General features: G+C 58.8%; 102 protein-coding genes, 1 tRNA gene, 3 pseudogenes and 1 CRISPR repeat array (3 of these 107 only partly in view). Of the genes and pseudogenes, 38 read left to right on the plus strand and 68 right to left on the minus strand.

Annotated elements, in window-relative coordinates; genetic code table 11:
- Both argJ and argC read right to left on the minus strand, forming a co-directional pair.
- Positions 1-975, minus strand: partial view of a bifunctional ornithine acetyltransferase/N-acetylglutamate synthase gene (argJ, locus tag O8W32_02165; GenBank protein ID WII09649.1) — the 5' portion only. Its footprint begins 252 nt before the window's first position; the window shows 975 of its 1227 coding nt (coding positions 1-975); the start codon lies at positions 973-975; the stop codon falls past the left edge of the window.
- A 6-nt stretch (positions 976-981) separates the two neighbouring features.
- Positions 982-2004, minus strand: coding sequence for an N-acetyl-gamma-glutamyl-phosphate reductase (argC, locus tag O8W32_02170; protein ID WII09650.1), 1023 nt, complete (start codon positions 2002-2004; stop codon positions 982-984).
- Positions 2005-2241: 237 nt separating this feature from the next.
- On the opposite strand from argC, the gene O8W32_02175 reads away from it, so the two are divergent.
- The gene (locus O8W32_02175; GenBank protein ID WII09651.1) at positions 2242-3534 is read left to right on the plus strand and encodes an argininosuccinate synthase; all 1293 of its coding nucleotides are present in this window, start codon (positions 2242-2244) and stop codon (positions 3532-3534) included.
- Positions 3535-3540: 6 nt separating this feature from the next.
- The gene (gene argH / locus O8W32_02180) at positions 3541-4989 is read left to right on the plus strand and encodes an argininosuccinate lyase (GenBank protein WII09652.1); all 1449 of its coding nucleotides are present in this window, start codon (positions 3541-3543) and stop codon (positions 4987-4989) included.
- A gap of 237 nt (positions 4990-5226) precedes the next feature.
- On the opposite strand, the gene O8W32_02185 is transcribed toward argH, so the two are convergent.
- Together O8W32_02185 and O8W32_02190 are read right to left on the minus strand one after the other, a co-directional pair.
- On the minus strand, positions 5227-6606 hold the full coding sequence (locus O8W32_02185) for an aminotransferase class I/II-fold pyridoxal phosphate-dependent enzyme (protein ID WII09653.1): 1380 nt from the start codon (positions 6604-6606) through the stop codon (positions 5227-5229).
- Between the two features lie 130 nt (positions 6607-6736).
- The gene (locus O8W32_02190) at positions 6737-7117 is read right to left on the minus strand and encodes a hypothetical protein (GenBank protein ID WII09654.1); all 381 of its coding nucleotides are present in this window, start codon (positions 7115-7117) and stop codon (positions 6737-6739) included.
- A gap of 161 nt (positions 7118-7278) precedes the next feature.
- On the opposite strand from O8W32_02190, the gene thiD reads away from it, so the two are divergent.
- Positions 7279-8565, plus strand: coding sequence for a bifunctional hydroxymethylpyrimidine kinase/phosphomethylpyrimidine kinase (gene thiD / locus O8W32_02195; protein WII09655.1), 1287 nt, complete (start codon positions 7279-7281; stop codon positions 8563-8565).
- Positions 8566-8741: 176 nt separating this feature from the next.
- Here thiD and O8W32_02200 read toward each other — a convergent pair whose 3' ends face one another.
- Positions 8742-9698, minus strand: coding sequence for an FKBP-type peptidyl-prolyl cis-trans isomerase (locus tag O8W32_02200; protein ID WII09656.1), 957 nt, complete (start codon positions 9696-9698; stop codon positions 8742-8744).
- 158 nt (positions 9699-9856) lie between these two features.
- Between O8W32_02200 and thiM the strand changes: the two genes are divergently transcribed.
- The 7 genes and pseudogenes from thiM to O8W32_02235 all read left to right on the plus strand — a co-directional run bounded on the left by thiM (position 9857) and on the right by O8W32_02235 (position 14677).
- Complete coding sequence (gene thiM / locus O8W32_02205) at positions 9857-10651, plus strand: hydroxyethylthiazole kinase (GenBank protein WII09657.1); 795 nt, start codon at positions 9857-9859, stop codon at positions 10649-10651.
- Positions 10652-11290, plus strand: coding sequence for a thiamine phosphate synthase (thiE, locus tag O8W32_02210; GenBank protein WII09658.1), 639 nt, complete (start codon positions 10652-10654; stop codon positions 11288-11290).
- Entirely contained in the window at positions 11287-11481 is a 195-nt protein-coding gene (gene thiS, locus O8W32_02215) for a sulfur carrier protein ThiS (protein ID WII09659.1), read from the plus strand. The genes thiE and thiS overlap by 4 nt, the downstream gene beginning before the upstream one ends.
- Positions 11481-12149, plus strand: a complete 669-nt coding sequence (gene thiF / locus O8W32_02220; GenBank protein ID WII09660.1) for a sulfur carrier protein ThiS adenylyltransferase ThiF — start codon at positions 11481-11483, stop codon at positions 12147-12149. Before thiS ends, thiF begins: the two co-directional genes overlap by 1 nt.
- 77 nt (positions 12150-12226) lie before the next feature.
- A pseudogene (locus O8W32_02225) lies at positions 12227-12832 on the plus strand (thiazole synthase).
- A gap of 85 nt (positions 12833-12917) precedes the next feature.
- On the plus strand, positions 12918-14087 hold the full coding sequence (gene thiH, locus O8W32_02230; protein ID WII09661.1) for a 2-iminoacetate synthase ThiH: 1170 nt from the start codon (positions 12918-12920) through the stop codon (positions 14085-14087).
- Positions 14081-14677: a thiamine phosphate synthase gene (locus O8W32_02235; protein WII09662.1), complete on the plus strand. Its 597-nt coding sequence runs from the start codon at positions 14081-14083 to the stop codon at positions 14675-14677. Before thiH ends, O8W32_02235 begins: the two co-directional genes overlap by 7 nt.
- On the opposite strand, the gene pth2 is transcribed toward O8W32_02235, so the two are convergent.
- Positions 14652-15029: a peptidyl-tRNA hydrolase Pth2 gene (gene pth2 / locus O8W32_02240; protein ID WII09663.1), complete on the minus strand. Its 378-nt coding sequence runs from the start codon at positions 15027-15029 to the stop codon at positions 14652-14654. The two genes, O8W32_02235 and pth2, sit on opposite strands and share 26 nt — an antisense overlap.
- Before the next feature lie 129 nt (positions 15030-15158).
- Between pth2 and O8W32_02245 the strand changes: the two genes are divergently transcribed.
- From O8W32_02245 to tgtA, 3 genes are all read left to right on the plus strand, one after another.
- The gene (locus O8W32_02245; protein ID WII09664.1) at positions 15159-16502 is read left to right on the plus strand and encodes a sel1 repeat family protein; all 1344 of its coding nucleotides are present in this window, start codon (positions 15159-15161) and stop codon (positions 16500-16502) included.
- Positions 16503-16622: 120 nt separating this feature from the next.
- On the plus strand, positions 16623-17045 hold the full coding sequence (locus O8W32_02250) for a hypothetical protein (protein ID WII09665.1): 423 nt from the start codon (positions 16623-16625) through the stop codon (positions 17043-17045).
- Between the two features lie 68 nt (positions 17046-17113).
- Positions 17114-19075: a tRNA guanosine(15) transglycosylase TgtA gene (gene tgtA, locus O8W32_02255; GenBank protein WII09666.1), complete on the plus strand. Its 1962-nt coding sequence runs from the start codon at positions 17114-17116 to the stop codon at positions 19073-19075.
- Between the two features lie 63 nt (positions 19076-19138).
- Here the strand turns inward: tgtA and O8W32_02260 are convergent, their stop codons facing one another.
- The 8 genes from O8W32_02260 to O8W32_02295 form a co-directional block, all read right to left on the minus strand.
- On the minus strand, positions 19139-19684 hold the full coding sequence (locus tag O8W32_02260; protein WII09667.1) for a flavodoxin family protein: 546 nt from the start codon (positions 19682-19684) through the stop codon (positions 19139-19141).
- 47 nt (positions 19685-19731) lie between these two features.
- A complete protein-coding gene (locus tag O8W32_02265; GenBank protein ID WII09668.1) occupies positions 19732-19983 on the minus strand; it encodes a KEOPS complex subunit Pcc1 in 252 nt (83 codons plus the stop codon).
- Positions 19984-19987: 4 nt separating this feature from the next.
- Positions 19988-21109 carry an isocitrate/isopropylmalate family dehydrogenase gene (locus O8W32_02270; protein ID WII09669.1) on the minus strand — a complete coding sequence of 374 codons (1122 nt, stop codon included), beginning with the start codon at positions 21107-21109 and terminating at the stop codon, positions 19988-19990.
- On the minus strand, positions 21109-21600 hold the full coding sequence (locus tag O8W32_02275; GenBank protein ID WII09670.1) for a 3-isopropylmalate dehydratase: 492 nt from the start codon (positions 21598-21600) through the stop codon (positions 21109-21111). Before O8W32_02275 ends, O8W32_02270 begins: the two co-directional genes overlap by 1 nt.
- Entirely contained in the window at positions 21597-22877 is a 1281-nt protein-coding gene (locus O8W32_02280) for a 3-isopropylmalate dehydratase large subunit (GenBank protein ID WII09671.1), read from the minus strand. Before O8W32_02280 ends, O8W32_02275 begins: the two co-directional genes overlap by 4 nt.
- Complete coding sequence (locus O8W32_02285) at positions 22878-24449, minus strand: 2-isopropylmalate synthase (protein WII09672.1); 1572 nt, start codon at positions 24447-24449, stop codon at positions 22878-22880. It abuts the gene before it with no gap.
- A 233-nt stretch (positions 24450-24682) separates the two neighbouring features.
- A complete protein-coding gene (locus O8W32_02290) occupies positions 24683-25099 on the minus strand; it encodes a hypothetical protein (protein WII09673.1) in 417 nt (138 codons plus the stop codon).
- A 132-nt stretch (positions 25100-25231) separates the two neighbouring features.
- Complete coding sequence (locus O8W32_02295; GenBank protein WII10036.1) at positions 25232-25438, minus strand: desulfoferrodoxin family protein; 207 nt, start codon at positions 25436-25438, stop codon at positions 25232-25234.
- 344 nt (positions 25439-25782) lie between these two features.
- On the opposite strand from O8W32_02295, the gene O8W32_02300 reads away from it, so the two are divergent.
- Both O8W32_02300 and O8W32_02305 read left to right on the plus strand, forming a co-directional pair.
- Positions 25783-26319, plus strand: a complete 537-nt coding sequence (locus O8W32_02300) for a hypothetical protein (GenBank protein WII09674.1) — start codon at positions 25783-25785, stop codon at positions 26317-26319.
- A gap of 93 nt (positions 26320-26412) precedes the next feature.
- Positions 26413-26958: a hypothetical protein gene (locus tag O8W32_02305; GenBank protein ID WII09675.1), complete on the plus strand. Its 546-nt coding sequence runs from the start codon at positions 26413-26415 to the stop codon at positions 26956-26958.
- Here O8W32_02305 and O8W32_02310 read toward each other — a convergent pair.
- Positions 26918-27466, minus strand: a complete 549-nt coding sequence (locus O8W32_02310) for a flavodoxin family protein (protein ID WII09676.1) — start codon at positions 27464-27466, stop codon at positions 26918-26920. The genes O8W32_02305 and O8W32_02310 overlap by 41 nt on opposite strands.
- Positions 27467-27554: 88 nt before the next feature.
- On the opposite strand from O8W32_02310, the gene O8W32_02315 reads away from it, so the two are divergent.
- From O8W32_02315 to O8W32_02325, 3 genes are all read left to right on the plus strand, one after another.
- The gene (locus O8W32_02315) at positions 27555-28589 is read left to right on the plus strand and encodes an NAD(P)-dependent glycerol-1-phosphate dehydrogenase (GenBank protein ID WII09677.1); all 1035 of its coding nucleotides are present in this window, start codon (positions 27555-27557) and stop codon (positions 28587-28589) included.
- 10 nt (positions 28590-28599) lie between these two features.
- Positions 28600-29025 (plus strand): UPF0179 family protein, encoded by a 426-nt coding sequence (locus O8W32_02320; GenBank protein ID WII09678.1) that lies wholly within the window; start codon positions 28600-28602, stop codon positions 29023-29025.
- Between the two features lie 67 nt (positions 29026-29092).
- Entirely contained in the window at positions 29093-29578 is a 486-nt protein-coding gene (locus tag O8W32_02325) for a pyridoxamine 5'-phosphate oxidase family protein (GenBank protein WII09679.1), read from the plus strand.
- Between the two features lie 120 nt (positions 29579-29698).
- Here the strand turns inward: O8W32_02325 and O8W32_02330 are convergent, their stop codons facing one another.
- Entirely contained in the window at positions 29699-30601 is a 903-nt protein-coding gene (locus O8W32_02330) for a phosphoribosylaminoimidazolesuccinocarboxamide synthase (protein ID WII09680.1), read from the minus strand.
- 286 nt (positions 30602-30887) lie between these two features.
- Here O8W32_02330 and O8W32_02335 point away from each other — a divergent pair, with 286 nt between their 5' ends.
- Positions 30888-31376, plus strand: a complete 489-nt coding sequence (locus O8W32_02335) for a hypothetical protein (protein ID WII09681.1) — start codon at positions 30888-30890, stop codon at positions 31374-31376.
- A gap of 3 nt (positions 31377-31379) precedes the next feature.
- Positions 31380-31841, plus strand: coding sequence for a hypothetical protein (locus O8W32_02340; GenBank protein WII09682.1), 462 nt, complete (start codon positions 31380-31382; stop codon positions 31839-31841).
- An 82-nt stretch (positions 31842-31923) separates the two neighbouring features.
- On the opposite strand, the gene O8W32_02345 is transcribed toward O8W32_02340, so the two are convergent.
- The 5 genes from O8W32_02345 to O8W32_02365 are packed head-to-tail and all read right to left on the minus strand — an operon-like array spanning position 31924 to position 36957.
- On the minus strand, positions 31924-32646 hold the full coding sequence (locus O8W32_02345; GenBank protein WII09683.1) for a HesA/MoeB/ThiF family protein: 723 nt from the start codon (positions 32644-32646) through the stop codon (positions 31924-31926).
- Entirely contained in the window at positions 32643-33125 is a 483-nt protein-coding gene (locus O8W32_02350) for a CinA family protein (protein ID WII09684.1), read from the minus strand. The genes O8W32_02345 and O8W32_02350 overlap by 4 nt, the downstream gene beginning before the upstream one ends.
- A gap of 1 nt (position 33126) precedes the next feature.
- Entirely contained in the window at positions 33127-33657 is a 531-nt protein-coding gene (locus O8W32_02355) for a nicotinamide-nucleotide adenylyltransferase (protein ID WII09685.1), read from the minus strand.
- A complete protein-coding gene (gene lonB / locus O8W32_02360) occupies positions 33654-35795 on the minus strand; it encodes an ATP-dependent protease LonB (GenBank protein ID WII09686.1) in 2142 nt (713 codons plus the stop codon). Before lonB ends, O8W32_02355 begins: the two co-directional genes overlap by 4 nt.
- 1 nt (position 35796) lies before the next feature.
- Positions 35797-36957: a hypothetical protein gene (locus O8W32_02365; GenBank protein WII09687.1), complete on the minus strand. Its 1161-nt coding sequence runs from the start codon at positions 36955-36957 to the stop codon at positions 35797-35799.
- A gap of 111 nt (positions 36958-37068) precedes the next feature.
- On the opposite strand from O8W32_02365, the gene O8W32_02370 reads away from it, so the two are divergent.
- Positions 37069-39333: a DEAD/DEAH box helicase gene (locus tag O8W32_02370; protein ID WII09688.1), complete on the plus strand. Its 2265-nt coding sequence runs from the start codon at positions 37069-37071 to the stop codon at positions 39331-39333.
- A 98-nt stretch (positions 39334-39431) separates the two neighbouring features.
- Here O8W32_02370 and O8W32_02375 read toward each other — a convergent pair whose 3' ends face one another.
- The 3 genes from O8W32_02375 to O8W32_02385 all read right to left on the minus strand — a co-directional run bounded on the left by O8W32_02375 (position 39432) and on the right by O8W32_02385 (position 42285).
- Positions 39432-39956, minus strand: coding sequence for a ribonuclease III domain-containing protein (locus O8W32_02375; protein WII09689.1), 525 nt, complete (start codon positions 39954-39956; stop codon positions 39432-39434).
- Between the two features lie 162 nt (positions 39957-40118).
- Positions 40119-41339, minus strand: a complete 1221-nt coding sequence (gene thrC, locus O8W32_02380; protein ID WII09690.1) for a threonine synthase — start codon at positions 41337-41339, stop codon at positions 40119-40121.
- A gap of 1 nt (position 41340) precedes the next feature.
- Positions 41341-42285, minus strand: a complete 945-nt coding sequence (locus tag O8W32_02385) for a homoserine kinase (protein ID WII09691.1) — start codon at positions 42283-42285, stop codon at positions 41341-41343.
- Between the two features lie 140 nt (positions 42286-42425).
- Between O8W32_02385 and cgi121 the strand changes: the two genes are divergently transcribed.
- Both cgi121 and O8W32_02395 read left to right on the plus strand, forming a co-directional pair.
- Positions 42426-42878 carry a KEOPS complex subunit Cgi121 gene (cgi121, locus tag O8W32_02390; protein WII09692.1) on the plus strand — a complete coding sequence of 151 codons (453 nt, stop codon included), beginning with the start codon at positions 42426-42428 and terminating at the stop codon, positions 42876-42878.
- A gap of 52 nt (positions 42879-42930) precedes the next feature.
- Entirely contained in the window at positions 42931-43449 is a 519-nt protein-coding gene (locus tag O8W32_02395) for a hypothetical protein (protein WII09693.1), read from the plus strand.
- Positions 43450-43835: 386 nt separating this feature from the next.
- On the opposite strand, the gene O8W32_02400 is transcribed toward O8W32_02395, so the two are convergent.
- The 6 genes from O8W32_02400 to O8W32_02425 all read right to left on the minus strand — a co-directional run bounded on the left by O8W32_02400 (position 43836) and on the right by O8W32_02425 (position 50916).
- Positions 43836-44246, minus strand: a complete 411-nt coding sequence (locus O8W32_02400) for a Zn-ribbon domain-containing OB-fold protein (GenBank protein ID WII09694.1) — start codon at positions 44244-44246, stop codon at positions 43836-43838.
- Positions 44246-45409: a thiolase domain-containing protein gene (locus O8W32_02405; protein WII09695.1), complete on the minus strand. Its 1164-nt coding sequence runs from the start codon at positions 45407-45409 to the stop codon at positions 44246-44248. Before O8W32_02405 ends, O8W32_02400 begins: the two co-directional genes overlap by 1 nt.
- Before the next feature lie 2 nt (positions 45410-45411).
- Positions 45412-46464 carry a hydroxymethylglutaryl-CoA synthase gene (locus tag O8W32_02410; GenBank protein ID WII09696.1) on the minus strand — a complete coding sequence of 351 codons (1053 nt, stop codon included), beginning with the start codon at positions 46462-46464 and terminating at the stop codon, positions 45412-45414.
- Between the two features lie 2 nt (positions 46465-46466).
- Positions 46467-47159, minus strand: a complete 693-nt coding sequence (locus O8W32_02415; protein ID WII09697.1) for a helix-turn-helix domain-containing protein — start codon at positions 47157-47159, stop codon at positions 46467-46469.
- 133 nt (positions 47160-47292) lie between these two features.
- Positions 47293-49158 (minus strand): hypothetical protein, encoded by a 1866-nt coding sequence (locus O8W32_02420; protein ID WII09698.1) that lies wholly within the window; start codon positions 49156-49158, stop codon positions 47293-47295.
- Positions 49159-49515: 357 nt separating this feature from the next.
- Entirely contained in the window at positions 49516-50916 is a 1401-nt protein-coding gene (locus tag O8W32_02425) for a hypothetical protein (GenBank protein WII09699.1), read from the minus strand.
- A gap of 149 nt (positions 50917-51065) precedes the next feature.
- On the opposite strand from O8W32_02425, the gene acnA reads away from it, so the two are divergent.
- Positions 51066-53717, plus strand: a complete 2652-nt coding sequence (acnA, locus tag O8W32_02430) for an aconitate hydratase AcnA (protein WII09700.1) — start codon at positions 51066-51068, stop codon at positions 53715-53717.
- Positions 53718-53966: 249 nt separating this feature from the next.
- A CRISPR array of direct repeats spans positions 53967-60278; the repeat unit is 28 nt; unit sequence GGATCACCCCCGCCTACGCGGGGACTAC.
- Positions 60279-60344: 66 nt separating this feature from the next.
- On the opposite strand, the gene cas2e is transcribed toward acnA, so the two are convergent.
- The 10 genes from cas2e to O8W32_02480 form a co-directional block, all read right to left on the minus strand.
- Positions 60345-60644, minus strand: a complete 300-nt coding sequence (gene cas2e / locus O8W32_02435) for a type I-E CRISPR-associated endoribonuclease Cas2e (GenBank protein WII09701.1) — start codon at positions 60642-60644, stop codon at positions 60345-60347.
- On the minus strand, positions 60622-61527 hold the full coding sequence (gene cas1e / locus O8W32_02440; protein WII10037.1) for a type I-E CRISPR-associated endonuclease Cas1e: 906 nt from the start codon (positions 61525-61527) through the stop codon (positions 60622-60624). The genes cas2e and cas1e overlap by 23 nt, the downstream gene beginning before the upstream one ends.
- Positions 61528-61576: 49 nt before the next feature.
- Positions 61577-62230 carry a type I-E CRISPR-associated protein Cas6/Cse3/CasE gene (gene cas6e, locus O8W32_02445; protein ID WII09702.1) on the minus strand — a complete coding sequence of 218 codons (654 nt, stop codon included), beginning with the start codon at positions 62228-62230 and terminating at the stop codon, positions 61577-61579.
- A complete protein-coding gene (cas5e, locus tag O8W32_02450) occupies positions 62206-62937 on the minus strand; it encodes a type I-E CRISPR-associated protein Cas5/CasD (protein WII09703.1) in 732 nt (243 codons plus the stop codon). The genes cas6e and cas5e overlap by 25 nt, the downstream gene beginning before the upstream one ends.
- 1 nt (position 62938) lies before the next feature.
- On the minus strand, positions 62939-64018 hold the full coding sequence (cas7e, locus tag O8W32_02455; protein WII09704.1) for a type I-E CRISPR-associated protein Cas7/Cse4/CasC: 1080 nt from the start codon (positions 64016-64018) through the stop codon (positions 62939-62941).
- Positions 64019-64047: 29 nt separating this feature from the next.
- Entirely contained in the window at positions 64048-64629 is a 582-nt protein-coding gene (gene casB, locus O8W32_02460) for a type I-E CRISPR-associated protein Cse2/CasB (GenBank protein ID WII09705.1), read from the minus strand.
- A gap of 7 nt (positions 64630-64636) precedes the next feature.
- The gene (casA, locus tag O8W32_02465) at positions 64637-66238 is read right to left on the minus strand and encodes a type I-E CRISPR-associated protein Cse1/CasA (protein ID WII09706.1); all 1602 of its coding nucleotides are present in this window, start codon (positions 66236-66238) and stop codon (positions 64637-64639) included.
- Complete coding sequence (cas3, locus tag O8W32_02470; protein WII09707.1) at positions 66231-68588, minus strand: CRISPR-associated helicase Cas3'; 2358 nt, start codon at positions 68586-68588, stop codon at positions 66231-66233. The genes casA and cas3 overlap by 8 nt, the downstream gene beginning before the upstream one ends.
- Positions 68589-68705: 117 nt before the next feature.
- Positions 68706-70118 carry a hypothetical protein gene (locus O8W32_02475; GenBank protein WII09708.1) on the minus strand — a complete coding sequence of 471 codons (1413 nt, stop codon included), beginning with the start codon at positions 70116-70118 and terminating at the stop codon, positions 68706-68708.
- Between the two features lie 121 nt (positions 70119-70239).
- Positions 70240-70644 carry an HD domain-containing protein gene (locus O8W32_02480; protein WII09709.1) on the minus strand — a complete coding sequence of 135 codons (405 nt, stop codon included), beginning with the start codon at positions 70642-70644 and terminating at the stop codon, positions 70240-70242.
- Between the two features lie 980 nt (positions 70645-71624).
- On the opposite strand from O8W32_02480, the gene O8W32_02485 reads away from it, so the two are divergent.
- Complete coding sequence (locus tag O8W32_02485) at positions 71625-72044, plus strand: flavodoxin domain-containing protein (protein ID WII09710.1); 420 nt, start codon at positions 71625-71627, stop codon at positions 72042-72044.
- A gap of 136 nt (positions 72045-72180) precedes the next feature.
- Here O8W32_02485 and O8W32_02490 read toward each other — a convergent pair whose 3' ends face one another.
- The 5 genes from O8W32_02490 to O8W32_02510 form a co-directional block, all read right to left on the minus strand.
- Positions 72181-72495, minus strand: coding sequence for a zinc ribbon domain-containing protein (locus O8W32_02490; GenBank protein WII09711.1), 315 nt, complete (start codon positions 72493-72495; stop codon positions 72181-72183).
- 550 nt (positions 72496-73045) lie between these two features.
- The gene (locus tag O8W32_02495; GenBank protein ID WII09712.1) at positions 73046-74131 is read right to left on the minus strand and encodes an AAA family ATPase; all 1086 of its coding nucleotides are present in this window, start codon (positions 74129-74131) and stop codon (positions 73046-73048) included.
- A gap of 311 nt (positions 74132-74442) precedes the next feature.
- Entirely contained in the window at positions 74443-76752 is a 2310-nt protein-coding gene (locus tag O8W32_02500; GenBank protein ID WII09713.1) for a hypothetical protein, read from the minus strand.
- Between the two features lie 5 nt (positions 76753-76757).
- On the minus strand, positions 76758-77243 hold the full coding sequence (locus tag O8W32_02505) for a hypothetical protein (protein ID WII09714.1): 486 nt from the start codon (positions 77241-77243) through the stop codon (positions 76758-76760).
- Positions 77244-77742: 499 nt separating this feature from the next.
- Positions 77743-78318: a hypothetical protein gene (locus O8W32_02510; protein WII09715.1), complete on the minus strand. Its 576-nt coding sequence runs from the start codon at positions 78316-78318 to the stop codon at positions 77743-77745.
- A gap of 385 nt (positions 78319-78703) precedes the next feature.
- Here O8W32_02510 and O8W32_02515 point away from each other — a divergent pair, with 385 nt between their 5' ends.
- Positions 78704-79252 carry a hypothetical protein gene (locus O8W32_02515; GenBank protein ID WII09716.1) on the plus strand — a complete coding sequence of 183 codons (549 nt, stop codon included), beginning with the start codon at positions 78704-78706 and terminating at the stop codon, positions 79250-79252.
- A gap of 166 nt (positions 79253-79418) precedes the next feature.
- Entirely contained in the window at positions 79419-80309 is an 891-nt protein-coding gene (locus O8W32_02520) for an HAD family hydrolase (protein WII09717.1), read from the plus strand.
- Positions 80310-80937: 628 nt separating this feature from the next.
- Here the strand turns inward: O8W32_02520 and O8W32_02525 are convergent.
- The 3 genes from O8W32_02525 to O8W32_02535 all read right to left on the minus strand — a co-directional run bounded on the left by O8W32_02525 (position 80938) and on the right by O8W32_02535 (position 83311).
- A complete protein-coding gene (locus O8W32_02525; protein WII09718.1) occupies positions 80938-81675 on the minus strand; it encodes a hypothetical protein in 738 nt (245 codons plus the stop codon).
- A 366-nt stretch (positions 81676-82041) separates the two neighbouring features.
- Complete coding sequence (locus tag O8W32_02530; protein ID WII09719.1) at positions 82042-82647, minus strand: TIR domain-containing protein; 606 nt, start codon at positions 82645-82647, stop codon at positions 82042-82044.
- A 1-nt stretch (position 82648) separates the two neighbouring features.
- Complete coding sequence (locus O8W32_02535) at positions 82649-83311, minus strand: TIR domain-containing protein (GenBank protein WII09720.1); 663 nt, start codon at positions 83309-83311, stop codon at positions 82649-82651.
- Positions 83312-83482: 171 nt separating this feature from the next.
- On the opposite strand from O8W32_02535, the gene O8W32_02540 reads away from it, so the two are divergent.
- The 4 genes from O8W32_02540 (at position 83483) to O8W32_02555 (ending at position 87040) form a co-directional block, all read left to right on the plus strand.
- Positions 83483-83956 carry a hypothetical protein gene (locus O8W32_02540; protein ID WII09721.1) on the plus strand — a complete coding sequence of 158 codons (474 nt, stop codon included), beginning with the start codon at positions 83483-83485 and terminating at the stop codon, positions 83954-83956.
- A 135-nt stretch (positions 83957-84091) separates the two neighbouring features.
- Positions 84092-85663, plus strand: a complete 1572-nt coding sequence (locus O8W32_02545; GenBank protein ID WII09722.1) for an aldolase catalytic domain-containing protein — start codon at positions 84092-84094, stop codon at positions 85661-85663.
- Positions 85647-86306, plus strand: coding sequence for an HAD hydrolase-like protein (locus tag O8W32_02550; GenBank protein ID WII09723.1), 660 nt, complete (start codon positions 85647-85649; stop codon positions 86304-86306). The genes O8W32_02545 and O8W32_02550 overlap by 17 nt, the downstream gene beginning before the upstream one ends.
- Positions 86303-87040: a 3-deoxy-manno-octulosonate cytidylyltransferase gene (locus O8W32_02555; GenBank protein ID WII09724.1), complete on the plus strand. Its 738-nt coding sequence runs from the start codon at positions 86303-86305 to the stop codon at positions 87038-87040. The genes O8W32_02550 and O8W32_02555 overlap by 4 nt, the downstream gene beginning before the upstream one ends.
- A 202-nt stretch (positions 87041-87242) precedes the next feature.
- Here O8W32_02555 and O8W32_02560 read toward each other — a convergent pair whose 3' ends face one another.
- Positions 87243-87527 carry a hypothetical protein gene (locus O8W32_02560; GenBank protein WII09725.1) on the minus strand — a complete coding sequence of 95 codons (285 nt, stop codon included), beginning with the start codon at positions 87525-87527 and terminating at the stop codon, positions 87243-87245.
- A 6-nt stretch (positions 87528-87533) separates the two neighbouring features.
- Positions 87534-87788, minus strand: a complete 255-nt coding sequence (locus O8W32_02565) for a hypothetical protein (GenBank protein ID WII09726.1) — start codon at positions 87786-87788, stop codon at positions 87534-87536.
- A gap of 56 nt (positions 87789-87844) precedes the next feature.
- Here O8W32_02565 and O8W32_02570 point away from each other — a divergent pair, with 56 nt between their 5' ends.
- Positions 87845-87991, plus strand: a complete 147-nt coding sequence (locus O8W32_02570) for a hypothetical protein (GenBank protein ID WII09727.1) — start codon at positions 87845-87847, stop codon at positions 87989-87991.
- A 174-nt stretch (positions 87992-88165) separates the two neighbouring features.
- Positions 88166-88315, plus strand: a complete 150-nt coding sequence (locus O8W32_02575) for a hypothetical protein (protein ID WII09728.1) — start codon at positions 88166-88168, stop codon at positions 88313-88315.
- Positions 88316-89068: 753 nt separating this feature from the next.
- Here the strand turns inward: O8W32_02575 and O8W32_02580 are convergent.
- From O8W32_02580 to O8W32_02595, 4 genes are all read right to left on the minus strand, one after another.
- Positions 89069-92002 (minus strand): tetratricopeptide repeat protein, encoded by a 2934-nt coding sequence (locus tag O8W32_02580; protein WII09729.1) that lies wholly within the window; start codon positions 92000-92002, stop codon positions 89069-89071.
- Positions 92003-92035: 33 nt separating this feature from the next.
- On the minus strand, positions 92036-94867 hold the full coding sequence (locus O8W32_02585; GenBank protein WII09730.1) for an HAD-IA family hydrolase: 2832 nt from the start codon (positions 94865-94867) through the stop codon (positions 92036-92038).
- Between the two features lie 228 nt (positions 94868-95095).
- A complete protein-coding gene (locus tag O8W32_02590) occupies positions 95096-97279 on the minus strand; it encodes an ATP-binding cassette domain-containing protein (GenBank protein ID WII09731.1) in 2184 nt (727 codons plus the stop codon).
- 2 nt (positions 97280-97281) lie between these two features.
- Positions 97282-98094 carry an ABC transporter permease gene (locus O8W32_02595; protein ID WII09732.1) on the minus strand — a complete coding sequence of 271 codons (813 nt, stop codon included), beginning with the start codon at positions 98092-98094 and terminating at the stop codon, positions 97282-97284.
- Between the two features lie 106 nt (positions 98095-98200).
- Between O8W32_02595 and O8W32_02600 the strand changes: the two genes are divergently transcribed.
- On the plus strand, positions 98201-99445 hold the full coding sequence (locus O8W32_02600; protein WII09733.1) for an NAD(P)-binding protein: 1245 nt from the start codon (positions 98201-98203) through the stop codon (positions 99443-99445).
- A 43-nt stretch (positions 99446-99488) separates the two neighbouring features.
- A pseudogene (gene galE, locus O8W32_02605) lies at positions 99489-100493 on the plus strand (UDP-glucose 4-epimerase GalE).
- 416 nt (positions 100494-100909) lie between these two features.
- Here galE and O8W32_02610 read toward each other — a convergent pair.
- From O8W32_02610 to rfbA, 3 genes are all read right to left on the minus strand, one after another.
- Positions 100910-101944 (minus strand): bifunctional phosphoglucose/phosphomannose isomerase, encoded by a 1035-nt coding sequence (locus tag O8W32_02610; GenBank protein ID WII09734.1) that lies wholly within the window; start codon positions 101942-101944, stop codon positions 100910-100912.
- A 139-nt stretch (positions 101945-102083) separates the two neighbouring features.
- Positions 102084-103802, minus strand: a complete 1719-nt coding sequence (locus tag O8W32_02615) for a hypothetical protein (protein WII09735.1) — start codon at positions 103800-103802, stop codon at positions 102084-102086.
- Positions 103733-104659 (minus strand): glucose-1-phosphate thymidylyltransferase RfbA, encoded by a 927-nt coding sequence (gene rfbA / locus O8W32_02620; GenBank protein WII09736.1) that lies wholly within the window; start codon positions 104657-104659, stop codon positions 103733-103735. The genes O8W32_02615 and rfbA overlap by 70 nt, the downstream gene beginning before the upstream one ends.
- A 189-nt stretch (positions 104660-104848) precedes the next feature.
- Here rfbA and O8W32_02625 point away from each other — a divergent pair.
- A tRNA-Pro gene (locus O8W32_02625) sits at positions 104849-104921 on the plus strand.
- A gap of 113 nt (positions 104922-105034) precedes the next feature.
- On the opposite strand, the gene O8W32_02630 is transcribed toward O8W32_02625, so the two are convergent.
- Together O8W32_02630 and O8W32_02635 are read right to left on the minus strand one after the other, a co-directional pair.
- Positions 105035-105553 carry an isochorismatase family protein gene (locus tag O8W32_02630; GenBank protein WII09737.1) on the minus strand — a complete coding sequence of 173 codons (519 nt, stop codon included), beginning with the start codon at positions 105551-105553 and terminating at the stop codon, positions 105035-105037.
- The gene (locus O8W32_02635) at positions 105550-106053 is read right to left on the minus strand and encodes an HPP family protein (protein WII09738.1); all 504 of its coding nucleotides are present in this window, start codon (positions 106051-106053) and stop codon (positions 105550-105552) included. The genes O8W32_02630 and O8W32_02635 overlap by 4 nt, the downstream gene beginning before the upstream one ends.
- A 154-nt stretch (positions 106054-106207) precedes the next feature.
- Between O8W32_02635 and O8W32_02640 the strand changes: the two genes are divergently transcribed.
- Together O8W32_02640 and O8W32_02645 are read left to right on the plus strand one after the other, a co-directional pair.
- Positions 106208-106756 (plus strand): flavodoxin family protein, encoded by a 549-nt coding sequence (locus O8W32_02640; GenBank protein WII09739.1) that lies wholly within the window; start codon positions 106208-106210, stop codon positions 106754-106756.
- Between the two features lie 60 nt (positions 106757-106816).
- On the plus strand, positions 106817-107440 hold the full coding sequence (locus tag O8W32_02645) for a flavodoxin family protein (GenBank protein WII09740.1): 624 nt from the start codon (positions 106817-106819) through the stop codon (positions 107438-107440).
- A gap of 50 nt (positions 107441-107490) precedes the next feature.
- Here O8W32_02645 and O8W32_02650 read toward each other — a convergent pair whose 3' ends face one another.
- Positions 107491-108168: a CYTH domain-containing protein gene (locus tag O8W32_02650; GenBank protein ID WII09741.1), complete on the minus strand. Its 678-nt coding sequence runs from the start codon at positions 108166-108168 to the stop codon at positions 107491-107493.
- A 59-nt stretch (positions 108169-108227) separates the two neighbouring features.
- Complete coding sequence (locus O8W32_02655) at positions 108228-108893, minus strand: helix-turn-helix domain-containing protein (GenBank protein ID WII09742.1); 666 nt, start codon at positions 108891-108893, stop codon at positions 108228-108230.
- Positions 108894-109081: 188 nt separating this feature from the next.
- The gene (locus O8W32_02660; protein WII09743.1) at positions 109082-110305 is read right to left on the minus strand and encodes an isocitrate/isopropylmalate family dehydrogenase; all 1224 of its coding nucleotides are present in this window, start codon (positions 110303-110305) and stop codon (positions 109082-109084) included.
- Positions 110306-110400: 95 nt separating this feature from the next.
- On the minus strand, positions 110401-110829 hold the full coding sequence (locus O8W32_02665) for an SUF system NifU family Fe-S cluster assembly protein (protein WII09744.1): 429 nt from the start codon (positions 110827-110829) through the stop codon (positions 110401-110403).
- Positions 110819-112066: a cysteine desulfurase gene (locus O8W32_02670; protein WII09745.1), complete on the minus strand. Its 1248-nt coding sequence runs from the start codon at positions 112064-112066 to the stop codon at positions 110819-110821. Before O8W32_02670 ends, O8W32_02665 begins: the two co-directional genes overlap by 11 nt.
- Positions 112063-113154 carry a SufD family Fe-S cluster assembly protein gene (locus tag O8W32_02675; protein ID WII09746.1) on the minus strand — a complete coding sequence of 364 codons (1092 nt, stop codon included), beginning with the start codon at positions 113152-113154 and terminating at the stop codon, positions 112063-112065. The genes O8W32_02670 and O8W32_02675 overlap by 4 nt, the downstream gene beginning before the upstream one ends.
- Positions 113151-114575, minus strand: a complete 1425-nt coding sequence (gene sufB / locus O8W32_02680) for a Fe-S cluster assembly protein SufB (GenBank protein WII09747.1) — start codon at positions 114573-114575, stop codon at positions 113151-113153. The genes O8W32_02675 and sufB overlap by 4 nt, the downstream gene beginning before the upstream one ends.
- A gap of 67 nt (positions 114576-114642) precedes the next feature.
- Positions 114643-115343: pseudogene (sufC, locus tag O8W32_02685) on the minus strand (Fe-S cluster assembly ATPase SufC); it runs 1 nt beyond the window's last position.
- Positions 115341-115343, minus strand: the 3' end of a protein-coding gene (locus O8W32_02690; protein ID WII09748.1) for a metal-sensing transcriptional repressor. Its footprint extends 330 nt past the window's final position; only the last 3 of its 333 coding nucleotides appear in the window; its start codon lies beyond the right edge, outside the window — the gene reads right to left on this strand; the stop codon is at positions 115341-115343. The pseudogene sufC and the gene O8W32_02690 overlap by 4 nt, the downstream one beginning before the upstream one ends.

The following is a 115343-nucleotide window of genomic DNA, read 5'->3' on the forward strand; positions in this document are numbered from 1 at the left end:
CCCGAGGGCCATCATTATGCGCCCGTAGTTCGGGTCGGCGCCGAAGATGGCGGCCTTCACGAGCGGGGAGTTGATGATGGTCTTGACGACCTTGCGGGCGTCGGAGTCGCTCTCGGCCCCGGTGACCTCCACGGTGACGAGCTTGCTGGCACCTTCTCCGTCCATGGCGATGGTCTTGGCGATCTTGGTCATGACCATGCGCAGGGCGTCGGCGAAGGCCGGGTCGTCGTCGGCCGCCTCGCCCCCGGCGAGGCCGTTGGCGAGCATCAGGCAGGTGTCGTTGGTGGACTGGTCGCCGTCCACGGACACCATGTTGAGGGAATCGTCGAGGATCTGCTGGAACGTGTCCTGGAACTTGGGGGTCAGGACCGCGTCGGTGGTGATCATCGTCAGCGTGGTCCCGTGGAGCACCTTCAGGTGGGGCGCGATCATGCCGCTGCCTTTGGAGATCGCGGACACGTAGACCAGGGTGCCGTCGCCCAGGCGGACGCGGACCGAGCATTCCTTCTTCACGGTGTCGGTGGTCATGATGGCCTCGCAGAGCAGGCCGTCCGCCTCGCGGCCGACGTCGAGCTGCCTGGCGGCCTTGGAGATGCCGTACTGGATCTTGTGCATGTCCATGAAGCGGCCGATGAGGCCGGTGGACATGACCCCCACCTGAGTCGGCTCGAGGTTGAGCTCGGCAGCGACCGCCCTCTGCATGGTCTCCGCATCCTCCAGGCCGCGGCGGCCGGTGAGGGCGTTCGCGTTCCCGCTGTTGACGACCACGGCCGACAGCTTGGGGGAGTTCTGCTTCATCATGAGCTGCACGGGCGCCGCCTTGACCTTGTTGGAGGTGAACGCCTTGAACGCAGTCGCCGGGACCTCGGAATAGAGGAGCCCCAGGTCGAGGGAGCGGTACTTGACTCCGCTGTGCACCCCGGCCGCTTTGAAACCCTGGGGGGTCGTTATGCCCCCGTCGATAATCTCTACCATTTCAATTCACACTCCGAGACCCGGGAAGTCGAGGCCGTCGGACTCCGGCAGCCCCAGCATCAGGTTCATGTTCTGCACGGCCTGCCCGGACGCCCCCTTGACGAGGTTGTCGAGCACGCCGAAGGCGACCAGGCGGTCCCCGTCCAGTCTGACGGCCCCCACCTGGGCATGGTTGGACCCGACGACATCGCGGATCGACGGGTTCTCCACATAGTGCACGAAGCGCTCCTTCCCGTACTGCGCCTCGTACACTGCGTCTATGTCCTCCTGCGGCGCGCCGTCCCTGAGCCTCATGTAGCAGGCCGAGATGATCCCACGGACGATCGGGACCAGGTTGGGGACGAAGGCAATGTCGCAGCCGGTCCCCGCGAACATCCCGACGGCCATGTCCATCTCCGGCTGGTGGCGGTGGGTCCCCACTTTGTACGGGATGACCGATTCGCCGCAGTACGGATGATGGAGGCGGGGGGACGGCGTCATGCCGGCCCCGGACGTCCCGCTCTTCCCGTCTACGAAGACGTCGGGGAAGACGAGGCCCGACTTCATGATCGGGGCTATCGCGAGTATCGCGGAGGTGGCGAAGCAGCCCGGGTTGGCCACCAGGCCCGCCCCCTTGATATTGTTGCGGAAGAGCTCCGGGAGCCCGTAGACGGCCTCCTTCATGCCCTCCGGGTCGGTATGCTCCTTGCCGTAGTACTTCTGATAGAGGGCAGGGTCGCTGAAGCGGTAGTCCCCGGACAGGTCGATGCACTTGATGCCCTGGGCGCGCAGGGCGGGGACCTCGTCCATGGCGACCCCGTAGGGGGTGGCCACCAGCACCAGGTCCAGGTCCTCGGTGTCCGAGATCTTCTCGGTGAACGAGATGTCGGTGTACCCCCTGAGGAACCCGTGGACCGACGAGACCTTCTTCCCGGCGTTCGAGCGGCTGGTGAGGGCCGCGAGCTCCACGTCGGGATGCTTCACGAGAAGGCGGGACAGCTCGCTCCCCGTGTAACCAGTTCCTCCGATGATTCCAACCCTGTAGACCATGGCCGTTCCCTGCTTCCGATGATGGAAGACCACTTCCGACAGGGTTAAAAATATGATGTCTGAAAAACGACACATTCTGTCGGAACCGTCAGAACTGCGACGGCACCGACGGTATGTCGACCTGAGATTCCCAGGGAGACAGAAAAGCACCCCTGCCCGGACGCGGCCCCGGAAGAGCCCCGCGCATGCGCGCGCATCGGCTATCTATAAATGAAAAGACGCTATGGTCTGGAACATATGGCAGCAGCTAAAGCGGCTAAGAAGGAGCAGGCGAAGAAAGGCACCGCCGGCAAGGCCGGGGAATCCGGAAGGGACAAGGTCGTCCTCGCGTACTCCGGAGGACTGGACACTTCCGTTGACATCCACTGGCTCTCGGAGAACTACAACGTAGACGTCGTCGCGGTCTCCGTAGATGTCGGCCAGCCCAAGGCCGAGGACGACATCATCGCCCGCGCCAAAAGGAACGGGGCGGTGGACGCCATGTTCATCGACGTGAGGAAGGAGTTCGTCGAGAACTACGTATGGCCGCTGGTCAAGGCTAACGGCCTGTACCAGGACGTCTACCCCCTCAGCACCGCCATCGCCAGGCCCCTGATGGCCAAGACGCTGGTCGAGGTCGCCGAGAAAGTGGGCGCGAAGTACATCGCCCACGGATGCACCGGGAAGGGGAACGACCAGGTCCGCTTCGACGCGGGCATCGTCGCCCAGAACCCCGACCTCAAGATCCTGGCCCCGCAGAGGGAATGGGTCGTCAGCAGGGACGAGGAGATCGACTACGCCGCCGAGCACGGCATCGAGATCAAGGCCAAGAAGAACAGCCCCTACTCCAGGGACGAGAACCTCTGGGGCGCCAGCTGCGAGTGCGGAGCGCTCGAGGACGCCTGGAGCGAGCCTCCTGCCGGCGTGTGGGCGCACACCGTCGACCCTGATAAGGCCCCCGACGAGCCGACCTACATCGAGATCGGCTTCGAGAAGGGCGTCCCGGTGTCCCTGAACGGGAAGAAGACCGACGGGGTCACGCTCATCGAGAAGCTCGACAAGATCGCCGGGGACAATGGCGTGGGGAGGATCGACCACGTCGAGGACAGGCTCGTCGGCATAAAGAGCCGCGAGACCTACGAGTGCCCTGCGGCCGTCGTCATCATCGCGGCGCACAAAGCGATGGAGGCCATGTGCCTGCAGCGCGAGGTGCTCGACTTCAAGAGGATCGTCGAGCAGAAGTTCACCCGCATCGTCTATGACGGCCAGTGGTTCGGCGGCCTCAGGGAGCCCGTCAACGCCTTCATCGACAAGACGCAGGAATACGTCACCGGCACGGTGCGCGTGAAGCTCTACAAGGGCAGCGTCACCGTGGTCGGGAGGAAGAGCCCCGTGTCCCTCTACGACCAGGGCCTGGCCACCTACTCCAAGGACACCGTCGACACCTTCGACCACAAGGCCGCGATGGGGTTCATCTACGTCTGGGGCCTGCCCGATCAGACCGCGGCCAGGGCGCATGCCGGCGCCAAAGGCAAGAGCAAGAAGCAGTGATCTGAGATGCCCGGGAAGGCACTTTGGTCAGGAAGGTTCAAGGACGGGATGGACAGCGGGACGCTGGCCTTCACCTCCTCGGTCGAGATCGACTCCAGGATGGCGTTCTACGACATCATGGGGTCCCTCGCCCATGTGAGCATGCTGAAAGCATGCCGCATCATACCCGCCGACGACGCGGACTCGATCACGGCCGGCCTCAGGAAGCTGGCCGGCGACCTGGCGGCCGGGAAGCTCGAGATGGACTACGGCCTGGAGGACGTCCATACCAATATCGAGGTCAAGCTGACCGACATGATCGGCCCGGCGGGCGGCAAGTTGCACACCGGGAGGAGCAGGAACGACCAGGTGGCCGTGGATTACAGGATGTACCTCCGGGACGCCGCCCTCGGCGCCGTGGACGCCATATCCTCGCTGATCCGCGCGCTGCAGGACGTTGCCTCGAAGAACCGCGACGTCATCCTCCCCGGATACACGCATATGCAGCACGCCCAGCCGGTGACGCTCGCCCAGCACATGCTGGCGCATGCGTTCAGGCTCGGCAGGGACTCCGACCGCTTCCTGGACGCCCTCGACAGGATGGACAGATGCCCGCTGGGGGCGGCCGCCCTCGCCGGCACCACCTACCCGATCGACAGGAAGATGACCTCCGACCTCCTCGGCTTCCGCGACCCCACCGAGAACTCGATGGACTCGGTCGCCTCCCGCGACCATGTGACGGAGATCGCCTTCGACTGCGCCATGGCGGCGGTCTCGATGTCCTCGCTCGCCGAGGAGCTGGTCCTGTGGAACACCCAGGAGTTCGGGTTCGTCGAGATGGACGACAGGTACTCCACGGGCTCGTCCATCATGCCGCAGAAGAAGAACCCCGACATCTGCGAGCTCGTCCGCGGGAGGACCGGCATCTCGGTGGGAGCGGTCATGAACATGCTCACCGAGACCAAAGGGCTCCCGCTGTCCTACAACCGCGACCTCCAGGAGGACAAGCGCCCCGTCATGGACGCCCTCGATACCGTCGTAGCCTGCGCGCGCATGATGGCGAACGTCGTCTCGACGCTGAAGTTCAACGAGAGCAGGATGCTCGAAGCGACGAAGTCCGGGTTCATCAACGCCACCGACCTCGCCGATTACCTGGTCACCAAAGGCGTCCCGTTCAGGGAGGCCCACGGCATCGTCGGGGCGGCCGTGAGGTACTGCATCGAGAAGAAGACCGTCCTCGACAACCTCACCCTCGACGAATTCAGGAAGTTCTCGCCCCTCATCGACAGCGATGTCTTCGCGTCCATCTCCGTGAAGAACTGCGTGGAGAGGAGGGACTCCTACGGAGGCACCTCCCCCGCATCCACTGATGTGGAGCTGACCCTGTCCATGCAGGACAGCATGCGCCGCGAGGAGACCGTCCGCGCCAAGAACGCGCTCATCGAGAGCTGCTGGAAGAAACTTCTCGGCGAGTGATCGGGCCTCCGGGCCCGTACCCCGCCATTAATTTACATTTTACATCAGCTTCGGCCGTATCCGATCAGACGGAAGACGGATCCGCGCACCCCTTGATTTCAATCATTTTTTGACGGGATTCTCTGTCAGTGAAGAGCTTGTAGGAACAGAAATGGCCCGAAGGCGAAAGAGCCAGCATAGGAAAAAGGAGGAAGAAGTTTGCGGGCCCGCCCCCTTCCGAAGGCGGGCCCGGCGGGATCAGTTGCCGAAGACCTTCTTGAATCCGGCGTCGAGGTCCGCGATGAGGTCCTTGACGTTCTCGGCCCCGATGGAGATCCTGACGGTCGTCGGGTAGATGTGGATCTTCGCGAGCTCCTCCTCGGTCAGCTCCGAGTGGGTGGTCGACGAGGGGTGGATGATGAGGGACTTCTCATCTGCGACGTTGGCCAGGAGGCTGAAGAGAGTGAGGCTCTCGGTCAGCTTCTGCGCCTGCTCGCCGGTGCCGTTGACCTCAAAGGTGAAGATCGACGCGGCGCCGTTGGGGAAGTACTTCTCATACAGCGCGTGGGTCGGGGTGTTCGGGAGGGAGGGGTGGCTGACGTACTTGACGTGCGGGTTCTGGGACAGCCACTTGGCGATTATGAGCGAGTTCTCGACCTGCCTGTCGACACGGAGCGAGAGGGACTCGAGGGACACCAGCAGCGCGAAGGCGGTAACAGGCGAGATGGTCGAGCCGGTGTCGCGGAGGAGGATGGCCCTTATCCAGGTGACGAACGCGCCGGGGCCGAGGTCGGCGAAGACCAGGCCGTGGTAGGACGGGTTAGGCTGGGTGAGGTTAGAGTACCTGCCGTACGCTTTCCAGTCGGTCTTCCCGCTCTCGATGATGACGCCGGCGATGACGGTACCGTGGCCGGAGATGAACTTGGTCGCGGACTCGACGACGATGTCGGCACCGTGCTCCAGGGGCCTGAACAGGTAGGGGGTGGCGAAGGTGTTGTCGACGACGAACGCGATCTTGTGCTTGTGGGCGATCTCGGCGATGGCGTCGACATCGGTCACATCGGAGTTGGGGTTCCCGAAGGTCTCGGCATAGATGACCTTGGTCTTGTCGTTGATCTTGGACTCCAGGTCGGCGAGGTCGGTCGGGTCGAAGTACTGAGTGGTGATCCCGTAGTTGTCCTTCAGGGTGTAGGTGAACAGGTTGATGGTCCCGCCGTAGAGGTTGTCGGCAGCCAGAATCTCATCCCCGGAAAGTGCCAGAGCAGTGACGGCGTAGGTCACGGCGGCTGCTCCGGATGCGACGGCGAGGGCAGCGGCGCCTCCCTCGAGGGCGGCGATCCTGTCCTCGAAAACGGACTGGGTCGTGTTGGTGAGCCTGCCGTAGATGTTTCCGCCTTCCTTGAGCGCGAACCTGTTGTACGCCTGCTTCGAGTCCTTGAAGACGTACGAGGAGGTCAGATATATCGGGACGGCCCTGGAAGAGTCCTCGGCGGGCTTCTCCTGGCCCTTGTGGATCTGGATGGTCTCGAACCTGTACCCCTGGGGGTTCAGGGGTCCGGCAGGGACATCGTGGGCGTCATCTACGCGGAAGGGTTTGCTTTCAATCTCTTTCTCATCTTTCTTTCCGAACAGTGCCATATTCATGTCTCCTTTCAGGCAGCCTCTTGCTGCTTCTGATGGATATTATGATATTCCTAACTACTTATTATCTATTGTTAATATAATTCGATTGGGAATAAAACGTGAATTTTATTCTTATCGTGCCCGTTTATTTCTTCGGATGAAGGTCGAAAAGAATATCGTCGTCCTCCGTGATCTCGAAGCCGATCCCGGCCTTGGAGAGGATCTGGGACGTCCCCTCCTTGATCTTCGAGAGGTCCACTGCCTTGGGGTTGTAGCTCTGGAAATAGAACTCCTTGCGGTCGATCGGGAAGATCATCCTGATCCTCGCTTTCCTGATGTAGCCTTCCGGTTTGCGGTTCTCGGACAGATCGGACACGTTCATGTTCACGATCATCTGGAGCTCCTCGGCGTCCGGGACCTGGTCGGCCACGGTGAGCGCGGATACCAGCAGCTCCTCGAAAATCGGAGCGAGGTCCTTGTAATCGCTCTTGTCGTTCAGAATGAAGTGCACGCTGGTCTTTCCCATGCCCCGCCAATCCAGATTTAGATATTTATCCGCGATTGTAGACGTTTTCTTATAATAATAAAAGACGCGCCCGCGTATGCATTAAATGAATATCAGAATGCCCGCGCCGGCGGGGCCCACTGTTTAACTATATAAGATGCGAGCGGATAGGGCCGGATATTATGAGAACAGCCTTATCGGTGGCAGGTTCGGACTCTGTGGGAGGCGCCGGCATCCAGGCCGATGTCAAGGCCATGGCCTCCGTCGGGGTCCACGCCGCCACAGTCATCACCGCGGTCACAGCGCAGAACACCAGGGAGGTCACCAAGATCATGCCCGTCCCAGCATCGATGGTCCAGGCGCAGCTCGATGCCGTCCTGAGCGACTGCGATGTGCGCGCGGTCAAGACCGGGATGCTATTCAGCGCCGAGATCGTGGACACGGTGGCCGATGCCCTCGAAGACCACGATGTGCCGCTCATAGTGGACCCCGTCATGGTCGCCACTGTCGGCGCCAGCCTGCATGACGGTTCGTTCGTCAGAGCGATGAAGGAGAGGCTCCTCCCCATCGCCGAGCTCGTCACCCCTAACAGGCACGAGGCCGAGGTCCTCGCCGGCATGAGGATCGAGAACGAGGACGATGCCACCTACGCATGCGAGATAATCGGTAAGGAAGGCTCCGCCGTGCTCCTCAAGGGGGGTCACATGAACGACGCGAACGTCACGGATTACCTGTACGTCTCCTCCAGGATCAACAGGATAAGGAACCCCAGGCTCCCGTACCCTGCCGGCCATGGCTCCGGGTGCGTGCTGTCATCCTACATCACCGCCCATATGGCAAACGGCCTCGACCTCATGGCCTCCGTCCTGGAATCCAGGAAGATGATCCAGAAGTCCCTGGAGACCCAGTACTCCATAGGGAAGGGGGCCCCCATCGTGAACGCCGCCGCCGGCATACCGGAAGCTCCCTGCGGGGACGGCGCCGATGTGCTGAAGGCTCTCGACGAGGCCGCCGCCGGGATCGCCTCCGAACTGCCGGCAGGATCCTTCCCGGAAGGGCTGAACATAGCCTATGCGAAGGAGGGCGCGGCAGGCCCCGAGGACATAGCTGCCTTCGACGGAGGTATCGTTCCCGGAAATGGGAAGCCGGCCGATGCCCGCTACGGGGCTGCAGAGCACATCTCGTTCGTGATCGCCGAGGCCATGAAGGCCGACCCCTCGGTCCGCTGCGCCGCCTGGTTCCGCTGCGATGAGGAGTTCGTCGAGAAGATGGAGGATGCCGGCCTGGAAGTCTCCCTGGTCAGGAAGAGGCACAGGAGCATCGCGGAGACAGTCAGGGAGGCTATCTCGGAGCACTCTCGCGGGTTCCCGGACGCCGTCGCCGACATCTCCGGGGACAGCGTGAAAGTGGACGTGCTCGGCAGGGACCCTGCTGACGTCCTCTCGAAGCTCTCCAAGATCTCGAACTGAAACCCCCTTACGGCCGGGATATGCCCGGCCGCATTTTCCATCATCTGAAAATTGGCGATGCGGGAATGGCTCCCGATCCTTCGTTCTGACAGGGTTTCATTCAAGGAATGGAAAAAAAGACCCGTCCGGCCGATGCCGGGACGGGATGGGCCCGGAATGTTCCGGGCCGAAAGGTTTCAGCTGACCGACTTGACGGTGATGACGTAGTACAGGACGGTGTTGTAGTTCTCGGCCAGGGTCCTGTAGCTGAACTCGCCGTTGCCGCTGTTGAGGCCGTTGATGTAAACGGTCCCGGAGATAACATCGCTGCCGGCGGTCACATTGTAGAGGCTGAGCTTGATCATCTTGATCTCGCTGAAACCGTCGAGATCGTCGGAGTACTGGTCGGTCACGGTCTGGGTATTGGAGATCACGAGACTGAATGTGATAACTCCGCCCGAAACAGTGCTGACACTTGCCTTCACAGTGCCGAAGCTGCCTTCCACGATAGTATACTCCTCTCCCGCAGTCGGCATGTATGTGACAGTGACTTTGCCATCACTGCTGGCAGTGGCGATGCCGCTCCATCCGAGAACGGTCTTCTCGATGGCGGTTGCAGCCCCGTTGGAGGGAACAGAGACATCAGAGTACATGTTGGTGAACTCGGATGCAGCCATCGTGACGCTCGTCGGGGTGGTGAGGCCGCTCATCGATGCGGACTTCGTGGTGCTGGAAGCAGTGTAGCCTTCGCCGAGCGGGATTGCCAGGCGGATCTTGTCCCCTTCCTTCGCGCCGTAGAGGGCATCGTTGAACGCCTGGAGGACGCTCCCGGACCCGATGGTCACCGAGAATGTGCTGTAGGACGTCGCTTCTGTATAACCGGCGGAGTGGACCCACTGGGTCGAATCAGCTATGCTCTCCACGGTGGTCTGGTAGATCGCGCCGCCGTTGTCATAGTAGTCGTACAGCGACAGGGTGTAGTCAGTGACCACAGTGCTGCCGGTGTCGGCCTCCGTATCGTTCCCATCGTTGATCATGTGGTCATTGACGTATGCACCGACGACCGCGATGGTCGCAACGACAATGACAATCAGGCAGACCAGGGAAATAGGCTCGCGCTCTTTCCTCGGTTTCACGTCCTCTTCATCGGCCATTTTACCGAGTGGCTATTCTGAAGACCATATTTAACTATTGGCTGATGCCCGCGCCTTCTTTCTTATATGCGCGTTCTTTTTCTTCTCCTTCCTTCCGGGCGCGCGTCCGCGGTACATCCCGGGCTGTGGTTTTTACGTAGGATGTGCATGTTCCCTGCATGTCCTTCCAACCCGGAGAGATGATGGGCAGGGTCAGGGCGGCATGCCCCCTGGTCCACCACATCACGAATTACGTCACGGTCAACGACTGCGCCAACGCCACCATCTGCGCCGGAGGGTCCCCCGTCATGACCGACGAGGCCCTGGACCTCCCCGGGATGGTCCCGCTGGCCTCGGCGGTGGTCCTCAACATGGGCACGCTGAACGTCCGCACCGTCGAGTCCATGGTCCAGGCAGGGAAGATCGCCAACGAGCACGGCATACCTGTGCTCTTCGACCCGGTCGGGGCGGGGGCGACCCCCTACAGGACCCAGACCGCCGAGAGGATCCTCAGGGAGGTGAAGGTCTCCGTCATCAAGGGCAATGCGGGGGAGATCGGGGTCCTCGCCGGCACCGGAGGGGAGGTGAAGGGCGTCGATTCGCACGGAGGGACCGACACGGCCGCCGCCGTCAGGACGCTGGCACAGCGCACCGGAGCAGTTACGGCGGCCACAGGGGAGACCGATTACGTATCGGACGGGGAGAAGACCTATACCCTGCGCAACGGGGACGCTCTGCTTGGGAAGATCTCCGGCACTGGCTGCATGGTCTCCTCGGTCGCCGGCTGCTACATCGGGGCCTGCGGAGTCTCGGCTGAGAGCGTCGCCGCCGGCATAACGGTGTTCAACACCGCCGCGGAACTGGCCGTGAAGGGCGGGAAGGTCTTCGGGCCCGCCTCCTTCAAGACGAAGGTCCTGGACACCCTTTACTCCATGGAACCTGGGAACGCCGATTCGCTGGCGAGGTTCGATTGAATGGGACTGATGGACCTCTATGTGATAACCGACCGCGCCATGCTGGGCAAGACCACGGAGGCTGAGGCCGCCAGGCTCTGCTACGAGGCCGGGGCCGACGTCGTCCAGCTCCGGGGGAAGTCCATGGACGGAGGGCTCCAGCTGGAACAGGCCCGCCTGATGCAGAAGGAGGCCGACCGCCTCAACAAGATCTTCATCGTGGACGACAGGGTCGACGTGGCCGTGCTGGCACATGCCGACGGGGTGCACCTGGGCCAGACAGACATCCCGGTGAGGGAGGCCCGCAGGCTGACCGGTGACGACATGATCATCGGCGCCAGCGTCTCCACCGTGGAAGAGGCGAGGAAGGCCATCGAGGACGGCGCGGACTACCTGGGCGTCGGGTCGATATTCACCACCAAGACCAAGCCCGACGCCAAGCAGGCGCTGGGCCTCGACATCATATACGATATCAAGAAAGAGCTCGGGGATGTGCCGCTGGTCGCCATCGGGGGCATCAACCGCGGGAACATCCTCGACGTCATCCATGCCGGCGCCGACGGCGCGTGCGTGGTGTCCGCGATCATGGCCGCGCCCGATATCGGGAAGGCGGCCCATGAACTCAAGACCATGATCCTCAACGACAGGCGCAGAGCATGAAGGTCAACGGGGAGGAAGCGGAGGACCCAGCGGGGAAGACCGTCTCCGGATGGCTCAGGGGCCGCGGCTACGACCCGCTGCGCTCGGCCGTCCTGCTCAACGGGGAGGTCGTCCCGAGGGCCGAGATGGATAAGAGGAAGCTCTCGGACGGGGACGAGATGGAGATCGTCAGCTTCGTGGGCGGAGGATGATGCGGCCGGAAGACGGGAGCGGCCCTGAAGAGGAGATGTTCGCCAGGAATCCTCCGGGCATGACCGAGGCACTCTCGGGAGCGACCGCCGGCATCGCCGGCCTCGGAGGGCTGGGCTCCAACATCGCCGCCATGCTGGCACGTTCGGGGATCGGCCGCATCGTCGCCGCCGACTTCGACAGGGTGGAGCTGAGCAACCTCAACCGCCAGAACTACGGGACCGAGGATCTGGGACTCCTCAAGACCGAGGCCACCGAAAGGGCCCTGAGGCGCATACGCCCCGGGATCGCCTTCGAAGGGCATGCCGTCCGCCTCGGCCCCGACAACATCCCGGAGATAATGCGCGGGTGCGACGTCGTCATCGAGGCCCTGGACGGCCCGGAGGACAAGGCCATGCTCGTATCGGCGGTCCTCGAGAAGATGCCCGGGACGCCGGTGATATGCGGGAACGGGATGAGCGGGTTCGGAGATGCCGACCGCATCGTCAGGAGGCACCTTGGAAAGCTCGTCACGGTCTGCGGCGACATGAGGGACGGCGGCGTCTCCCCTCCCAGGGTCGCGGCCCCCAAGGTGACCGCCTGCGCCGCGCTGATGGCGGACGCCGCCGTCGATGCCATCGTATCCAAATACAGGGCATCCGATAGCAGGCGGGAAAAGGAGGGGTTCTGACGGAAGACGATCTGGTCATCGGCAAGAGGCATTTCAAATCCAGGTTCATCCTCGGCTCGGGGAAGTTCTCGCTGGACATGACGGACAGGGTCATCAGGGAGGGCGGCGTGGAGATCGCCACGCTGGCCGTCCGCAGGGTGAACAGCGGGGGCAGGGAGAACGTCCTCGACTACATGCCGGAAGGCGTCACCCTGCTGCCGAACACCTCAGGTGCCAGGAACGCGGAGGAGGCCCTCACCATCGCCCGCCTGGCCAGGGAGCTCGGGTGCGGGGACATGATCAAGATCGAGATCGTCCGCGACACCCGCTACCTGCTGCCGGACAACGCGGAGACCGCGAAGGCCGTCAAGCTCCTGGCCGATGACGGCTTCGTGCCGCTCCCGTACATGATGCCCGACCTGGAGGCGGCCAGAACCATGGCCGCCAACGGGGCGGCGGCCGTGATGCCCCTGGCCGCCCCCATCGGGAGCAACCGCGGCCTCCTGGCCAAGGATTTCATAAAGATGATGGTCGAGGAGATCGACCTGCCGGTGATCGTCGATGCCGGAATCGGGCGCCCGTCCCAGGCCTGCGAGGCCATGGAGATGGGATGCGCCGCGGTCATGGCGAACACCGCTGTGGCCACCGCCTCGGACGTTCCTGCCATGGCCAGGGCGTTCAGGCTGGCCATCGAGGCCGGGCGTCTGGCATATCTCTCCGGGCCGGGACGCGTCCTCTCCGACAGGGGCGAGGCATCGAGCCCGCTGACCGGGTTCCTGAGGCAGCGAGATGGCCTACCGCACCGAGTACGATGCATGCGCCTACATGCCGCACATGGAGGCCATCCCCAACGGCATCATGGACGAGGTCATGGAGGAGCAGTCCGCGTACGATCCGGGATCGTTCGGCGAGAGGGACGTCAGGCGTGCGCTCGCGGCCGACCGGCTCGGCCCGGAGGACTTCGGCGCGCTCCTCTCCCCCGCGGCCGTCCCCTTCATGGAGGACATCGCGGCCAAGGCGAGGGCGGTCACGCGCAGCCATTTCGGGAACTCGGTCTGCATGTTCACCCCCCTGTACGCCTCCAACTACTGCGACAACCGCTGCCTCTACTGCGGGTTCAACCATGACAACGACATCCGGCGCGCCCGTCTGACCCCGGAAGAGGTGGAGATCGAGATGTCCAACATCGCCGCCACCGGGCTGACGGAGATACTCATCCTCACCGGAGAATCCAGGGAATACTCCGATCCCGCGTACATCGAGATGTGCGTGAAGGAGGCGAAGAAGCACTTCTCCAGCATCGGGCTGGAGGTCTATCCCCTGAACTCGGACGAGTACGGAAGGCTGCATGCCTGCGGCGCCGATTACGTCACGGTGTTCCAGGAGACCTACGACCCGGAGACCTACAGGAAGTTCCACGCCGGAGGGGCGAAGAGGATCATGTCCTACCGTTTCAACGCCCAGGAGAGGGCGCTCATGGGCGGGATGAGGGGCGTCGCGTTCGGCGCGCTCCTGGGCCTCAGGCCCGACTGGAGGAAGGACGCGTTCGCCTGCGGGCTCCACGGATACCTCCTGCAGAGGAAGTACCCCTGGGCGGAGATCTCCTACTCTCTGCCCAGGCTGAGGCCGTGCAGCAGCCACCCGACTGACGACACCGCCGTCACCGAGAGGGACCTCCTGCAGACGGCGATGGCGTACAGGCTGTTCATGCCGTTCGCCGGAGAGACCATCTCCACCAGGGAGCTGCCGAGGTTCCGCGACGGGATCGTGAACATCTGCGCCACCAAGATCTCCGCCGGGTCGTCCGTCAGGATCGGAGGGCACAGCACGGTGAAGGACCAGGGCGACGGTCAGTTCGACCTCTCCGACAGAAGAGGCGTGGAGGAGGTCGTCCGCGACCTGAGGGCCGAAGGGCTGCAGCCGGTTTTCAACGATTACGTGAGGTCCGACCGATGCTGATCGTCTCCGTCACCGACCGGAAACACTGCGTCCGGCCCCTGGCGGAGCAGATCGAGCTTATCTGCCGCGGCGGGGCCGACGCCGTCGTTCTGCGCGAACGGGACCTGGGACGTGCAGAGTACATGGAGCTGGCACATCTGATCATGGATATCTGCAAGAGCTTCGGGACGGAGTTCATAGCCCACGGCGGGGCGGACCGCGCCGAGGAGCTGGGGGCTGACGGGGCGTGGATGACCTTCGCGGAACTGGAAGAGAAAGGAAGGCCGGCGCATATGAAGGCGGTCGTCTCGGTCCATTCTCTCCTGGAGGCCGCCGATGCCTGCAGACTCGGCGCGGACATGCTCGTCTTCGGCAATGTCTGCGAGACCTCCTGCAAACCCGGGAAGCCTGCCGCCGGGTTCGGGGCTCTGAGGGAAGTATGCGCCTCATCAAGCGTCCCGGTCCTGGCCATAGGCGGGATGGACGCCCCTGCCGCCCGCCTTGCGGCGGAAGCGGGCGCCGCCGGCGTCTGCCTGATGTCCGGGCTCATGTCCGCAGATGACCCAGAGACAATCGTGGCCGGGATCAGAGCATCTTCAGGTCGCCGGTGAACCTGTCGAGCTCGGACTGCTTCTTCGGCCCCAGCCCGAGGCAGGTGTACGTCCCGGGCTCCACTTCCGTCCTGCCGGCGTCGCACACCAGGGAGCACGGGATGCCGTTGGCCTTGGCGATCTCCTTGAACTCGAAGAGCGTCCGCTCATCCGGGACCTTCAGCACGGAGATCTTCGCCCCGCCCGAGTCCCAGGCACGGTAATCGGCGGGCGATCTCTTCTCGGCCTGGAGGGCGCAGGATACGGCCGCATGGCACGCCTGCGCGGCCGTCTTCCCCTTGGACATCTTGATGTCCTGCCTGACGAGGATCACGACCTTGTACTCCCCGTCCCTGTCGAAAAGGATGGACATGAACGCAGGACGCAGCGACGGCATTATAAAACTGGCGATTGGAGATGCAGGCGGCATAGCCCCCGCGAATAGGCAACGCGGCCGCCGGCTGCAATCAGTTTATATCCATGTCACAATTGATGAGCGCTTATGATTTCCTCTGGGAAGCGCCGTCCGAAATCTGCCTCCGAGATGATCCGCCAGGCGGACCTTTGGCGCATCGGCGCCGACGGGGACCAGAACTACGTGCAGGCGTTCCAGCTCTACAAGAAAGCGGCCTCCCGCGGCAACGTCCGCGCCATGTTCCTCCTGGGCACGATGTTCGAGAGCGGGCACGGCACGAAGCAGTCGTACCGCGAGGCCGCCAAATGGTACGACCGCGGCTGCGAAGAGGGCGACATAGACTGCGCCGCGGCCATCGCGTTCCTGAGCGAGGCGGGGCTGGGAGTGAAACGGTCCCGTTCGTATGCCATCGAGATGAACGAGCGCGCCGCCACCGCCGGCAACGTGAGGGCGGAGAACAACCTCGGCCTGATCTACCTCGACCCGGACGGAGGCGACCTCAACCTCCATGCTGCCATGACCTGGTTCCAGAAGGGGAACATCTCGGGCTTCGCGCCCGCACAGGTCAACCTGGGGAGGATGTACCAGAGGGGGATGAACGTCAACCGCTCCTGCGGGACGGCCGCCGTCCTTTTCAAAAGGGCGGCGAGGCAGGGGAACACGGGCTCCAAGATCCACCTCGCGAGGCTCTACCGCCTGGGTCTCGGCGTCGACAGGTCCGAGACGGTCGCCAGGCACCTTTTCCTGGAGGCGGCCAGGTGGGGCAGCTCCGGCGCCAGGAAGGAGCTGGAGGAGGACGAAGGAGAGCCGGAGGGCCCGAAGTACTGCGCGGCGCTGAAGAGGGCGGAGGACCCGCAGTCCCAGCTCGAGATCGGGCTGGCGTACCTGGACGGCATCTGCACCGGCCAGTCGGTGTACACCGCCGTCTACTGGCTGGAGCAGGCCGCTAAAGGCGGCTCCGAGACCGCCATGTACGTGCTCGGGCAGATCTACGAGAACGGGATCTGCCTCGAGAAGTCCCCGGCGTCGGCCGCCAAGTGGTACAGATGGGGTGCGGACAGGGGCCACGGCCCGTGCGCCTACAATCTGGCCTACATGTACGAGAACGGGATCGGGGGGCCCAAGGACCCGGAGAAAGCCCTCGCCCTCTACAGGAAGGCGTCGGAGGACTCATCATCGGACGAGGATGCGCTTTCGGATGCCCTGTTCGCCGTAGGCTCCATGATGCTCCGCGGGAACGGGACGGAGAAAGACCCGGCAGGCGCAGCCGAGGTCCTGTCGAGGTCCGCCGAGCTGGGACATGCCGGCGCCCAGCTGCTGGCGGGGAAGATCCTCCTGGCATCCGACCGCTGGAAGGCGGTGTCCTTCCTTAAGAGGGCCGCCGAGCAGGGCGACGAAGAGGCCACCAAGATCCTCTCGGAAATGGAATGACGGGCCACCGCACCTTATGCGCAACGTACCCCATAGAAGCAGGATCTGTGGAGCGGGAACCGTCTTAGACATCCTGCTCCGCATTGTTTTTATGCAGGATGACCGCGATACAGTGGCGCAATGGCACTAGTGAACATCGTGTATCATCACTCCGGAGACCCCAAGGCGCCGGAGGGGAAGGACATCAGAAGGAAGTCCGTCAAGGAGATGGACGAGTACATGAACCATCTCGTCGTCGAGATGAAGTTCGCCGGCGTCTCCACCAAGTACGAGAGCGTGGAGCAGGAGGGCCCCAACGACATCGTCATCAACGGCCGCAGGGTGGAGGATATCCTCGACGGCCTCGAGATCCGCCGCCCGGAGGTCAACGACGAGAACTCCGTTCGCTCGCAGGTCATCGTGGTCACCGAGAGGTCCCCGGACGAATGGGACACCGGGATAATCGAGGACATCTCGGACATCCTGATGAAGAACGCCCTCTCCAAGGCGTACGCCGACGCCGATAAGCTCCGCATCAAAGAGCTCAGGAACAGCTCCGACTGAAACATCAAGCGGCCGCCGTCCTGGCGGCCACCTTCCCTTTTTTATAAATCCCGTCCAATCCCGAATTCATGTTCGAGATCTCCAAGAGGGACGGCATGGCCCGCATCGGGAAGTTCACCACGACGTCCGGCCGCAGCTGCGAGACGCCTGCTCTGCTCCCGGTGATCAACCCCAAGATAAAGACGGTCCTCCCCCGCGAGCTCTATGACGAGTTCGGTTTCAGGGCGATGATCACCAACTCCTACATCATCCGGAACACCCCGGACCTGAAGGAGAAGGCGCAGTCTGTCGGCCTGCACGAGATGCTGGACTTCCCCGGGATCATCATGACCGACTCTGGGACGTTCCAGAGCCACATGTACGGGGAAGTGGAGCTCACCAACAGGGAGATCGTGGAGTTCCAGAAGTCCATCGGCACCGACATCGGCACCGTGCTCGACATCTTCACCGAGCCCTATTGGACCAAGGAGGAGACCGCGGAATCGATAAAGGAGACCCTGAAGAGGACCGAGGAGGCCGTCTCGCTCAAAGGGGACATGATGATCAACGGCGTCGTCCAGGGATCGGTGTACCCGGACCTCAGGGAGGACTGCGCCCGGAAGATGGCGTCCATGGACATCGATGTCCATCCCATCGGCGGAGTGGTGCCGCTGATGGAGCAGTACCGCTACTCGGAGCTGGTCGATGTCATCGTCTCCTCGAAGATGGGGCTCAACCCGAACCGCCCCGTCCACCTGTTCGGTGCGGGCCACCCGATGATCCTCGCCTTCGCAACTCTCATGGGATGCGACCTTTTCGATTCGGCATCCTATGCGAAATACGCCAAGGACGACAGGATGATGTTCATCGACGGGACGTTCAGGCTGCAGGACATGCAGTCCCTGGACTGCGACTGCCCCGCCTGCCGCGGGACCACCCTCCAGGCCCTCAGGGCCATGGGGAAGAATGAGAGGATCCGCCTCATCGCCAAGCACAACCTCTACCAGATCGTCCGCGAGCTGGCACTCGTCAAGAGGTACATCCTCGAGGGCAGGCTCTGGGAACTGGCGGAGGTCAGGTGCAGGGTCCATCCCGCCCTGCTGTGCGGCCTCAGGAGGCTCAGGGAGTACCAGGACTACCTGGAGAAGTTCGACCCGGTCTCCAGGGAAGGTGCCGTGTTCTACACCGGGGTGGAGACCCGCGGCCGGCCGGTGTTCCTGAGGTACGAGAAGAGGATAATGTCCCGCTATGTGCCGAGGACCAAGAAGGCCGCTGTGTTCTACGGAACCGAGGGCAAGCCCTACTCGAGGGTGTTCGTGTCGGACTTCGTCAACGCCAGGAGGCAGGGTTACACCCCGGTGGTGCTCTCCCCCTTCGGCCCGGTGCCGGCGGAGCTCGATGAGCTGTACCCCATCGCCCAGTCGGTGTTCCCGGAGATCGAGGACACGGATACCCAGAACGAGTCTGAAGATCTCACCATGCAGTTCCTCTCCTCGTTCTTCGAGGAGACTGTGTCGTTCACCGACCTCGAGAAGAAGTTCGGCGGGGAGCCCTCCGAGGAAGAGGTCAGGGAGAACGACATCGAGAGGATCAAGGCCGTCGCGCGCTATCAGTTCGGAACCGATGCCGCCGACGCCCTGCTTGACGGGAAGATCGACTACATCCGCAGCCGCAAGACTGGGAAGATAAGGAACGTCATCGTCGACGGGGAGCATGTGCTCTCCATGCGCGCCGGTGACGGCATGTTCACCCTGAGGATCGAGGGCGCCAAGAAGATCGCCGCGAAGGTCCCGAAGCCGGCCATGCGCGTGCAGGTGGCCGATGATGCGGTGCCTTTCGTCGCCAAAGGAAGGAACGTCTTCGCCCAGTTCGTCCTCGATGCCGACGAGGGCCTGGTACCTCAGGACGAGGCGATAATAACCGACAGCAGGGACAACGTCGTCGGAACGGGCAGGATGCTCCTCGTGAAGAGCGAGATCCAGGCGATGAAGAAAGGCGTCGCCGTCAAGACCAGGACAGGGAAGGAAGAGGGGAAGGACGGCGAGGAGTGAACCGGCGCTCCGATCCCCCGGCTTCCGCTGGGGAACGGCTGCCCGGTATCTCCCGGCCCTTCCTCAGACGATCTCCTTTCCGGCCATGTAGCTCTGCTGGAACGCGGCGCATTCCATGGCGGCCCCGGGCTCGGCCGCGCCGGCGGCGCAGATGACCTTGGCGAGGCGGACGCCGGGTAGGCACTCGATCCAGCCCTGAAGGCATTTCACCGCGCCTTCGGAGGCATGGTCGGCATCCCTGTCCTCGGACGCCAGGAGAAGGTATACGTCCTTTATGCTGTACTCCGCGCCGTAGAGCGGGTTGGCCCTGTCGATGAGGGTCTTCATCTGCCCGCTGACGCTGTAATAGTAGACCGGCGTGGCCCAGACGATGACGTCGGACCCGCGCATGGCGCTGACGATCTCGGCGGCATCGTCCTTTATGACGCATTTGCCGGTCTGGTTGCAGACGAGGCATCCGTTGCAGAACCCGATCTTCTTCCCTTTGAGCGAGACCATCGAGACCTCGTTCCCCGATTCCAGCGCGCCCTTCGCGAACGACTCGGCGAGCTCGTCGGTATTGCTGTTCTTCCTAAGACTGCATTCGATGATCAATATCTTCTTCGGCAACAGGCCATCCCTCCCGGAGCATTGCTAGACCGTACGATATGAAAAACTTATTCGGGGCCGCCGCCGGCAGGCCCGGACGGTATCCCGGCGGCCCCCTCGGCCGCCTTGATGCAGGCCAGGAGGTCGTCGGCCGTGTTCCGGAGGGTCCCGGGGGAATCCGAGGCCATGCGGAACGTCACCGTGCTCCCCTCGATGCCCGCTTCGACGTAACCGGCGTTCTCCGGCGATACCGCCGACAGCACCGCCTCGGCTGTCCTGCGGTCCGGATAGGGGAAGCGAATCTCGAGGGAGAGCTTCATGCCCTCACTTCTTCTGGTTGAGGATGAAGTCGCACATCGCCTTCCCGACCTCGGCCGTCTTGAGCTTGCCTCCGAGGTCCGGGGTCACCTGCATGGTGTCGAGGCAGTGCCTGACGGCGGCATGCAGCATCTTCCCTTCCTCGGGGAATCCCTGGTTCTTGAGGAGGAGCTCGGCGGCGAGCACGGCGGCTATGGGGTTGGCCTTGCCCTGGCCCGCGATGTCGGGCGCGGAGCCGTGGATGGGCTCGAACATGCTGAGGCCCTCGGGGTTGATGTTCCCGGACCCGCCCATGCCGAGGCCGCCCTGGAGCTGGGCGCCGAGGTCGGTGAGGATGTCGCCGAACAGGTTGGGGACGGCGACGGTGCCGAAGGTCTCCGGGCGGACGATCATGGCCATGCTCATCGCGTCGACGAACATGTACTCGAGGTCCAGGCCGTACTCCTTGGCCTTCTCGGCGAATATCTCCCTCTGCATCCCGTAGTTGTTGGTGATGACGTTAGCCTTGTCCACCAGGGTGACCTTCTTCTCGCCCCTCTCCTTGGCGTACCTGCAGCAGTAGTCGGCGAAGCGGGTCACTCCCCTGCGGGAGAGCATGCCGATCTCGATGCTGTACTCGTCATCCGCGGACGGGCGGGCCCTGACATCGAAGTCCATGTCGTAGGATTCCCTCTTGACGCCGATCTTCGCCTCATAGCCGTTGTCCTTCCTGAGCTTCGCTCCGAGGCCCATGTAGAAGTCCTCGGTATTCTCCCTCAGGAAGTGGATGTCGAAGGGGACCTCCCTCTTGAGCGGGACGTACGGGAACCACGAGGTGACCGGGCGGAGGTTGATGTACTGGTCGAAGACGGCCCTCATCTTCAGGAGGATGCCGCCCTCGAGGACTCCGGGCTTGATCCTCGGGTCGCCGATGGCGCCGAAGTAGATGGCGTCCTTCTTCCTGAGGTCGGAGATGTCCTGGTCGGTCAGGAGCTCCTTGGTCCTCAGGTAGCGCTCGCCGCCTATGTCGAATACCTCTCCGTCGAAATCGAACGACGATATCTGGCACAGTGCCTCGAGGCAGTCCGTGCCCACCCTTATCACCTCGGGGCCGATGCCGTCCCCGGGAACTATCGCGAAATGCTTCATCAGAACTTCCCCTCCTTCACCAGGTTGACCAGCCCGCCGGCGTCGATCAGCTTCTGGATGAACTCCGGGTACTTCTCGAAGCTCCATTCTTTGCCGCTGGTCTCATCGGCGACCTTCCCCTCGGAGATGGACACCTTCACGGTGTCCCCCTCCTTAGCGTCCGCCTTGCATTCCACCAGCAGGAGCCCGATGTTCATCGAGTTGCGGTAGAATATGCGCGCGAACGACTCGGCGATGATGCAGCTGAACCCTGCCTCCATGAGCGACAGGGGAGCATGCTCCCTGGACGACCCGCAGCCGAAGTTCTTCCCAGCCACCAGGATGTCCCCTTTGCCGACCTTCTCCGCGAAGCCCGGCCTCACCTTCTCGAAGATGAAGTCGTTCAGGTGGTCGAGGTTGGTGACGACCAGCCTCTCGGCGGGGATGATCTGGTCGGTATCGACGTTGTCGCCGAACCTCCAAACCTTCCCCTCAACGATTTTAGAAGTCATTGCGAAACCTCCAGCTGATCGGGGGTGACGATCTTCCCGGCCACGGCCGAGGCCGCGACCACTTCAGGCCCGGCCAGGTACACTTCCGATGCCTTGTCGCCCATCCTGCCGATGAAGTTCCTGTTGGTGCTGGACACCGCCCTCTCGCCGGGCGCAAGGATGCCCATGTACCCGCCGAGGCAGGCCCCGCAGGTGGGACCGGATACGTATGCCCCGGCATCGATGAAGACCTCGGTCAGGTGCTCCTCCAGCATCTGCCTGTAGACGCGCTGGGTGGCCGGGACGACGATCATGCGGACGCCTTTCGCGACGTGCCTGCCCCTGAGGATCTCCGCCGCGGCGCGCATGTCCTCGATCCTGCCGTTGGTGCAGCTCCCGAGGTAGGCCTGGTCGATCTTCACGTCGACGTCCTTTACCAGGTGCCCGTTCTCGGGCAGATGCGGGAAGGCCACCATGCTCTCCAGTTCGGAGAGGTCGTACTTCAGGGTGCGGCAGTAGACCGCGTCCGGGTCGGCATCGACGGCCTCGTAGGTCCCGCGCACATCGTTCTTGATGTATTCGCGGGTGCGGTCGTCGCAGGGGAATATCCCTGCTTTCCCGCCGGCCTCGATGGCCATGTTGGAGACGGCCAGCCTGTCGGGCACGCTCATCTCGGCGACCCCGGGGCCGCAGAACTCGAGCGCCTTGTAGGCGGCGCCGTCCACGCCGATATCGGAGATGATCTTGAGGATCAGGTCCTTGCCGCCGACGTTCTTCCTGAACTTGCCGGTAAGCTCCACTTTGATGGACTCCGGCACCTTGAACCACAGCTTGCCGGTGGCGAAGACCACTCCGGCCTCGGTGGACCCGATCCCGGTGGACAGGGCGTTGACCGCCCCGTAGGTGCAGGTATGGGAATCGGCGCCGACGATCAGCCTGCCGGGGGCCGCGAAGCCCTTCTCGACCATCAGCTGGTGGCAGATGCCGCCCTCGCAGATCTCGAAGTAGTTGGGGAGGTCGTACTTGGCCGCGAAGTCCCTCATCTCCTTCGCCTGGATGGCGGAGGGGATGTCCTTGTTGGGAACGTAGTGGTCGGGGATGAGGACCATGCGGTCCTTGAACATCTTCTTCTCCGACGGCGCCCTGGCGGCGTCGATCTCCTCGAACTTCCTGAAAGCTATGGGGCCGGTGACGTCGTTCACCATCACGTAATCGACGTCGGCCACCACGATCTGCCCGGCCTTCGCGTCCGTATGGGCGTGGGCGGACAGGATCTTCTCTGCGATTGTCTTTCCCATTCAGCATTCCTTCTTGCGTTTGACGCGGGAGAAGTCGCGGTTGATGGCCGCCATGGTGGCGTCCACCGAGGTCTCCACGATGTCCGTCCCGACGGCCCTCCCGAACGACATCTCCCCGTCGTTCTGGACGTTCTTCATGGTCACCGCCACCTGGCACATCGAGTCCGACTTGCCAGTGATGGCGGAGAGCTTGTACTCCTCCATCGTCATCTTGGGGTTGATGGCCTTCCTGATGGCGTTGACGGCCGCGTTGACGGGGCCGACGCCGGTCTCGGCCACGGTCACCGATTTTCCGTCGGTGCGGGTGATCTTCACGGTGGCGGTGGGGGTGGTGGTCCTGCCGGTGACCACGGTCAGCTCGTCGAGGACGCACTCGCGCTTCTCGACCGATTTCTTCCACATGATGTCCTCGGCGATGGCCTCCAGCTCCGCGTCGGTGACGATCTTGCCGGTCATCGACATGCGCTTGACGGCCTCCATCAGCTCGGGCATGTGCTCCTGGGGGAACTTTATGTTCATCTCCTCCAGCTTGCCCTCCACCGCATGCGAGCCGGACAGCTTGCCGACGATTATGTGCCTCTTCGCGCCCACGACCTCGGGCTTGAAGGGCTCGTAGGTCAGGGAGTTGGCCATGACGCCGTGCACATGGATGCCGGACTCGTGCGCGAACGCGTTGTAGCCGACGATCGGCTTGTTGGCGGCCAGGCTGAACCCGGTGATCCTCTCCACCAGGGCGCAGGTGGACGCGATCTTGGAGAGGTCGTAGGTCTTCACACCGTAATTGGCGTACAGGTTGACGGCGACCTCCTCGAGGGCGACGTTCCCGGTCCTCTCTCCGATCCCGTTCAGGCAGCCCTGGACGATGGTGGCGCCGTTCTCCACGGCGGCCAGGGAGTTGGCCAGGGCCAGGCCCATGTCGTTGTGGCAGTGCACGGAGATGGGAATCTTCAGGGCCGAGTGCAGCTCCTTGATCATGGCCCCGTACGCCTTCGGTATGATGACGCCGACGGTGTCGGGTATGTTCGCGCTCTCCGCCCCGGCATCCTGGACGGCCAGCAGGATGTCCTTCATGAAGTCCATCCTGGTGCGGGTCGCATCCTCGCAGGAGAACATGACGTCCAGTCCGTGCTCCCGGGCGTATTCCACGGTCTCGACGGCCTTGGCCTTGACCTCCTCGGGGGTCATCTTGAGCTTGTACTTCATGTGCAGGTCCGAGGTGGCTATGAACGTGTGGACATAGTCCAGGTCGGAATCGATGACCGCGTCTATGTCCTTCTTCACGCAGCGGGCCAGGCTGCAGACGCGGGCGTTCAGGCCCAGCTTCCCGATCTGCTTCAGGATGTCCCTCTCGATGTCCGAGGAGGCGGCGAAGCCCGCCTCGATGATATCCGTCCCGAGGTCGTCGAGGGCCTGCGCGATGCGCACTTTGTCGTCCGGGTTCAGAGCGATGCCCGGAGCCTGCTCGCCGTCCCTCAGCGTGGTATCGAAGATCTTCACATCTTTGATGGGCCCCACACCAGAGAGCGCAAGCTGGTTGTACTGGCTGACCGCGAACATGTCTTCCGATACCACAGCGCTTTCACTGGTTTGTTGAGTCATTTAAAACCACCGATCCGTCATCATCGACCCGTCAGCGGCGCCGAGATAATTTGGCGCTCCCTGCGGGCGGTCGCGAGGCCGTTCTCACGTGCCTCCGACGGCGATACGGCCCATTTTATAACTCTATAAAAATACATCGAAGCCCGCGCGCGGATGCCCGCGCGCAGGCACATAAATTAAAGGGCGTCAGGACGCCCCGGAAGGGATCAGTCCTTCTTCTCTTCCGTTCCCCCGGCGCCGCTGTCCGAGGAGGCTCCCTTCTGCCCGTCCCTGTCCTTCTGGGTCTTCTCCTCTTTCTGCCCGCTGCGGTCGGCGGACCTGAGGCCGAGCTCCTCCTTCTTCTTGGCGTCCCTGTCGGCCTTCAGCTCGCGGGCCGCCTCCTTGTACTCGGCGCGGTATTTCGAGATGAGCTCTTTCCTCTTGGCGATCTCGGCCTTGGTCTTCTCCTTCTCCTCGGCCTTGCGTTCCTTCGGGACCTTCTTCATCTGCTCCTTGCGGTCATCCTTGTAAGCGCGGAGCGCGCTCTTCTCGTTCTCGAATCTCTTCTTCTTGGACTCGACATCGTTCTCGCGGGCCTTCGCCAGCGATTTGTGCCTAGCCGCCGCCTTCTGCTGCTCTGCCATCTGCGGACCTTCGCCTGGGAGATGCACATTTGGCGATATATACCAGACGCTGGAGATTCCGGAGAAACCTCCGATGCATGGGGAAAATGTAAAGGAAAGAGGTTTTCGCCGCCGGTCCCGCCGGCGGCAGGATCACTCCTTATAAGTCCAGAGGCCGTGCTTGTTGCAGTACTCGTACGCGACGACGTCCTTGGCATCGGTCGGGAAGAACGCCTCGGGCTTGTCCCCGGGCTTGAGGTTCTTCCTCATATAGATGCCGTCGGCCTCGATAGCGATGAACACGATGTAGTGGTCCTCTTCCATGGGGTGGGCGGCGGATTTGCCGACCTTGACGAGGATCCCTCCGTCCTGCCTGACGATGTAGGGGACGTGCTTGTTCTCATCGGGATCGGCCGTCTGGGCGGTGAGCTTCGCAGTCGCCTGCCCGCAACAGACGGGCGTGCAGTTGCATTTGCCTGTGTACGCCTTCTCGAAGACCTCTCCGCATTTCTCGCATTTGTAGTATTGGATTGCCGTGGTTGCTACCTCCGCGCTCGGAATCTCCTAAGGCGCTTTTAATAACATCACCCGGACCGTTCCCCGGGATGGCCTATGTACAAAGAATGCGCATAACCGGCTGCGCACCGTTTAAGTAAGAACGGCGCCGTCTGTGCCGCAGGTGAACGAGCACGGCAGAGAGCATCATGTCCAAGAACCTGGCCTTAGCGGCCGCCGCCGGGGCGCTGGTGATGGCGACCTCAGCATTCCTCACATGGATAAACGGTCTGGACGCAACAGGATGGAAGCTGTTCTCTGACTCGCCCGACCTGTACGTCCTCTCCGGCGGGACCATGGTCAAGGCGGGCAGCTTCTGCATGCAGATCCCCGTGTTCATGCTCGCTTTCGGGCTCGCCGCGTTCGTTCTGGAGCTCATCAAGGCCGCCTATCCTGACATACCGCGCGCAGCGGACTCCGTCATCACGTCGACGGCCGCCTTCCTAGGGGCCGCCGGGATCGTATTGGCCCTCCTCTTCGCATTCTGGGACGTCCTGGGCGGGACAATATACATGCTGGACGGGAGCATGTTCTACGGGACATCCGGATGCACCGCCGGCATCGGCGTATGGCTGGCGCTCATCGGCTCGGCGGTGACGGCCGCCGTCGGGATCTGGCAGGCAGTAACGGCGTTCAGGAGGCCCGCCGACCCTGCACGGAAGAGGCCGGAGGACCGCGAGGAATGAGGGCCGGAGAGTGATACCGCGGACTACCCCATACTCTTCGGGAAGATCGCCGGGCACGAGGTCTGCGCCGGGAGGCCGTCCTTCGGCGGCATCTTGGCTGTATCGGACCCGGTCAGCCTGAAGTCCATAGATGCCATCAAGCCCCGCCAGCGCCGCGGGGCCGTCGTCCTCGCCGATGCGGGGAGCATATCGTCCCGCAGGTTCGACCCGACGTTCGTGGAGCTCTGCAAGGTCCCCGGGAACGATGTCTGGCTCATCGAGTGCATCGAGACCGCGGACGACATCCTGGACGCGTTCCTGCCGGGCCTGGCGAAGCTCGTCATCCCCGTGTCGGGAATCCGCGGGCGCGGGGTCCTGGAGGAGGCGCTGAGCCTCTCCGACCAGTGCGTTCCGCTGGTGTCCGTCCGGAACGGCAGGGCGGACTGGGGCCGCGGAGGCCCGCTGGAAGCGGTGAAGGACCTGGCCGATACCGGATACGGCAAGATCATGGTCTGGGACATCGGCGGGGAGCTCCCCACCGGATTCTGGGAGTCCGCTTCCCGCGATGCCTCGATAATCTCTTATGTCCCGGGTTCCAGGAGGCTCACGGACGACGTCCTCACCGACGTCCTCCCGCCCGTTCCAGAAGCTCTTGGGTGAACTCCCCCGAGCGTCTGCGGAAGTACTCCCTGTCCCCGCGGTCGGTGCCCCCGAGGCACAGGTCGCCGGCCCATTCCGAGCCGGTCGCGGCGGCGAACGACCTGAACACCGACAGCACGCATCTGAACGACGGGACGTCGGATCCGCCGCAAACCAGCCCGGCGGCGAGGGCCGGATGGCGGAACCCGTGCATGTGCCAGATCCAGTCGAAGCGGTCCAATGCTATTTTAATGGCCGAGGACGGGCCGCTGAAATGCACCGGGGACGACAGGATCAGGAGGTCCACCTCCGAGAAGGCTTCATAGACGGCGTCCATGCCGTCCCTCTTCGTGCATCCCTCTCCGCCGAAGCACCCGCCGCACGAATCGCAGTGGGATATCGCCAGCTCGGACGGATGGATGACCTCGGCCTCCCACCCGGCCTCCCTGAGCGCATCCTCTGCCCCGGAGCACATGGCGGAGGTGAAACCGTCCCTTCTGCCGCTTCCGCAGAGCACGAGCGCGCGCATGGCCGCTGTATCCGATGGACGGCTTTTATAGTTTCATACCTTAGCGTCGGAAGGCGATATCACGGAGGAATTCACGAAAGCCAAGTCGATGAACTTCCCCAGGACGACCGTCTTCGGCCACGGGGTCCTCAAACAGACTGCTGAGATCTGCGATTCCCTTCTCTTCGGGGAGGACGGCATCATCATCACCGGCAGGAAGACCTACGAGGCGGCCGGGAAGATGGTGGAGGACATCGTCTCCGAGAAGTACAACGCCATCCCCGTCTTCACCGGCGGATGCGACAGGGAGAGCGTAGATGCCGCAGAGAAGGCCGCCAAGGAGGCCAGGGCATCGTTCATCCTCGCGGTCGGCGGCGGCAGCAAGATCGACACCGCCAAGATGATCTCGAAGGACCTCGGCATACCGTTCGTGAGCATACCCACATCGATAGCCCATGACGGCGTGTGCTCGGACCGCGCCTCCATGAAGGACGAGACCGGGAACCCCCTCACCGTGAGGGCAGAGCCCCCGATGGCGGTCATAGCCGACACCGAGGTCCTGGTGAAGGCCCCCTACAGGTACCTGGCATCCGGGTGCGCGGACGTGATATCAAACAAGACCGCGCTGAACGACTGGAACCTCGCCAGGAAGATAAAGGACGAGGAGTTCAGCAATTCCGCGTACACCATCGCGGACTACGCGGCGGAATCCATAATCCGGGATTCGGACAGGATAAAACCGGGGCTGGAGGAGAGCGTCTGGCTCGTCCTCAAGCCCATCATCGCCTCCGGGGTGTCCATGTGCATAGCCGGGACGTCCCGGCCGACTAGCGGCTCGGAGCACATGTTCTCGCATGCGGTGGACCTCCTCTTCCCGGGAAGGGCGCTCCACGGGGAGCAGACCGGCGTCGGCTGCATAATGATGACCTACCTCCAGGGAGGAGACTGGAAGCGCATCAGGGACGCCCTGGCCAACATCGGAGCCCCCACCACCGCCGCCGGCATCGGGCTGACGCCCGAGGAGTGCGTGGAAGCGTTGGTGAAGGCCAACAAGGTGAGGAAGGACAGGTACACCATACTGGGCGAGAACGGACTTACGCGCAACGCCGCCTACAACCTGGCCAAATCGACCGGAGTGATCTGAGGCTGACATCATGATACTGTTGACGCTGATCGGCAAGGAGAGGGCAGAGGCCGGCAGGCGCTTCGTCTACATCGGCCCCGAACCTGAGTGCAGCGAATGCAAGGTCAGGGACATCTGCCTTAACCTGGAGAAAGGCTCCGAGTACATGGTCAGGAAGCCCAGGCGCCCGGTGCACGAATGCGCCCTCACCGGGGAGCAGATGCAGGTCGTAGAGGTGGAGAAGGTCTCCAGGGAAGGGTCCGTGGACACCAAGCTGGCACTCGAAGGCGCCACCGTCCAGTTCAAGGCCGCCGCCTGCGGGCAGACCGGATGCCCGCATTACCTCCAATGCAACCCGCCCGGGATCGAGGACGGGACCAAGGTGACCATTGAAAGGACGGAGGGCAAGGCAGACTGCCCTGTCGGTCTGAACCGCACGTTCGCCGTCCTGAAATGAGCGCGGAACGCGACCGTCCGGCGCAACCGCTGCTCCGATCATATGACCCAGATTGCAGAGGAATACTATGGAACTTCAGCATGACAAGCCGATGAGAAGGGCCGACAGGGAGGTCCCGGCGGCCGATGCCGAGAGAATCCTGGCCGGAGCCTCCTTCGGGGTACTGTCGGTGGCGACCCCGGACGGCTGGCCGTACAGCACCGCCGTCAACCACGTTTACAGGGACGGCAGGATATACTTCCATCATACAAACTCGGAGGACAGCCTCCTCAACGCCTGCCTCAGGGACGGGGCCAGGGTCTGCTTCACTGTTGTATCGAGGTCGCATGTGGTCCCTGAGAAGTACACTGACCGCTACGAGAGCGCGGTGGCGTTCGGCACCGTCCGCAGATGCCCCGACCAGCACGAAGGATGGATGGCCATCTGCAAAGGGCTGTCCCCCGGGTGCGGGGACACGTGGGAACGGCAGGCAGAATCTGGGAGCAGACGCGCCTGGGTCTGGGAGATCGACATCGAGCACCTGACCGGCAAGGCCAATCCCGTGAGGGAATGAACGCCTGAGTTCGCTGCAGCAGAACAGCAGAAAACGACAGAGAAAGATGATGAACGGACGGCAGGGTGATGCCCCGCCGCCCGGAAATGGTTTTCCTGAGGATCTCCCGGCGGGGCCCGCTCAGAACTTCTCGCCGGTGATGCGCTCGTACATGTCGACGTAGAGCTTGCTCACGCGGTCGATGATCTCCTGGGGGAGAGCAGGTATGTCAGGCTCCGGAAGGCCCTTCTCGCGGGCGTCGTAGAGCGCCTTGTGGTAGCCGGTCTCGCGGTAGTACTGCCTGACGAATTCCTTGGAGAGCTCGACGATGTTGCCCTTGGCGTACTCGTCGGCGTCCCACCAGCGGTCCTCGTCGAGAGTACCGAAGGTGTCCACGACCATGAGCTTCCTGTCCTTGTCGTAGCCGTACTCTTTCTTGCCGTCGCAGTGGATGAGCCCCCTCTTGGCGGCCTCTTTCGCGATGATCTCATCGATCTTCAGGGTGGTGGCGACGATCTCGTCGTATTCGCTGTCGGTCAGGCCGGCGATCTTCTTCGCTTCGGCCGTCGTGAGGTTCCTGTCGGTGGCCTCCAGTTTGGTGGTCGCCTCCACGTAGGGCTGGGGGAGCTTCTCGCCGTACTTCACCTCATGGCCCTTGGGGAACCCGAGGTCCTCGGCCTTGATCTTCCCTGCTTTGACGCGGTCCATCAGCGAACCGGCGGCATAATGCCTGCAGATGATCTCCAGGGGGATGAGGTAGTTGGTGGTCTTGTTGTTGATCTGGGAGTAGTCCCTGATGACGCGGACGCGCTTGACATCCATCCTGTCCTTGGCAGGCTCGGAGATGTAGTGGTTGTAGATCCCGTTGTCGTTGAGGACCTTGAACCAGTACTTCGCGGTGCGGCACAGGGTCTCGCCTTTGTGGGGGACCATAGAAGGTATGATCTTATCGAAAACGGAAATGTGGTCGGTATAGGCGAACTCCAGGGTATCGTCGTCGATCTCGTAGACCTCTTTGACCTTGCCGGTCATGATCTTCTTCATGTTTCGGGCCATCTGCTACAACATATTTATTCCCAGCCGAAAGACGGGCCGCCGATGCCTGCCGGAAAGGACGGTGATCCGGCGGCCGTGTTAATAAAATTCAGATTGGCCGGAAAGTACGTCATATTTTTTGTAATGATATGACATTTACAAAATATGATAGTAGTATGAAGATAATTTGAATTAAATCGGCTTTATGAAGTTAAAGATAACATCAAATTCTATTTAATAGTTCATCGCGATTACGTATCCAACCTCCAGATGGGAGGGATGGAAGTGATACCAAATGGAAACCAAGATCGATTCCCGTATCATCGGGATTATCGCGGTCATGGGCATCATGATGGTCGTCGCTGCGATTTTCATGAACTGGATTGCAGTCGACGATGCATACCTCGGATACAGCGGGCTCCAGATCGGAGACCTCGTTGACGGCGGGGACTATGACGATTGGCAGCAGAACGTTCCCCTGATCGTCTTCATCCTCGGAATCATCATGCTCATTCTTGAAATCATATCTCTGATCATGCCTGACATGTCCAAGAAGATCGAGGCGATCATGCCCTCGCTCACCTTCATTTTCGGCATCGTCATAATCATCCTCTGCGCGCTCTTCGCATGCTGGGACCTGTTCGACGAGCACACCGTTCTGCTCGTGACGACCGACCCCTGCGATGCAGGCGCCGGATGCTGGACTGCCCTCGTAGGTGCGGTCATCTGCGTCATCTGCAACCTCGGACAGGTCATCGCGACCGTCAAGAAGAAGGAGGCCTGAACAATGGCGAAGCTCAACATTGAAATCAACAAGGCGACAGGGACGCTTGCGCTGATGGGCATCATACTGATGGTGTTCTCGGTCCTTATGACCTGGCTCGATGTCAATACTAACCCTGACATTTCCGCAACCGGCATAGACCTGTTCAGCAACGATGATCTCGACGACTGGCAGTCTAACATCCCCATGATAGTCACCATCCTCGGTGTCATCATGCTGATCCTCGAGTTCGTCTCCATCCTCGTGCCTAACATGTCTAAGAAGATCAAGGCCTCCATGCCCCTGATCGTCTTCGTGTTCTCGCTGATCTCCATCATCCTGTTCGTGCTCTTCGCGACCTGGGACGAGATCGACGACCCTGTACAGGTCGGCGGCGGAGCCTACGCGGTCCTCCTGGGAGCTATCATCTGCCTCTGCGCGACCGCCGGACAGGCGTTCGCCATCCTGAAGCAGAAGGCCCAGTAAGTCTGAGAGCAAAACATCTTACCGGGCCTCCCGGCCCGGACGTTTTCCATAATTTTAAAATCCTGGACAGAAGAAGACTGTCTTATTTGCGGCGGCGCAGACTCCCGCAGACAGGGCAGCCGGGATCGCTGCAGACGTCCAGCACCTCATAGGAAGGAACGGAAAGGTCGGAGGTAAGCATCCTCCCGATAAGTGGGTCTCCGACGCCGGTCAGAACCATGATCGCCTGCAGAGCCTCGGCCGAACCGAAATGCATCACGGCCGCCCCCATCGACGGGGTCGGTCTGTCCGCTTCCTTCACGCGCCCGTAGAGGCATTCGAGGCAAGGGGTCCTCCCGGGGACCACCACGGTCAGCTGCCCCTGCATCCCGGAGATACCGGCATGCACCAGGATTTTCCTGTTACTCACGCACCACCTGTTGAGCTCCCTGCGGGACGAGATGCTGTCGAGGCAGTCTAGCACCACGTCGCATCCCTCGAACACCATGCCGGCGCTGCTGCTGTCGATCTCCCTGACATATGCGGACACCCTGATGTGAGGATTGACAGACAGCGCCCACTCCCTCAGGAGCTCCGCCTTCGGCCGGTCCGAGTCCTCGCGGTATACGAACTGGCGGTTGAGGTTGGAGATCTCCGGCGTGTCCGGATCGGCCAGGACCAGTTCCCCCACGCCGGCGGATGCCAGGGCGGTGACAGCGGAAGTCCCGAGGCCGCCGCACCCGGCGACACCGACCTTCGAATGTGCCAGCTTCTCCTGCCCTTCCTCTCCCAGAAGGGGCAGCTGGCGGCTGTAGCGCCCGTTCATGGGCGGCCTTCGCAGATCTCTGAGAGCATGGTCAGGGCCGCTTCGGCGGACTGCCGGCGGACATCTTCGCGGTCCCCTTTGAAATGGAAGGTCACGGCCTTGTGCGAACTGCCGGATACGGCCGCGATGCAGACGGTGCCGACAGGCTTGGTGTCGGTAGCCCCTCCGGGGCCCGCGATGCCGGTGACCGCCACCGCGGCGTCGGACCTGTACAGTGCCAGGGAGCCGCGCGCCATGCACAATGCGGTCTGCTCGCTCACCGCCCCGAACTCGAAGAGGATCCCGCGGGGCACCTTCAGGATGTCCTCCTTGGCGGTGTTCGAGTAGACGACGGCCGAGCCAAGGAAGAACGATGAGCTCCCAGGCACGTCAGTGATCTCGGCGCCGATGAGGCCGCCGGTGCAGGATTCCGCCGCGGAGACCCTGAGCCCCTTCTCGCGGCAGACGGCCGCCAGCCTGCTGACAGCATCCTCGGCCATATCATGCCTCGTCGTCCATGCCGATGTCGCGGACCCTGCCGGCACCGTCGATCTCATCGATGACCTCGGCCACCGCACCGGGGACCAGGGACCTCCAGTCCCCTCCGGAGGCCATCCTCCTGCGGACCTCCTTCCCCGAATAATCCCTGCGGTTGTAGAGCGGCGAGCGCTCGACCCTGTACCCGGCCTCCTCGAAGAGGCGGCGGGTCAGGGGATTATTGGAGTACACCGTCCTAAAGGGAGGGCACATGGAGACAACGTGAGAGACCCAGACGGAGTACCTGTTGAGGTCCTCCACCGGGACGACCGAGCAGTTGGTGATCCCCTCGGCGGCCAGGGCCCTCTCGATCATGAGGTAGCGCTCCCCTGCGGTGAAAGGGTTGTCCGGACGGTGGGAGTACTGGGCGCTGCCTATGCCGACGGTCACATGGTCGGAGACGGCGGCGACCCTGCGGATGACCTCCATATGTCCCAGGTGCAGGGGCTGGAAGCGCCCCATGACCAGCGAGTACTTCTCGAATCCGTCTGTCATCGCTCGCCGGCGCTCTGAACGCCTTCCTGCTGGGGTGCATCGGCCGCAGGGGCCTGCGGGGCATCCGCCGCAGACGGGGACGGCTCGGCCGCCGCCTGGGCATGCGCCTCGTACTGCACCGGGGGCTGGACCTTCTCGTAGCTGGGGCCGTCCGGATTGAGGACGTCGAGCCTCTGGAGCAGCATGGTCTTGGCGGGGCAGTCGGCGAACGCCAGCTCCGCGACGTCGCGGTAGGTCCTGACGCCGAAGACCTCCATGGTCTTGTAGAACCTGCTGCGGATCATGACGTCCTTGATGTTGTCGTAGGGGATGAGCGCGGTCTTTATCCCTGCGGACGCCGCGGCCTCGAGCTTGGCGGTGACGGCGCCCACGGGCAGCACCTTGCCGCGGACGTTCAGCGATCCGGTCATGGCGAGGTCCTGCCTGATCGGGATGTTCTCCAGGGCGGAGAGTATGACGGTGGTCATGGTGATCGATGCCGAGTCGCCCTCGACGCCGTCGTAGGTCCCGATGTACTCGAGGTGGATGTCCACCTCCGAGATGTTCCTCGAGCTGAAGTTCTTGATGACCGCCGTGATGTTCTCGACAGCTTCCTTGGCTATCTCGCCGAGCTTACCGGTGGCGATGATCCTGCCGCCGTCCTTGTGGGCCGCAGGGGTAACCTCGGCCACGATCGGGAGCATGATGCCGGAGTACTCGGCCATCCCGGTCCCGGGATCAAGGGCGGCGAGGCCGTTGATCTGCCCGACGGCCGTGCCGGTGGTGTTGAAGAGCTGGTAGGCCTTCGATGCCTCGATCTGCCTGTCGGCGATCTGCTGCTCCAGGGACCTCGCGTTGATCTTGGCGGAATCGACATCGGCGAAGGTGGTGACCTCCGCTCCCCTGGCGACTGCCACATCTCCGGCGGCGCGGATCAGGCCGCCGAGCTCCCTGAACCTCAGCGTGAGCCTGCCCTTCCTGCCGGCCCTGCGCTGGGCCTCCTTTATGATCTCGCCGACGGCATACTTGTCGAAGGGCGGGATCTTCCCGTCCTTCCTGACCTCCTGGGCGACGAACCTGCAGATGTCGGTCCTGTGCTCATCGGTGTCGGGCATCGTGTTGCGCATGTAGACCTCGTAACCGTACCCGCGTATCCTGGACCTGAGCGCGGGGTGCATGCCCTTCATGGCGTCTAGGTTCCCGGCGCAGACGAGGACGAAGTCGCAGGGGACGGGCTCGGACTTGACGAGTGCTCCCGAGGACCTCTCGGACTGGCCGGTGATGGCCATCTTGTGCTCCTGCATGGCGGTGAGGAGGGACTGCTGGCTCTCCATCCTCAGGGTGTTGATCTCATCGATGAAGAGGACACCCTTGTTGGCGCGGTGGATGTCTCCGGCCTCCAGCCTGCTGTGCGCAGGGGTGCCGAGGCCTCCGGACTGGTACGGGTCGTGCAGGACATCTCCCAGAAGCGCTCCCGAATGGGTGCCGGTGGCATCCACGAAGGGGGGTTTCTCGCCGGCGTCGTGGCCCACGAGGAGCTTCGGCGCGTTGTTGATATCGTTCCTGGGCGCCATGGGGTTCCTGGCGAACAGGAGGATGATCATGACCGCGAAAAGCGAGATGAAGAGGATGTAGTAGTTCGCGAACATCAGGGTCCCGAGCAGACCGAGGATGACGATCGCGGCGCATGCGTAGAGGTGCGAGGTCTTCTTCTGATTGTCGTGGGCGGATGCCGCCGCTTTCTGCTGCTGGACGATCTGCTTCCCGCGGCCGGCGGGGAACACCCTGATGCGGGGCTCGTTCTCGTCCTCCGGATTGGCGTATGCCACGATGTCCTGGAGCTCGTCCTTGGGCAGGTACTCGGTCATCGAGTTGGCCAGCATCGACTTCCCGGTGCCGGGCTCTCCGATCAGCATCATGTGCCTCTTCTGGGCGGCCGCCTTCTTCATGACCTCGACCGCCCTGTCCTGTCCGATGACCCTGTCGGCCATCTTGTCGGGGATGGGAATGTCCTTCGTGCTCGCGAAGGTCTGCTTCTCGATCCATTCCTCTACCGGGACGTCGGCCAGGACCGGATCCTTCTCGTCCCTGCTCTCGATGGCATCTCCGCCGTCTTCCGCGCGGAAGGTGCCGAATCCATCATTGTTTCTTCCAGCCATTTCACTCACCCTTCTTCGCGATTGTGATCAGCACATAGACCAGTATCAGGCATATGAGCCCCATGACTATCCACGGGGCGATGTTCATGATCGTGTCGGCAAGAGAATCCTCCGCCGGCCACGTGTAGCCGCTGTCGCTGAGCTGCAGTGCATAGAACGGGTAGTACGCTGTGTTGTAATCGCTGTAGAACGCGAACGGCTGGTGGGACTGGCTGAATGTCGCCCCGTCCACCTTGTCGTAGGCCCCGCAGCAGAGGTAAGCCTTCTTGTCGTCTCCCGTGGAATCGAAAGTGATGTCGACGCCGTACACCTTGGATCCGTCGACGATGACCTCGTTCCACGCGTGATAGCCGTTGTCGGACGACTGGGCTCCCAGTCCGATGACGTTTATGACGCTTATGCCGGAGGCCCTCGCCAGGAGTGTGAACGCGTTCGAATACCCGTCGCAGACGACCACGTACCTGTTCTCGTCCGTGTTCTTGATGAGGAACGCTCCCACGACCGTATGGTCATATGCCCACTCATTGTCCTTGTCGACGTTGGGATCGTAGCGGTAGATCGATGCCGAGGTCAGATGGAAATTGATCTTCTCGATCTTGGTCAGGGTCGTGTCCGAGGACGAGAACCCGAAGCCGTCCGATATCTCTGTGACCCTGGCCTCGATAGCGGTGATGACATCCGAATAGGAACTGTACGTGGTCCCCGATGCCGAGCTGAGAGCTGTGAGAGTATAGTCGCTGAGGGCGTTTATCGTGAACGTCAGGCTCGAAGTGCTCGTGATCTCGATGGTGCTTCCTGTGGTGCTCTGGTAACCGGCATTGACCCCCCACACCCAGAAGGCATACGGGTCATCGAGCTGCGTCGCATTGGCAGCGGTCAGGACCGCCGTGTACGCCTGGTCCTCCGAGGAATAGGACACGCCGCTCACGGTCACAGTGAACTTCCCCGACGATTCGTCATAGCCGTTGCCGCTGGCGCTCTTCAGATCCTCCATCGCCTCGTAGATTTTCTTCTCGCTGTCATTGAGCTGGCTGTAGTAATAGCTGGCCGTGTCCCCCGAATATGCGGAGTCGGCATCCGAGTCGGCGGCCCAGAACGCCGCCGCGGGAGAGACCAGTACGATGGCCGCCGCGAGGATAACGACCAATACGTGTTTGTTCATCGGCAGTCCCAATCCTCTTCTCTTATTTAATAACGATAATAAATACGGGAACCGGAGGCGCCGCATGACAGCGGCGAAAACGCCTTAACGCGATTTCGGATGGGGGAACACATGAAGTTCGGCGACCTAGACATACCGGAGGAGCTCAAGGGGCTGCTGGAGGCCCAGGGTTTCTCCGAGATGTACCCCCCGCAGGCCGAGGCCATCCCCAAGGCGCTCTCCGGGAGGAATCTGGTCGCCGCCGTTCCCACCGCCTCCGGGAAATCGCTGATCGGTTTCATACCGGCGCTGACCTCGGTCCTGCGGGACCGCTGCCGCGTCCTCTACATCGTCCCGCTGAAGGCGCTGGCCTCCGAGAAGAGGGACGACCTCGCGAAATTCTCTGATCTGGGTATCCGCACGGTGTCAGCCACCGGCGACCCCGACAGGGACGAGGACATAGGGAACGCCGACATAGTCATCGCCACCTCCGAGAAGGCGGACTCCCTCATCCGCCACGGGAACCGCTGGCTCGACGGCCTGGGTCTGCTGATCGCGGACGAGGTGCACATGATACACGACCCGGGGAGGGGGCCCACCCTGGAGGTCGCCATGACCAAGCTGATGCTCAGGAACCCCCGCCTGCAGGTCATCGCGCTGTCCGCCACCGTCTCCAACGCCGAGGACCTCGCCCGCTGGCTGGATGCCGACCTGGTCAAGTCCGATTGGAGGCCGACGAAGCTGAGGGAAGGGGTGTACTTCAACGGGGAGATCGTCTTCGACGACGCTTCCTCCGTCCAGGTCCCCCCAGAGAAGGACGAGATGTGGGGCCTGATCAAGCAGACCGTGCAGGAAGGCGGCCAGGCGATGGTCTTCGTGAACTCCCGCAGGTCCGCCGAATCGCTCGCCTCCAAGTACGCCAAGCGCATGCTGGCACTTACAGGATCGAGCATCACCAAGGCAGAGCGCACGGTGCTCGAGGGCGGGGCGGAGACCACCGCGGTCGGGACCAAGCTGGCGGAGTGCGTCTCCTGCGGGATAGCCTTCCACCATGCCGGCCTCGCCTACGGTCAGAGGCGGGCGGTGGAGGACGGGTTCCGCGGCCGGAGGATCAAGTGCATCGTCGCCACCCCGACGCTCGCCGCTGGGATCAACCTTCCAGCCAGGAGGGTCATCGTCAGGGACACCTCCCGTTTCGAGGCCAACGCCGGCAGCGTCCCCATACCGGTGATGGAGATCAAGCAGATGTGCGGGCGCGCAGGGCGCCCGGGCTACGACCCCTGGGGGGAGGCCGTGCTGATCGCCAAATCCTACGAGGACTACGAGCACCTGATGGATGATTACGTCTGCCACGACACCGAGAGGATCACTTCCAAGCTGGGGAACGAGGCGGCGCTGAGGTCTCACATCCTGGGGCTCATCGCCACGGGGGATGCCGGGTCCGAGGACAGCATAAAGACCTTCCTCGAGTCCACTTTCTTCGGCTCCACGAGCCAGATGTACGGCGTGGAGCAGCTGATCTCCAATGTCGTGGACTTCTTGGACGAGAACGGGATGGTGGAGACCGCAGGCGACAGCATCCGCATCCTCCCGTTCGGGAAGAGGGCGTCGGACCTCTACATCGACCCCTGGACGGCTGTCATACTGAAGAAGGCGGTCCTGAAGATGGACTCCTCCGCCGACGAGCTGCAGATCATGCAGGCGATCGCCTGCACACCCGACATCATGGGGATGTACCCGAAGAAAGGCGACAGGGACATGCTCGAGTCGATCGACGCCGAGTACGACGGCGACTGGCTCTGCACTATAGAAGACGAGTGCGGGACGGACGACGGGGACGTCGCCTGGGACAATCATATGTCAGACCTCAAGACAGCAGTCCTCCTGAGGGATTGGATAGAGGAGAGGCCGGAGGAGTCCATCACCGAGGGGCTCGGGGTCGGCCCCGGCGACATCCGCTCGCGCGTGGACTCGGCGGACTGGATCCTCTATGCCATGAACGAGGTGGCCATGATCTTCAACCCGGACGCCTCCGGGATGATCAAGCCCCTGCTAACCAGGATGCGCTACGGTGTGAAGGAGGAGCTGATCCCCCTGGTCTCCCTGCGCGGCATCGGCAGGGCGAGGGCGAGGACCCTCTACAATGCCGGGCTGAGGACTCGCGGCGATATAGCCAGAGCAGATGAGTCCGAGATAGCGTCACTCCCCAAGATCGGCCCGTTCCTGGCCGGGAGCCTCAAGGACCAGGTCGGCCGCGAGGCGCCCGAGGTCTCCGCGCCCGGGGACGATGCACCTCCGCAGGAAGACGACGAGGAGACCGATTACATGCTCGAGAAGATGGCCGCGGAGGAAGAAGAGAAGACCGGCTCCGGGCAGAAGAAGCTAGACATGTACTGATCCACGGCATGAATCTGACGGTGCATAACGGTCCGCGATGTGCCTGATATCTTACGTCTGGCACATCGATGGAGGACCATTCCGCGCATCAGGCAGCATCATGCGGAGCCGGGATGCCTCACGGCCTCCTGCAGCTTGCTTTCGGTGTCTATGAGGGACTTCCAGCGCTCAACGATGCCCCGGATCTCCTCCATGTCCCTGTGCTCCATGTAGATGCCTCCGAGGGTCCCCTCGACGGCCGTGGCGACGTGCTTGTGGGGCCTGTCCTCGTTGGCTGACCCTTTCGGCTCCCATCCGTAGTCCCTCGGGAAGTTCGGGTCCTTCCTGTCGTAGTACATGAACCCCAGGATCCCGTAGTGCCTGCCGATGACCTTCGTCAGGACCTCATCGGTCTCGTACCTCTGCCTGGCCTTCGAGAGCTGCTCCTCCCTATCCATGAGCATAAGCGTCAGCATGAACTTCAGGAGCGAGTCCCCCAGGGTCGCGAGGTCAGAGTTGTCGGACCCGTGTCCGGGGACGTTCATGTCCGTGTACTTCTTGTACGACCCGTCGGTGAGCCCGCGTTTCACCCAGGGCAGGTTCTCCCGGTCCTCCAGAGCCTCAGCGAATGCATCTTCCGCCATCGTTCACCATCGTCCAAGGCCCCGGCCATGCCGGCGCCGCTGTCTGAAGGAATGACAGTTCCCCCCTTTATGGTCTCTGCGCATACCCAGACAGCAGAAAAACGTACCTGTCTCAGCATGCTGAACGGGAGAATCCGGGGCCGGGGGCCCCGGTAAGCACGTTCAGTCCTCGGCGAGGATACGCTCGACATCCTCGACGGAGTTCTGGCAGGGTATGGGCTTGGGGACGTTGGCGAGGATGGTATCGGGGTCCTTCAGGCCGTTGCCGGTGCAGATGCAGGCGACGGTCTCGTCCTTCTCGATGATGCCCATCTCGCGGAGCTTCTTGAGGCCGGCCACGGACGCGGCCGAAGCGGGCTCCACGCAGATGCCCTCTTTCCTGCCGAGGAGCTGCTGAGCGGCGATGATCTCGTCGTCGGTGACGGTGGCGCAGTATCCCTTGGTGTCGTAGATGGCCTTGAGCGCCTTCTGCCCGGACACGGGGTTCCCGATCCTGATGGCGGTGGCGACGGTCTCAGGGCTGCCGACGGGCACGAACTCGGTCGCACCCTCCGCGAAGGCGTTGGCCACGGGCGCGGCGCCGGCGGCCTGGATGCCGGTCAGCTTGGGGACCTTGTCGATCCATCCGAGCTCCTTGAGTTCCATGCAGGCCTTGTAGACCGCCCAGATGTTGGCGGCGTTGCCGACGGGCAGGATGACCCTGTCGGGCATCTCGAAGCCCAGCTGGTCCCAGATCTCGAACATGACGGACTTCTGGCCTTCGGGCCTGTAGGGGTTGATGGAGTTGAGGAGGTACAGTTTCCTCTCGTCGGCCATCTTCCTCGCGAGTGCCAGCGCGTCGTCGAAGTTGCCGTCGACGGACAGCACCTTGGCCCCGAAGAACAGGGCCTGCGCCAGCTTGCCCATGGCGACCTTGCCGGAGGGGAGGAACACGGCGCATTTCATGCCGGCCTTGGACGCATATGCGGAGAGGGCGGCGGAGGTGTTCCCGGTGGAAGCGCATCCGACGACCTTGGCGCCGAGCTCCTTGGCGTGGGACACGCCCACGGTCATGCCGCGGTCCTTGAAGGACCCGGTCGGGTTGAGCCCCTCGAACTTGACGTAGGCGTTGGGGACGTCGACGGCCGCCCCGAGGGCCTCGGTCTTGTACAGGGGGGTCCCGCCCTCCTGGATGGAGACCTTGTGGGCCTCGTCGACGGGCATGAAGTCGGCGTACCTCCAGACCCCCAGGGGCTTCTGCCTGAGGTCCTCGGGGTTCTTCTCCGATGCCTTGGACAGGTCGATCCTGATGGTCAGGAGGCCGCCGCACTTGGGGCACAGGTTCACATACGGGTCCTTGACCTCGTTTCCGCACTTCCAGCAAACAACTTTGTGTTCTACCATTTCAAATCCTCCTGCATCCGCTGCCGCAGACAGTTACCCAGACGTCCACTTTCATTCCCGCATCGCGGTAAACGTTCTTTATCGCATCGGCGATCCTGTCGCCGAGCTGCTTCCCTTTCTTGAGGTCGTAGAAGGCCATGATCGCGGGCCCGGAGCCTCCCATGAAGGAGACGATGGCCCCGGCGTCCGTGGCGGCCTTCTCGGCCTCGGCCAGGTGGGGCACCAGGTGCTTCCTGGCCGGTTCGAAGACAGCGTCCTTTACGGACCGTCCGATCAGGCCGAGGTCCCCTGTCATCATCGCATACACCATGGCCGCCGAGTGCCCCGTGTGGAAGACGAGGTCCTTCACCGGGACCTCCTTCGGGAGCACTTTCCTCGCATCGGCGGTGGCCACCATGACGTCGGGCAGGGCGACGACCAGTCCCAGGTCCTTCGGGGGCTCTATGCGGAGCACCTCGAAAGGCTCGTAGGAGGGGATGACCGTGAACCCTCCGAGGATGCACGGGGCCACGTTGTCGCAGTGGACGGCGCCGGAAGTGTATTTCTCCGACTGGGCCGCGCACATGATGAGCTGGTCCTTGGGCATCTTCTCCCCGGTCATGACGTAGGCGAGGTACGCCCCGCCTGCCGCCGATGCCCCGGAGGAGCCGATGCCCGAGCAGGGCCTGATGCCCTTGTGGATCTTCACCTCTATCCCGAAGTCGGCGTGCATGGCGTCGAGGACGGCCTTCGCGGCGATCGTGACGGAGTTCTTCTCCGGGTCGCGGGTGATCCCCTCGGAGCCGGGCCCGTCGATCCCGCTGATGACGAGGCCGGAAGGTATCTTCCTCCCTTCGATGATGTCCGCGGGCTCATGAATAGCGAGCCCGAATATGTCGAAGCCCGCCCCTATGTTCGAGGTCGTGGCCGGCGCGGATATCCTGATCCATTCGTCGCTGTTTTCCATCGGCGCCTCCATCGTCTTCCCTTATTAAGAAGTAACATCGTCCGGGCGCGTCCCACGTACAGAACAGAGCATCGGGAAAAGGGTTCCGTGAAGGGAATGCGGGCGATGGTTTAAAGGCAGGCCCGTGTGTTGCGGGCAGCATGGAAGTCTCGGTCATAGGGCTCAGGGGCGCATCGTTCGCCGGCGCCGCGGAGTGGTTCCGCTCCCGGGGGCTGGAGGCCGTCCTGCTTGAACCGTCTATGGTGTGCGGGAGGGACCACTGCGTCTCGGCGGCCATGCATGCCGAGCGCGCGTTCTCCGAGGGCAGGAACCGCTCGAGGACGATGGCGACCGAGACGGTCATGTACGCCGCCGCCGAGAGGCAGATCGGGAAGGCACTGGAGAAGATGAGGCCGAAGGGAAGCGACATGGTCGCCGTCGTCCTGGGCTCCCGGGACCCGGACATCTCGGGGCTCGGCGCGGAGGAGGACGACTCCCTGTTCGCGCCTTCGGAGGAGAAAGCGAGGAACCTGGGGGCGGAGCTCTTCCCCGGGGTTCCGCCCGAGGACTGCGTCCTGGAGGCGGTGGCCTCGGTGGACCTCATGAAGCAATGATTCCCTTTAAATCGGCATAAACGGTAAGGATATCCGGGAAGGGATGCCGCAGATGGGCATAGGCAAGATACTGGACAGCACCAAGAAGGCCTTCGACAAGGCGGTCGGCAAGGCAGTGGACGGAGTCGACGCCGTCTACAACGCGGTCGTGGACGCCGTCTCCCCCGATAACGGGAAGGGGGAGACCGCCGGGAAGGTCTCGAGAGCCTCGCACTACATGGAGACCGGGGACGACTGCTGGTACGGCCGCGGGAGGGCCGAGGACCGCTCGAAGGCGGCGGAATGGTACATCGATGCCTGCGCGCTGATCGACATGGACCGCAGGGGGCTCGCTGCCTCCGAGAGCAGTACCGGGTTCAAGGAGAGGATCGGGAGCCCCGCCTTCGTCAAGAAGGCAGGCGATATGTTCGCAGAGGGCGACGGGGTGAGGAAGGACCCCGAGGTCGCCATGGTCCTCTATGCGAAAGCGTACAGCTCGGGATGTGCGGAGGCAGGCGAGGCCGCCAGGGACCTCAAGGCGAGCATGGGCTGGGAGCAGCAGGATGCCGGCCGGGCCCCGAGCCGGCCCTAAACTAGATGGATTAATTATCCATTTGTGTTAGAACAAACAAAAATACGAACATATTCGCGATTAAAGCGAATAATTTAAATAATATCGCTCTAGTTTAGTATTGGCTTTCTTCTAAGCCATTACCACTCTGCCTCTCCTTGCCGGGAGAGGCCACACACTTGTTTGCTGTTTTATGTTCATTGCCGCGAACGCCCGTTCCGCGCATGCGCCCCTGCACATATCCTGAAGAATAACGCATCCGCAGACCGTCCGCCGAGGGCCGTCCGGGCCGATGCCGGCAGCATCGCCCTATCGCAAGAGACAGAGAAAAGTCTTGCATCGGATGGCACAAGATTATAGGGGAAAACCCGGGACCGGGGCCCCGGTAAGATGTTTCAGTCGGAAGTTCACTCCTTCGCAGGCACGAACTTGTAGCCGTAGTGGATGATGCCGGCGGCGCCGTCCTCGTTGAGCTTCCTCATGACGGCGCGGACGCGCATGCCGATCTTGATATCGGCGGGATCCACGTCGACCAGCTGGGCCTCGATGAACACCCCGTCGTCGTTCTTCACCATAGCGACGGCGTAAGGCATCTGCCTCTCGTTGAACCCGGACGCCTCGTGGACGATGGAGAAGGAATAGACCTCCCCGGTCCTCTTGAGGGCGAAGGGCTGCATCTGCCCGGCGGACGCGCGCCTGCAGTAGGGGCAGAACGCCCTGGCCGGGAAGTAGATCCTCCCGCACTTGCCGCATTTGGTCCCGATCAGGTTGTACCTTCCCGGGATCTCACGCCATTCCTTGGCGGAAACCATTGCCATCAGATCGCCTCCAGTATGGAAACGGCCACAGCGGAGCCTGTTCCTCCGGCGGACTGCGCCAGGCCGTACTTCGCATCCTTCACCTGCCTCCCGTCCGCGTGTCCAGTGAGCTGCTGGTACAGCTCCACGATCTGCGAGACGCCGGCGGCGCCGATCGGGTACCCTTTGGCCTTGAGGCCTCCGGAGGTGTTGACCGCGGTCTTGCCGGAATCGAAGCGGGTGGACCCGTCGAGGAAGGCCTCCCCTCCGTTCTTGTACAGTCCCAGGTCCTGCAGGGCCATCACGCCGGCGACGGTGAAGTCGTCATGGACCTCGGCGACGTCAATGTCCGCCGCGGTTATCCCTGCAGCCTTATAGGCGTCCGCGGCCGCCACCCTAGTGGCCGCGAAGGAGGTGAAGGACTGCCTCTGGGTCATCGCGAGGGTATCGCTGGCCTGGGAGACGGCGGCCACCTTCACGTACGTGTCCGTGTACTTCCTGGCATCCTCCAGGGGGCAGAGGATGACGGCCGAGGCCCCGTCCGAGATGGGCGCCCCGTCGAAGACGGTGAGCGGGTCGCAGGTCGGGCCGGACCTGAGGACGCTCTCCAGCTTGATGGCCTTGCGGAACTGCGCATCGGGGTTGAACTCCCCGTGGAAATGCGAGTTGACGGCGCAGGCGGCGATGCCCTCGCGGGTCGCGATGCCCTCGTGGATCATCCTGCGGGCGATCATGGCGTAGATCGACGCCAGGGGGACGCCCATGCCGGCCTCCCATTCCGCATCGGTGGTGGAGTTCATGACCATGTTGATGGAGTCGTCGTCCATATCGGTCATCTTCTCGGCGCCTCCGACGATGACGACGTCCTGCATCCCCGAGGCGACGGCCATGACGGCCTGCCTGAAGGCGACGGCGCCGCTGGCTCCTCCCGCCTCGGTCCTGACCGCTGGAACGTTCCTGGTGGCCATCCCGGTGTAGTCGGCGACGAGCGCATCGGTGTGCGTCTGGTTGATGAAACGGGACGCGCTCATGTTCCCGAAGTAGATCCCGTCGATCTCGCTGCCGGACAGCCCGGCGTCGGCCATGGCCTTGGCGCCGGCCTCGATCCCTATGCTCCTGAACGATTTGCCCCAGAGCTCGCCGAAGACGGTCGAGCCCGCGCCGATCACTGCAACTTCCCTCATGCTCATTCCTCCGGCATCTTGATGGTGTTCTTGAACTTGGCATACGTCGCGTAGTCGATGAAGACCGGGTCGGCGATGATGCTGTCCAGGTCCGGCGCGGCGCTCCTCTTGTAGGATTTGATCTCGGGCGTGACGGTGATGTCGAACGCGTCCGAGCCGGCCCCCGAACCGTAGGAGGACACGAGGATCCTGTCGCCCTCCTTGGCGTGGTCGAGCACATGTGCCAGTCCGAGCGGGACCGCTCCGGAGTAGGTGTTCCCTATGGCGGGGGTGAGCAGGCCGGGGGCCAGCTGCTCCGGGGTGAACCCGAGCATCTTGGCGGCCCTGGTCGGGAACTTCCCGTTGGGCTGGTGGAGCACCACGTAGTCGTAGTCCTCCGGCTTAGTGCCCATGGCATCCATCATCATCTTGGCCGCGGAGGTCACATGCCTGAAGTAGGCCGGCTCGCCGGAGAACCTGCCTCCGTGCACCGGGTACATCATGCCCTCCCTCCTCCAGAAATCAGGGGTGTCGGTGGTGAACGACAGCGTCCTGTTGATCTGCGCGATGACGTGCTCGGTGCCCAGCAGGTACGCCGCGCCGCCTGCGGAGGCGGAGTACTCGAGGGCGTCTCCGGGGGCGCCCTGGGAGGTGTCGGAGCCGATGGCGACGGCGTACTTCACCATGCCCGCCTTCACAAGGCCCAGGCCGGCCTGGATGCCGGCGGTCCCGGCCTTGCAGGCGAACTCGAGGTCGGCGGCGGTCATGGCGGGAGTGGCCCCGATGGCCTCGGCGACTATGGACGCGGTCGGCTTGACGGCGTAGGGGTGGCTCTCGGATCCGACGTACACCGCGCCGATGTCGGCGGGGTCGACGTCGGGGACGCGGTCGAGCATGTACCTCGCGGCCTCGACAGCGATGGTAACGGCGTCCTCGTCGGGCGACGGCACCGACTTCTGGGTTATCATCAGTCCTTTGCCGCGGGCAGCCCCGTCGACACCCCACACGCGCCCGATCTCCTCGGGCTTGATCCTGTACCTGGGCACGTAGGCCCCGTAGCTGACTATTCCTTCCATTCTCATTTCCCTTCCTTAAGTGCGTTCATCCTGTCGACCAGCCTGTCGACGGCCATCTCGGTGGTCACCAGAGGGATGCCCTCCTTCTCCGCCAGCTTGATGGCGAGCGGGTCCGTCCTGTCCGGTTTCAGGTATACCACCATCGCCGGGGTCAGAGGGTGGGCGCGGATGGCGACCATGGGCGAGCGCCCGTAGTGCACGTCCGTGAAGATGAGGGCCCTCTCGATGCTCCAGCCGTAGATCTTCATGTAGTCCTGCGAGCTCAGGCTCAGGATGGCCTTCAGCGAGTCCACTACCGTGTAGCCGTAGATCCTCTTCTTCGGCGTCTTCACCGGGTTGATGTTGGTCCCCTGTATGGCGCGGATGAAGACCCCTTCGTCCACCCCTTCCGAGAACTCGTCCATCGCGATGATGCAGTCCAGACGGCGCCCCGGCATGTACTTGTTCTGCACAGCGCCGCCGTTGGCGTCATCGAGGGTTATGAAGGCATCCACCATGCGGCAGATCACCTGGGCCCCCGGGGACTTCCTCCTGCCCGACTCGTAATCGCTGACGACGCTGTGGGAAACCCCCATGGCATCCGCGAGCTGGTACTGGGACACTCCGAACTCCTCCCTCCATTTGCGGATGGTCTTGCCCGGTTCGGCCGCCAGCACTATCTCGCCTGCGATCTTCTCCCGAAGTTCGTCGGACATCGGATGGACTATCGTACGCTTGCTATATAACGGTGACGTACTTTTATTTCGTCGATTGACGGATAGTAAGGCTATGATGAGTTTCTTTAAAAAGAACGGTCCGCAAAGCGGACCGTAAAATGTTTCTGACCCCTCAGGCCCTGGATACGGAGATTATGCCCGTGTAAACCGTCTCCGAACCGTGCATGGTTACGTCGGCGCTGCCGGAGTTCTCGTCGATCCATGTGACGACTTTGCATTGAGCGTCCAGGGTCACGTGCACAACGGCATCGAACTTAGAGAACGTATAACTGAACGTTACGGCGATCATCCCCTTTTGATCGATGTGCCAGGATACTGATCCGACCTCATTGTCATTCACTTTGGTTCCGTTGAAGTAGAAATTGGTGACTTTCGACTCGAACGAAGAATTGTTGTTGAAGACATAGACTACGATGTTGGCCGTATGGGTGCCGGGATCAAGGACAAATATCTCGCTGAACTGCCCCTTGTTCACCAAAGTCTCAGTTACGGTACTGGAGTTCACGGTCTTCCCGCCGCTGCTGCCACTGGCAAAGAGGGACATGGTAGCCGAATCCGATTTGAGCACCTCATGGACGGTCACTGTCCGACTGCCGCCAGAAGCGATAGTGTATGTTCCGTAAACAGCCCCATCCACATACAGCGAGATGGGCGCACTTTCATCGAAATGATTCACCAAGGTCACATTCACATCTGCATAGTACGGAGAATAGTTCGACCTCAGAGTCACATTCTGATGCGTTCCTGGAACGAACCCCCAGTCCACATTGTAATATTTCAGGGGCACGTCCTTAACGAAGGATTGCGGCTCTAGTTTCTGCGTGTTGACTGTGAAGTACATTGTGCCGACAATTGTGTCATCGGCAGATGTAGAGGTATTATGCGTATCAACGAACGTCGCCTTATAGGAGATTATGCTGTATACGGTCTTCACAGTGATATCAGAGGTTCCCAGAGTATAGCCTGACCACGTCACATTGTAGCCGACCTTGCTCGGGACTGCAGGCTCGGAGATCGACGTACTGTAAACATTAAAATTCCTGGTGGCCACCGCCACATCATCCGAGGTATCGGAGGTCCCCTTGGTATCGACAAAGGTGGCTGTGTAGACATTCATGACATATGTAGTCTTCACAGTGATATCAGAGGTTCCCAGAGTATAGTTTGGCCAAGTCACGGCGAAGCCTTTCTTGGCAGGGACCGGCGGTTCGCTGACGGTCGGGTTCTCGACCGTGAAGTACCTTACAGCGACTGTGGCATCATCAGATGTCTCCGATGTTCCTTTGGTGTCTATGAAGGTCGCCTTGTAGATAATGGGAGTATAGACCGACTTTACAGTGATGTCAGATGCCCCCAGAGAATATTTGGACCATTCGACCTTGTACCCAGTCTTAGTAGGCAAGACAGGCTCGCTGATCGATCCTGAAGCAACGTTGAAGTACTTGACGGCGACAGTCGTATCATCGGATGTTCCAGCTGTCCCCTTGGTGTCGATGAACGTCGCCTTGTAAGTGATGGGTGTGTAGACCGACCGTACGGTGATGTCTCCGAGCCCCAGCGTGTAGTTCTGCCATGCTATCATATATCCTGCTTTCGCCGGGATAGTAGGCTCAGAGACCGCGACCGTATTGACGGTGAAGTATCTGACGTAAGAGATATCGTCGGATGTTCCAGCTGTCCCCTTGGTGTCTATGAACGTCGCCTTGTAGGTGGTGGGGACGTATTTACCGCTGATCTCGAAAGACTTAGCCTGCACCGTGTGGCTGCTCCATTCCACATGGTATCCGTCTTTCAGCGGGGCATCGGGAACCTTTATCTCCTTGGTCTCAACAGTGAAAGGAACCTGGGCGACCTTATCATTTCCGATGGTGAAGGTGGCATAGTACGTTATAGGAGAATACACCGCATTCACGGTTACATCCCCGCCGCTGAGAGAATAACTGCTCCATCTGGAAGTGTAGCCTTCCTTCTGTGGCACGGCCGGAACTTTTGATGGCGGCAGAGAAGAGTCGTCTTTCCCGTATTCGACTTCACTTACGATTTTCCCGTCGGCAACGAATGTGACACTGGGATCGGGACTGTCGTCCCCCCCCCCTCTGCAATCACCACGCCGGCGACGGAGACGGCCACTGCAGCCGCCACGATAATCATTATCACGGTTTTCGAAACCATAAGAATGCCCCGGTGTGAGAAAAGAAACGCTTACGCGTTTATAGCATTTATCTTAACCCAGATACAGAAAGACCTTTCTTTTCCCATCCGCGTAAAGGATGCCCCGGCCGGGATGAACCGAGAAGAACGCCGGGCGGGGGAGATGCCCCCGCCGTCCTGCGCCTCAGTACTTCAGTTCCTTTTCCAGCGCGTCGACGACGGTCTTCAGCACGGTGTACTGCGCATATTTCTTGCTGTTCGCCGGCACCGCCACCCACGGGGCGTACGGGGTGTTGGTGGACGAGATCATCCTGTCGACGTAGCCGCTGTAGATATCCCACTTCTCGCGGTTCCTCCAGTCCTCGTCGGTGAGCTTCCAGGACTTGAGGGGGTCGTCCTTCCTCTCGTTGAACCTCTCCAGCTGGGTGTCCTTGTCGATGTCCAGCCAGAATTTGATCACGATGGCGCCGTACGAAGCCAGCAGAGCTTCGAAGGTGTTGATCTCCCCGGCCGAGCGCTGGTACTCCTCCTCGGTGCAGAGGCCCTCGATGGGCTCCACCATCATCCTGCCGTACCAGGTGCGGTCGTAGATGGATATCCTCCCGGGCCCCGGGAGGTTCCTGGCGAACCTCCAGAGGTAGGAGTGGGCGTAATCCTTGTCGGTGGGCTTGCCCACCCTCATCACCCTGTACCCGCGGGGGTTGAGGGCATGGGATATCTGCTTGATGCACCCGCCCTTACCGGCCGCGTCCCAGCCCTCGAACCCGAGGACCAGGGTCCTGCCGGAGATGGCCAGCAGGACCTGCAGCCTCTCGAGCTTCCTGGAGAGCTTATCTATCTTCTTCTTGAGCCCCTCCTCCCCCTCGGGCGGGTCCAGGGCCAGCCCCTCCCTGGGGTTGGGGTACTTCAGCTTCAGCTCGTGGCACCTGTCCGGCCCGGCGGCCTTCCCTTCCAGGATCTCGCCGAAACGGGAGTCCAGGACCCTGACCGCCTTGGCGACGGTCTCGGCCAGGGGCCCCACCTTGATGATGTCCCAGGGGGCGCGCTTGGTATCGGTGGCGGCGATGAAATCGTCCATGACCGAGTAGTACTTGAAATGGTCCAGGTGGTCCACGGAGAGGAAGGTCCCGTTGATGGCGGTCTGGGGGCGGTACTCCTCGGCGTACTGCTTCATGATCTGCGGCGACACGGCCAGCCTGATCTTGACGATCCTGGTGCCGCTGTCGAGCAGGTACTCCTCCAGGCGGTTGATGGTCTTCACCGCCCTGTCCAGCTGCTCCGGCCCTCCCTCGTACTTGTTCACCGCCAGGGAGTACCAGGAACGGTCGAACATGCAGATCTGGGACTTGGCCGGGGTCGCCTGCAGCATGCGCGCGAACGATTTCGACGGGGAAGCGTCCACATCGAAGTGCCAGTAGCTCACCCCGCGCGGCTCCATGATCCTGTCGAGCTCGTTGACGACCTTCGAGATGACCCTCCCGCTGCCGCCCTCGAAGATCACCAGCACCGGCATCTCCGAGTTGACGACGGCGAGCTGCTTGGCCACCAGGTCCTCCTTCACGCTCTTGGAAACAAGGCTCTTCATGGTTGCCGTGAAAGGACGGCTGAATATTTATGTGCCCGTGCGCAGGCGCGTCTTATAGGAGATATGGACATTGACGGATGGGGATGATGGGAACACAGGGCCATGGCGGCATTGGCATTGTTTTAATACCGTCCCGCGATGGAGAGCCGATGACGAACGAAGCCGGAATCGGCGACTGCACGAAGACCCTGAGCACCCCCGAGGGCGAGCTGACCATCTGGAGCCTCAGAGAGCTGGAGGAGAAAGGGGTCGTCGGGGACCTGCGCAGGCTCCCCTATTCCATCAGGGTGTTGCTGGAAGGCGTGCTCAGGCAGAGGGGGGAGACCATATCGGACGATGATGTCAGGAGCATAGCCTCCTGGTCTCCCCGCGGCAACGACGCGGACATACCCTGGATCCCCGCCAGGGTGCTCCTGCAGGACTTCACCGGCGGGCCGGCCGTCACCGACCTCGCCTCCATGCGCGGGGCCATGGCCGCCGCCGGGAAGGACCCTGAGGCCGTCAACCCCCTCATCCCCGTCGACCTGGTCATCGACCACTCGATCCAAACCGACGTCGCCGGATGCGCGGACGCCATGGAGAGGAACGAGAAGATAGACTTCTCGCGCAACAAAGAGCGCTATGCCCTCTTCAAATGGGTGCAGGGGGCCTTCAGGAACTTCCGCGCCGTCCCCCCGTGGAGCGGCATCTGCCACCAGGTCAACATCGAGTTCCTCTCGCCGCTCGTCCATGTTAAGACGGGGAAGGACGGGAAGAAGATCGCCTATCCGGACTCCTGCTTCGGGACAGACTCCCACACCACCCAGGTGGACGGCCTCGGCGTCGCCGGCTGGGGCGTCGGCGGGATCGAGGCGGAGGCCGTCATGGTGGGGCAGCCCTCGTACATGAGGCTCCCGGACGTGATCGGCTTCAGGCTCACCGGGAAGCTGTCCCCGGGCGTCACCGCCACCGACCTGGTCCTCACCGCCGTCCAGATGCTCAGGAAGAAGGGCGTCGTCGGGAAGTTCGTGGAGTTCTTCGGCCCCGGATACCAGTCCCTCGGCGTCTCCGACAGGTCCACCCTCGCCAACATGGCGCCTGAGTACGGCGCCACCATGGGCTACTGCCCTGTGGACGGGAGGACGATGGAGTACCTCCGCCTCACCGGCAGGTCCGAGGACCATGTTAAGACGGCGGAGATCTACGAGAAGGAGCAGATGCTCTGGTACGACCCGGAGCACATCCCGGAGTACTCCGACACCCTGGAGCTCGATCTTTCCTCTGTGGTCCCGTCGGCTGCCGGCCACAAGAGGCCGCAGGACAGGATCCAGATCACCCGGATGAAGGAGAGCTTCGCGGAGGCCCTGGAAGCGCTCGGGGTCAAGGAGCAGAGGAAGACCGACGGCGAGAAGATGGGCGACGGAGCGGTCGCCATCGCCTCCATCACCAGCTGCACCAACACCGCCAACCCCTCGGTGATGATCGCCGCCGGGCTGGTGGCGAAGAAGGCCTGCGAGCTCGGCATCAGGCCGAAGAAGTACGTCAAGACCTCCCTCGCGCCCGGCTCCAAGGCGGTCACCGACTACCTGACCAGGTCCGGGCTGCAGAAGTACCTCGACGCCGAGGGCTTCCAGAACTGCGGCTACGGCTGCATGACCTGCATCGGGAACTCCGGGTTCCTTTCCGATGATGTCACCAAGATGATCAAGGAGAAGGACCTCGCCGTCGCGGCGGTCGCCAGCAGCAACAGGAACTTCGAGGGCAGGATCCACCCCCTGGTCAAGGCCAACTACCTCATGTCCCCGCCCCTCGTCGTCTGCTTCGCCATCGCCGGCAGGGTCGACATCGACCTCGACAGGGAGCCCCTCGCCGTGAAGGACGGGAAGGAGATTTTCATGAGGGACATCTGGCCCTCCGACGCTGAGATCGACGCCATCATGTCCGAGTACGTCACCGCCGAGGCCTTCAGGAACGGCTACGACGGGATCTACAAAGGTTCGGAGCTCTGGAACTCCATCGATGTCCCGAAGACCCCGCTGTTCTCCTGGGACCCGAAGTCGACGTACATCAGGAACCCGCCGTACTTCGATCACCTCTCCGATGCGCCGGAGATAAGGTCTGTGCACGGCGCCAGATGCCTGATGAAGCTGGGCGACAGCATCACCACCGACCACATCTCGCCCGCGGGGCAGTTCTCCGAGAACACCTCCGCCGGGAGGTACCTGATATCCCTGGGAGTGAAGAAGGAGGACTTCAACTCCTACGGGTCGAGGAGGGCCAACCACGAGGTCATGGTGCGCGGAACGTTCGCGAACGTGAGGCTGAGGAACCAGATCGCCCCCGGGACCGAGGGAGGGTACTCCAAATACGTTCCCGACGGCTCGGTGGACTTCGTGTACGAGACGTCCAGGAAATATGAGCATGACGGGACCCCCCTGGTCGTCATCGCCGGCAAGGACTACGGCATGGGGAGCTCCCGCGACTGGGCCGCCAAAGGTCCGATGCTGCTTGGCGTCAGGGCAGTCATCGCCGAATCGTTCGAGAGGATCCACAGGTCCAACCTCGTCGGCATGGGCATCGTCCCGCTGCAGTTCAGGGAGGGCGAGAACGCGGAGAAGCTCGGCCTGGACGGGACGGAGTCCTACGATATCGACCTGGAGGGCCTGGCGCCCAAGAAGGCGGTGAAGGTGACCGCGGTGAAGAAGGACGGATCCAAGATAGAATTCGAGACCGTCTGCCGCGCCGATGTCCCCATCGAAGTGCAGTACATCGCCAACGGCGGGATACTGCAGTTCGTGATGAGAAGGATGATCGCGGAATAAACCGATTATGGGCCCCGAGAGGGGCTCATTCTTATTATTCACAAGAGCTCTATTGCTGCAAATCTCCGAAATAGACGAAAAGAGAGGATTATCGTCTGTTCCGTAAGCCGAGATAGATTTCGTACGAGCGGTTTAGGGCTGCATTAAAACACGTATATTCCGCTTTATAATTGAGAAATTACAAATTGGAAATTGCCTCGCATACGCGAGGACTGCGTCGCACCTCTTGCAGGTGCATAGATTGAAACGGGATCATCCCAGCCTATGCGGGGACTACGATGCCTTCAGCCGCCCCGCTTCGGTGCGGGCGGGATCACCCCCGCCTACGCGGGGACTACCCCGGCACCATCACCGATCACACCGACGCCTCGGGATCACCCCCGCCTACGCGGGGACTACCTCTAGAATTCCTCTTGCCAACTCTGAAAGTTCGGATCACCCCCGCCTACGCGGGGACTACTTTCCCTTACGCTTACGCGCTTGCGGGCGTTGCGGATCACCCCCGCCTACGCGGGGACTACGCGTCATGCTGGAGATGCGCAACATGTCCGGTAGGATCACCCCCGCCTACGCGGGGACTACCGGGTCCATACTCAACTCCACGGAGCCGATATAGGATCACCCCCGCCTACGCGGGGACTACCCCGCTGCCCGCCGGACCGACCAGCAGGATGATGGGATCACCCCCGCCTACGCGGGGACTACCCGTTTCGTCTTCTCATCCTGCACCAGGAGCCGGGATCACCCCCGCCTACGCGGGGACTACTCACTCCCTCCGTCGATTTTCGGCTCCCAAAGAGGATCACCCCCGCCTACGCGGGGACTACCGATATGCTCATGGACATTTTCGGCTACACCAAGGATCACCCCCGCCTACGCGGGGACTACCGATATCGATCGTGCACAGGGTCACGCGCGCTCGGATCACCCCCGCCTACGCGGGGACTACGCGCCTTGCACGACCCCGAGCCCTTCTGCAATGGGATCACCCCCGCCTACGCGGGGACTACCCGATTATTATTGAGTTGATTTTATCTGCATAAGGATCACCCCCGCCTACGCGGGGACTACACGGCCGTAGGGCCCGACCGCCTGGGCGAGGTCCTATCACCCCCGCCTACGCGGGGACTACACAGCTTTTCCGCGGGAATGTGATCGCATTATAGGATCACCCCCGCCTACGCGGGGACTACCACCACGACATCCCGTCGGAGCACAGCATCGAGGGATCACCCCCGCCTACGCGGGGACTACCAGGGAGCTTCCGCCCTGCGACCTGGTGACCTAGGATCACCCCCGCCTACGCGGGGACTACCGATGGGCTCGGGGGCCCATATCATGTAGAGGGGGATCACCCCCGCCTACGCGGGGACTACCCGGAGCCTCCCTGAGATAGGTCGGGATGTGCAGGATCACCCCCGCCTACGCGGGGACTACTCCGTCGACGACGCCATCGAGACCGACATCGGCGGATCACCCCCGCCTACGCGGGGACTACATCAGGACGGACCTCTACAACCTGATGTGGAGAGGATCACCCCCGCCTACGCGGGGACTACGCAGTCGATGTCGTTTATCGTCTTGATGAGCGAGGATCACCCCCGCCTACGCGGGGACTACGTTCTTCAGGAAGTCGGCGACCGCCTGCTTCACGGATCACCCCCGCCTACGCGGGGACTACCAACCAGTTTCTTTCTGCTGTTAGCCCTACTTAGGATCACCCCCGCCTACGCGGGGACTACTATGAAAGGTATCAGCGCGACCTGTCGCCCGGAGGATCACCCCCGCCTACGCGGGGACTACCCATCCATGGGGATGTGCCTGATCAGGTCCATGGGATCACCCCCGCCTACGCGGGGACTACTCGCCGTACTTCTGATTGGAGGCGGCCTTTGCCGGATCACCCCCGCCTACGCGGGGACTACCAGCAGTCCGCAGGCAGGGTTCCCACGGTAGACGGATCACCCCCGCCTACGCGGGGACTACCGGTCGGCGGCCCTCCAGCCTCCGTCATAGAGGGGATCACCCCCGCCTACGCGGGGACTACTAGACATCGTTTAACGCAGTCATCAGAAGCCTAGGATCACCCCCGCCTACGCGGGGACTACGGTCTGAGGTCGATTTTAGGCAATCTAGGGCCAGGATCACCCCCGCCTACGCGGGGACTACTCCTGCCCTGCGAATCTGTCGAATGCGGACATGGGATCACCCCCGCCTACGCGGGGACTACCAATCGAGCAACACCGGAGCGCAATACGGCTTAGGATCACCCCCGCCTACGCGGGGACTACACTCGGAGCTTCCGAGTGCTGCAGTGCAGAGCGGGATCACCCCCGCCTACGCGGGGACTACCAAGCCGGGATGGTCGAAGGCATTGAACCTCGAGGATCACCCCCGCCTACGCGGGGACTACCCGAGCGGTGAGCTCGTCATCAAGTTTCAGAGCGGATCACCCCCGCCTACGCGGGGACTACTCCCTGTCGATGAGCACGGCTCCGAGCCTCTTGGGATCACCCCCGCCTACGCGGGGACTACTCATGTCACTGAGTCTCATTTTCATTCCTCTTAGGATCACCCCCGCCTACGCGGGGACTACGAAAGCCCTTCCCTGTGCGTCTCTCTCGACTCCGGATCACCCCCGCCTACGCGGGGACTACCCTCTGGCTCTCGATGTTGTCCCATGCGATCTGGGATCACCCCCGCCTACGCGGGGACTACCGAGGAGCGTCTGACAATGTCGGACGTTTTGCCGGATCACCCCCGCCTACGCGGGGACTACTTAGGCCCGCTGTCTCCGGTCTGACTCACCCAAGGATCACCCCCGCCTACGCGGGGACTACCCCTCCTGAACTCTCGTCTCGTGAACGATGAGCGGATCACCCCCGCCTACGCGGGGACTACTGTATGCCGAGAAGATCTCGGCGAAAACATCCCGGATCACCCCCGCCTACGCGGGGACTACCTCTACGAGGCGGCGCCGGAGTGCCTCCTGTGGGGATCACCCCCGCCTACGCGGGGACTACTTCAGTGGGCGCGCCGCCGATGCGATTCTTTCCGGATCACCCCCGCCTACGCGGGGACTACCTGCACACCACACCGCCGTATACGGATTCCTTCGGATCACCCCCGCCTACGCGGGGACTACAAGCGAAGGTTATGTGCCACGCACATCTTCGCCGGATCACCCCCGCCTACGCGGGGACTACTCTTGATCCTCACGGCCAGACATGAGATGATGGGATCACCCCCGCCTACGCGGGGACTACGCGTCGCCCAGGCTGCGGAGGTTCCCCTGCCACGGATCACCCCCGCCTACGCGGGGACTACGGAGTGAGTTTCGCATCATACTCCTCTTGGAGCGGATCACCCCCGCCTACGCGGGGACTACGATAATTGGGCGATAAATATCAACGGGCAGTGGGGATCACCCCCGCCTACGCGGGGACTACGTACTCTTTCTCGTCGCCGTTTTTGCTGGCGTAGGATCACCCCCGCCTACGCGGGGACTACCCGACGATGGGCGCATGTACTGTACGCTTGAGGGGATCACCCCCGCCTACGCGGGGACTACCAGACATCGCCTTACGCAGTCATCCGAAGCCTAGGATCACCCCCGCCTACGCGGGGACTACCTAAACTGAACATTCGCCAACGGAATATTGCGAGGATCACCCCCGCCTACGCGGGGACTACGCGATGGCGGTGTCGTTGATCAGCTTCCTGATGGGATCACCCCCGCCTACGCGGGGACTACGAGATCGGAGACCATCAAAGGCGAGCCTGCCGCGGATCACCCCCGCCTACGCGGGGACTACTGCGATTCGGTGGATGTTTTTAACGATCAATGGGGATCACCCCCGCCTACGCGGGGACTACTCTTAGGGGCGCGCCCGCGATTTTCGCGCCCAGGGATCACCCCCGCCTACGCGGGGACTACGATCTCATACCTGCCATCCCACCTGCCTGTCACCGGATCACCCCCGCCTACGCGGGGACTACCACGATAGGCTGGCTCATTCCTTTTATGTTGGAGGATCACCCCCGCCTACGCGGGGACTACCCGGCCGTACGTCGTCGTTGTCGAAGGTTTAAAGGATCACCCCCGCCTACGCGGGGACTACGTCCTGTGCCAGCTGGAAGACCTTATCGGTGACGGATCACCCCCGCCTACGCGGGGACTACTCAGTGCGCGACCTGGGCAAAAGCTACGACATAGGATCACCCCCGCCTACGCGGGGACTACCGGCCCAGCGCGTCCATCCGGTGACGTCGGAGCGGATCACCCCCGCCTACGCGGGGACTACGTCCTCGGCGGAGGCGCCTTCGCTATGCGGAGAGGATCACCCCCGCCTACGCGGGGACTACTCGATACGGAGCGGTCCTCCCGCACGTATTAAGGGATCACCCCCGCCTACGCGGGGACTACCTTATAAAGTGAACATCGGCGGTTGGCGTCCTAGGATCACCCCCGCCTACGCGGGGACTACACACGCGGGCAGGGATGCCCGGATGGGTGGATGGGATCACCCCCGCCTACGCGGGGACTACTGGTACCGTGCCATCCTGCAGGAATGGCCACGAGGATCACCCCCGCCTACGCGGGGACTACCTCAGAATTGAACGGCGCGTTAAAATTCAGTACGGATCACCCCCGCCTACGCGGGGACTACGCGTCGATCTCGGATTTCGCCTCTTCTTTCGCCGGATCACCCCCGCCTACGCGGGGACTACGTAATAAGGCCGTTCTCCCCAGTCCGAATGAAAGGATCACCCCCGCCTACGCGGGGACTACTTAGTAACGTTTTTATTCGTGCCCCAGGAATCGGGATCACCCCCGCCTACGCGGGGACTACAGATTAAGCCCAGAATCAGTCCGTCCGAGATCAGGATCACCCCCGCCTACGCGGGGACTACTCCATTCGTATATAAGTTCATAAATCGGTACCGGGATCACCCCCGCCTACGCGGGGACTACCGAGGCCGACCACTGTCGCCATCAAAGCTTTGGGGATCACCCCCGCCTACGCGGGGACTACGGGAGCCGGTGTAGCGGATGGTGCGAGTCATGCGGATCACCCCCGCCTACGCGGGGACTACATCTGCGCGGCGTAAAGGGCGCAGGGCCTGCCGGGATCACCCCCGCCTACGCGGGGACTACGGTACACCATTGCGTGCTGCGTTCTGCTTGGCCGGATCACCCCCGCCTACGCGGGGACTACGGATTCTACGACAGCGAAGGCTACGAAAAGGTGGGATCACCCCCGCCTACGCGGGGACTACATCAAGGAGCAGATCTCCTCGACGACCTACTCGGGATCACCCCCGCCTACGCGGGGACTACGCCGTCTTTGATGCTCTCGATTGCGGTGTAGAGGGATCACCCCCGCCTACGCGGGGACTACCTATGACAGCGACAAAGTGGGGTGGTTCTCCGGGGATCACCCCCGCCTACGCGGGGACTACTGGTGGTTTCGACCGCGGTGCTGGGATGGCTACGGATCACCCCCGCCTACGCGGGGACTACTTGGTGCGGCACATGACCGCCCACTGACTGGGCGGATCACCCCCGCCTACGCGGGGACTACTACTCTCCGGAGCCACTGCATGATGCCGACGAAGGATCACCCCCGCCTACGCGGGGACTACGACGACTCGTAACTGCCCTCGATCATGCCGATCGGATCACCCCCGCCTACGCGGGGACTACTTCAAGTTGTGTATGTAGATGAACTGCTTCTCCGGATCACCCCCGCCTACGCGGGGACTACACCGTCTGCGCCGCGCCGGCCTTCTTCACATAGGGATCACCCCCGCCTACGCGGGGACTACCAGCGTGTTATGACAATGAACTCTTTTGCTGTGGGATCACCCCCGCCTACGCGGGGACTACATGTGGTGATACAATGATGTTCAAGTTCCAGACGGATCACCCCCGCCTACGCGGGGACTACTCATGCGCCATCACCACTGTCGTAGGTGTTCGGGGATCACCCCCGCCTACGCGGGGACTACTCCAGAAACCAATCGGGGTCCAAAAGGACGTTGGGATCACCCCCGCCTACGCGGGGACTACTGGTCATCACCACGCTTGAGACCGTAAGTCCGCGGATCACCCCCGCCTACGCGGGGACTACATGATATGATAACGGCATTCCGCGAAGCGAAAAGGATCACCCCCGCCTACGCGGGGACTACGATAGATTAAAGAGGGAATATGTAAAAGAATACGGATCACCCCCGCCTACGCGGGGACTACTTTCGGCAGCGGAGACGTCAAACACGGGTACGCGGATCACCCCCGCCTACGCGGGGACTACTCTCCTCCCAGTCTTTGAGGGATAGGACCACCCGGATCACCCCCGCCTACGCGGGGACTACAGGGCGCCGGTCGACAGAGTGGCCTCTGACGCGGGATCACCCCCGCCTACGCGGGGACTACCCGTCGAAGAACACCCACCGGTCGATCGATAACGGATCACCCCCGCCTACGCGGGGACTACTGTGCATCGATGACGAGGCGCGGCACGGCGACGGGATCACCCCCGCCTACGCGGGGACTACACTTAAAGTTATGAAATAGCCAGTAGAAAAAAATTACCCAACAGAAGAAAAAATAAAATGGCTGTTTCAATCGGTTTGCTTTTCCGAATCGTCAGGCCTCATCATCATTTGGACCCCATCAAAATCCTGGATTTTCCATTCTGAATTATAGACTCTGAAAGCAATACCCTGTTCATTGGACGGTGTGCTGTAGGCCATTATCGCACGACCGCCGATACTGTTGTATACAACGCGGTCCCACAGTTTGTCTCTGACCCTCGGAGTCAATTTTCCTGCGAAAACGTTCGGAGCTATCTCGAAAAGCCATTTTGTAAGATCGCCCCGGACAGAAGCCGTGGGAGATTTAGACAAGACGATTACTATCATTCATGTCACATCCATATGATATTCCGCCGGCGACCTCTCCGTTATTGCCGTCCCACAGCATGACCGCATCCGGCATCTCTTCTTCGGATTGTTTGCCTAGGAGAAGCGAGCCTATGTCCTTCACGCAGCGTTCCAAGATGTGCGAACTATACATCGCATCCCGCATCATATGGCGGGCTGCTCTTCCTACATCTCCTTTTCCGGAAGCAGCTATCTCGAAGGCCACAGGTATCGATGTCTCAGCTTTGTAGAGATCCGCTACATCGTAAACGAATGAGCGTTCATGTCCGGTATGGACGAAACCGAGGCCTGGGGAGCACCCCAGCGATACGATGACGCTGTGGACAAGGCCGTAAAGACACGAATTGGCAGCAGACAGAGCCTGATTGACTGTATCTCCGGAACCGAAGTTCTCTGGGTCGTAGAGCCTCCCATCCCATCTGACTCCTGTCTCCTTGGAACAGCGGCGGTATACCGAGCGGACCCTGGCACCCTCACGCCCGCGCAGCTGCTGCATGGTCAGGTGCGAAACATCCTCTCCCGGGAAACGCATAGAATACATCTCCCGGGCCACTGCCATACGAGAACGTTTGTTGGATACCGCCTCGGCCTGCGCGCTCAGAAGAGAGGAGGAATGGGTCAGCGGACGGCCATGAGCATAATAGCGTACTCCGCCTTCGCCGACCCAGACCACAGTAGCACCGGCATCTCCCAGGAGTTCCATAGCACGGTGAGTGATAGTGGTTCCCGGTCCGAGCATAATGGTGCTAACAGAAGCGGCTGGAATATGCACCGTACCACGGGAATCGGCAGCTGTCACCGCTCCGGCATCTCTGCTGACAGCGCAGCGCTCCAGATAGACGAACGTCAGCCTATCCGCCATCCTGGGAAGGGCCTGGATCTCAGGCCTTTCGGGACCTGGGATCATGTCATCATCTCGCCAGTGTGAGCAACCCGCATCCGTAGGCTTTGGCCTTCCCTATGCCTCCTGACATAGCCAAGCGCAGAGCATCGGCATCCTCCACTCTAAGGACACCTTCGAACACAGCACGATTGATCGTTACCTGAGCATCGCCACGTCTGAATTTGGACACTTCGCGGAAGACGATCCTCACATTCGGTTCCTCTTCAGATCCGACAATGGAGAAACCGTGCTTCCCGCATCTATCCAAGAGCCATTTCGTCTGCTGCTCTGCGGTCACATGCCCGCATACCTTTCCGCGGGCTCCTTCTCTGTGCTCGGGATCCATGACGCTGTGCACAGGGTTCGCGGCCAGACGGAACCTCCAGACCTGTCCGTTCTCGATTTTCGAAAGGAAGCCGTCATAGTCAAGGCAATCCCAGGCACTGTCACATTCGGGCCTCCCGAACTGGTCGACAATGTGATGGAAGTCAGGCTTCCTGGCACTCTGCACAAGAAGATAGGTGGCAGCGCCCACGCGGTCGATCCTCCACAGTATCCTATCCCCTCCCGAAGCGGACGATGGAAAAGACGCCATGACGGCAGCATGCATGATCTCCGGCGAACGCAGTGCCCTCATGGTCTCGCGCCGGTAGGGGTTCAGTTCCACTCTTGATAGGTACATCGCCCACTCCTCGCCACTTCAGCCATGGCATCGTGGTCCGCATATTCTCTTCCCAATGCATTCTCAACGTGCTTGCCGGAGATCTTTCTGGAAACGCTCCTGACCGAGAATTCCCTGCGCTCCTGCGAAAAGGACTCCGGAACATCTCTCACGATCTCTTCCGAATCCCCTCCCTCGGGAGAATCCGTCACAATCTCAAGGTCGACCTCCTTCCCCTGACGCCTCATGTACCATTCCGATGCACACCACGGCTCACTTTCCAGGGCTTTTTCCAGGGACATCTCGCGGATTCCCAAGGACACTCTGCCGGCCGGAGGGCAGGATCTGCGCCCCAGGAACAGCGGATACTGCGGGCTACGGAGAGCCATGTCCGCCTCTTCCAGAAGAGCAGCATCTCCTTCGAGGCCGGCGATGAATACCGAGTCTGAAAGATAATAGCGGTTCGTCACGAATGCAAGCTTCTGGTTCGTAGGGTGGCGGGCAGTATGGAAATCCCTCAGAATCGGGCCTTCCTGATCTACCCTCACGCCGTAACGGAGGGATGCCAGATCGTCTACGCTGTCATCTCTGGAACGGCCCATGGCCGCAGCGACCATGCCGATGACACCGCTTTTGCTCGGTTCCCGCGCCGTTCCGCGGTTATTGAAATGGCTGGAGGTTCCCCACGACTGCAGGGGGCCTGCCAGCCTCATCAGCAGCGTGGGCATCTCACTCTTCCTTCCCAAGCGCACTCTTCAAGTAGTCCTCAAGCTGTGCTACAGAGTCGGCTAGGCTGGACTGGGGACCGAGCTTTTCAAGACCGTCGCCGATCTGCCAGGACTTCACCGGAGGGATAACGAACTCTGAGCAGACCTTCTCTTCCTCCTGGACCAGCTTCCTTACCGAATCCTCGTTGTAGCCCCCGTCGCCGCAGCGGGCAGGAGTCTCGAAAGCGGTCACAAGGCTGACCGGCTGGTCGGCGCGGACTGCGATGAACACCGCATAAGGCGCAGTGCGGTTGGCAAAGGTGTTCTGCTTGCCGGTGGGCATGGAGAGAACAAAGGCCTTCACGAACTCCGCGGCCGCTTTGGCCGCCGCATCGCTGCTTCCCAGGTGATCCGCAAGATCGTGCACGGCGACAGTGGCGTAGCGGTAAAGCGTCGATGAGTTGAACTCAACGGTGCCGATCATTCCCGCGCCTGCATTATCCTTAGGCGACATGTCGTCGACGGCGGTGTAGTAATCGTACTCATTGTCCACCCTGTGGGTGGAGATCCCGTGGGCCACCTGCGAGGAGGCATCGACATTCAGCGACGGATCGTCTGCGACCATCCTTCCGAAGAGGGCTACATCGATCCCATGGCCGGCCATAAGGGCCGCCTGGGCCGCCTTCTTGTCATAACCTCCCTCGAGTGCGAGAGAGGCCATGTTATCGATCTGCTTCCTGCTGATGAAGAACAGTGCACCGGTCTCGGTGGCAGGCTGCTCCTCCTCTCCCTTCTTTTTCTTGGGAGCTTTCAGTGTCACTCCTGCCGCGGTAAGAACATCGGCAGCCTTCTTGGCAGCATCTTCAGCAGAGACAGACCCATCCTTCTCTGAGATCCTTGCGGCGATCAGGTCGACAACCTTCTTGGTGCGGTAGCCGAGCTCTGATTCATCGAAGTCATTGCGGAAGTAGTCCCTCATCGCTTTCTTCCAGCTCTGAGAGGAGACACGGGCGCGCGGGATTCCCCCGTAGACTGCCGTCTTGGGGCTTCCCGTGTCGTCACGGTTGACGCAGCTGGGCGGGACGGTCTGAATCACATTCACATCAACGAAAATTTTGTTAGACAATTCTTTCACTCTCCGATCTTTGCTTTTTCATTCTCTTTGTTGCTTGCTTTCTTCCCCGCATAGAAGTCCTGTCCCCATCTGAGGCAGACGCTCCTGCGGCCTTCCGTGAACTGGAACCTGTACAGGTCCTTCGCGAATTCCACATAATCGAACCCCACGGGCCGGTCCGCTGCTTTCATAAGCTGGATCAGCCCGCGGGCATGGTTGGAGACCTCTTTCAGGTTGGTTGAGGTCATCACCGCATCGAAACGCCGCTTGATGGCGGCATCATTGTTTCCGTCGGCGAGATTCCTCGCCGCCGCGCCGAAAGACAGCCCGTTCATCTGTGCGATATCCCCGCTCTGCTTGTGAAGAGCAAAGAGAGTCAGCGCAGTATAGGCTGCCGATTCCGCTTCCGTCGCCCTGCATTCTTCTTTCCCGGCGTAGATCAGTTCCTCCGGCATATCTGCCAGAACAACCTCCCAGGTTCCCGGCGATTCCGATATGTCTTTCCCTATGCCGCGCCGAAGCTCAGCCAGCATCGCCTTTGCCCACGGGGAGTCCGTCTGCAGCTGACCGATCTTCGAGCGGACGAATTCCCCCGTCATTTCCGTTTTATTGTTTGCCGTTTTCATCACCTTCCGAATTTGCTGTGGCAGTTGTCTTCCTGATCTTCCCCGCGAACATCCTGTACGCAACGAAGGGGTTGCTGTCAAGGGTTCCTTTCACAAGAGCGTTGATCCCGCGTCCGCGGAGCGCATTCTTTCCCGCCGACAGCGACCTTCTCCTGAGAATGCCCAGCCATTCCGACATCTTCTCCTCTATGTCGTCGTTCTCCGGGTCGACCCCTGAGAGCCATGCACGGAACGGCTGGTCGAGAGCATAGTAGAAATCAGCACGGGCATTGGCGGCTGTGGCCTTCATCAGGGTCTCATCGCCGCTGTTAGCTCCAGTTCCGACTATTTTCTTCGCCAAATCCCCGACGGCATAGGCACATTCCTCGGTCTTGGAGATGACCTCCGAGATCCTTATATTCCAGACCTCGCCGACGGAGGAAAGGAGCCTGCGGTTCACAGACATCCCGTCATCGATGATATCCTCCACGAAGAAGTCCTTGTCAGCGTACTTCACACCGGTCACCCGGAGCGTGACGGAACCGGGCTCCAGATAATCCCTGTCGGAAAGGACCGACAGCCACATGACGATTCCCGGCTCACGGTATTTCGCATCCTCAGTGTTGCTCTTGCTGCTGACCAGCAGGGACGCATAATCGCGCCACATGGCCTTGGACGGATCATGGCGCTTAGGAACCCACTGCATAGTGGTGGAATCGAGTTTCCAAACAGTCATCTGCTCTGTGAAAGCGTTCTCTTTGTCCACTATATCCCCGCCCATGAGCAGGAATCCGGTCACTCCTTCGCCGTCGCGGCTGAGCAGCGTCCTGCGGGACTGCAGAGTAAGCATCTCCTCAGGCGATTCAGGCAAGGAGATCTCGATCCTTTCCCCGCATCTGGGTCTGTCAAGCTCCCATATGGGCCTTCCGCGGGGGAAAGGCCTGCCCTCAGACGAAAGAACAAAGTTCAGCATCAGAGTCTCGAAGAGAGTGCTTCCCTCTGCGTATACAAGCCCTAGCTTGCCCATCCATCCAGCTCCGGACGACGGCAGCTTCTCAGCCCCTCCTCTTACCGTGGGCTTCGCGGAAGTGTCATCGAAACCGTTGAGGTAAAGAAGCCATCTGGCAGCATCGGCATAGCTCATATGCTCTTTGTTCTTCAGGCCCACTGGAAGGAACAGCTTACCCTTGTTATTGCTCTCGGATAGATTGCCGTCAAGTTTGGCTGCGGTATACTCCGTGCCTTTATCGATAGGCGCCTGATAGAACGGCCTTTCCGGGTCGAAGAGGAAGAACCGATCCTTCCATTTAGACAGGTAATCCGTTACCGTGCCATCGAAACGGCCTTTGTCCCAGAGACTGTGCCAGACATCGGCCGCTTCGTTCTCGCTCGTTATGTCCCCGTGCGGATACGAAGCATACATGACCGCCAGCATCAGGCGGAGGACCGCCAGGTCCTGGGGGGGCGAATCCCCTGATATGGAGCGTATCTCGTGCGCCTTGCTGAAGGCCTCAGGAAGGCTCACAGACGAGACACTGCCTTCGGTGTCCATGACACGAATCCATTTCTCATCCAGCAGATTGTATTCTTTTTCTTCAGTCATCAACAAACCTCAAACCGATCTCACTGTCGTATGCCATCCTTTTCCCGCAAAGTTCGCATCTGCCATCGTCATCCAGAATCAGGTAGTTTTCTCCTGAGAGCCATTCCGATCCGTCCCACTGAGCCGGGATGTTCTCCTTCTTGCGGGCAGCAAGCGCCTTCAGGGTCTCCTCAATGCTTCCAGGGCGCGAGAATGCTCTCGGCAGAGCAATCCTGCACCCCTGCATCTCGTACCCAATCTCCGGCGACGGAGGGGAATCAGAGGGTATCTCCTCCCCGCCCCCGCCTTCGAACGGTATGACCCTGTAGACACCGTCTATCCCGCGGCAGACGAGTATCACCTCGACCGAACCGTCCGTGTCACGGACAGCGGCATTGGCAGCAGCCTCCCTGTCAGGGGCGCCGTACTCGGTCCAGCCGACAAGGGTGGAGACGGCTGACGGAGCCGATATCTGGAACGCGGCTGCTTTAGTCTCTTTCTTCTTCATTTTCAGGGAAGATTCCTCTTCGGCTTCGGCGTACTCCTCTCCCAGCGTCTCCGACCCTGATACAGGCACCCCCGAATAGGCAGCCCTGACAAGGCGCTCTACGTCGCCCGGAATAGAAACCCTATCTCCGACCAACAGCCTGCTGTTAAGCAACTGCAGGTCCCCATATACAGCACGGGACCCGGAGTCGATATCGCCTGTACCCTTATCGAGCAGCAGGATGCGAGGTTCCTTCAGAGGCTCCGACCGGACATTATCATGCCGATGGAGACGCCCGATACGCTGGATCAGGAGATCGACCGGACACAGATCGGTGGCTAGAACGTCGAAATCCAGATCCAGCGACTGCTCCATGACCTGCGTTCCTACGATGAACATGCGGAAGGGCGGGGCCCTGCGGTTGCCCGGGCCAAGCATCGAAACCGCTTCCGACTCCTTCGCAGAGCGGTCTATAACAGTGAACCCCGAATGCAGAAGGCGGACGTTTTCCCTGCCGAACCTCTGTGCCAGATATTCCGCGATCCTTTGCGCTTTGCGCACGGTGTTGACGATGATCCCTGCATATCCGCCCTGCGATGTGAGTTCATCGAGACGGTCTAAGAGCTCCCCGTCGGATATCCTCTCCACCGTGACGTCTATGGAACGCCCGGAGGCAGGAGGGAACTTCTGCTTCACATCTCCCCCGTCGGAATAAGTGATCACGGGATATGCCGAGTTGCCCGTGTACCCTCCGTCCTCTAACTCCTCATTCCTTCCGGTGTATGCCTCTACCAGTTCGCGGCGCCTAGACGGCGGAAGGGTGGCCGAGAGCAGGATCACCGGTACGCGGTAGCTCCCGAGCCAACGGACGATCTTCTGCAGATAGCTCCCCATGTATGCGTCGTAAGCATGGCACTCATCTATGATCACAACCTTATTCGCAAGACCCAGATGCCTGAGCGCAAGATGCCTCTGCTTCAGGCCCCCCATGAGGACCTGGTCTACAGTCCCCACGGCGAAGTCTGAGAGCATCCCCTTCTTCCTGCCGCCGAACCATTCATTGACGACGACCGAATCTCCTTCGCCGACGTTCCATCCGGTCCTCGGAAGGTCCATGTAGAACCTGTTGTACCGGGATTTCCCATGTGCCAGGAACACAGTGTGCCTGCTCCCGCCCGAGACCTCGCCGATCCATCTCTCCACCCTCGGGAAGATTCCGTCTGACGTAGCCTGAGTCGGGAGCGCGAACATTATCCCTCCGACACCGAAACGATGTGCCAGGATTTCTCCGGCAGCGAGAGCGGCCTCGGTCTTGCCCTCGCCCGTGGGGGCCTCGATGACCATTATGCCGGGGGACTGCATCTCGCCTGCGGCCTCGGCCACCGCAGCCTGGAAAGGCCGGGGACTGAACCCGAAACGGTCCTCGAAGATATGCCCGGCATCAGGAGTTTTCCCTGACCAGGCGCTGGTAAGGGACAATTTTTCCGCTGCCGAATCGAGCCTCGAACGGAAGGCATCTCTTCCGGCCTTGGAATCGATATCGTACGGGAACCATTCCTCATTGCTTGATATCCAATCGGCCATTATGACGAGGCCGCTCAGAATAACCTGCGCACAGATATCCAGGCGGGCCCTGATGAGCTCATCTTCATCCGCTCCGGACAGTGATTCCGCATACCTGACGAATTCCTCCTGTACCTCCTTCCATGCAGAGTCGCTGGAACCGATGTTCTTCCTATACGCCATGGAATTTTTCAGGTCTCTTTTCGTGGGGGCCGCACCGTGATGGGCGCCGCAGACGGATGCAAGAGATCTGTCGAACCCCATGCCTTCCAAGATGAGTTCGGATGCTGTCGAATGGGGAACGGCATCAGGCGAGCTCATGAACCTGACCTCGCCACTTTGTGATTGTTGAACGAAGTCCGATCCATTCGCCACTTGGCGGTTTCCATAGCTTACGCTGCCAGTTGACCCGATGATCTCGGCCCGGGATGACCGTTTTCAGGCCGTAATCGCAAGATCCTTCTCGATATCGGCACGCATATTGCCGAAGATCTCCTTGGAAACGGGGTTCCAATTGCTGTAGACGGCCTCTTTCCTGTTCCCGTTCTCCATCATCCTCGTAAGTGTCAAATGGCCCAAAGACCAGACGATGGATTCGGTGTTCGGTTTCTCGATGACGGTCTTCTTCCTTCCCCGTTTGCCCTTTATCCTCTCCCTGCCCTTCATCTCGTATCTCGCCATGGCTATCGCTGTTTCAGAAAGGAGAGCCAGCATCATGGATCCGCGGATGGACGGTTCGCTCCACACCCTCAGAGGTTTGAGCCCCGTGACCCTCTTCAGGGAATGGATCAGGTGCTCCACGGTGGCCCTCGCGCGGTACTTCTCAAGAGCTTCCAATGGTGTCAATTGCTCCGAGGATTCCAGTTTGAAAATCCCTGCACGGGTGCCCATGATCTCCCGGATTATGCCATCCCTCTCACTCTCGTCGAATGCGAATTTCGTCTGAAGGCTCACCTTCACCTCCACATCCGCGAGAACGTTCCTCTTCACCGTTACGAAATCCGATTTTCTGAAATGCCCGTCCTCGTAGGTCCTCACCGCCTCCACCATACGGTCGAAGCTCTTCGATGCGGAATGATACGAACGGTTCCAATTGTCTAAGGAGAAGAACAGATACGTCGTCCTCCCGGAAGAGTCGAAGGTGTGTTTCTTACAACACACCCCTTCCTCCACATACTCCCATTCGCATTCGGGATCGTTTATCCGTTTGTCATCGGATACGTTCATCTTCACCCTCGTGAGATATTTATGCCCCGCATCGACGATGGAATCCAGGATGTCCCCCGATGCACCTCCGTTGTCCACGATTATCCACGAACCCTCCCGTATCATGGAGAAGATGTCCGGGAGCGCATCCCTGTACTGCTCGGGATCGGATGTGTTCCCCTTGTACGCCCTCATGAAGAAAGGGATCTTAGACTTCTGGAGTTCCGCTGTCAGGAACTCCACCTGTTTCCTGCTCTGGTCCCTGAAATCCCTGGGATAACCTACCGCACCCAATTCGGCTTCCGGACCGTTGACCACTACCGCTGAACCGTCGATGTTCACATCGGTGTTCTCGAAATGGTATCTTGCATCGAGCCCTTCCCACAGCTTCACTATGATCTCGTCGCTGTGTTTCCCCAACAGCGATATCGCACGGTTGATGGTCCTCTGCGATAGACCCGAATCCAATCCGAGCTCCTTCCGCACATCCTTGTTCTTCAGCCAATCGGAACACCTGCTCATTGAATTGCTGCCCATGAGGATGTGCGTGCACATCGCCACCAGTATCCTGCTCATGGGGACCCCGCGTCCTTTGAACGTATCCACGAACTCCAGAACGCCTGCAGAACCGAGATAATGCTCCACGGTTTTCACGAGACCGATAGGAACCGATATATTGTCGTTAGGACTGGGAAGTTCCGTCCCAGTCGCGATTAGTTTTTGTGTCACAGCTGAACATCGGACCGGGACACTTTTCGTTTTCGCCTCATGCCCCTGAATCCGTGTTCAGTTTACCCCTGGTGGCGAGGTCAGGCATGAAACCTATGGCCAATCCTAAAATCCGAAGAGATTCGATGATCTCAGGGCACTTGTCTCCGGCCTTCATCTGGAAGGCCGGAGTGGCCTTGCCGATATCGTGGGCTGCAGCGAGGAAGAGCAGGATGTTCCTCGGTCCAGCCGTTGTTCCTGACAGCCCTCCTGAAACAATCGATTTTGTCGATTCGGGAAGCCATCTGTCCCACAAGAGGCCCGCAACATTGGCGGAATCGCGGAGATGCACGGCCAGTTGGAGCCATGTCCCTCCGTCATCGCTTAATTTGGCCCAGATGCGCCCTGCCTTTTCAGACAGCGGGAAGCCTTTGAGATCATCAGAAGAATCCGGGCCGTTCATGGATTTAAGATATATCGACTAAGGATATTAAACTTTACATCAATAACATTAAAATGTTATGTGATGGCATTTCCTGGCATTAGGATATCCAGACCTGTCACTGTAAACCGTTGGAACCGCTTCCATGGCATACTTCCATTTCAGAATTCCGATAGAGTCAATCGGACCGACAGCCATGCCCATCGGGAGGGCGCTTTTGATGTCGATGATCACATTCAAGACTTCCACCTGACGCCTGATTTCCTTTGATGATCTTCAAAATCACAGCAGCTCATACCAGAGACCTGCGCTGCCGGAGAAACAATTGTCTTTCCATTTCTGAACATGAAGCTGCTTACCTCCTGCGTCTGCGCAGATGCACACAACACAAAGGAAATCAGCATACCGCATTAATAGAGACATTGCTGCATGCAGCGTAAATGCGTCTTGCGTGAATCGCCGAATCCAAAATGTCTAGGCCTCTGAACACCTGTCTTTTGCAATTAACTGTCAGCCGCACACGGCGATCATGATTCTTCAAAACTGGCGCATTTATAATTAACCATTGTTAATTATAAATAATGCAAAAAAACTCACCGCAGGACAAAAAACAGAGGTTGGAGACTGCGCAGATAGACGACAAGTCTGTTCTGCGCCTTATATCCCCGCGACTGCATAGGAAGACGACAAGTCTTTCCTACGCCTTACGTCTATGAATTGTAACTGTGCAGTCATATAAACAATTTCTCGAGAATGAGAGAATATGCTCTGATCTGTTTGAATGGCTCCCGTGAACTGCTCTGCAGATGCAGAATGCATCGACTCTCTACATCCATCAGATGTTCGGCAGACTTGCAGCTGCTCTCAGCTCCATACAATCTGTGTTGTAGGTACTCCTAAATAGTATCCACAATCATAGTTGCTAACCCCATATTGGATGCTTGGAAATATTAATATTATAATTTAGTCATGCCTTAATAACAATCACTGAGTGGTGAAGCATGAAAACAGCGATAGTTTACTCATCCCAGACCGGGAACACCCAGCACATGGCCGAGCAGATAAGGGCCGGGGCGGAAGCCGCCGGCAAGGAAGTCATCTGCTGCGACATCTCCGCCGGCCCCTCCGGCGCCGACGCGGATGCGGTCCTCGGGGCCGACCTCATCATCCTCGGATCGCCTGCTATGGGCGACGAAGTGCTCGACGACCCCATGGAGGAGTTCTTCGAAAGCATCGAAGGGCGGATCGCCGGCAAGAAACTGGCGATCTTCGGCTCGTACGACTGGGGCGACGGGCAGTGGCTGAGGGACTGGGCGGACAGGATCGCCGGCGCCGGCGCGGTCTGCGTCAACGGAGAGGGGCTGAAGAACCATCTCAACGATTTCGACGACAGTGCCTGCAGGGAGCTGGGCGCTCTCTGAAGATATTTTCCGTAAAAACAATGGCCGGATTATCCGGCCTGCCTGCCCGCTTCCTCCGATGCCTTTCAGCGTCCGCATCGGGGGAACGGGCCTCTTGCCCCTGCGGCAGGTTCTCCCGCCGCAGGGATGAAAAAATTCACCTGAGCTTGGCGCCGCACTCGGCGCAGTACTCGGAACCGAACGGGACCGAGGTCCCGCATGAGGGGCAGGCGGACATCCCTGCGGACGTTCCGGCCTGGGAACCTGTGCTGTAGCGGGGCGCCTGCAGCATCCCGGCCGGCGTACCGCACACGGGGCACGATTCTTTCCTGGTTGCCACATAGATGAGGTAGATCAGGCCGAAGATTATCCCGAGGATCAGAAGCACGATGAGGATCAAGATGCGGGTCCCGGTCCACTTGGTGACATTGACATTGCGCCCGCAATTGGGGCAATACATCATTTCTGCCATGATTGAATAATATGTCATATAGATATTTATCGTTGATGTAATAATTTTCAATTCCTATGATATTATTTTTTGATTATACGTCTTGACTTTGACGCGATAAATTAAGATACATATGCTCTGACGGAGAAGATCTGGCAGAGGGTCCGGATCAACAGGATCTGTACTGAGCAGGCTCTTGCGATCTGAGCCGGAAGGATACTCCTGATGACGAACGCGGCGCGATGCATCTTTGCGACGTTTTTGTCCTTTTCCCTGAGTCCTAGACTGGCCTTCGAAAATGAACTTAGTTTATAATTAACAATTGTTAATTAATAATGCATACGCGAACGGACATATCGACACACGTCATCCAGCACTGTCATCGGCTTCCGGAGGCCTTGATCAAGAACCCGGTCGCCGCTTCTTCGGAACTGACAGCGCCGCATACTCTGTCGGAACTGCTGTTACCAGCAGATATGATGTTCGTTTGATCTATTCCGTGCCGAGCCCCAGCATTTTCTCTGCGAATATCTTCTCCGTGAACTCCTCGCAGCACAGCTGTACAGCCTGCTCATGGCTGCCCACCGAAGATGTTCTTCTTCCACATAGCACTCAAAGTATAATCATCCATCCAATCTCTGAGCTTATCCGACGACAGGCGCGTGTATTTGGATCCGTCCGATGTCAGCTCGGCGACGATGATATCGTCGGCGTCGAAATAATCCAGGAGCTCGGCGGACTGAGTGGATATTATCACTTGCTTGTCGGCGGATATCCTGTGCACCAGCTCGGAGAACAATGAGATGGCGTACGGGTGAAGGCCGAGCTCGGGCTCGTCGAGTATGATCGCGGAAGGCTGCAACTCAGGGGGCTGCAGGAGCAGGACCGCCAAGCAAATGATGCGAATCGTCCCGTCGGACAATTGGCTCGCGCCCAGCACCTCGTCCAGACCGATCTGCTTCCACCTGAGCAGTATCAGCCCGCTGTTATCCGCGTTCGGTTCCAGCACGAAATCGTCGAAGAAGGGAGCTACCATCCTGACCGCACGGACGATGTCGCCGTACGACTCCGGATATGAGTTCTTTATCATATGGAGGAAAGGCGCCAGATTGGATGCGTCATGGTGCAGGGAGACGTTATCCGACAGCATACCCGCCTGCTTCATCCCGGAAGAGGCTGTGGTATCATGAAAATGGTACACCTTCCACCTCTTGGCCTCCAGAACGGGCCTGACGTAACGATTTATATTGTTGGAGCCTCCGTTATCGTATTCGGATTCGAACCCGTAGGGGACCTTCCTGCGCACATTGGTCTTTACATCGTTCCAGCCGTAGTACTCATTGGCGAACACGAGGCTGCCGGAATCGTTGGGGACCAGTTGGAACCCGTAGGAATTGTTTCCGAAGAAGAACTCCATCTCGATGCTCTTGGTCTTCTTCATCCCGCCGTACAGCAGGGAGGGCAGACCGGCCACTCCCACGGACCTCTGGAGATTCTTATCGAGGATGTTCTGCAGGAAGAACAGCGCAGAAATGAAATTGGACTTCCCGGAACCGTTGGGGCCAATAAAGACGTTGATGCTGCCCAGGTCGATCGTGCAGTCTTTGATCGACTTGAAACCGCGGATCGTTACCTTCTTGAGTGCGACATCATGCATGGCATCGGCTACGGGCAGAACATCACTGCATCCCGTTGCGGATATATGTTTTCTCAGTTGGCTGACAGCGCTCCCCGAACCCTCCATTATATTCCTCCGGATCCTTGGACCGATCGGAGCGTCGGACGATCCGGCAGGGACGGCCGCACGCCCGGCACAGCACTCAGGACCCGACGGATATAAAGCAGGGGCGTGCTGCAGTCAGCGGAAACCCGTGCAGGGCGTCAGGCCCTGCACGAATGCCGAGCATTGAACCAGACAGGTATCACGCCCAGATTCATACTTGCTTGAGATCCCGCCGATCTCCAGCATCAGCCCAGCATGACGTTCCCGATGACCTTTTCGAACCTTGCCCTGGTCTCCTCGGAGCACTTCGGGACCTCTGTCTCCCAGTTCTGCGCGAACTCCGAATTGAGATCGAAGTTCTTCAGGTCGACCTTCAGCCTCTTCCTGTCCTCGGACGAGAACATGTCCTCGATTTCGATGATCTTCTCATCCTCTGCGGCCTCGGACAGACTGATCACAACGGCCTTTTCATTGCCGTCCGCCAGGCTCTTGAAGCTCTGTCCTGCCTTATCCCCGTCCGCCAAGATAATCGGGCGCTTCTCGATCCGGGAGATGTCGGCAATCGTCTTCCTGTAATCGTCCATCCTGGCTCCGAGCCCGTTGATCGGGATGAAGTCGACGTTCATGTCCTTGCCTTGGGAGCGGAAGTGTTCCTCGAACGCGGTCAGGAAGAAGTAGTCCGAGGAGCCCTCCACGAACACCGTCGTATGTCCTTCTTCGGCAAGATAGTTCCTCCCTACAGTCAGAGCATCCGTGAGGGGTTTCAGAACGTCATGGTTCTCATGATCGAACTGCTCGAAATTGTTGAGGATGCGGGTGTTGCCGTCCGGACCGTTGATGACCAGCCGGACCTCGTCCAAGTGCTTTATATCCACAGCCATGAAGTTCTGGGTGGCGATGACGATCGTCAGCCCGGACTCGGAGGCGAACCTCCTGAGCGTTTTCACAAGTTCTCTGGTGCTCTGAGGGTTCAAACCGTATCCGAACTCGTCCATGAGCACAATGTCGCCCGGCTGGAGTTCGTTCCTGAGGATGAAATTGACATAGAAATCGAAGACCCAGCGGAATCCTCTCGACTGCCTGTTGAGGCTTCCCATCGCAGTGTTTCCCCTGTTCATGTAGAAGTATACATAATCGGTTTCTAAGCCAATCTCGAAAGCGTATCTGTTCTTGGGATCGGAACAGAACATCCTGTTGAACTCCTCGGATATCTTCTCAAGCTTCTTGTTGCATCTTTTCTCCAGGCTCTTTGCGCGGCCCTTGCTGAACTCGCCGCTGTAGAGGTTACTGATCGCGGATTCGGGGATTTCTATGGACGAGAACATCGTTTCGAAGAAAGGATTGATCATCTTCCCGGGGCTGCGTAGCTGGCTGTTGTCGATCATCTCTTCAATGTAGCTGTAGACATTCTTGCTCGGGATGTATCTATACTTCTCCCTGAACCGCTTGCTGCTGACGGCATTGGTCATGAGGGTGTCTGAGAATGATCTCGTATCCGGCGGTTCATTTCTCAGCATCTTGAGGAAGCCATCGTTCCATTCCTCTTCGAAATGAAACACGCAGTCATCGAAACACTCTCCGACAGAATCTGCAAGGACTCTGAGAGTTACGATGTCGACAGCATCGAATCCTTTTTGCAGGGAATCCGCTAATTGACTTACATCCCTACTTATTACGTTGGTTCCGCTGTCATCCATGACTGCTTTTCCAATCAAAAGACCGCAAAGCATGTCGAAGCTGTCTTTTTCACCTGATAAACTTATTTTTGAACAGTCTTCGTAATTGTTGCTGTCCATTCTGTTCTTCAGATTGGTCAGGCTTTCTTCGAGCCTGTATCCCGTTACTTTCTCTCCGAGTTCATATGTCGCTGTGCACAGATCGCTTATGCGCCCGGCGCAATAATCCCTCATCATTTTGGTTATTTTTTCCAGATGTTCTCTGTATCCGTCTCTATATGGGTAATTTGAAATCTGAGTATCGATGTACTTCGATAATTTTGCAGCGAACATCACGGGGATTGAACGTCCTTTGCAGCCAGAGGAGCCTCCGCCGTTCTTGCTGTTTGGTTTCTCTGAAACGCATTCGATCAGAGCTGAGATATATTTCCTGCATTGTTCCGCAGTCACATTTTCAACTGATGACAGCCTCTCAGTGAATTTTTCATAAAGCTTTCCGGATTTCCAGAACTCCTCGATCCTCTCCGCGGCGGTCTTCTCATCGATATCCAGGTATGCTCCGTCCGCCAGATACATCTCGATGTTGGGATTCATCTTTTCATCGAGGAAATCGGGAATGTCTGTTTCTTCGAACTTGCGGTCCCTGCATCTCTTTATCGCATCCAGAACGTTGCTCTTGCCGGCGTTGTTGAGCCCCATCAGGAACACCAGCCCGCCTATCCCCTCCCTTGATACGGAGCGGTTCAGGACCAGCGTGTCCGCCTCGGGTTTCTCGCATCCCTTCTGGAAAGTACCCAGGTTCCTGAAGTTAGCGATCTTCACGATACGGCGGTCGGTCGGGTGCTCAGCGATTATCTCTTCGGTCTTCTTTTCTGCCATGTCTATCACTCCAGTGTTTTCTTCTCGTCATCGTTCAGCGGCACGTTCCTCGAGACCCTCTCTGAGAAACTGAGGAAACGGGCGACCTGATTCCTCTCATTATCAGTCAGCTCTTCCTTTCCCAGGAGATCCAGGCATTCTGTCAGATAGGGGACTACCGTATCGGCCGCGTCAGAATGTGCCAGCGCTGCCATCAAAAGCAGTTTCGGGTCGTCATCGCAGGCTTCGGAAATGTACTTCTGAACCTCGGCTTTAGGTCCGCCGGCGGAACATTTCGCGAAATTCGTCACCAAGTAGACCATGACCATGTCATGGGTGACGTTCTTCGTCCTGTCGATATAACGGAAGAGGTTCAGCACTTCCTTCGGGATCTGGGACCTGCTCCCGGATTCATACAGGCCGAGATACCTGTACAGCGTGGGGCGCGAAACACCGATGTAGCCTGCGATATCGGTCAGACGGAGATCCAAGGCCCTGAGTTTCTCCTTCACGGATTTCTCATTACATTTTATGTATATCAATCTTTACAAATTTTGTAAACTAATTTCAACGGAAGCGCCTGCTTAGAAGGCCATGCCGCCTCGGTCCGATGAATGCTGCATGACGCAAATACGGAAACAGGGACTCTCCGGGCCCGTTTGCCAATGCACCGAGGTTTGCTGCCTCTACAGCAAGAGGGTGATGAACTGTATTAATGCCAGAAAATCAAAATCTGTTCTTATCTACAATGCACAAAACAACCTGCTTCAGGAAATATTGTTTGTGTTCCTCCAGTCAGGAGACTTAGGATCCGATAAGGCGGTTGATCCCGATGATCTCCGGGAACACGGTCCCTTGTACAGAAATTAATCTTTGACGAAATCGGTAGTGATGGCGCCGTAAGGCTGCAGCCAGGGCCTGATATCGCAACCGCTTCTCTCGAAGAGGTTGATCATTGTGCAGGCGTCGATTACTTTACAGGTTTTCTGGGTCATGCCATGTCTTCGGCGGTCATTGTCTCATATAATCCATGAAATCCCGTATCTCCATGCCTGCTAGTTCGGCTCCTTTTCCTACTGATACCTTTTCCTTCTTCATCATCCCTTCGGCGATCTCTTTGCGTCTGGCGAAGATGCTGTCTCTTACATCTGAGTTCTCGATCATCTCTCCGCCGTTGTTCTTCTGATCGTCGGCATAGATGTACATCAGCATTTCCTCAGTGTTCATCGAGCAGATGAAATCCACGATGCTGCCTATCTTAGCGTCCAGGAATCCGTCGGCAGGCTTTATCCTGCTGACCGTATCTCTGACTTCGTCCGGTATGCTCACTTTCTCGCCGGCGTTCTTGCGGAGCCATCCTGCATCTATGAGGCTCTCTCTGCAGCCATCGACTTCTGAACTGAAAGGCCCGTAATAATGGGCCCTGTACCCTACGGCTTTGACCGGGTCCTGTCCCATCGCCTTGATCGTCAGATACATTATCTTCTGAAGATGCATTTCGGTCGGGACTCCGTTGGGAGCCTTGTTCACTGCATACAGCATAAGCATCTGCCTGCTGTCCAGATCTTCTATGCTCAGCCCGACCATCTCTGTGCACCCTCCGTTTTCTATCAGGTTTATGCTATTGTATTTGCGTCTGTGTATCTGAAGTGTTTCTCTCGGCATACTATAACCTTGATTGACTGCTGACTGAGTTCCGTATTCCCTGACTAACCCAGCAAGTCTGCCTCAGATCTCCGACATGCTTCTTGATACAACGATATCGTTTAAGTACTATTGTGTAATTAGTATTTTTAAGAAAGATCATCGGATCTGCGGGCGCAGGCTTCGCAGAACTCCGAGTGATGAATTAAAAAGGAGAAAGGGAGGGACCAAAACGGATCCGTATTCGGACGACTTCGAGAGGCATAACGGACAGATCAAGATAGGCGATGCCCTGGACATCGCCGCGGACCGCTTCTCCAAGGAAGCGATGTTCATAATAGGGTACAGCGGAAAGCCCGTCAGCGACTCCAGGCTCCACAGGCTGGCGCTCATATACGAGGCTGTCCACGTCCGGGACGGCTCGGCCGAGGCGGACTTCGCCTGCGGATATTCCGAAGGCATCGAGGAAGCGGCGGAAACGCTGGAGGAGAACGGGATCATATCCGTGAAGGATGACAGTTACGCGCTGACCGGGTACGGGGAGAAGGTCTTCGATCTTCTGAAGGCGCTTTCGGACGGCGATGAGCGCGACATGTTCAGCGTGGACATGAGGATGATGATCAGCGCGTCGGAAGACGTGCCGGACGCGCACCTGACAGCGCTGACCTGCTGGTACTATCCGGAGCTGGCGTCCGACCCAGAGCTTCAGGCAAGCGCCGGCCCGGTGATCGAGGGCCTGTACCTGGACGGGAGGAGGCTCGCCGAGGTGCCCAGGGAAGAGTTCGTGTACAGGATCTGGAGCGGGGAGAAGCTGGAGACGAGGCGAGCGGAGGAGGAACAGGCGGCTGAAACTTTGACAGATATCCTGACAGAATAACCGTACCTGCCAGAGGCCTTGCAAGTCCGCGTCCAGCCATCATAACCTTTCCCAGCTAACAGGGCTTCTGCACCAAGGCGATCTGCATATACCGATAAATCCGGATTGAGTATCCGCATACTGGTCATCACTTATGTCTTCAAGCAACAAACCTGTCATCGCTATGATGTACGACTTCGACAGAACCCTGAGCACCAGGGAGATGCAGGAGTTCTCATTCATACCCAGCACAGGGCACTCGCCGAAAGAGTTCTGGAGATCTGTCAACGAGATGGCGAAAAAGGAAGAGATGGACAACAACCTCGCCTATATGCTCCAGATGGCCGATTCTGGAGTCAAGACCCGCCGCCCCGACCTAGTCAAACTCGGCGAATCGGTGAAATTCTACAACGGCGTCGAAAACTGGTTCCCCTCGATGAACAGGTATGCTGCAGAGAAAGGGGCGGTTCTGAAGCATTATGTGATATCATCCGGCCTCAAAGAGATGATCGAAGGAACTTCCATTGCGAAGTACTTCGACAGGATCTACGCCTGCGAGTTCCTGTACGATGAGAACGATGCCCCCGTCTGGCCGAAGAACGTGGTAAACTACACCACTAAGACCCAGTTCGTCTATCGCATCAACAAAGGCGCACTGGACATTTCTGATTCCGACATGGTCAACAGATACATTCCGGACTCCAAACGCCCCGTGCCCTTCAGGAACATGATCTACATAGGGGACGGCATGACCGATGTCCCCTGCATGAAGGTGGTAAAGGTCAACGGGGGCCATTCGATAGCAGTCTACGATAAAGACAGAACAACAGCATCCAAACTGGTCAGGGATGGCAGGGTGAACTTTGCCTGCAAAGCAAATTACGAGAAAGGAAGCGAGCTTTCGAAGACGGTGAAAGAGATCATAGACTGGATCGTCTGCGGTGCAAAGCTATCGGCAAGAGAGGCAAGATCGATGGAGAGAGCAAAGAAAGGATCAGAGGGAAGAGGGAATGAGAAAATAGATCAATGCCCGAATGAGCGGCAAGAAGACCAAAGTACTGAAGCTGACCATTCCTGAGAACCTCATATGCGTTTTTCGATCCCGTGATGATTCGAAAACTGAACATTGATCATCAAATTACGATTCTGGTCCGGGATACCGTTCGTCATCCCTGGAACTACTTAGACAATAGGCGCTGGCACATCACCTGCCCGCAGACTACTGAGGGCCCGCCTGGCGAACAAGTTCGCAGCACTTATACTCTGATTCACCCATGCCGACAGATTGGAAGCGCAGAGGACGGGACTCCTGTTCAGTCAGCTCCTCCATCCCTCGACATAGCGATCGCCATTGTCGACGGCAGGGATGGAGGGTAACCGAGACACATCTTTGCCACAGGTCTTGGAGATCCTTGACATCTCCTTGCCGATGAGGTTATCGTGACGGAGCCTTACAACTTAATCCCAAAGAAAACCTGGAATGAGCAAAGATTTCGACCTCACATGCCCATCTGGCCCCACAATATAGAGAAAGCTGTCTTGAAGTCTGTTTGTAAGTGGTCGCAATAACAATTCAGCAACTTTATCATTAGCCAGTAATTCAAAGAACACTGTCTACCTGCAGATCATTTCATATTCCTAATATCACACTCGGGCCCGTAATGACCTATTTTCAATGTTGATGCTTAATGATGATTTACTTTCATTCACGCCCCTTTCTTTCTTGCTTTTACCAATGCCCATGCCCTATCCCCGAACCCTTTGAGCGAAGAATTAGTTGGAGCACCATAACTTCCCGAAAGCAATTCCTTAGCCTCGCGGTTTTCAGGCCTCTCCAGATAACGTTTGAGATATTCCATTCTGGAAGCCTGGTTGACACAAATCTGAAAATCAGGATCGCAGACGATTTTTTCCATTAAAGAATCTTCCATTTCACAAATTTTCTTCTGGCGTTCTCCTCTGATTCTGTCTATTTCCTCGCTATGATCATCCAATAATGATTGGAGACGCTCATCCGTTCTCGCAAGGCTCGCCAATTTAGAATTGGCGAATTTTATTCCGAAAGGCCATCCTTCATAAAGAAAAAACAATATAGTATCATATGGGACCGAGAAATCCACAGAGTCAAGAGATTCATTGAATTTATTGACTTCTTTATCAAGGATTTTGAAATCATCGCTGTATATGTCTAGATCGATTGTACATGACTCTTTGCCTATGTATGTTGAATCGATCATAACAATTGTCGTTTTCGTTCTTTTAGCAAACTTAATGAAATCATCAATAGTATTATTGCCGATAATCGAAAAATCAGATGTTCTTGCTATAGAATCCGAAACTTTCTGGACGAAAAAACCCTCTGTTTCAAGCTGTTTCTTCAATGATCCTATGTCTGGCACTTCTGCAACCCTGTAAGTGTATGATGCCCCTGTTTCATCTTCCATTTTTATTTCTCCTTTTGATAGCTTGCACCTTGTGGATATTTAAACGATTTTTAATGGTTTATCATTGATTGATTGTGTTTCTAATTCTGCCAGACCGAAGGCAGGAGAGATATGCTTCGACTGCACAGGAAAGACATCGCGAAGAACATCGGGTACATGCCGCAGAGCAGGGGCCCGAAGCTCAGTTCCTCACGGCCTACGAGGCCGCCATAACTTGAATGCCAGTTGCAAGGGCTGATTATAAATGGGCTCTGCGGAGCAGAAACTATCATCTCTTACTGCTGAAAGAAGATGCAGCAATATACTACTCTGCCCGGACAGCATCTTGGGATGCCAGGAAAGAAATCCCAGAAGGATAGGGCCGGCTCAGGAGTTCTTTTTCCTGAGCGGGATGTCCATCCTATAAGGGAAATCGTTCCTTCTGGCGAAAGCGTTGTGGATCAGTTCGAACAGTCTACCTGGATCCTGATATACGTCCTTCCAATCCACGACCGATATCGGGGCCCCGTCCATGATGTTGAAGAACAGGCGGTCAGGCAGGTCCGGGAAATGATCCTCCAGCCAATCCTGATCGTGATATTCACGGTACCTGTAAGCGCCCTGGATCATATACTCGTCCACGGGCGCTGCCAAGGTGCAGTTGCCCGACTCCGGCGTATTGATGGCCAGCAGCCCACCGCGGTGATTGATAGGGCTGTCGTACATCGTCGCGTGGATCTCCCAATCGACGAACTTCCTCCTCCTGGAATTAGGCCCGCAGATGACGATGGTGACGGTCGAATCTCGTATGTAGTTATCGCGGATGATCTTGCGGATCTGCTCGCTGGAGAGCCCCCTGTCGTCGATATCGTACTCTTGGACGGAACGGTCGATGAATATCCCGGTTTCGGCAGCCATGTCCTCCAGATATTCCTTGTAATCCCCGTCTTCTCCGTAGTAACAGCTGACGAACACGTTGTGGCGATGGCGCATTTCACCAGCTCGGGTCGATCTTCTTCACCAGGTTGTAGTCGTCGGAATGAACCCTGCGGGATTCTGCCTCTTTCAAATATTTCTCTGGGTTCGATTTGAAATCAGACCATTTCACAATAGGAATGTAACTGATAGGGCCGTTGTAATGTCCGTCTGTTGTGAGAAATTTATCGATTTTCTTATGATTGAACATGTTTCTGCCGATTATATTGAAGAACCTATCAGTGCATATTGTCCGGACATCACCCGATTCTTTTATTGCAAAACTGTAACTTCCGTTGATGTCCGGAATCACCACAGCCAGCACTGCGTTGATCCCGCTGTTTCCGGATGACCTTGTCTTCTCCCTCAGCGAATAGGAAATCTCCCATGGAATCCACTGATCTCTCTCACGTTGAAGGGGAACGCGCATGTTAGAGGATATAAGAACGATAGTAAGGCTTGTGTAGAACATCTTGTCCGCAAGCTTGCCGGCAATAGTGTCATCATCAAGATCGGACAGATCCTCCCCGTCTTCCTCCCCGCAAAAATAGTAGGTTTTCCTGTCCTTGAGTATCTCCTGAATCTCGTCGACATAATCGCGGCAGGTGGTATCCAATTTGTCTCCGATCTTTCTCACATTTCTGTCATTATACTTGTATGAAACGAAAACATTGCTTCCCATATAATCACTTTGTATCGTATTATTGGTAAAACTACTATTTCAAACTCTCGGTTAATTTATAGAACTCTGAGAGGTGATGACGCCGTGCATGTGCGACGCGAAGGGCAAAAAGCATTTCGAACAGTCGGAACAGAGGAAAGTTTTTCATCGGCGCACAGCACATCCGGAATCGTGGAACCGATCGAGATGAACAATGATGCCGTAACAGTTTCCGGGAATGAAGTTCTGTTCAAGGAGATGGACCTTCTCCAAAACTGCATCTCCAGGATGGCTGAGAACTCATTCAGATGCAAAGAATGGGCGGTAGCCCTGGCCGTTGCGGTTCTGGGACTATGCTACAGCGATTTCGGCTCCGAATTCCTTGCCGTCGTATCCGTCTTCCCGCTGATGTTCCTCTGGTATATGGATTTCAGATACCTGTCTCTGGAGAAGAAGTTCCGCGACAGGTATGCGTTCGTCATACACAGCCGTCCCGAAGGCAACTGCAGAGGATTATTCGAGCTCGATCCGAAGATGTTCGACGAAGATACAGAATATGATTCGAAGACGGAAAAGAGCATCTTCCGTTCATGGTCGGAGCTGTATCTTTACATCGGGCTCATCTTCATCGTGCTTGCGTCGGGGATCATATTGCACTTCATATGAGCGCGGATCAGAAAAATCAGGCTGTCGGATGGGCACGCCATATGTTTCATTGAAACTCTGCCTGCTCAATCATTCATACCAACACGTCTGCATTAGGAATCAAACATTTTATTGTCATGAACGCGATGCAAATGCATGCGTTCCATCTCCATCCTCGATTGCACACTCAGAGACGGAGGATACATCAACTCGTGGAGATTCGGGAAATCCGCCATCTCCGAGATAGTATCGCTTCTCGAGGAATCGGGAGTCGAGACGATAGAATGCGGATTCATCGAGGACGCTCCTCAGGACCCCGATGTGTCGGTATACAGGAACGCCGACATGATCGATTCCTTCACGAAGAAGGCGGGCACAAGGTATGTAGCGATGATCGCTCTCGGCGACATCGATGCAGAGAAAGTTACTCCCCGCAGGCCGGAAGGCATCGACGGGATACGCCTGACATTCCATAAGCATGAGCTCGAGGAGGAGATGCGCCAGGCCAGGATACTGATGGACAAGGGCTACGACGTTTACGTGCAGCCCGTAGGGACCTCCACCTATACGGACAGAGAGCTCATAGATCTTATCGATCGCGTTAATGCGCTGCACCCCTACGCGTTCTACATCGTGGATACTCTGGGGGTCATGTATCCGAACGACGTCCGGAGGATATTCTCCATCATCGACAGCAACCTCGACCCGGAGACGGTCGTGGGCTTCCATTCGCACAACAACCTGCAGCTCTCGTTCTCCAACGCCCAGACGATTATGTCCGTCTCGGAGAAGAGGGACCTTATCATCGATTCATCCGTTTTCGGCATGGGGAGGGGCGCCGGGAACCTGACCACCGAGCTGATAACTCAGTACATCAACAACACCTACGGCCACAAGTACAACATCCTGCCGCTCCTGTCGGTGATGGAGAGATACCTGAACGACATCTACCTGAAGACCCCGTGGGGATACTCCAGCCCTTATTATCTTTCGGCAGTGAACAAGTGCCACCCTAACTATGCCAACTACCTGATGCTCAAGAGGACCCTGGGGGCCGAGAGCATCTCGAAGATACTGAGCCTCATACCGCCCGAGTCTAGGGGGCTATATGACAAGAAGCTCATCGAGCATCTCTATTACAGCTTCCAGTCATCGAAGATCGACGATTCGGAGGCCGTCTCAGAGATCGGCAGGATCCTGCACGGGAGGAAGATACTCGTTCTGGCCTCCGGCGATTCCGTGAAGACCTATAGGAAGCAGATATCTGACTGGATAACTGCCAACGATGCATTCGTGATCCATATCAACACCGTCAAGGAAGGATACCCGGCGAACATGCTCTTCATCAGCAACGCACTGAGGGCGGAAAGCCTTCCCGCGGACAGCCTGAACGGAATCAAGATCGTCGCGACTTCGAATTTCAGGCTGAAGGACGATTCCGTCCTGCGCGTCGATTATCCCTCGCTACTCAACGAAAGCTCCGAACCAGACAATGCAGGCCTGATGCTGCTGTCGCTGCTGGTGAAGGTCGGGGTGAAGCATGCTGCCCTGGCAGGCTTCGACGGATTCGGCGGCGGAAGCGAAGATTATGTCGGCTTCGTTTCGAGGTCCTACATGCAGAGGGACGCCGGCGAGATGAACGATCAGATCTCCCACGTGCTCCAGCATCTTTCGCAGTCGATGGACATGGAGTTCGTGACGCCGACCATGTATGCGCTGCAGGGGTGACGGATTGGGCAGGCTGGTGGTATTCGACATGGACGGCACGATCGCCGATACGTCGGCAGGCATATTCGACTCGTACAGGCACACTGCGCAGGCCCTCGGCAGAAGGGTCCCGGATGACAGCGAACTGGCGGATGTCATAGGTGGCGCGTTGCCGATAAACCTCGGGCGCAAACTCGGTCTCTCCCCGGAGGAGATTCCAATGGCGGTCGAGATTTACCGGGATTACTACGGAAAGGAAGGATATAAGGAATCGAGGCTCTACCCCGAGTTCAGGGAGATGTTGTCCGTCCTGAAGGAAAAGGGGTTCTCCATGTCCGTTGCCACCATGAAGGCCGAGAGGTTCGCCAAGCAGCTTGTCCGCGATTGGGGGCTGGAGGAATATTTCATCTCGGTGCACGGCGTCGACAGGGACGACAGGGTCACCAAGCCGGACATGATCCGGATGTGCCTGGCGGAGACCGGGACCGCTCCCGGAGACTGCACGCTCGTCGGCGATACCGTTCAGGACAGGTCCGCGGCGGAGGCCGTCGGCGTCCGTTTCGCAGCCGTGACCTACGGGTTCGGATATACTGAGGATGAATGCAGGAGATCGGGCATCAGATATGCCGTATCCCCTGCCGAACTTCCTAACGTGATAGAATGAAACTGATGTGCGTGATACCTGCAAGATATGAATCGACGCGCTTCCCCGGGAAGCCTCTGGCCGACATCTGCGGAAAACCGATGATCCAGTGGGTCTATGAGCATTGCTCCCAAGTCGAAAGATTCGAAAGGGTTATCGTGGCCACCGATGACGACAGGATATCCGGTTTCTGCAGAAAAGCAGGAATGGATTATGTGATGACCCGCAGGGACCACCCAAACCACATCTCGCGCGTGCAGGAAGTATCAGAGTCAGTCGGATCGGATCACTACGTATGCATAAACGGAGATGAGCCTCTGCTGATGCCGGAGACCATCTGCGAGGCACTGCCGCCTGAGGCTGAGATGGGATCCGTGTTCTTTTCAGGAGCATACCGCGTCCTGACCGACCCGGTCGAGACCATTGACGGAGCGAATATCAAACTCGCCCTGAACGACAGGAACGAATGCATCTACATGTCCCGTGCCGCAGTGCCTTTCCCGAAAGGGAGCATAATGTTCAGTTACAACAAATATGTCGGGATCGAGGTTTTCTCCAAGGAAGCGCTCGATTTCTTCGTATCGACGAAAATGGGACACCTGGAGAAGATCGAGGACATCGATCACCTCAGGTTCCTGGAGAACGGAAAGGTCCTGAAGTTCAGGCCCGTTTCATCTGAATCAATCTCTGTCGACACCAAGAACGATCTTGAGAAGGTGAGGGTGCTGATGAAGGAGACTCTTGAGAAGAGATAGATCTGAAACACTCTGGCACGTAGGCAGTTATATACAAATTATCAAACCTGAGTTTGACACTTACGACTGACCAAGGCCCGGCTTCCGCTGGGCCTACGCCCTGTTCTCACTTACGGAACGGACGCTCAGAAGGCGTCCAAACGGGTATGATCGCTCGGGATCGGGCTTGTTCTTCCCTTGTTCCCCGTTCTTATGAGCCTTATCAGCGGGACGAAATTGCTGAAAATGCGCCTTTCGGCTGTCCTTCCGCTACCAGGACCGTAAGTGAGAACAGGCTCAGCTCCCCGCATATAGGTTCTGCCGTCCTGTTCCGGTATTCCGGATGGAGGAAGAGGACCATGGAGATGCAGAAAAGCGCGAGAAAAGATATCAGGATGCGGCCTTTCATGACCGCTTCATTCGTGCATCTGGCCGGCCTCCGGTCGATCCCGTACTTCAGGTCCCTGAGGGCGTCCTCGATTCTGTTCCTCGCGCGGTACAACTCCATGGTCTTCTAAACTGTCAGCGGACGGTTCGTCAAGAGAACGAATAATCCTTCGCGTCCGGCGATCATGCGCCCGACCGCACGGGATACCGCCTGCTCTTTGGTGAAGCAGTCCAGCAGGAACATGTAGGATAGCTTGGTGTCGGCGAAGCAGTTCGAGTTGCGGTACTTCTTGCGCGGCCTCTTCCCGGAATCTATGTTCTTCCGGACGGTCTCCATCTCCTCCCAGCCGCGTTCTGCTTTGCGTCTGTACCTTTCCAGCACGTCCGCCTTCAGCGTCTCGTTCCTGAAGATATGCCTGACGCCTCAGGTTGCCCTCGATGAGCTGGTACGACAGGTTCTCACCGATCGGCATCCAAACGCCGGCATGGCTGCCCACGAACCTGTCGTCGGAAGCATTCATCTGCGGCCCGGTCACAAAGCCCGCGCCCTCCCTGTCCAAAGGGGCTGAGTTCTTCCTGCTGTAAGCCCCGTTGTCGAACACGATCATGGCATCTTCGCGAAGAGATGCCTGAACTGCCCGAAGGTGCCCTAGAGATGGGTCGCATCGAGGATGTTGCCCGCGTTCACGGTCAGGCCTATCGGCATGCCCGTGGACCGGTCCATGCTCAGGCCGGCGGTCCCTGGAATGTCCCGCCCTGATGATCCCCTGCTGGGGCGCCTCGAAGTACATCGACGGCCAGTCCATGAAGGCAGTGTCCATCTTCACGCCGTACGCTCTCTTCAGCATCTCCCCTGGAAAATGGACGATGCCGTCGGAGTTCTCTCCCGGTCTCTCGGCCGTGCGATAAGCGGACCTCGGCGCGTTCGCACCGAGCCCGTGCTCCTCACGCACGGTCCCCTCCTCGGGGGGCCCTGTCGACCCTGCTCACCGATGTGCCCGTCATCTCCGCGGAATCCGCGACCGATGCCACCGTCTCAGCGGCCATCGAGCTGCCCCGGCCCTCTTCAGGCCGTCCAAGTAATCGTCCAGCCCCGTATCGGCGAATACGGCATCGGCCACTGCCTTGTTCCCTGCGGCCATCGTGATGTTCCCGTTCGGCTCCGGCATCCTCGCATGCATCCTGGTTCTGTAGCGGACCAAAACTCATCATTTTCCCGCTCAACACGCCGCCCGCCGAGATGTACATTTATGACTGATGAAACGATCATGGAGGAATGTCTCTCGGCGGTTTTGTGTTTTGAGCGGCTGAAACATATCGGAAGGCCTCTTTTATCATTGCTGGCCGTCCGCAGGATGAAAAATCGTCTCGGTTCCGTCTGCCCGCCAACTGTCAAACTCAGGCCATCATTTGTCCCGCCAAACTCGCAGGTTATGGACTGCAACCTTAATGCGAGCGATTCCAGTACGAAAGACAGTCTTTCGGCCTGTTTGTTTTGGCAATTGCAAATGCCGGAGGACCGCTTTGCAATATCGACAGAAGCCCGGACCGTTCAGAGTGTCAGCCTCTGCACTGCACCCTGAATTCAATCTGTAAGTGTCACACTCGGAGTAGTAAAAATAACCGACAACAGACAGTCGCGAATTGGATTCGATAAGAACGTTACTGTGTATTAGTTAATCTAATTGTCAGATATCTTCTGGTGAATTCTATTGGTGATATCAATAATGAAAATAATTCTTTTTCTTTGCTTAATATTTTTAAAACATAGTTCTGAATTCCATACCCGTCATCGATCTGCATATTCCTGATTGTTCTGAATTTATATTCTTTTTCAATCCCATTCTCAGCGATGTCGTCTACAATCACTACGGCCGCGCATTCTGAATCCTTCAATTTGTTAGTAATGAGGACGCTCCGCTGAATGTTTCCATTTTGATCCTTACAATTCTTGCAGAGTTTTGATTTATCCCACGATTCAGAATTGATAACATCCTGCAATACAGCTATTTCTGATCCTTGCGTCACAAACATAAAATATTCAACAATCGGATAATATAGATATTGAGTGTAAAAATCTCCACCTACGGCCACTATATTTTCGCATTGAGCAGCAATTTTTCCTACAACCGAAGATGTCATGCTAACAAGTTTCTTTAAACAAACTTTTGGGTTATAACGTACAGAGTCAAGATTAATCTTTCCATCTACTATTTTCACATTCCTTATTTTAAAACGATAATCATCCCATGAATATGGATGCAATTTAATTATGATTTTTGAACCATCATCAATGAACTGATCTAGCAAAACAGAAGCCATATGTGACCAATTATTAGGATGTAAACCAAAACGATCAATCATTATTGTTGGAGAATTGGTTACCACTACTTCCGCACCATCATATTGACTAGCATTGAAAATAATACTCAATAAATGTTTATCTACCTCGTCTAATCTATTAAATGAATCGTTATAATCAAAATTCGATTCATCATTTATTTTGTTGGTATTTTGCCTAATACGGGCCCCATTGAAATTACACAGAATATCAGTTTCTTTTTGTAAATTATATAAATCATCAGACATGAAAAATTTTCCAAGCTCATATCTTTCCTTGTTGTCAATGGATCCTGGCGTGAATTCGATAACTGTAACGTCGATACCTGATAACCTAATAAATGCGCCAATCTGATCATGAACATCTGCCATCGTGAAAAATCTGCGAATATCAGTTAGTTCTATATTGGCTTCCTTAAACATAGCGTTAAAAAATTCTATAATCGATTCACGGCTGTTAAATTTACTATCTTTAAACCCGACAGTCCAGTCATATTCTATGATTTCATCATAGATACCATATCTAACAAAATAGGACAATACGTTTTCATCCAATCCAGCGGGTAAAAACAATACGGAGTTGGTTATTTTATGTATCAATTTAAAGTTGGTAATATCAATAAAAAACCCGCGGTGAACAATTGATAGTATATCCCTCTTTTCTCTTAGAAAACCAATTTTTCTGATAATTTTCCAATTTTTTCCAGAAATAACCTCAAAATCTATGCCCATCGTTTTCAATTCATTAAACCAATAATTGTTCTTAGAGACAGCTTCTTTCATTAGTTCTAACGCTTTAGATGTGTTTTTTTCAACACCTTTTCCATACTGGAATGCGTGCGCCATCCTGTATTTGGCGTTTGGATCTCCTAGCAAAATCTGCTTTCTGGCTACTTCGATCATCTCTGAATAGGATTCCGGGGTGCCTATTTGCCAAAGAAGATCGAACAACTCATTGTTTGCCCATAATTCGCCGACACTGATTGCCTTCTTCATCCATTTTTTAGCTTCATCTAGATTCTTTTCATAGAATCTTCCGTACTGGTACATGCGACCAATGCGATTCATTGCCCAGCCGTTTCCGTGTGATAGCATGGCGTTCGCAATACTTGCCATCCATGCATCATCGCTTTTATCCAACCAGAGAATATCAAAAAGATTATAGCATGCTATGTCAGAACCAACAGCAGCACGAGATAGCCACCGTTTTGCTGCATCTGCATCTTTTGATACAAACCGCCCATCTCTGTATGATATGCCAATCAAACGAGCGTATTCGGCAATGATTGTTGGGTCATCACGCTTTGATACCAATTCATCATAGTGTTTCTTGAATTCATCAAAATCTTCTTTAGACTTTATCTCATCAAATTCTTTTCTTGCTTTCTGCAGTTTAGTTTCCAAATAGTTGTCACGTCCAACCATTTTAGAAAATGTTGCAGTTCTCATCGTAAGAAGTGCATGTTCTCCGACAGTATTCTCACGGGGATAGAACATCAATTTCGAAATCGCATCATGAATGATATGATATACAGAGACATCGTAGTTTACTGGGTTATATCCCCATTTATGGTTGTAGTCTGCAATAACTGAATCGGGGATGATCAAAACATGACAGTGTACCCTGGAAGTAAACTTAATTGTCCACTGATTTTCCAGGAAGTTATTGATAAATGTCTCCGACCTTTTAGCGTTGGTAACTATCCTGCCATCGTCCATCTCCCCAAATGATGCCTCTGCAGGAACAATGAGAATGACATTGTTCCCGTATCTTCTGTTTATAAAGTCGCACCAGGCTTCGAAGAACTCTTCCGTATGAAGTTGCTCTCTGTCAACAGACTTTACTTCGATATTCTTCCCATACTTGGAAGCGATATATCTTGCGATATCGTTTTCAGATAAATGAGAATTAAGCCAGCATCCTGTGTATCCTATTATTTTCCCATTTTCAGAAATCTGATAGCCAGAGTATGTCATCAGCCTCAGATCGGCAACAAGCCAATTTGAGCCTGAATTCGCATATTTATCAACCACCTCGCGATTGAATTCAAAGCACGCATTGCGAGCTCTCCAATTGCCGAGATGTTCAAAATCAACAGTTTCGAGACGGTATTGTTTCATCCTCGGCATCATTGCGACGCATGGATCAGTTGAATAATAGACATTAACTGAAACACCCTCGATGGGGCAGATATCGAAGATGTCCCTGCTGAGGCATACTCCCCAAACATCAACTTTCATCTGCTTTCCATCCATAGATGTTACCTTTTTCCGTAATTCCGTAAAATTTCACTTGAACCACTGCTTAAAGATCGGCACGTACTGGGTATGCTCAGAGTCATACCCGTGCTTTATCTTCTTCATGAGCTCCTTGTCGACCTCTGTCGGGATCCTGCAGAGGTTGTTGAGGTAGTTCAGCACCGTATCGCAGCTGAGCCAGATCTCCGGAACATGCGCTGCATAATCCTCTGCATACTCCACAATCCCTTTGGACACCAAGGGATAGACCTCCGAACGCACCTGCTCATATTGATTGCGTTCTTTGTACACAGGCTTTCCGTCCCTGACGTCCTCTATCGGCGCTTCAGGAGATGTAATGAAGAATTCCATCACATCCCAATCCACTGTTTTGAAGGCATGCTCACGCTGGAATGTCTCGTGTAGGAACTCTTCCATATTCATCCTGTTATGCCCGTTGTCGATGCTGGCCCAGTAATAACCTTTGACCTCTCTTCCAGGTAGAGACCGTGAAAGCAGTTTCTGGGAAGAGAAGTGGATCGTGATAGTATCTACGAGGGCGATCCTGCTGTCGTCGGAGAGCGATGAAACGTATTCAGAATATTCTTTCCTCTTCTTGTCCGCAAGGTTTCTCAGTTCCTTGGAATGCGCCCTCAGGAACGCTTCTTTGGATTCATAGTCCATGTCTTCAGGTACCGCGCCGGTCTCCATGCAGTAGTAGTCGTACACGGCCTTGACGGCAGGTTCAGCCTCCTTCCTGTCAGAGGCCATCTTCTCCTCCAGATCCCCATTGCAGATGTTGCTGATGTGCCTCGGAGCATAGAAATAATGAGATTCCACCTTCCCTCCGGACAGCATATCGAAAATCCTTTGAAGCGTGTAACCGTCTCTCGCTACGAAATAAACCGTTCTGAAACCGTCTTTCCTGATGCTTTTGTACAGCCAATTCACATATGCTGTGACCACCGGACCGGCGAAAAGATACCCGAACCTCTCCCAGTAGTCCATATCCCTGGCCCTCCCGAGAGAGGCAACAGCCAACAGCACCGAGGCATCCAACTGCGGATTAGAATCGATGAATGGCCTCATGCGGCAATCTGTTTCCAGGAGGGCATCAATGTTCTTGGTGACCCAAAAAGCTTTGATTCCCATTTTCTTCGGGACTCTGCAATCGCTGATGAGATTGTCTCCGATGTGCACCACCCCCGACGGCCTGATTCCCAGATCTTCTATAGCATATTGGAAGAGGGTCCCTTTGAGCTTCGTCTTCATTAGGTCGCTGGAGATATACAGCCTCTCAGCCCTGCCGTATCCGCATTTATCAATCATCGCCTGAACGGTTTCCTTAGGCAGATACATATCGGAAATGATGACTATTCTCTTTCCTTTGTCTGCAGCATAATCGAAAAGCAGCTTCAGCACCGGATTTGGGGTGATGAATCTGATCTCTGCCTCTTTCTCTGCATCCTTCAGCAGACGGTACACGGCCGGGATGCTATCATAGATCTGGTCCAGAGTGACCTCCTCATCGTCAGGATGCGCCGCCCTGCATTCTCTTTCGGCATTTATCCGTGCCGCAGCAAAACCCTTCTTCCCAGAACTGATCTCGACCGAGGTGAAAATATCGGTTGGTCTGACGAATGGGCGAATGGCCAACGTATCAAAGAAATCGAAAGAGACCACCTCACAACGATCTATGGCGGATTGGATGCCCCTGTAATCGATGTAGTGATCGGTGTTGATCTGCTTTGCAGCCTCCCTCTCAAAACGCTTCAGCGTAAGGAGCTTCGAAACGATAGAATGCTTTTCTCTGTTGTATCTCTTGAACCTGTACCTGATTATTGGATCCTTATCGAAGATCCTCGATGCATATTCGTCCCTGAACTTCTTGGACCTATGGGCCGAGACCTCCGCCATAGATTTCGCCAGCATGGCCTTGGTGTATCCAAGCTCCTTGGAAATCTCGGCATGAACATCCTGGGATTTGAGAAGCAGAGACCCGGCAGCAGGGGACATGGCAGCATATTGCCACCATTCGCGATAATAATGGCAATTGCAGTAGTTCCAGGGTTTGTTTCCCCCTGCATAATGCATGATCTTCGCTGCTCTGAAGGAATCAGCGATCTGCTCAGACGGATAGTAACTCCTGGTAAAAGAGCGCGAGTAATCTATGTTGAAGTCGCAGAAAACGTTGTAATGCGGAGGAAGGAACTTCACCTTGTCGTGATTGGCCTGCCCGATCGTGGCATTGAGGATGTCCTGATCCGCGAACGGAGGGTTGGGATGACAATCGAAGAATCTCCTGAACGAAGACCAAAGGCCGATCGATCTGGCCTGATCTAAATCGACGAGGAAGAATCCTGCGTTGAAATATGGGGCGGCCATCGGGTCCTTGACGAACAGTGCGTACTCATCCCAGCCATATACATGAGCCAGCACCTCTTCCCTTTTGTCCATGGCGTAGATCTCCACGACAGCGGCGAAAAGGCTCTTCCCCAGACCGTCGTAAATCGGCGCAAGATCGGTATTGATGATCATGTCGCCGTCAACATAGAAGACCTTGTGCACAGTTTCAGGGAGAATCTTGAAAATCAAGAGGCGATAATAGCAGACGATATTGATATAGGAATTATGGAAAGTGGTAATATCCACATCAGCGAATAATTTCTCATACTGCTCCATTGAGTAGATCTCAATGTCACAGTCACGGAACTTCTTTAGAGCCAGGAGCCTTTTCTCATAATCTGGGTTAATGTCCCTCATGAATAGGTGAAAAGAGGCCCTCCTGGACCGATCCAGATTGGCCAGGATGGAGGTGCATGTAACAACGATCTGATCGACGTAATTGCGATCGCCGGTAAGAACGAAGTCTATCCTGTCCAAAGAAACGTCTCCTGTCTAGATTGTTTCAAATCGCTGGCAGATATTTAATTTAATGGAATGAACCTGAGACTCAGGAAAAATGCTCTCTGCAGCACTGTATGCTCAATGATTGATGCTTGAATGCCAAGAGATATTAAGGCTGATGATCGCAGTCTCAGAAAGACATACAGATCTCTGATACATGCAGACATAAATATCGTCATACATCGAAAGAATATGTCAATTCATTCAGTCTCTTATCAGTTCCACCCTGCCGCGGGCCCAGGCATCGCCCATCCTTGCGGACTTCTCATACCATTCGGCAGCCTTGGCACGGTCCCTCCTCACTCCTGTTCCGTTGAAATACAGATTGCCCATCCGATTGCATGCGTCGATGTTCCCTTCGTCACCGATGACGGCCAACGCCGAGACCGCTTCCTCGAACATCCGGCGGTCATCAGATAGCCCGGAGGCATAGAGATCGATTATGTTCCCGAGAGCGACGGTGTTTCCATTATGCGAGGCCTTCCTGAACATCTCGGCCGCTTTCGCAATATCTTCAGCTGCCCCTTTGCCATCGCGGTACATCTCGCCGACCCTGTTAGCGCTCCAGGAATCCGAATTCATGGCAGCAGACTGATACCACCTCAGTGCCTCGGCATAGTCCTTCACCACCCCGATCCCCGAGTAGTAGAAGTTGCCCATCCTCCTCATGGCGTCGGCATTGCCGTTCTCCGCCAGAAACCTCATCCTCTCGATCTGCTGCTTCCATTCGTCGTTTCCCTGAGCCAGAGAGGCATTGATCGCATTCCCCGCCCCTGGAGCGATGCCTTGCATGGCCGCGGACTCGTAGCACTTCTCCATGAAATCTGCGTCCGGTGCGCCTGACGTCCTCATCCTGTCGGCCACCTGGATGCAATTCCATCCAAGAGATGAGAACGAGTAGAGGGAGAACCACTTCCTGGATCCGTCGAGGTCCACCTCGGTCCCCACGCCGTCCCTCATCATCACGGCCGTCTGGTACATGCAGTTCCCGTTGCCCAGCTCCGCGCCCCTGAGGTAGAGCGCGAAGGCCTTGCGCTCATCCCTCGGGATGACCTTCCCGCGGAAGTACAGGTCTGCCAAGAGGGTTATCGAGGGCATGAAGCCCCTGCCGCTCGCCTCCGTGAGGTAGGCCTCCATCTTCTTCGGGTCCTTGGGGATGCCAGCGCCATCACGGCACATGACGGCAGCCTGGTGCATCGCCGGCGGATAGCCCTGACCCGCCGACTTGACGAACCAATCGAATGCCTCCCTGCGGCCGTCATTGGAGAGCGCCAGCTTCAGAAGGGTGTCCCCGCATCTGAACTGATCCAATGAATCGCCAAGCTGCCCGATCGCAACAGCTGCCTTCCGAAGCTCATCGCGGAAGCCGTTCTGCGGCCCGGCGGCTGATATCCTGAGCTTGGCATCGCCGTTGCCCATGTTCACGGCCGATTGGTAGAGGAACATGGCCTCTTCGTCCTTGCCCTCCTTCGCAAGCATGTCCCCGTACTCCACCTGGGCCTGCGGATGCCCCTGGTCTGAGGCTTTCCTGATCCATTCCCGATAAAGCTCTGCATCTTTCCCGAACGGCCCGCTGCCGTCCCTGTACATCATAGCCAAGCGGAACTGCGATTCGGCATCCCCAGACTGTGCCAGATCGGAGATGACCTCGGGGGATTCGGACATGGCGTATTCATATTGGGCGCATATGTCCCGAGGCCTGCCGTCCCTGAAGATCCTGCCGCCCTCGATCCATATGACGCGGGTGCACATGTCCTCCATGTCGCGGATCGAGTGCGACACGAAAACGACCGTCTTCCCGCTCTTGGCCAGATTCCTGAAGTGCTGCTGCGCCTTCTTCCTGAAGCTCTCATCTCCGACGCTGAGTATCTCGTCCACCAGCATGATGTCGGAATCAACGTTGACCATGATGGCGAAGGCCAGCCTGCTGTACATCCCGGAGGAATAGGTCCGAACCGGATTGTCGATGTACTTTCCGATCCCGGAATAGTCGATGATCCTCTGGACGTTCGGCTCCATCTCCTTCCTCGTGAATCCGTAAAGCTCCCCCTTGAGGTAGATGTTCTCCCTTCCGGACATATCCTGGTTGAAACCCATGCCCAGCTCCAGGATCGACGCCACCTTGCCTGAATGCTCGATCTTCCCGGAATCAGGCTCCATGATCTTCGCGATCATCGAGAGCAGCGTGCTCTTCCCTGCGCCGTTCCTTCCGATGATCCCCAGGACCTCCCCCTTCCTCACGTCCAGGGACAGGTCGTCGATGACCCTGTTCTCCACCTTCTTCGTAGGGTTCCTGTTGAAACGCCCCGCCTTCCGGTCGGGGTCCGATACCTCTATCCTGAACGTCTTGCAAACATGTCTGACCTCTATCGCATTCTTGGGATCCATGATTAAAGCCTCTCTGCGAACCCGCGCTTGAGGCGGCGGAACACCGCATAGCCCAGGACCAATGCGAATAACGCCAGCAGCAGGCACATCGAGATGACCCATGCGTCCGGCGGTTCCCCGAAGTACACTGCGCTGTGAAGCGCTTCGACAAAATAGGTGAACGGATTGATCCAGATGAGAGCATTCAGCAGGCCGGTGGCCTCATCGGCGAAGAAGTACATGGGGGTCATGAAGAAGAACACCATGCTTATCGAGTTCAGAACGTACTGGACATCGCGGGAGTACACGGTCAGGGAAGAGAACAGGAACACGTACCCCGTGACGAAGATCAGCTCCAGGATAAGAACCGCCGGAACGAAGAGCATGGAGACCCAATCGAGCGAGAAACCAGTCGCGGCAATCAGGATGAGGCTGACCGAGTAACCGATCAGCATTATCAGGAACGTGCTAAGGGTCTGGGCGAACACCAGGATCTCCCTGGGGAAGTAGATCTTCTTGACCATGCCCGAGTTGCCGGTGATCGCAGATGCCCCTCCCGTCAGGTTCTGGGTCATGAAGGAGAACGGGAACATCGCCGACAGGACGTAGACCATGAAATCAGAAATCGCCGACTTGCGGATCTCCGTGAACACGACGTAGTAGACGCAGATCATCACCATGGGGATGATGAAGTTCCAGGCGAATCCCAGAGCGGAGTTGCGATAACGGCCGAACAGGTTGTTGTAAACAAGGGAATGCAGGATGCTGCGGGAAGCGTACAGCTCGCGCAGATGATGCCTGGCCCCTCTGATGACCTTGTTTCCTCCGCTCTTCATGCTTTCCCTTTCTGAAACGCGTACCTTATATTAATTGTCGCCAACGGAAATGAAGGCATTTCCGAGTGCATCAGAGAAGGGGATGCACGGAATCCTCGTTTTTATATTGGACAAGGAGATAGGCCGTCCTATGAGCGGACGCAGGTACCTGGTGGTCGGAGCCGGGATATCGGGATCGACCATTGCAAGGCTGATGGCCGGCAGGGAGCCAGATTCTAGCATCACGGTCATCGATTCATCTGACCGCATCGCCGGAGCCTGCAGCGACCGCATCCAGGACGGGATTGACGTCCAGGACCTTGGTCCGCACATCCTGCATACAGACGACGCCGAGGTATGGGGATTCCTCTCCCGCTTCACCGATTTCAATGCCTACCTGCACCGCGTGAAGGGAATCATTGGGGGGTCCGAGGTCCCGCTCCCGTTCAACACCGACAGCCTCCGCATCTGCTTCCCCCCGACTGCCGCCGGCGAGATCGAGAAGAAGCTCGTGAACGCCTACGGGGTCGGAGCACGCGTCCCCGTAGATGAACTGAAGAAGAGCGATGACAGGGACATTAGGACGCTCGCTGCATTCCTCGAGAGGAGATGCACGCCGGATGGCGGGGGGCAGGTGCCTGCCGGTCTCTGCGGGGCGGCCGACCGCGGGATCGTGATAGTCTCCCGCGAACCTGGATGCTACGGCGAGAAGTACCAGGGAGTGCCCGTCGGGGCTTTCAACAACACCCGCAGGGGAACGGTGCTTGGAGGATATTCTGCGATGGTACGCAACATGCTCGACATGCCGAACGTGAAGGTATGCCTCGGGACTCCGTTCGACCCTGATTCCGCCGATGACTATGACAGGATATTCTACACAGGCAGCGCCGACGGGCTGCTGGATTACCGTTTCGGACGCCTCCCGTATCGTTCAAGGCGCTTCGTCTTCGAGACCCATCTCAGGGAGCATGTTCTGGACAACGCCGTCATCGAATACCCTGAGAATTATGACTTCGAGAGAATCCACGAGTTCAAGTACTACCTGGGCACGAAGACCCAGACCACCATGACTGCGAAAGAGTACCCTGACGAGTACGTCCCCGGCAAGAACGAACCGTGCTTCACCATCCCGTCAGCTGAGAGCGTGGCCCTTCACAGAAAGTATGCAGAGGCGGCCGCTTCGGAATTCCCTAACCTGAAACTCCTGGGAAGGCTTGGAGACTACAGGGACTACAGCATCGGCGAGGCGGTCTCCAGGTCCATCTCAGTGTTCAGGGAGGAGTTCGGACCTGAGCTCCCGGAGATCAGGAACCACAAATCGAGCAGGACCGCCGGCAGCAAGACGCCCACCGTGATGTACCTGGGGTATTGAGATGGCAGGCTCAAACGTGAAGAAGGCGCCGACCGGGACCGTGATGGTCACCGGAGGCTGCGGATACATCGGCTCCCACTGCGTCCTGGCACTTCTCGAGAAAGGCTATGATGTGGTATCTTTCGACAATTTCTCAACAGGGCACAGGGAGATCTCAGACAGGATCACATCATTCTCCGACGATTTAGCAGGAAGATACCTGGGGGCTTTCGAAGGCGACCTTAACAGCCCATCTGATCTGGAGATGGCGTTCTCCGAGCACCATCCGTCAGCCGTCATCCACTTCGCGGCCCTCTCCCGCGTCGAGGAATCCATGCAGGACCCGGCGAGATACTACAGGAACAACGTGTGCGGGACGATGAACCTCCTGGATGCGATGAGGGAGAACCGCATCGACAAGATCGTGTTCTCGAGCACCGCCGCGACCTACGGGGAGCCGAACTACGTGCCCATCGACGAGAAGCATCCCTAGGTTCCCATCAACCCATACGGCAACACCAAACTGGCCATCGAGCGCATGATGGACGACTACGGGAAGGCCTACGGGATCCGCAGCGTCAGGCTCAGGTACTTCAACGTCGCCGGGGCCGATTCGAGGCTGAGGACGGGGGAGTGGCACGCCAATGAGTCGCACCTGATCCCCAGGATACTGATCTCAGTCTCTTCCGGAAAGCCGTTCAGGTTCTTCGGGACCGACTACCCCACACCTGACGGGACCTGCATAAGAGACTATGTCAACGTAGAGGACCTTGCGGACGCTCACCTTCTGGCACTGTCCCATCTGGAGAAAGGCGGTGACACTGATTTCTTCAACCTCGGCACGGGCGAGGGTTCCTCCGTGAAGAACGTGTACGACGCATGCTGCAGGGTCCTGGGCATCGACATCCCCTGCACATTCGAGGCCCGCCGTCCCGGGGATCCCGCAAAACTGGTGGCCGACAGCTCGAAGGCCAGGAATGTCCTAGGATGGAGGCCCTCCAGGACGCTGGATGACAGCATCCGCACTGCGTGGGAATGGGAGAAGAAGAGAAGGGAACTTTTCAGCTGAAGAAAGAACATTATAATCGATGTGCTCCGACTTATTCAGCCTCTAATGCTGAGTTCGGCAGTGTAATTGTCGCCGCGCGGCATCCCGATCCCCTTGGAATCCGAATCACCGTTCACCATATTCCGAGCACTGAGTCGACTGAAACTGCCCACGCGGCCACCGTCTCAGGATCAGAACCGACCTACACGTCGAAACCGGCAGCCGACAATCCGAGAGAAGCCGAATCGAATCTACCTACCTCATCTGATCCTACGCAGACAGTCACCTGAATGTCCCGGACTGCATTCTCCATTGACAGAGACTGAAACGGCTGCCGTCCTATCATCCGATCGTTCAGAAGCGTAAAGATAAACTGCTCCAACTGCAGATGCCATCGCGAAAATCGCGATCACGTCAATCGCGGCTGTGATGGAGTTTCACCGTTTCTCGCCCCTGCCCTTGAACACGCCCTTTATCCTCGACTTGATGTCGGTGATGGGGTCGACGTTGCAGGGATCGACACTGTGCAGAGAGGCCAGATATAGAGACACATGGTCCCCAAACATGATGCCGTAGATCATCCGCTCCAGCTGGGTATCGCCGCGGGTCTCGATGTACTTCGGTTCCAGCCCGCGGGTCTTCAACAGGTCCGACGTTGCGTGGACGATGTCGTTGATGTACTCCAGAGAATCATCGTTGATGATGATCGGGACGAAATCGAACCTCTTGTTGTCATCGTACCAGCCGACGACCTCGTTGTGATTGAACTCAGGCATCACTCCGGAGAATGCCACCATCTTCGAGTTCTCGTTGAGCTGGTTCTTCATCCTGACGGCAATCGACTCCATGTCCGGCGTCCCATAGACAACTGGTACCTTCCCATCGACGGCTTCTGCCAGCCTCCAGGCTTCCCCTTCGCCGTCCTCGATGTCCTCCTGATAGCGGCGGAGACGTGGGATCATCCCTCTGATCTCATCCCTCACGGCGGGTCCGCCGGCATCCTCGATGATGGCCCCCAGAGTGCCGATGAACCACCCGATGGCGCTGCGAGGCTGCATCTTCTTGCCGTTAATCATTACCAATGGATTGCCGTTCTTCCTGGTAAGCTCCAGAAGATCGCCGCCATGTGTCACCGAGACCACATCGAGGCCCATGTCGATGGCCTTCTCGTACATGTAGAGCGTCTCAGCCGTGTTGCCCGAGTAACTGCAGGCCACCAGCAGGGTGTTCTCCTTGTTGATCCACGAAGGCAGCGACATAGTCTTCACGATGTCCACCGACACCGGAGACTTGTAGTACATCGAATCAGCGTAGATCCTCCCGCCGATAGCAGATGCGCCCATTCCGCAGATGAGGATGTGAGAATACTTTCTCTTAAGACCTGTCTTAGAGGAAACGGCCTCTTCGAGGTCGTCAACGAAACCCGAGACCTCCGACGACATTTCGTTGAGTTGCTCAGTTGAAAAATCCATCTTGCGGGCCATAGCCATCCTCTAATTATAAGTGATAATGAGTACCTTAATAAAACGTTTATCTAACTTAATAAGGTTATTCGAAACTCGCATTCGATCTCAGTATTTGCAGGGACATGGCCAGAGACCCACCCTAGAATTATTTGCTTAGGCGCCTTGTTCTTCTCCGCTTCGCCAAGGCATTGTACGCCCTGACCGCAACCTTGTAGGCGGCCAGCCTGGGGAGGTCGGTCCACCTGACGATGAGGTGACGTGTGATTACGTGGCGGGTGTCCACGGCCCACTTCATCCCAGAAAGAGTGCATGGGTCGTTCCCGTGTTCCTCCGCTATGAGGACATCCAACCAAGAGTCCATGATGTGCCAGTCTATCCTGGGAACCCTCTGCCCGAACACATCCTTCCAGAGCTTTACGCAGTCCATGATGCCCGCTTCGATCTGCGGAAACGCTTCCTCCCTGATCCGTTCGTCCTCCGGGATCTGCGTAGCGGGGACCGGCTCCCCGTCCTCATTGAAGTCGTCCAGCGGAGGCTCGCCGCTGGCCATGAAGAACTCCGTCAGGTTCACGTAGGTCGAGGACAGCTTCTGCTCCGAACGATCGGCATAGCAGGAATGATCCGGGCCGCCCTCCGCGGTCACCGCATAGTAGCACCCTTCCAATTCCGTCCCCCGCATATAATCGGAGAGGTCCCGCTGAGCGGTGAAGCTTTTGGTGGTTGCGTCCACCACGGCGGCAGAAACCGGCGAACCGGCGGCAGATACAATATGCTTGGCACATCTGACGCGCCCCTCGGCGGAAAGCCTGTCCATCTCCTCCCTGTGCTCCTCTGCAAATCTCCTCCAGTCCCTGCGGGAAGCTTCATTAGGGCCGATGATTCCCCTGCGCAGCATGTAGTCCGCCATCGACAGAACGGCATCCCTGCGCTCCCAATTAGGAGAGCCGAATATCCTGGCCATCATCCTCGATGTGTGCAGATATGCATGAGCACGTCCCCCGTAAAGGGTCTCCCAGGAACGCATGGGCATATACCCGTCCCTCGACAGGAACAGAAGCTCTTCCGCTTTCTGCGTATGTTCCACGATGAACCTGGCGAAGACCGCGTTCATCGGTCCACCGAACCTGCGCGAGACCTTGTGCATATAGGCCTCATCCTTATCTGAGCTGGATTCAGAAAGCATGTCCATAGCGGCTACGGCCGATGCCTGCCAACAAGGGTTCTTTTCAGCAAACCGAGCCTCAGACCTGTGCCGAGACAGGTACCTTTCCGTCATGGGGATCCAGCGAACGGCGTCCATTCCCAGTGCAGCTGACGAACCGATGTCCGCGTTCGGACCGTCGCCTATTACGGCCACACTATGCGGAGAAAGACCCAGATAAGCCAGGACATTCTTCCACAGGCCGTTCCTCTTGGAGATCTTCTCCTCGCAGGAGACGAACAGCCTCTCCCATCCCGAGTAACCGCAATGCTCCAGAATATCTGATATCGTGCCAGATGACAAGTACATGTCAGAAACAAGCACAATCCTCTTCCCTGAGGACCTGGCTCTTTCGAACAGATTCTTTGCCTCAGGATCAGCGAAAGAGAGCGAGACCTCTGCCCGGATCTCCTCCTTCATCATCCGGGCGTACATCGAATCCATGCTGGAATAGATCCCTTCCAACCTGGTCTCCCTGTCCTTCTCTCTGGCCTTCCTCTCTGCCTTGACCCTTGCCTCGGCGAAGCCTGGAGCGGAGAACTCATCCTCCAGATACCCGAATAGATCCCGAGGCTCAAGGAAAGGCCTGCAGGTCAGCGTTCCGAAGACATCGAAGGCGACGGCCTCAGCGCCTTCGACAGCCTTGTCCGGGGAGCTGACCATGTTCCTCGCTCGGACTGTGCCAGGTCCTTGAGGAAGCTGTAGTATGCCGTCTCCTTGAACCTGGAGACCCACTGGAGGAGCTGCTTCTTGGTGATGTAGCCCCTGCTGAGGGCGACCTGCTCCGGGCATCCTACAAGGGCGCGCCCGTTCTTCTCGGCATCGTGGACGTAGTTCCCGGCCGACAGCATGGTGTCGAAGGTTCCGGTGTCCGCCCAGGTGACCTCGTCCGGCAGGGATATCGCGCGGAGCTTCCCTGCCTGCATGTAGAGCCTGTTCAGGTCGGTTATCTCGAGCTCTCCGCGCTGCGACGGCCTGAGCTGCTTGGCGTACTTCACTGCATCCCGGTCGTAGAAGTACAGCCCCGTGACGGCCATGTCAGACTTCGGCTCAGCAGGCTTCTCCTCGAGGGAGACGACCTTGCCGTCAGCATCGAACTCCGCGACGCCGAACCTCTCCGGGTCGCTGACCTTCTTGCAGAACACTGTGGCGCCGTCGTTCGACATCGCCTCGGCCAGAAGCTCATCCATCTCGTCCCCGCAGAATATGTTGTCGCCGAGGGCGAGGGCGACGCTTCCCCCTCCGATGAACTTCTCGCCTATCAGGAAAGCATCGGCGATGCCGCGCAGGGTCTTCTGGACCGCGAACTTTATCTTGATCCCGAACTGGGACCCGTCGCCGAGGAGCCGTTTGAAATACGCTCTGTCCTCCTTGCTGACGATCACCAGAATCTCGGTTATCCCCGCGCTCATCAGCGCGGAAAGCGGATAGTAGATCATGGGTTTGTCGTAGATCGGCAGCAGGATCTTCGAGATGTGCTGGCTGGCCGGATAGAGACGGGTGCCCCTGCCGGCTGCCATTATTATTCCCTTCATAACCGCCGTTCCCCACGTTCATTAGTTATAAAAAGGTGCCAGTCACAAAGACGTTATTTCCGCCGATTGTACGTCGATAGCCGTACATAGCGCACGCGCCCTAACGGATGCGCCCTGAACTGAAGCAAATGCTTTTATCAGACGAGCGAATCCAAGTGTTCAACCCGTGGCTGTGGGGCTGTGGGGTAGCTTGGTATCCTTGTAGGTTCGGGACCTATTGACCCCGGTTCAAATCCGGGCAGCCCCACTCGGATCGCGTTCATATCCGGCGCCTGCGGTGTTTTTGGATTTGGCCTGTCTTTTCGAACCGTGCACAGACTTGCCCCGTCATGCACCGCCGATCATGCGCCGGCATCTGGGTCACTGTATGGATGATGCATCTATCGGGCCGTCGATGATGCCTGCGCCCCCTATCGAGCGCATCAGCACGGTCCTCGCGGCGTCATGGCTGGCCCGGCCGCCGTTGGATGCGGAGTAATGCATGAGGACGCGGCAGGGGATTCCCTTCTCGAAAAGGTCCTCGGCGTTCTTCAGGATGCAGCAATCGGTGTCGAAGCCTGCTATGTATACAGTTCCTACTCTGCGCTCCTTCAGGAGTGCCAGCAGCCTGCCGTCCGCCGCCGTGTAGAGATGTTTCTCGATGATGAAGTCCGCCCTGTCCTCGACGAAGTCCAGAAGATCCGTGTCGGGCGGGGACGCCATCCCCGTCCAGCCCATGAGCTCCCGGTAAGGGGACCCCGGGACGTTGACGAACTTCGTCGCTATGACCGTCCCGAACGGAAGCTCCAGAAGCTCCCTGATGCGCGGGACGGCATGCTCGGTCTCCGCCGAGACGAAGCCCCGCTGCACATCGATCAGCAGCAGGGCGGCGCCGGTCAATCGGAGGCCTCCGGCGGATGGGCGTCGCACCAGAGACGCGCCCTCCTGCACAGGTACCCGACGATCATCAGGAACACGATGCCGATCATGACTGGCCTTATGATGTACCAGAGGGAGTCGTAGTTGCTGAACACCATGGTCAGGGCGGTGGCGCCCCCGGGAGGGTGGATGGTGTCAGTGCAGACCATGACGATGATGGCGATCGCGACGGCGGCCGCAATCGAGTACCATTCGATGCCCATGAGGATCACGCACATGGCACCGATGAAAGCTGAGAACAGATGTCCGAAGAACACGTTCTTCGGCTTGGAGAGCGGGCCGTCCGGAACAGCGAACACGAGGACGGCCGTGGCACCGAACGAGGTCACCAGATAAGGGTCGTTGAACTCGAGGTCCGCCCAGGCCGTGACCGCGATGCCGACGAACGCCCCGATGAAGGTTATCTGGAGCTTCCTCGGGTCCTTCTCGGTCGGATGGAAGTATCCCTGAAGTTTGCTCATGCACCCGCGGACCTGCGCCCGCATATAAATACGGTAGGTTTCCGTCCGGATACGCTGGGATCCTGTCTTCCCTTCTCCGGAAATGTGCCTGTCACCTGCCGGGCGCGGGATGCATGCGAACGTTTATGTATGCCCGACGGAGGAATGGAGAAGGATGACTTACATCGTGATCCTCAACGGCAGCCCCCGTCCCCGGGGGAACACCGCTTCGATGATAGACGCCTTCGAGAAGGAGGCCGCGAAGCTCGGGATCGAGGTGCGCAGGTACAACATGTTCAGCCTGAACATCCGCGACTGCAAGGAATGCAACGCCTGCTACCGCGCAGGCGGCAAGCCCTGCATCCAGAAGGACGACTTCAACCCCATCGCCGAGGACATCAGGCGCGCCGACGGCGTGATCTTCTCCTCTCCGGTCTTCTGGTTCTCCATGACCGCCAACCTCAAACTCATCATGGACAGGATGTACTGCTACAGCGGGCTCGGCTTCGACGTGGGCGAGAAGAAGGTCGGCATCATAGCCGCGGCCGGGGATGATGAGGAGGACACCTTCGAGTGCCTGGTGGACCCCATCGAGAAATCCTGCGACCTCCTGAACTGGAACGTCGTGGGGAAGGTCCTCGCCGGGAACGTGATGGAGATGTCCGACGCGGACAAGGCCGGATGGCCCGCCAAGGCCGCCGAGCTGGCACATGCGTTCGTCTGACATCGGTACGGACGAAGATCATCGCAGAGAATCGCGGAAGAAAAGGAGGGATCGCATAATATGAAGGTGATGTTGGTCAACGGCAGCCCCCATGAGCACGGATGCACCTACACCGCGCTGAAGGAGGCCGCCGACGCTCTGGAGAAGAACGGGATAGAAGCGGAGATCATGTGGATCGGCAAGGATGCCATGTACGGCTGCTCCGCCTGCGGATACTGCAAGAGGAGCGGGAAAGGCTGCATCAGGAAGGATTCGGTCAACGACGTCCTTGAAAGGATCGATTCCATCGACGGCTTCGTGTTCGGGGCGCCGGTCTACTACTCCGGGCCCGACGGCCAGCTCACGGCGTGGATGGACAGGCTGTTCTATGCCAGCGTCGGCAGGATGGCCGGGAAGGTGGCCGCCTCCGTCGTGTCCTGCCGCAGAGGGGGCGCCAGCGCCGCCTTCGAGCGCCTCAACCAGTACTACCTCATGAGCAGGATGATCGTCCCCGGGGCGACCTACTGGAACCAGGTCCACGGGGACACCCCGGACGAGGTCCGCCAGGACCTCGAGGGGATGCAGAACATGCGCATCCTCGCCGGGTACATCGCCTGGATCCTCAAGTGCATCGACGCCGGCAGGAAGGCGGGCGTGCCCGCGCCGCCCTCTGAGGCGAAGGTCTTCACGAACTTCATACGCTGAGGAAGGGAAGGGGTATGCCGGGCCGCCGCGAAAGGCGGCCGGGCGCGCCCTCAGCCCTGCCTCAGAGATTCTATCCATTCGCGCCCGCGGGCGTACTTCGACATCCGCTCCTCGTCGAACAGGTAGTCCTCGGTGAGCCTGTAGACCAGGCGCTTCATCATCCTGTCGTCCTCTATGGCCTCGTCGAGCGATTCGAACTCGAGCTCGCAGACCGGGGCCGATCTGGCGCCGGTGCGGGGGTCCACGTACACGACGCTGTCGTAATCGGCCGTGTACTTCCTGACATTCGAAGATATGACGAACTCGCACCGGGTTATCTCGGCGGCCAGTTTCGGCATCGGGTCGATGGTGTCCGTCCCGAGGTAGTTCCGCGCATGGTCCTCCAGCGCCTTCATCCTGTCGAACCCCGGGACGTTGACCACCCTGGTCTCGACCTCGCGGCGGGAGAGCCCCATGCCGCTCCTGATGCTGGGCATCTTCACCGTGACATAGCCGGTGATGCCCTCGTCGCGGAAGCGCAGGACGATGCCCCGGTCCGCGAACGTGTCCCCCGGGTCGGTGTAATAGGTGTCGGTGTGCTTCTTCACCGATGCGTCCCCGCATGAGAACCCCTCCCTGGAGATGACTGAGCGCAGCCTCTGCAGGGCCGGGCCGGGATCGTCCGAGAACACGAACGGCCCCGAGTCCGCATAGAGCTTGATCTCGTTCTCCGTCCTAACGTCCGTCATGGTATCGCATATGCGAACGTTCCGCAGGGCTATAAAAGCGCGCTGCGAAGGCCTGCGGATCAGTTCTTTCCGCGGAACGACTTGTCGGTGCCCTCGATATAGGAGCAGATGATCTTCCTCTCGGCGGTCCTAAGGGCCACGTTGAGGGTGGATTTGGAGCATCCCAGGATGCCCGAGAGCTCGTCGAGGTCCATCTTCCTGGGCACGGCGTAATATCCGCGGGCGTAGGCCTCGCTGAGGTACTTCTCCTCCTTGGGAGTGAGGGTCATCTCGTCGCCGAACTTCCCTCCGGCAAGGAACTTGATCCTGTAGCCGTAGTCGCGGAGGGCCGACATGAGGCCGTGGACGGTGGAGGAGTCCGGGCCGACGATGGTCCACTCCACCAGGTTGTTCTCCAGCGGGACGGAGGACATGAGGAAGCACTTGTTCTTGCTGATCAGCGAGCAGATGAAGCAGCTGTGGTTGGTGATCATCGCTGTGTAATGGGTGGAGCTGATCCTCTCTATACTGCACTCGCCCAGGTCGGTCTTGGTGACGCCCTCTTCCAGGACATCCTTGTCCTGGGTTATGACCCTCATCATGGAGATGCCCTCTCCGGCGTTGGTGGACGAGCATTTGATGACCTGTATCGAAACATCCGCTCCCTCGGGAATGGGGATCAGCCTGCGGCAGGGATGCTCCTCGTATGGCATGCTGCGGTCGATCATCAGTCTGCAGTAGTACATCGGATTACCACCCATCCAAGCGGAGTTGGATTATATTAAACATGCTTAGAATGTATCAAAACGATACTTAAATCCCATCCAACAGATCTGGCCTATCGGGGTTATAGAAAAACTTAACCGCGAAAACAGGAAGGGGCGTGTGAAAAGGTTTTATACGAGGTCCCGAAGGGCCCCGGGCCGGCCGGGGCTCAGGCGGAGAGCTTGGACGCGGCGGCGTCCACGTACGCCTTCCAGGCCTTCTCGAGGTCGGGCCTCTGCACGGTCTCGATGACGTACTTCGCGAACTCCTCGCCGGTGGCGCCGGTGGACCTGCCGGTCATGACCAGCTTCTTCTCGAACTGGACGCAGACATCGAGCGCCATGTCGAGCTTCCTGGCCTTCTCGGTCTCGCCGATGTGCTCGAGCATCATCGCGACGGCCTTGATCATCGAGCAGGGGTCGGCGTACTTGGCGCGGCCCTCGGTGACCATCCTGGGCGCGGAGCCGTGGATGGCCTCGAACATGGCGTACCTCTTGCCGACGTTGGCCGATCCGGCTGTTCCGACGCCTCCCTGGATCTGCGCCGCCTCGTCGGTGATGATGTCGCCGTAGAGGTTGGGGAGCACGAACACGCGGAAGTTGGACCTGCGGGCCGGGTCGAGCAGCTTGGCGGTGGTTATGTCAATGAACCAGTCGTCCCACCTGACCTCAGGGTAGTCCTTCGCGACCTTCTCGGCGATGGACAGGAACTTCCCGTCGGTGGTCTTGATGATATTGGCCTTCGTGATGACGGAGACGTAGTTGGCGCCGGACTTCTTCGCGTAGTCGAACCCGGCCCTGAGGATCCTCTCGGTCCCCTGGGTGGTGGCGACGCAGTAGTCGATGGCCAGGTCGTCGGTGACGTTGATCCCATTGGAGCCGACGGCGTAGGACCCCTCGGTGTTCTCCCTGAAGAACCTCCAGTCGATGCCGAGCTCCGGGACCTTGACGGGGCGGATGTTAGCGAAGAGGTCGAGCTGCTTCCTCATGGCGACGTTGGCGGACTCGATGTTGGGCCAGGGGTCGCCCTTCTTGGGGGTGGTGGTCGGGCCCTTGAGGATGACATGGCACTGCTTCAGCTGCTCCATGACGTCGTCGGGGATGGCCTTCATGGTCTCCACGCGGTGCTCGATGGTGAGCCCGTCGATGTCCCTGATCTCGACCTTCCCGGCCTTGATCTTATCAGCCAGGAGGAACTCGAGGACCTTCTCGGCGTCCTTGCAGATGTAGGGGCCGATCCCGTCCCCTCCGCAGACTCCGATGATGAGCTTGTCCAGCTTGGAGTAGTCCGTCCAATCCGGTTCGTTCTTCAGCCTCTCGACCCTCTCAAGCTGCTGCCTGAGGAGGGCGCCGTACTGTTCCTGGGCCTTCTTGATTGCCTGCTCGTCGACCATTTCGATCGATAGTGCATCTGGCACGTGCGTTTAAAACTATGCGCGCGCAGGAACGGGGCTGCCGGGGCGGTCCGCATGCGCGGGCCGCGCCGGGCTCATTCGCCGCCCAGGGCCTGTCTGAGGGTGCGCCATCCGAGCATGGCGCACTTCACGCGCGCCGGCATGTGCGAGACGTCCGCGAGGCAGCCGGCCTCTCCCAGCTCGCCGATCTCATCGGGACCGGCCTCGCCTTTGATCATGCGCATGAAGATGTCCGCGAGGCGGAGGGCGTCCTCCCCGGTGCGGCCGATGACCAGGTCGCACATCATGTCGGCGGACGCCTGCGACACCGCGCATCCGCTGCCGGAGAAGGCGGCGTCCTCTATCTTCCCGTCCTGCCCGACCTTCAGCTGCAGGACGATGTCGTCGCCGCAGCTGGGGTTCACCCCCTCCAGCTCCGCGGTGGGGCCTTCGATCCTCCGCTTGTTCCCCGGATGGAGGTTGTGGTCGGTCAGGATCTCCCCGTAGAACGTGTCAGTCGGCATACCCCATCTCCCTCCTGATCTTGGAGAGCGAGGCGGCGAGCCTGTCGATCTCCTCCTTCGTGTTGTAGAAGGCGAAGCTCGCCCTCACGGTCGCCGAGACCGGTGACCCGTCCGCGTTCTTTATGAAGGCCATCAGCGGCTGGGCGCAGTGGTGGCCGGCGCGCACCGCGATGCCGTCCGCGTCGAGGATGGACGCCACGTCGTGCGGGTGCACCCCGTCCAGGGTGAAGGTGACGATCCCGATGTGCTCCGCCGGGTCCTCCGACCCGATGATATGCACTCCTTTGACCGCCTTCAGCTTCTCCATCGCGTAGGCGGTCAGCATCTCCTCCCTCTGCCGGATGTCCTCCATGCCCACAGACCAGATGTACTCAATGGCCGCCTCCAGCCCCACGGCCCCTCCCACGTTCACCGTGCCGGCCTCGAACTTGTGCGGGACCTCCGCGAAGGTGGCGCTGTCGCGGCGGACGTACTCTATCATCTCGCCTCCGGTCATGAACGGGGGCATCTTCTCCAGGTACTGCATCTTCCCATAGAGCACGCCGATGCCCATCGGCGCGTACATCTTGTGGCCGGAGAAGGCCAGGAAGTCGACGTCCAGGGCCTGCACGTCCACCGGGATGTGCGGGACGCTCTGCGCCCCGTCGCAGACGAACACGCTGCCGTTCTCGTGGGCGATGCGCGCGAACTTCCCGACATCGTACAGCCTGCCGAGGACGTTCGAGACCTGAGCCATGGAGACTATCTTGGTCCTGGGCGTGAGGGCGGAGCGGAAGGCCTCTTCCGTTACAGTCCCGTCCTGCTCGCACTCGATGTACCTGAGCTTCGCGCCCGCGTGCCTGACGGCCTGCTGCCAGGGCAGGATGTTGCTGTGGTGCTCGAACACCGTCACCAGGACCTCGTCCCCCGGGCGGAGGAGGAGCTCCCCCAGGCTGTAGGCAACGAGGTTCAGCGCCTCGGTCGCATTCCTGGTGAAGATCACCTCTTCCGGCCGGGAGGCGTTGATGAACCCCGCGACGGTCCTGCGGGCATGCTCGTGGGCCTCGGTGGCCTCCTCGCTGAGCGCGTAGACTCCCCTGTAGGGGTTCGCGTTCGCGGTGCGGTAGAACCGCTCGACCGCATCCATCACGCACTGCGCCCTCTGCGCCGTGGCGGCGTTGTCCAGATAGGCGACGGTGCTGTCCCTGAGCAGCGGGAAGTCCTTCCTGAGCTCCGCTGCTTTCTTCTCATCAATCATTCATCTCCCTCCTCTGCGCCGGCGTCGAAGAAACGCTCGGCCTCCAGCCTTATCCCGGCGTCCGGGATCATGCGGCACAGCTTCCTGAGACGGGAATCCGCGATCGCCCTGCAGGCGGTCTCCGCGTCTATCCCCCGGGAGCCCATGTAGAACAGGACGTCATCGCCGAGCCTCCCGATGGTGGCCCCGTGGTCGCCCTCGACGTCCTCCTCCGCGCACAGTATCAGGGGGACGGTCTTGTTCTCCACCCCGTCGTCGAACATCAGTATGTCCTCCTTCTCGCTCCCCTTGGACCCGGAGCACCCGCTGCGGAAGTCGATAGTCCCGCGGAAGGTCTTCTTGGACCTGCCGCGCAGGGAGCCTTCGGCGTCCATGCGGGACTCTGTCCTCTTACCGCGGTGCACCGCCTCATAGTTCATGTCGAGGACCGTGTCCCCGCCGATCATGTACCCGACGTCCGCCCCGAGGCGGCTGGAATCGCCGGCGAGGTCGATGCTGCGGCCGGTGTATATCTCCCGCCCTCCCAGGATCGCATCGGCAAGGTCGGCGGAGGCCCTGTCCCCCAGCCTCCCGCCGACGTCGCTGATCAGGCGGAACCCGCTGCCCAGGAGGTCTACCTGCACCAGGCGGACCTTCGCTCCGGGGGCGGCGTCGATCAAGGTCTGCACTGCCGCCTGCCCTCCGGCATCGGCGGATGACGAGAGCACCATGACGGCGGTCATCTCGGAACCCTCCCCGGCGCGCAGGACGAGGCGGAACGCCTGGCTCCTGCCGCCGGCGAGGTCCGCGCGGATGATGACAGGTTCTGCAGGCCTCTTCCCTGCGGGGACCGTTATCTCATATGCCTTATCCCCGGCGGCGTAGATAAGACGGGCCATGTCGGGGCCGCAGCCGGTCCTCATGCCACTGAGGTCCTCCGCGTCCGTCCTGGAGACGGTCACCGGAGACCCGGCCGGGACCGTTATCTCCGGCGCGGCGGCCTCCGGGATGTCCGCGCTCACATCGGCATGGTTCACCCCGAGCCATTTCCAGGTGGGGGACGGCAGCCTGTCGATGCTGATGTCCATCTTCCCTTCTCCGGGCATCATGCTCCCCCCTTCATCTCGAGGTTGATCAGGTTGTTCATCTCCGCGGCATATTCCAGCGGGAGCTCCTTGGACACGTTCCCGGCGAAACCGCTGACGATCATCGCGCGGGCGTCCTCTTCAGATATCCCTCTCGACATAAGGTAGAACACCGCATCGTCGCTGATCTTGCCTATGCGCGCCTCATGTCCCACATCGGCGTCGTTCGTCCTGATGTCCATCGCCGGGACGGTGTCGGACCTCGAAATGCCGTCGACCATCAGCGACTGGCAGGACACGAACGCCTTGCTGCCCTTGGCCTGCGGGTTCACGACCACCGCGCTCCTGAAGATGCTGGCTCCCCCGTCCTTGGAGATCGATTTTGTGCTGATGTGCGACGAGGTGCAGGGGGCGTTGTGGACGACCTTGGCGCCGGTGTCCAGCTCCTGCCCCTTCCCGGCGAAGGTTATGCCGGTGAACTCGCAGCTCGCACCCCTGCCCTGCAGGATGCTCATCGGGTACAGGTACGAGGTGTGCGATCCGAACGATCCGGAGACCCATTCGATCTTGCCGCCCTCCTCCACCCTCGCCCTCTTGGTGTTGAGGTTGTACATGTTCTTCGACCAGTTCTCTATCGTGGAGTAGCGCAGGGTCGCATTCCTGCCGACGTAGAGCTCGACGCATCCGGCGTGCAGGTTGGCGACGTTGTACTTCGGCGCCGAGCACCCCTCGATGAAATGCAGGTACGCCCCTTCGCCGACGATGATGAGCGTGTGCTCGAACTGCCCCGCGCCCTTCGCGTTCAGCCGGAAGTACGACTGCAGCGGGAAGTCGAGGTGCACCCCGGGCGGGACGTAGACGAACGACCCGCCGGACCACACGGCCCCGTGGAGGGCGGCGAACTTGTGGTCCCCCGGCGGCACGAGCTTCATGAAGTGCTCGCGCACCATATCGGCGTACTCCCCGCGCATGGCGCTCTCGATGTCCGTGTAGACAACGCCCTGCTTGGCTGCCTCGTCCTTCACATTGTGGTAGACGAGCTCGGAATCATACTGCGCGCCCACTCCTGCGAGCGATTTGCGCTCCGCCTCCGGGATGCCGAGCTTCTCGAAGGTGTCCTTGATGTCCTTGGGCACGTCCTTCCAATCGCCCTGCATCTTCGCGTTCGGGCGGACGTAGGTAGCGATCCTGCCGATGTCCAGGCCGTCGATCGAAGGCCCCCAGTCCGGCACGGGCATCCTGTTGTAGATGTCCAGGCACTTCAGCCTGAACTCGCGCATCCACTGCGGGTCCCCCTTCTCGTCGGAGATCCTGCCGACGATCTCCGGCGTGAGGCCTTCCTCCATCCTGAAGGAGTCGTCCTCGGGGTTCCGGAAATCGTAGATGCTCCGGCCGCTGTCGGCATCCCGGACCTTCTCCCTGATGCTGTCCCTGCCTTCGCTCATGCTCGTACTCCGCGAATCCGTTCCGGTTGATCCCGTCGATCATGGAAGGCCCTCCGGCGGCCGCCAGCCTCCCCTGCACCATGACGTGGACCCTGTCGATGTCCAGGGAATCGAGGATGCGGGTGCTGTGGGTGATGACCAGCAGGGACCCTCCGACGGTCTCCCTGTAACGCTCGATACCGGCCGACACCGTGCGGACCGCATCGACGTCCAGCCCTGAGTCCGTCTCGTCCAGGATGGCCAGGTCGGGCTTCAGCATCAGCAGTTGCAGCACCTCGGCCTTCTTCTTCTCCCCTCCGGAGAAGCCCACGTTGAGCTCCCTGTCGAGATAGGAGATGTCCATGTTCAGCAGCTGCATGCTCTTCTTGGCCTCGTCCCTGAACTCGAAGTACTTCGCCCTCTTCCCGGTCCTCTGCTCGAGCGCCGTCCTCAGGAACTCCCCGAGCGTTATGCCGGGGACCTCCGCCGGCGTCTGGAAGGAGAGGAACATGCCCTCCTTCGCGCGCCTGTCGGCGGTCTCGTACGTTATGTCCTGCCCCTTGAAGGAGATCTTCCCGCCGGTGACCCTGTAGCGCGGGTCCCCCATCAGGGTGCATCCGAGAGTGGACTTCCCGGCCCCGTTCGGGCCCATGAGCACATGGACCTCTCCTTTTCCGATCTCCAGGTCGATCCCGTGCAGGATCTCCCTGCCGCCGGCCTCCGCCGTCAGACCTTCCACCTGCAGGAGGCTCCCGGCCGCCTGCGTTCCCTTTGCATCATCTATGCTCA

Source organism: Methanomassiliicoccales archaeon LGM-DZ1, from assembly GCA_030168595.1.
Lineage (GTDB): Archaea > Thermoplasmatota > Thermoplasmata > Methanomassiliicoccales > Methanomethylophilaceae > Methanomethylophilus.

Excerpts from the sequence above, each read along its gene's own strand:
- O8W32_02345 (WII09683.1), bottom strand. The coding sequence starts at position 32,646 with ATGAACGGGCGCTACAGCCGCCAGCTGCCCCTTCTGGGAGAGGAAGGG.
- thiH (WII09661.1), top strand. The coding sequence starts at position 12,918 with ATGGCCTACCGCACCGAGTACGATGCATGCGCCTACATGCCGCACATG.
- O8W32_02355 (WII09685.1), bottom strand. The coding sequence starts at position 33,657 with ATGACAGACGGATTCGAGAAGTACTCGCTGGTCATGGGGCGCTTCCAG.
- sufB (WII09747.1), bottom strand. The coding sequence starts at position 114,575 with ATGAGCGAAGGCAGGGACAGCATCAGGGAGAAGGTCCGGGATGCCGAC.
- O8W32_02595 (WII09732.1), bottom strand. The coding sequence starts at position 98,094 with ATGAAGAGCGGAGGAAACAAGGTCATCAGAGGGGCCAGGCATCATCTG.
- O8W32_02280 (WII09671.1), bottom strand. The coding sequence starts at position 22,877 with ATGGGAAAGACAATCGCAGAGAAGATCCTGTCCGCCCACGCCCATACG.
- O8W32_02580 (WII09729.1), bottom strand. The coding sequence starts at position 92,002 with ATGGATGGAAAGCAGATGAAAGTTGATGTTTGGGGAGTATGCCTCAGC.
- O8W32_02310 (WII09676.1), bottom strand. The coding sequence starts at position 27,466 with ATGCGCGCGCTCGTGCTCTGCGGAAGCGGCAGAAGGGACGGTTTCACC.
- cas3 (WII09707.1), bottom strand. The coding sequence starts at position 68,588 with ATGAGCTCGCCTGATGCCGTTCCCCATTCGACAGCATCCGAACTCATC.
- O8W32_02410 (WII09696.1), bottom strand. The coding sequence starts at position 46,464 with ATGGAAGGAATAGTCAGCTACGGGGCCTACGTGCCCAGGTACAGGATC.
- O8W32_02490 (WII09711.1), bottom strand. The coding sequence starts at position 72,495 with ATGGCAGAAATGATGTATTGCCCCAATTGCGGGCGCAATGTCAATGTC.
- O8W32_02650 (WII09741.1), bottom strand. The coding sequence starts at position 108,168 with ATGACGGACGTTAGGACGGAGAACGAGATCAAGCTCTATGCGGACTCG.
- O8W32_02635 (WII09738.1), bottom strand. The coding sequence starts at position 106,053 with ATGAGCAAACTTCAGGGATACTTCCATCCGACCGAGAAGGACCCGAGG.
- O8W32_02270 (WII09669.1), bottom strand. The coding sequence starts at position 21,109 with ATGAAGCATTTCGCGATAGTTCCCGGGGACGGCATCGGCCCCGAGGTG.
- cas1e (WII10037.1), bottom strand. The coding sequence starts at position 61,527 with ATGGCGGATAGGCTGACGTTCGTCTATCTGGAGCGCTGCGCTGTCAGC.
- argC (WII09650.1), bottom strand. The coding sequence starts at position 2,004 with ATGGTCTACAGGGTTGGAATCATCGGAGGAACTGGTTACACGGGGAGC.
- O8W32_02570 (WII09727.1), top strand. The coding sequence starts at position 87,845 with ATGAGCTGGTACGACAGGTTCTCACCGATCGGCATCCAAACGCCGGCA.
- O8W32_02665 (WII09744.1), bottom strand. The coding sequence starts at position 110,829 with ATGCCGACTGACACGTTCTACGGGGAGATCCTGACCGACCACAACCTC.
- O8W32_02275 (WII09670.1), bottom strand. The coding sequence starts at position 21,600 with ATGACTTCTAAAATCGTTGAGGGGAAGGTTTGGAGGTTCGGCGACAAC.
- O8W32_02350 (WII09684.1), bottom strand. The coding sequence starts at position 33,125 with ATGGCCGAGGATGCTGTCAGCAGGCTGGCGGCCGTCTGCCGCGAGAAG.
- O8W32_02245 (WII09664.1), top strand. The coding sequence starts at position 15,159 with ATGATTTCCTCTGGGAAGCGCCGTCCGAAATCTGCCTCCGAGATGATC.
- thiF (WII09660.1), top strand. The coding sequence starts at position 11,481 with ATGCGGCCGGAAGACGGGAGCGGCCCTGAAGAGGAGATGTTCGCCAGG.
- O8W32_02330 (WII09680.1), bottom strand. The coding sequence starts at position 30,601 with ATGAAGAAGATCATGACCGGCAAGGTCAAAGAGGTCTACGAGATCGAC.
- O8W32_02365 (WII09687.1), bottom strand. The coding sequence starts at position 36,957 with ATGAACAAACACGTATTGGTCGTTATCCTCGCGGCGGCCATCGTACTG.
- O8W32_02550 (WII09723.1), top strand. The coding sequence starts at position 85,647 with ATGCGCTGCAGGGGTGACGGATTGGGCAGGCTGGTGGTATTCGACATG.
- O8W32_02400 (WII09694.1), bottom strand. The coding sequence starts at position 44,246 with ATGGCAATGGTTTCCGCCAAGGAATGGCGTGAGATCCCGGGAAGGTAC.
- casB (WII09705.1), bottom strand. The coding sequence starts at position 64,629 with ATGACGGGGGAATTCGTCCGCTCGAAGATCGGTCAGCTGCAGACGGAC.
- O8W32_02520 (WII09717.1), top strand. The coding sequence starts at position 79,419 with ATGTACGACTTCGACAGAACCCTGAGCACCAGGGAGATGCAGGAGTTC.
- O8W32_02235 (WII09662.1), top strand. The coding sequence starts at position 14,081 with ATGCTGATCGTCTCCGTCACCGACCGGAAACACTGCGTCCGGCCCCTG.
- tgtA (WII09666.1), top strand. The coding sequence starts at position 17,114 with ATGTTCGAGATCTCCAAGAGGGACGGCATGGCCCGCATCGGGAAGTTC.
- O8W32_02575 (WII09728.1), top strand. The coding sequence starts at position 88,166 with ATGATCCCCTGCTGGGGCGCCTCGAAGTACATCGACGGCCAGTCCATG.
- O8W32_02340 (WII09682.1), top strand. The coding sequence starts at position 31,380 with ATGGCGAAGCTCAACATTGAAATCAACAAGGCGACAGGGACGCTTGCG.
- O8W32_02415 (WII09697.1), bottom strand. The coding sequence starts at position 47,159 with ATGTCCGACGAACTTCGGGAGAAGATCGCAGGCGAGATAGTGCTGGCG.
- O8W32_02590 (WII09731.1), bottom strand. The coding sequence starts at position 97,279 with ATGGATCCCAAGAATGCGATAGAGGTCAGACATGTTTGCAAGACGTTC.
- casA (WII09706.1), bottom strand. The coding sequence starts at position 66,238 with ATGACTGAAGAAAAAGAATACAATCTGCTGGATGAGAAATGGATTCGT.
- O8W32_02545 (WII09722.1), top strand. The coding sequence starts at position 84,092 with ATGCGTTCCATCTCCATCCTCGATTGCACACTCAGAGACGGAGGATAC.
- O8W32_02615 (WII09735.1), bottom strand. The coding sequence starts at position 103,802 with ATGGTCAGCTCCCCGGACAAGGCTGTCGAAGGCGCTGAGGCCGTCGCC.
- thiS (WII09659.1), top strand. The coding sequence starts at position 11,287 with ATGAAGGTCAACGGGGAGGAAGCGGAGGACCCAGCGGGGAAGACCGTC.
- thiD (WII09655.1), top strand. The coding sequence starts at position 7,279 with ATGAGAACAGCCTTATCGGTGGCAGGTTCGGACTCTGTGGGAGGCGCC.
- O8W32_02320 (WII09678.1), top strand. The coding sequence starts at position 28,600 with ATGATACTGTTGACGCTGATCGGCAAGGAGAGGGCAGAGGCCGGCAGG.
- cas5e (WII09703.1), bottom strand. The coding sequence starts at position 62,937 with ATGCCCACGCTGCTGATGAGGCTGGCAGGCCCCCTGCAGTCGTGGGGA.
- lonB (WII09686.1), bottom strand. The coding sequence starts at position 35,795 with ATGGCTGGAAGAAACAATGATGGATTCGGCACCTTCCGCGCGGAAGAC.
- O8W32_02290 (WII09673.1), bottom strand. The coding sequence starts at position 25,099 with ATGGCAGAGCAGCAGAAGGCGGCGGCTAGGCACAAATCGCTGGCGAAG.
- O8W32_02645 (WII09740.1), top strand. The coding sequence starts at position 106,817 with ATGAAGGTGATGTTGGTCAACGGCAGCCCCCATGAGCACGGATGCACC.
- O8W32_02535 (WII09720.1), bottom strand. The coding sequence starts at position 83,311 with ATGGGAAGCAATGTTTTCGTTTCATACAAGTATAATGACAGAAATGTG.
- cgi121 (WII09692.1), top strand. The coding sequence starts at position 42,426 with ATGGAAGTCTCGGTCATAGGGCTCAGGGGCGCATCGTTCGCCGGCGCC.
- O8W32_02300 (WII09674.1), top strand. The coding sequence starts at position 25,783 with ATGTCCAAGAACCTGGCCTTAGCGGCCGCCGCCGGGGCGCTGGTGATG.
- O8W32_02525 (WII09718.1), bottom strand. The coding sequence starts at position 81,675 with ATGGAAGATGAAACAGGGGCATCATACACTTACAGGGTTGCAGAAGTG.
- acnA (WII09700.1), top strand. The coding sequence starts at position 51,066 with ATGACGAACGAAGCCGGAATCGGCGACTGCACGAAGACCCTGAGCACC.
- O8W32_02185 (WII09653.1), bottom strand. The coding sequence starts at position 6,606 with ATGGCACTGTTCGGAAAGAAAGATGAGAAAGAGATTGAAAGCAAACCC.
- thrC (WII09690.1), bottom strand. The coding sequence starts at position 41,339 with ATGGTAGAACACAAAGTTGTTTGCTGGAAGTGCGGAAACGAGGTCAAG.
- rfbA (WII09736.1), bottom strand. The coding sequence starts at position 104,659 with ATGGCAGCCGGCAGGGGCACCCGTCTCTATCCGGCCAGCCAGCACATC.
- cas2e (WII09701.1), bottom strand. The coding sequence starts at position 60,644 with ATGATAGTAATCGTCTTGTCTAAATCTCCCACGGCTTCTGTCCGGGGC.
- O8W32_02265 (WII09668.1), bottom strand. The coding sequence starts at position 19,983 with ATGAAGCTCTCCCTCGAGATTCGCTTCCCCTATCCGGACCGCAGGACA.
- O8W32_02555 (WII09724.1), top strand. The coding sequence starts at position 86,303 with ATGAAACTGATGTGCGTGATACCTGCAAGATATGAATCGACGCGCTTC.
- thiE (WII09658.1), top strand. The coding sequence starts at position 10,652 with ATGGGACTGATGGACCTCTATGTGATAACCGACCGCGCCATGCTGGGC.
- O8W32_02610 (WII09734.1), bottom strand. The coding sequence starts at position 101,944 with ATGGATTTTTCAACTGAGCAACTCAACGAAATGTCGTCGGAGGTCTCG.
- O8W32_02485 (WII09710.1), top strand. The coding sequence starts at position 71,625 with ATGAAAACAGCGATAGTTTACTCATCCCAGACCGGGAACACCCAGCAC.
- O8W32_02315 (WII09677.1), top strand. The coding sequence starts at position 27,555 with ATGAACTTCCCCAGGACGACCGTCTTCGGCCACGGGGTCCTCAAACAG.
- O8W32_02190 (WII09654.1), bottom strand. The coding sequence starts at position 7,117 with ATGGGAAAGACCAGCGTGCACTTCATTCTGAACGACAAGAGCGATTAC.
- O8W32_02510 (WII09715.1), bottom strand. The coding sequence starts at position 78,318 with ATGGTCGGGCTGAGCATAGAAGATCTGGACAGCAGGCAGATGCTTATG.
- O8W32_02480 (WII09709.1), bottom strand. The coding sequence starts at position 70,644 with ATGAACGGCCCGGATTCTTCTGATGATCTCAAAGGCTTCCCGCTGTCT.
- O8W32_02175 (WII09651.1), top strand. The coding sequence starts at position 2,242 with ATGGCAGCAGCTAAAGCGGCTAAGAAGGAGCAGGCGAAGAAAGGCACC.
- O8W32_02375 (WII09689.1), bottom strand. The coding sequence starts at position 39,956 with ATGGCGGAAGATGCATTCGCTGAGGCTCTGGAGGACCGGGAGAACCTG.
- O8W32_02200 (WII09656.1), bottom strand. The coding sequence starts at position 9,698 with ATGGCCGATGAAGAGGACGTGAAACCGAGGAAAGAGCGCGAGCCTATT.
- O8W32_02405 (WII09695.1), bottom strand. The coding sequence starts at position 45,409 with ATGAGGGAAGTTGCAGTGATCGGCGCGGGCTCGACCGTCTTCGGCGAG.
- O8W32_02325 (WII09679.1), top strand. The coding sequence starts at position 29,093 with ATGGAACTTCAGCATGACAAGCCGATGAGAAGGGCCGACAGGGAGGTC.
- O8W32_02385 (WII09691.1), bottom strand. The coding sequence starts at position 42,285 with ATGGAAAACAGCGACGAATGGATCAGGATATCCGCGCCGGCCACGACC.
- O8W32_02500 (WII09713.1), bottom strand. The coding sequence starts at position 76,752 with ATGGCAGAAAAGAAGACCGAAGAGATAATCGCTGAGCACCCGACCGAC.
- O8W32_02640 (WII09739.1), top strand. The coding sequence starts at position 106,208 with ATGACTTACATCGTGATCCTCAACGGCAGCCCCCGTCCCCGGGGGAAC.
- O8W32_02395 (WII09693.1), top strand. The coding sequence starts at position 42,931 with ATGGGCATAGGCAAGATACTGGACAGCACCAAGAAGGCCTTCGACAAG.
- O8W32_02530 (WII09719.1), bottom strand. The coding sequence starts at position 82,647 with ATGCGCCATCGCCACAACGTGTTCGTCAGCTGTTACTACGGAGAAGAC.
- O8W32_02670 (WII09745.1), bottom strand. The coding sequence starts at position 112,066 with ATGATTGATGAGAAGAAAGCAGCGGAGCTCAGGAAGGACTTCCCGCTG.
- O8W32_02250 (WII09665.1), top strand. The coding sequence starts at position 16,623 with ATGGCACTAGTGAACATCGTGTATCATCACTCCGGAGACCCCAAGGCG.
- O8W32_02515 (WII09716.1), top strand. The coding sequence starts at position 78,704 with ATGTTCATAATAGGGTACAGCGGAAAGCCCGTCAGCGACTCCAGGCTC.
- O8W32_02495 (WII09712.1), bottom strand. The coding sequence starts at position 74,131 with ATGCATGATGTCGCACTCAAGAAGGTAACGATCCGCGGTTTCAAGTCG.
- cas6e (WII09702.1), bottom strand. The coding sequence starts at position 62,230 with ATGTACCTATCAAGAGTGGAACTGAACCCCTACCGGCGCGAGACCATG.
- pth2 (WII09663.1), bottom strand. The coding sequence starts at position 15,029 with ATGTCCATCCTTTTCGACAGGGACGGGGAGTACAAGGTCGTGATCCTC.
- argH (WII09652.1), top strand. The coding sequence starts at position 3,541 with ATGCCCGGGAAGGCACTTTGGTCAGGAAGGTTCAAGGACGGGATGGAC.
- O8W32_02660 (WII09743.1), bottom strand. The coding sequence starts at position 110,305 with ATGGTCGACGAGCAGGCAATCAAGAAGGCCCAGGAACAGTACGGCGCC.
- O8W32_02675 (WII09746.1), bottom strand. The coding sequence starts at position 113,154 with ATGATGCCCGGAGAAGGGAAGATGGACATCAGCATCGACAGGCTGCCG.
- O8W32_02560 (WII09725.1), bottom strand. The coding sequence starts at position 87,527 with ATGGAGTTGTACCGCGCGAGGAACAGAATCGAGGACGCCCTCAGGGAC.
- O8W32_02655 (WII09742.1), bottom strand. The coding sequence starts at position 108,893 with ATGTACTACTGCAGACTGATGATCGACCGCAGCATGCCATACGAGGAG.
- O8W32_02335 (WII09681.1), top strand. The coding sequence starts at position 30,888 with ATGGAAACCAAGATCGATTCCCGTATCATCGGGATTATCGCGGTCATG.
- O8W32_02370 (WII09688.1), top strand. The coding sequence starts at position 37,069 with ATGAAGTTCGGCGACCTAGACATACCGGAGGAGCTCAAGGGGCTGCTG.
- thiM (WII09657.1), top strand. The coding sequence starts at position 9,857 with ATGTCCTTCCAACCCGGAGAGATGATGGGCAGGGTCAGGGCGGCATGC.
- O8W32_02425 (WII09699.1), bottom strand. The coding sequence starts at position 50,916 with ATGAAGAGCCTTGTTTCCAAGAGCGTGAAGGAGGACCTGGTGGCCAAG.